The organism is Tianweitania populi, assembly GCF_014652875.1.
GTDB classification, from domain to species: Bacteria; Pseudomonadota; Alphaproteobacteria; order Rhizobiales; family Rhizobiaceae; genus Tianweitania; species Tianweitania populi.
Window position 1 is genome coordinate 1,089,356 of sequence record NZ_BMZQ01000002.1, and the last position, 111,315, is coordinate 1,200,670.

Annotated in this window: 108 protein-coding genes, 2 tRNA genes, 1 pseudogene and 1 riboswitch (2 of these 112 only partly in view); of the genes and pseudogenes, 60 read left to right on the forward strand and 51 right to left on the reverse strand. The window is 62.4% G+C overall.

Annotated features, from left to right (window positions below; genetic code table 11):
- From IE166_RS14550 to IE166_RS14570, 5 genes are all read right to left on the reverse strand, one after another.
- Positions 1-248: the start of an invasion associated locus B family protein gene (locus tag IE166_RS14550; protein ID WP_189505033.1), read on the reverse strand. 256 nt of this gene lie to the left of the window's left edge; only the first 248 of its 504 coding nucleotides appear in the window; it begins with the start codon at positions 246-248; the stop codon falls past the left edge of the window.
- Between the two features lie 249 nt (positions 249-497).
- Complete coding sequence (locus IE166_RS14555; RefSeq protein WP_244641476.1) at positions 498-869, reverse strand: YkvA family protein; 372 nt, start codon at positions 867-869, stop codon at positions 498-500.
- 66 nt (positions 870-935) lie between these two features.
- A complete protein-coding gene (locus tag IE166_RS14560) occupies positions 936-1,232 on the reverse strand; it encodes a 4a-hydroxytetrahydrobiopterin dehydratase (RefSeq protein WP_189505035.1) in 297 nt (98 codons plus the stop codon).
- Between the two features lie 13 nt (positions 1,233-1,245).
- The gene (gene thpR, locus IE166_RS14565) at positions 1,246-1,836 is read right to left on the reverse strand and encodes an RNA 2',3'-cyclic phosphodiesterase (RefSeq protein ID WP_189505037.1); all 591 of its coding nucleotides are present in this window, start codon (positions 1,834-1,836) and stop codon (positions 1,246-1,248) included.
- 103 nt (positions 1,837-1,939) lie between these two features.
- Positions 1,940-2,593, reverse strand: coding sequence for an arylesterase (locus IE166_RS14570; RefSeq protein WP_189505039.1), 654 nt, complete (start codon positions 2,591-2,593; stop codon positions 1,940-1,942).
- A 75-nt stretch (positions 2,594-2,668) separates the two neighbouring features.
- Here IE166_RS14570 and IE166_RS14575 point away from each other — a divergent pair, with 75 nt between their 5' ends.
- The 4 genes from IE166_RS14575 (at position 2,669) to IE166_RS14590 (ending at position 8,154) form a co-directional block, all read left to right on the forward strand.
- Complete coding sequence (locus IE166_RS14575) at positions 2,669-3,376, forward strand: ABC transporter ATP-binding protein (protein ID WP_189505041.1); 708 nt, start codon at positions 2,669-2,671, stop codon at positions 3,374-3,376.
- Between the two features lie 3 nt (positions 3,377-3,379).
- The gene (locus IE166_RS14580) at positions 3,380-5,929 is read left to right on the forward strand and encodes an ABC transporter permease (RefSeq protein ID WP_189505044.1); all 2,550 of its coding nucleotides are present in this window, start codon (positions 3,380-3,382) and stop codon (positions 5,927-5,929) included.
- Between the two features lie 70 nt (positions 5,930-5,999).
- Complete coding sequence (ispG, locus tag IE166_RS14585) at positions 6,000-7,253, forward strand: flavodoxin-dependent (E)-4-hydroxy-3-methylbut-2-enyl-diphosphate synthase (protein WP_189505046.1); 1,254 nt, start codon at positions 6,000-6,002, stop codon at positions 7,251-7,253.
- 64 nt (positions 7,254-7,317) lie between these two features.
- A complete protein-coding gene (locus tag IE166_RS14590; RefSeq protein ID WP_385966294.1) occupies positions 7,318-8,154 on the forward strand; it encodes a lytic transglycosylase domain-containing protein in 837 nt (278 codons plus the stop codon).
- Positions 8,155-8,165: 11 nt separating this feature from the next.
- Here IE166_RS14590 and IE166_RS14595 read toward each other — a convergent pair whose 3' ends face one another.
- Complete coding sequence (locus IE166_RS14595; RefSeq protein WP_189505048.1) at positions 8,166-8,873, reverse strand: helix-turn-helix transcriptional regulator; 708 nt, start codon at positions 8,871-8,873, stop codon at positions 8,166-8,168.
- Between the two features lie 50 nt (positions 8,874-8,923).
- On the opposite strand from IE166_RS14595, the gene IE166_RS14600 reads away from it, so the two are divergent.
- Complete coding sequence (locus IE166_RS14600; RefSeq protein ID WP_244641478.1) at positions 8,924-9,319, forward strand: VOC family protein; 396 nt, start codon at positions 8,924-8,926, stop codon at positions 9,317-9,319.
- A 1-nt stretch (position 9,320) separates the two neighbouring features.
- Here the strand turns inward: IE166_RS14600 and IE166_RS14605 are convergent, their stop codons facing one another.
- Complete coding sequence (locus IE166_RS14605) at positions 9,321-10,238, reverse strand: polyprenyl synthetase family protein (protein WP_189505050.1); 918 nt, start codon at positions 10,236-10,238, stop codon at positions 9,321-9,323.
- Positions 10,239-10,401: 163 nt separating this feature from the next.
- On the opposite strand from IE166_RS14605, the gene IE166_RS14610 reads away from it, so the two are divergent.
- Together IE166_RS14610 and rpmF are read left to right on the forward strand one after the other, a co-directional pair.
- Positions 10,402-11,121: a biosynthetic peptidoglycan transglycosylase gene (locus IE166_RS14610; protein WP_189505052.1), complete on the forward strand. Its 720-nt coding sequence runs from the start codon at positions 10,402-10,404 to the stop codon at positions 11,119-11,121.
- 147 nt (positions 11,122-11,268) lie between these two features.
- Positions 11,269-11,451: a 50S ribosomal protein L32 gene (gene rpmF, locus IE166_RS14615; protein WP_189505053.1), complete on the forward strand. Its 183-nt coding sequence runs from the start codon at positions 11,269-11,271 to the stop codon at positions 11,449-11,451.
- Positions 11,452-11,633: 182 nt separating this feature from the next.
- On the opposite strand, the gene phaR is transcribed toward rpmF, so the two are convergent.
- Positions 11,634-12,233 (reverse strand): polyhydroxyalkanoate synthesis repressor PhaR, encoded by a 600-nt coding sequence (gene phaR, locus IE166_RS14620; protein ID WP_189505055.1) that lies wholly within the window; start codon positions 12,231-12,233, stop codon positions 11,634-11,636.
- A gap of 254 nt (positions 12,234-12,487) precedes the next feature.
- Here phaR and phbB point away from each other — a divergent pair, with 254 nt between their 5' ends.
- The 5 genes from phbB (at position 12,488) to IE166_RS14645 (ending at position 19,153) form a co-directional block, all read left to right on the forward strand.
- Positions 12,488-13,210, forward strand: coding sequence for an acetoacetyl-CoA reductase (phbB, locus tag IE166_RS14625; RefSeq protein WP_189505057.1), 723 nt, complete (start codon positions 12,488-12,490; stop codon positions 13,208-13,210).
- Positions 13,211-13,829: 619 nt separating this feature from the next.
- The gene (locus tag IE166_RS14630; protein ID WP_189505060.1) at positions 13,830-17,333 is read left to right on the forward strand and encodes a helicase-related protein; all 3,504 of its coding nucleotides are present in this window, start codon (positions 13,830-13,832) and stop codon (positions 17,331-17,333) included.
- A complete protein-coding gene (locus IE166_RS14635; protein ID WP_189505062.1) occupies positions 17,334-17,681 on the forward strand; it encodes an RNA-binding S4 domain-containing protein in 348 nt (115 codons plus the stop codon).
- Between the two features lie 176 nt (positions 17,682-17,857).
- Complete coding sequence (gene fdxA, locus IE166_RS14640) at positions 17,858-18,196, forward strand: ferredoxin FdxA (RefSeq protein ID WP_189505064.1); 339 nt, start codon at positions 17,858-17,860, stop codon at positions 18,194-18,196.
- A 348-nt stretch (positions 18,197-18,544) separates the two neighbouring features.
- Positions 18,545-19,153 carry a CarD family transcriptional regulator gene (locus IE166_RS14645; protein WP_189505066.1) on the forward strand — a complete coding sequence of 203 codons (609 nt, stop codon included), beginning with the start codon at positions 18,545-18,547 and terminating at the stop codon, positions 19,151-19,153.
- 70 nt (positions 19,154-19,223) lie between these two features.
- Here the strand turns inward: IE166_RS14645 and IE166_RS14650 are convergent, their stop codons facing one another.
- Positions 19,224-20,345: an NADH:flavin oxidoreductase/NADH oxidase gene (locus IE166_RS14650; RefSeq protein WP_189505069.1), complete on the reverse strand. Its 1,122-nt coding sequence runs from the start codon at positions 20,343-20,345 to the stop codon at positions 19,224-19,226.
- 274 nt (positions 20,346-20,619) lie between these two features.
- Between IE166_RS14650 and IE166_RS14655 the strand changes: the two genes are divergently transcribed.
- Positions 20,620-21,486 carry an RNA polymerase factor sigma-32 gene (locus tag IE166_RS14655; protein WP_189505071.1) on the forward strand — a complete coding sequence of 289 codons (867 nt, stop codon included), beginning with the start codon at positions 20,620-20,622 and terminating at the stop codon, positions 21,484-21,486.
- 19 nt (positions 21,487-21,505) lie between these two features.
- On the opposite strand, the pseudogene IE166_RS14660 reads toward IE166_RS14655, so the two are convergent.
- Together IE166_RS14660 and IE166_RS14665 are read right to left on the reverse strand one after the other, a co-directional pair.
- A pseudogene (locus IE166_RS14660) lies at positions 21,506-22,383 on the reverse strand (cation diffusion facilitator family transporter).
- A 151-nt stretch (positions 22,384-22,534) separates the two neighbouring features.
- Positions 22,535-22,909, reverse strand: coding sequence for a winged helix-turn-helix transcriptional regulator (locus IE166_RS14665; protein ID WP_189505073.1), 375 nt, complete (start codon positions 22,907-22,909; stop codon positions 22,535-22,537).
- 49 nt (positions 22,910-22,958) lie between these two features.
- Here IE166_RS14665 and IE166_RS14670 point away from each other — a divergent pair, with 49 nt between their 5' ends.
- Positions 22,959-23,768, forward strand: a complete 810-nt coding sequence (locus IE166_RS14670; protein WP_189505075.1) for an SDR family NAD(P)-dependent oxidoreductase — start codon at positions 22,959-22,961, stop codon at positions 23,766-23,768.
- A gap of 47 nt (positions 23,769-23,815) precedes the next feature.
- Here the strand turns inward: IE166_RS14670 and IE166_RS14675 are convergent, their stop codons facing one another.
- The 4 genes from IE166_RS14675 to thiB all read right to left on the reverse strand — a co-directional run bounded on the left by IE166_RS14675 (position 23,816) and on the right by thiB (position 28,826).
- On the reverse strand, positions 23,816-25,243 hold the full coding sequence (locus IE166_RS14675) for a M48 family metalloprotease (RefSeq protein WP_244641530.1): 1,428 nt from the start codon (positions 25,241-25,243) through the stop codon (positions 23,816-23,818).
- Between the two features lie 233 nt (positions 25,244-25,476).
- Complete coding sequence (gene thiQ / locus IE166_RS14680) at positions 25,477-26,193, reverse strand: thiamine ABC transporter ATP-binding protein (RefSeq protein WP_189505077.1); 717 nt, start codon at positions 26,191-26,193, stop codon at positions 25,477-25,479.
- Entirely contained in the window at positions 26,190-27,812 is a 1,623-nt protein-coding gene (gene thiP, locus IE166_RS14685) for a thiamine/thiamine pyrophosphate ABC transporter permease (protein ID WP_189505079.1), read from the reverse strand. Before thiP ends, thiQ begins: the two co-directional genes overlap by 4 nt.
- Before the next feature lie 9 nt (positions 27,813-27,821).
- Positions 27,822-28,826 (reverse strand): thiamine ABC transporter substrate binding subunit, encoded by a 1,005-nt coding sequence (thiB, locus tag IE166_RS14690; RefSeq protein WP_189505082.1) that lies wholly within the window; start codon positions 28,824-28,826, stop codon positions 27,822-27,824.
- Positions 28,827-28,870: 44 nt separating this feature from the next.
- A riboswitch (TPP riboswitch) is annotated at positions 28,871-28,996 on the reverse strand.
- A 74-nt stretch (positions 28,997-29,070) separates the two neighbouring features.
- On the opposite strand from thiB, the gene IE166_RS14695 reads away from it, so the two are divergent.
- The 5 genes from IE166_RS14695 to IE166_RS14715 all read left to right on the forward strand — a co-directional run bounded on the left by IE166_RS14695 (position 29,071) and on the right by IE166_RS14715 (position 33,437).
- Positions 29,071-29,700, forward strand: a complete 630-nt coding sequence (locus IE166_RS14695) for a thiamine diphosphokinase (protein ID WP_189505084.1) — start codon at positions 29,071-29,073, stop codon at positions 29,698-29,700.
- 9 nt (positions 29,701-29,709) lie between these two features.
- Positions 29,710-31,524 (forward strand): ABC-F family ATP-binding cassette domain-containing protein, encoded by a 1,815-nt coding sequence (locus IE166_RS14700; RefSeq protein ID WP_189505086.1) that lies wholly within the window; start codon positions 29,710-29,712, stop codon positions 31,522-31,524.
- Between the two features lie 167 nt (positions 31,525-31,691).
- Positions 31,692-31,997, forward strand: a complete 306-nt coding sequence (gene rpmB, locus IE166_RS14705; protein ID WP_189505088.1) for a 50S ribosomal protein L28 — start codon at positions 31,692-31,694, stop codon at positions 31,995-31,997.
- Between the two features lie 69 nt (positions 31,998-32,066).
- A complete protein-coding gene (locus tag IE166_RS14710) occupies positions 32,067-32,747 on the forward strand; it encodes a queuosine precursor transporter (protein ID WP_244641479.1) in 681 nt (226 codons plus the stop codon).
- A gap of 18 nt (positions 32,748-32,765) precedes the next feature.
- Entirely contained in the window at positions 32,766-33,437 is a 672-nt protein-coding gene (locus tag IE166_RS14715; RefSeq protein ID WP_189505090.1) for a spermidine synthase, read from the forward strand.
- Between the two features lie 62 nt (positions 33,438-33,499).
- On the opposite strand, the gene IE166_RS14720 is transcribed toward IE166_RS14715, so the two are convergent.
- From IE166_RS14720 to IE166_RS14740, 5 genes are all read right to left on the reverse strand, one after another.
- A complete protein-coding gene (locus tag IE166_RS14720) occupies positions 33,500-34,498 on the reverse strand; it encodes an esterase-like activity of phytase family protein (RefSeq protein WP_244641480.1) in 999 nt (332 codons plus the stop codon).
- Entirely contained in the window at positions 34,495-36,396 is a 1,902-nt protein-coding gene (cobT, locus tag IE166_RS14725; RefSeq protein WP_189505093.1) for a cobaltochelatase subunit CobT, read from the reverse strand. Before cobT ends, IE166_RS14720 begins: the two co-directional genes overlap by 4 nt.
- A gap of 12 nt (positions 36,397-36,408) precedes the next feature.
- Positions 36,409-36,900: a hypothetical protein gene (locus IE166_RS14730; protein WP_189505109.1), complete on the reverse strand. Its 492-nt coding sequence runs from the start codon at positions 36,898-36,900 to the stop codon at positions 36,409-36,411.
- 41 nt (positions 36,901-36,941) lie between these two features.
- Positions 36,942-37,928, reverse strand: a complete 987-nt coding sequence (gene cobS / locus IE166_RS14735; RefSeq protein WP_189505117.1) for a cobaltochelatase subunit CobS — start codon at positions 37,926-37,928, stop codon at positions 36,942-36,944.
- Positions 37,929-38,093: 165 nt separating this feature from the next.
- On the reverse strand, positions 38,094-38,714 hold the full coding sequence (locus IE166_RS14740) for a J domain-containing protein (protein ID WP_189505119.1): 621 nt from the start codon (positions 38,712-38,714) through the stop codon (positions 38,094-38,096).
- Between the two features lie 164 nt (positions 38,715-38,878).
- Between IE166_RS14740 and IE166_RS14745 the strand changes: the two genes are divergently transcribed.
- Complete coding sequence (locus IE166_RS14745) at positions 38,879-39,163, forward strand: BolA family protein (protein WP_189505121.1); 285 nt, start codon at positions 38,879-38,881, stop codon at positions 39,161-39,163.
- On the opposite strand, the gene IE166_RS14750 is transcribed toward IE166_RS14745, so the two are convergent.
- The 4 genes from IE166_RS14750 to IE166_RS14765 are packed head-to-tail and all read right to left on the reverse strand — an operon-like array spanning position 39,164 to position 41,593.
- Positions 39,164-39,562 (reverse strand): type II toxin-antitoxin system VapC family toxin, encoded by a 399-nt coding sequence (locus IE166_RS14750; protein WP_189505123.1) that lies wholly within the window; start codon positions 39,560-39,562, stop codon positions 39,164-39,166.
- Positions 39,559-39,828: a type II toxin-antitoxin system Phd/YefM family antitoxin gene (locus IE166_RS14755; RefSeq protein ID WP_210312969.1), complete on the reverse strand. Its 270-nt coding sequence runs from the start codon at positions 39,826-39,828 to the stop codon at positions 39,559-39,561. The genes IE166_RS14750 and IE166_RS14755 overlap by 4 nt, the downstream gene beginning before the upstream one ends.
- 44 nt (positions 39,829-39,872) lie before the next feature.
- On the reverse strand, positions 39,873-41,000 hold the full coding sequence (aroB, locus tag IE166_RS14760; RefSeq protein WP_189505124.1) for a 3-dehydroquinate synthase: 1,128 nt from the start codon (positions 40,998-41,000) through the stop codon (positions 39,873-39,875).
- Positions 40,997-41,593, reverse strand: a complete 597-nt coding sequence (locus IE166_RS14765) for a shikimate kinase (protein WP_189505126.1) — start codon at positions 41,591-41,593, stop codon at positions 40,997-40,999. The genes aroB and IE166_RS14765 overlap by 4 nt, the downstream gene beginning before the upstream one ends.
- 173 nt (positions 41,594-41,766) lie before the next feature.
- Here IE166_RS14765 and IE166_RS14770 point away from each other — a divergent pair, with 173 nt between their 5' ends.
- The 5 genes from IE166_RS14770 (at position 41,767) to IE166_RS14790 (ending at position 45,567) form a co-directional block, all read left to right on the forward strand.
- Positions 41,767-41,934 (forward strand): hypothetical protein, encoded by a 168-nt coding sequence (locus tag IE166_RS14770; RefSeq protein ID WP_189505129.1) that lies wholly within the window; start codon positions 41,767-41,769, stop codon positions 41,932-41,934.
- 10 nt (positions 41,935-41,944) lie between these two features.
- Entirely contained in the window at positions 41,945-42,862 is a 918-nt protein-coding gene (locus tag IE166_RS14775) for a site-specific tyrosine recombinase XerD (protein WP_189505131.1), read from the forward strand.
- A 95-nt stretch (positions 42,863-42,957) separates the two neighbouring features.
- Positions 42,958-43,908 (forward strand): acetyl-CoA carboxylase carboxyltransferase subunit alpha, encoded by a 951-nt coding sequence (locus tag IE166_RS14780; RefSeq protein WP_189505133.1) that lies wholly within the window; start codon positions 42,958-42,960, stop codon positions 43,906-43,908.
- A gap of 197 nt (positions 43,909-44,105) precedes the next feature.
- On the forward strand, positions 44,106-45,332 hold the full coding sequence (locus IE166_RS14785) for a L,D-transpeptidase family protein (RefSeq protein ID WP_189505135.1): 1,227 nt from the start codon (positions 44,106-44,108) through the stop codon (positions 45,330-45,332).
- A gap of 10 nt (positions 45,333-45,342) precedes the next feature.
- Positions 45,343-45,567: a sulfurtransferase TusA family protein gene (locus tag IE166_RS14790; RefSeq protein ID WP_189505137.1), complete on the forward strand. Its 225-nt coding sequence runs from the start codon at positions 45,343-45,345 to the stop codon at positions 45,565-45,567.
- 15 nt (positions 45,568-45,582) lie between these two features.
- Here IE166_RS14790 and IE166_RS14795 read toward each other — a convergent pair whose 3' ends face one another.
- Together IE166_RS14795 and IE166_RS14800 are read right to left on the reverse strand one after the other, a co-directional pair.
- Positions 45,583-46,683: a CobW family GTP-binding protein gene (locus tag IE166_RS14795; protein WP_189506022.1), complete on the reverse strand. Its 1,101-nt coding sequence runs from the start codon at positions 46,681-46,683 to the stop codon at positions 45,583-45,585.
- Positions 46,683-47,795, reverse strand: a complete 1,113-nt coding sequence (locus IE166_RS14800) for a D-alanyl-D-alanine carboxypeptidase family protein (protein ID WP_189505139.1) — start codon at positions 47,793-47,795, stop codon at positions 46,683-46,685. Before IE166_RS14800 ends, IE166_RS14795 begins: the two co-directional genes overlap by 1 nt.
- Before the next feature lie 201 nt (positions 47,796-47,996).
- Between IE166_RS14800 and IE166_RS14805 the strand changes: the two genes are divergently transcribed.
- From IE166_RS14805 to IE166_RS14835, 7 genes are all read left to right on the forward strand, one after another.
- On the forward strand, positions 47,997-49,166 hold the full coding sequence (locus tag IE166_RS14805; RefSeq protein ID WP_189505141.1) for a M20 aminoacylase family protein: 1,170 nt from the start codon (positions 47,997-47,999) through the stop codon (positions 49,164-49,166).
- Positions 49,167-49,232: 66 nt separating this feature from the next.
- Positions 49,233-49,309: transfer RNA gene (locus IE166_RS14810), tRNA-Arg, on the forward strand.
- A gap of 112 nt (positions 49,310-49,421) precedes the next feature.
- Complete coding sequence (locus IE166_RS14815; RefSeq protein WP_189505143.1) at positions 49,422-49,682, forward strand: hypothetical protein; 261 nt, start codon at positions 49,422-49,424, stop codon at positions 49,680-49,682.
- A 168-nt stretch (positions 49,683-49,850) separates the two neighbouring features.
- Positions 49,851-50,879 carry a sulfate ABC transporter substrate-binding protein gene (locus IE166_RS14820; protein WP_189505145.1) on the forward strand — a complete coding sequence of 343 codons (1,029 nt, stop codon included), beginning with the start codon at positions 49,851-49,853 and terminating at the stop codon, positions 50,877-50,879.
- Complete coding sequence (gene cysT / locus IE166_RS14825; protein WP_189505147.1) at positions 50,880-51,743, forward strand: sulfate ABC transporter permease subunit CysT; 864 nt, start codon at positions 50,880-50,882, stop codon at positions 51,741-51,743.
- A complete protein-coding gene (cysW, locus tag IE166_RS14830; protein WP_244641481.1) occupies positions 51,733-52,614 on the forward strand; it encodes a sulfate ABC transporter permease subunit CysW in 882 nt (293 codons plus the stop codon). The genes cysT and cysW overlap by 11 nt, the downstream gene beginning before the upstream one ends.
- Before the next feature lie 10 nt (positions 52,615-52,624).
- The gene (locus IE166_RS14835) at positions 52,625-53,659 is read left to right on the forward strand and encodes a sulfate/molybdate ABC transporter ATP-binding protein (protein WP_189505151.1); all 1,035 of its coding nucleotides are present in this window, start codon (positions 52,625-52,627) and stop codon (positions 53,657-53,659) included.
- A gap of 63 nt (positions 53,660-53,722) precedes the next feature.
- Here IE166_RS14835 and nirK read toward each other — a convergent pair whose 3' ends face one another.
- A complete protein-coding gene (nirK, locus tag IE166_RS14840; RefSeq protein WP_210312970.1) occupies positions 53,723-54,853 on the reverse strand; it encodes a copper-containing nitrite reductase in 1,131 nt (376 codons plus the stop codon).
- A 40-nt stretch (positions 54,854-54,893) separates the two neighbouring features.
- Positions 54,894-55,328, reverse strand: coding sequence for a pseudoazurin (locus tag IE166_RS14845; RefSeq protein ID WP_189505153.1), 435 nt, complete (start codon positions 55,326-55,328; stop codon positions 54,894-54,896).
- Positions 55,329-55,552: 224 nt separating this feature from the next.
- Here IE166_RS14845 and IE166_RS14850 point away from each other — a divergent pair, with 224 nt between their 5' ends.
- Positions 55,553-55,825, forward strand: coding sequence for a hypothetical protein (locus IE166_RS14850; protein WP_189505155.1), 273 nt, complete (start codon positions 55,553-55,555; stop codon positions 55,823-55,825).
- Here IE166_RS14850 and IE166_RS14855 read toward each other — a convergent pair.
- Entirely contained in the window at positions 55,780-56,484 is a 705-nt protein-coding gene (locus tag IE166_RS14855; RefSeq protein WP_189505163.1) for a Crp/Fnr family transcriptional regulator, read from the reverse strand. The two genes, IE166_RS14850 and IE166_RS14855, sit on opposite strands and share 46 nt — an antisense overlap.
- A 175-nt stretch (positions 56,485-56,659) precedes the next feature.
- Between IE166_RS14855 and IE166_RS14860 the strand changes: the two genes are divergently transcribed.
- Both IE166_RS14860 and IE166_RS14865 read left to right on the forward strand, forming a co-directional pair.
- The gene (locus tag IE166_RS14860; protein WP_189505165.1) at positions 56,660-58,057 is read left to right on the forward strand and encodes an NnrS family protein; all 1,398 of its coding nucleotides are present in this window, start codon (positions 56,660-56,662) and stop codon (positions 58,055-58,057) included.
- A gap of 173 nt (positions 58,058-58,230) precedes the next feature.
- On the forward strand, positions 58,231-60,639 hold the full coding sequence (locus IE166_RS14865) for a DUF3772 domain-containing protein (RefSeq protein ID WP_210312971.1): 2,409 nt from the start codon (positions 58,231-58,233) through the stop codon (positions 60,637-60,639).
- Between the two features lie 6 nt (positions 60,640-60,645).
- Here the strand turns inward: IE166_RS14865 and mnhG are convergent, their stop codons facing one another.
- From mnhG to IE166_RS14895, 6 genes are read right to left on the reverse strand one after another with little or no spacing between them, the layout of a single operon-like run.
- On the reverse strand, positions 60,646-61,029 hold the full coding sequence (gene mnhG, locus IE166_RS14870) for a monovalent cation/H(+) antiporter subunit G (protein ID WP_189505167.1): 384 nt from the start codon (positions 61,027-61,029) through the stop codon (positions 60,646-60,648).
- On the reverse strand, positions 61,026-61,307 hold the full coding sequence (locus IE166_RS14875) for a K+/H+ antiporter subunit F (protein WP_189505169.1): 282 nt from the start codon (positions 61,305-61,307) through the stop codon (positions 61,026-61,028). Before IE166_RS14875 ends, mnhG begins: the two co-directional genes overlap by 4 nt.
- Positions 61,304-61,792 carry a Na+/H+ antiporter subunit E gene (locus tag IE166_RS14880; protein ID WP_210312972.1) on the reverse strand — a complete coding sequence of 163 codons (489 nt, stop codon included), beginning with the start codon at positions 61,790-61,792 and terminating at the stop codon, positions 61,304-61,306. Before IE166_RS14880 ends, IE166_RS14875 begins: the two co-directional genes overlap by 4 nt.
- Entirely contained in the window at positions 61,789-63,423 is a 1,635-nt protein-coding gene (locus IE166_RS14885) for a monovalent cation/H+ antiporter subunit D (RefSeq protein ID WP_189505177.1), read from the reverse strand. Before IE166_RS14885 ends, IE166_RS14880 begins: the two co-directional genes overlap by 4 nt.
- A complete protein-coding gene (locus IE166_RS14890) occupies positions 63,423-63,761 on the reverse strand; it encodes a Na+/H+ antiporter subunit C (RefSeq protein WP_189506030.1) in 339 nt (112 codons plus the stop codon). The genes IE166_RS14885 and IE166_RS14890 overlap by 1 nt, the downstream gene beginning before the upstream one ends.
- On the reverse strand, positions 63,761-66,679 hold the full coding sequence (locus IE166_RS14895; RefSeq protein WP_322788905.1) for a monovalent cation/H+ antiporter subunit A: 2,919 nt from the start codon (positions 66,677-66,679) through the stop codon (positions 63,761-63,763). The genes IE166_RS14890 and IE166_RS14895 overlap by 1 nt, the downstream gene beginning before the upstream one ends.
- Positions 66,680-66,785: 106 nt before the next feature.
- On the opposite strand from IE166_RS14895, the gene IE166_RS14900 reads away from it, so the two are divergent.
- Positions 66,786-67,037 carry a helix-turn-helix domain-containing protein gene (locus tag IE166_RS14900; RefSeq protein ID WP_189505179.1) on the forward strand — a complete coding sequence of 84 codons (252 nt, stop codon included), beginning with the start codon at positions 66,786-66,788 and terminating at the stop codon, positions 67,035-67,037.
- 48 nt (positions 67,038-67,085) lie between these two features.
- Here IE166_RS14900 and IE166_RS14905 read toward each other — a convergent pair whose 3' ends face one another.
- From IE166_RS14905 to IE166_RS14935, 7 genes are all read right to left on the reverse strand, one after another.
- Positions 67,086-68,111, reverse strand: coding sequence for an SDR family oxidoreductase (locus tag IE166_RS14905; RefSeq protein ID WP_189505181.1), 1,026 nt, complete (start codon positions 68,109-68,111; stop codon positions 67,086-67,088).
- A gap of 108 nt (positions 68,112-68,219) precedes the next feature.
- The gene (locus tag IE166_RS14910) at positions 68,220-69,374 is read right to left on the reverse strand and encodes a GGDEF domain-containing protein (protein WP_189505183.1); all 1,155 of its coding nucleotides are present in this window, start codon (positions 69,372-69,374) and stop codon (positions 68,220-68,222) included.
- Positions 69,375-69,525: 151 nt separating this feature from the next.
- A complete protein-coding gene (locus IE166_RS14915) occupies positions 69,526-70,281 on the reverse strand; it encodes an iron ABC transporter ATP-binding protein (RefSeq protein ID WP_189505185.1) in 756 nt (251 codons plus the stop codon).
- Positions 70,278-71,174, reverse strand: coding sequence for an iron chelate uptake ABC transporter family permease subunit (locus tag IE166_RS14920; protein WP_244641531.1), 897 nt, complete (start codon positions 71,172-71,174; stop codon positions 70,278-70,280). Before IE166_RS14920 ends, IE166_RS14915 begins: the two co-directional genes overlap by 4 nt.
- A gap of 73 nt (positions 71,175-71,247) precedes the next feature.
- Positions 71,248-72,231, reverse strand: coding sequence for an ABC transporter permease (locus IE166_RS14925; protein ID WP_189505189.1), 984 nt, complete (start codon positions 72,229-72,231; stop codon positions 71,248-71,250).
- A 120-nt stretch (positions 72,232-72,351) separates the two neighbouring features.
- Positions 72,352-73,275, reverse strand: a complete 924-nt coding sequence (locus IE166_RS14930; protein ID WP_189505191.1) for a siderophore ABC transporter substrate-binding protein — start codon at positions 73,273-73,275, stop codon at positions 72,352-72,354.
- A gap of 22 nt (positions 73,276-73,297) precedes the next feature.
- On the reverse strand, positions 73,298-75,496 hold the full coding sequence (locus IE166_RS14935; protein WP_244641482.1) for a TonB-dependent receptor domain-containing protein: 2,199 nt from the start codon (positions 75,494-75,496) through the stop codon (positions 73,298-73,300).
- A gap of 195 nt (positions 75,497-75,691) precedes the next feature.
- On the opposite strand from IE166_RS14935, the gene IE166_RS14940 reads away from it, so the two are divergent.
- Complete coding sequence (locus IE166_RS14940) at positions 75,692-77,125, forward strand: glycosyl transferase family protein (protein ID WP_189505194.1); 1,434 nt, start codon at positions 75,692-75,694, stop codon at positions 77,123-77,125.
- A gap of 83 nt (positions 77,126-77,208) precedes the next feature.
- Here IE166_RS14940 and IE166_RS14945 read toward each other — a convergent pair whose 3' ends face one another.
- Positions 77,209-78,327, reverse strand: coding sequence for a DUF4214 domain-containing protein (locus IE166_RS14945; protein ID WP_189505196.1), 1,119 nt, complete (start codon positions 78,325-78,327; stop codon positions 77,209-77,211).
- A 282-nt stretch (positions 78,328-78,609) separates the two neighbouring features.
- On the opposite strand from IE166_RS14945, the gene rpe reads away from it, so the two are divergent.
- The 6 genes from rpe (at position 78,610) to IE166_RS14975 (ending at position 83,739) form a co-directional block, all read left to right on the forward strand.
- Complete coding sequence (rpe, locus tag IE166_RS14950; protein WP_189505199.1) at positions 78,610-79,296, forward strand: ribulose-phosphate 3-epimerase; 687 nt, start codon at positions 78,610-78,612, stop codon at positions 79,294-79,296.
- On the forward strand, positions 79,293-79,973 hold the full coding sequence (gph, locus tag IE166_RS14955) for a phosphoglycolate phosphatase (protein ID WP_189505209.1): 681 nt from the start codon (positions 79,293-79,295) through the stop codon (positions 79,971-79,973). Before rpe ends, gph begins: the two co-directional genes overlap by 4 nt.
- Positions 79,974-80,049: 76 nt before the next feature.
- Positions 80,050-80,415 (forward strand): response regulator, encoded by a 366-nt coding sequence (locus IE166_RS14960; RefSeq protein WP_189505211.1) that lies wholly within the window; start codon positions 80,050-80,052, stop codon positions 80,413-80,415.
- A gap of 123 nt (positions 80,416-80,538) precedes the next feature.
- Positions 80,539-81,660: a DNA topoisomerase IB gene (locus IE166_RS14965; protein ID WP_308430525.1), complete on the forward strand. Its 1,122-nt coding sequence runs from the start codon at positions 80,539-80,541 to the stop codon at positions 81,658-81,660.
- A gap of 118 nt (positions 81,661-81,778) precedes the next feature.
- Positions 81,779-82,738, forward strand: coding sequence for a lysylphosphatidylglycerol synthase domain-containing protein (locus IE166_RS14970; RefSeq protein ID WP_189505213.1), 960 nt, complete (start codon positions 81,779-81,781; stop codon positions 82,736-82,738).
- A 107-nt stretch (positions 82,739-82,845) separates the two neighbouring features.
- The gene (locus IE166_RS14975) at positions 82,846-83,739 is read left to right on the forward strand and encodes a DMT family transporter (protein ID WP_189505215.1); all 894 of its coding nucleotides are present in this window, start codon (positions 82,846-82,848) and stop codon (positions 83,737-83,739) included.
- Here the strand turns inward: IE166_RS14975 and IE166_RS14980 are convergent.
- Positions 83,706-84,611, reverse strand: a complete 906-nt coding sequence (locus IE166_RS14980; protein ID WP_189505217.1) for a YihY/virulence factor BrkB family protein — start codon at positions 84,609-84,611, stop codon at positions 83,706-83,708. The two genes, IE166_RS14975 and IE166_RS14980, sit on opposite strands and share 34 nt — an antisense overlap.
- A 153-nt stretch (positions 84,612-84,764) precedes the next feature.
- Between IE166_RS14980 and IE166_RS14985 the strand changes: the two genes are divergently transcribed.
- From IE166_RS14985 to IE166_RS15010, 6 genes are all read left to right on the forward strand, one after another.
- The gene (locus IE166_RS14985; protein WP_189505219.1) at positions 84,765-84,965 is read left to right on the forward strand and encodes a twin transmembrane helix small protein; all 201 of its coding nucleotides are present in this window, start codon (positions 84,765-84,767) and stop codon (positions 84,963-84,965) included.
- Between the two features lie 33 nt (positions 84,966-84,998).
- Complete coding sequence (locus IE166_RS14990) at positions 84,999-85,577, forward strand: cob(I)yrinic acid a,c-diamide adenosyltransferase (protein ID WP_189505221.1); 579 nt, start codon at positions 84,999-85,001, stop codon at positions 85,575-85,577.
- Positions 85,578-85,770: 193 nt separating this feature from the next.
- Positions 85,771-86,517, forward strand: coding sequence for an electron transfer flavoprotein subunit beta/FixA family protein (locus tag IE166_RS14995; RefSeq protein WP_189505223.1), 747 nt, complete (start codon positions 85,771-85,773; stop codon positions 86,515-86,517).
- 23 nt (positions 86,518-86,540) lie between these two features.
- Positions 86,541-87,470 (forward strand): electron transfer flavoprotein subunit alpha/FixB family protein, encoded by a 930-nt coding sequence (locus IE166_RS15000; RefSeq protein ID WP_189505226.1) that lies wholly within the window; start codon positions 86,541-86,543, stop codon positions 87,468-87,470.
- A 106-nt stretch (positions 87,471-87,576) separates the two neighbouring features.
- Positions 87,577-88,452, forward strand: coding sequence for a 3-hydroxybutyryl-CoA dehydrogenase (locus IE166_RS15005; protein WP_189505228.1), 876 nt, complete (start codon positions 87,577-87,579; stop codon positions 88,450-88,452).
- A 177-nt stretch (positions 88,453-88,629) separates the two neighbouring features.
- The gene (locus tag IE166_RS15010) at positions 88,630-89,454 is read left to right on the forward strand and encodes an outer membrane protein (protein ID WP_189505230.1); all 825 of its coding nucleotides are present in this window, start codon (positions 88,630-88,632) and stop codon (positions 89,452-89,454) included.
- 184 nt (positions 89,455-89,638) lie between these two features.
- Here IE166_RS15010 and tlpA read toward each other — a convergent pair whose 3' ends face one another.
- Entirely contained in the window at positions 89,639-90,307 is a 669-nt protein-coding gene (gene tlpA / locus IE166_RS15015; RefSeq protein ID WP_189505232.1) for a thiol:disulfide interchange protein TlpA, read from the reverse strand.
- Between the two features lie 28 nt (positions 90,308-90,335).
- Between tlpA and argH the strand changes: the two genes are divergently transcribed.
- The 4 genes from argH (at position 90,336) to IE166_RS15035 (ending at position 96,066) form a co-directional block, all read left to right on the forward strand.
- Positions 90,336-91,736 (forward strand): argininosuccinate lyase, encoded by a 1,401-nt coding sequence (gene argH / locus IE166_RS15020; RefSeq protein WP_189506037.1) that lies wholly within the window; start codon positions 90,336-90,338, stop codon positions 91,734-91,736.
- 80 nt (positions 91,737-91,816) lie between these two features.
- Positions 91,817-92,026 (forward strand): hypothetical protein, encoded by a 210-nt coding sequence (locus IE166_RS15025; RefSeq protein WP_189505233.1) that lies wholly within the window; start codon positions 91,817-91,819, stop codon positions 92,024-92,026.
- 16 nt (positions 92,027-92,042) lie between these two features.
- Positions 92,043-93,314, forward strand: coding sequence for a diaminopimelate decarboxylase (gene lysA, locus IE166_RS15030; protein WP_189505236.1), 1,272 nt, complete (start codon positions 92,043-92,045; stop codon positions 93,312-93,314).
- Positions 93,315-93,474: 160 nt separating this feature from the next.
- On the forward strand, positions 93,475-96,066 hold the full coding sequence (locus tag IE166_RS15035) for a TIGR02302 family protein (RefSeq protein ID WP_244641483.1): 2,592 nt from the start codon (positions 93,475-93,477) through the stop codon (positions 96,064-96,066).
- 25 nt (positions 96,067-96,091) lie between these two features.
- Here the strand turns inward: IE166_RS15035 and gluQRS are convergent, their stop codons facing one another.
- Positions 96,092-96,976, reverse strand: coding sequence for a tRNA glutamyl-Q(34) synthetase GluQRS (gene gluQRS, locus IE166_RS15040; RefSeq protein WP_189505240.1), 885 nt, complete (start codon positions 96,974-96,976; stop codon positions 96,092-96,094).
- Positions 96,977-97,020: 44 nt separating this feature from the next.
- On the opposite strand from gluQRS, the gene IE166_RS15045 reads away from it, so the two are divergent.
- Positions 97,021-97,665 carry a DNA-3-methyladenine glycosylase family protein gene (locus IE166_RS15045; protein ID WP_189505242.1) on the forward strand — a complete coding sequence of 215 codons (645 nt, stop codon included), beginning with the start codon at positions 97,021-97,023 and terminating at the stop codon, positions 97,663-97,665.
- Between the two features lie 144 nt (positions 97,666-97,809).
- Positions 97,810-98,367, forward strand: coding sequence for an HNH endonuclease (locus IE166_RS15050; protein ID WP_189505244.1), 558 nt, complete (start codon positions 97,810-97,812; stop codon positions 98,365-98,367).
- A 7-nt stretch (positions 98,368-98,374) separates the two neighbouring features.
- Here the strand turns inward: IE166_RS15050 and IE166_RS15055 are convergent, their stop codons facing one another.
- Positions 98,375-98,899, reverse strand: coding sequence for a disulfide bond formation protein B (locus tag IE166_RS15055; protein ID WP_385966212.1), 525 nt, complete (start codon positions 98,897-98,899; stop codon positions 98,375-98,377).
- Between the two features lie 236 nt (positions 98,900-99,135).
- On the opposite strand from IE166_RS15055, the gene IE166_RS15060 reads away from it, so the two are divergent.
- The 3 genes from IE166_RS15060 to IE166_RS15070 all read left to right on the forward strand — a co-directional run bounded on the left by IE166_RS15060 (position 99,136) and on the right by IE166_RS15070 (position 101,612).
- Positions 99,136-99,220 (forward strand) — tRNA-Leu (locus IE166_RS15060).
- A 221-nt stretch (positions 99,221-99,441) separates the two neighbouring features.
- Complete coding sequence (locus tag IE166_RS15065) at positions 99,442-100,434, forward strand: bifunctional enoyl-CoA hydratase/phosphate acetyltransferase (RefSeq protein ID WP_189506039.1); 993 nt, start codon at positions 99,442-99,444, stop codon at positions 100,432-100,434.
- Positions 100,431-101,612: an acetate/propionate family kinase gene (locus IE166_RS15070; RefSeq protein WP_189505248.1), complete on the forward strand. Its 1,182-nt coding sequence runs from the start codon at positions 100,431-100,433 to the stop codon at positions 101,610-101,612. Before IE166_RS15065 ends, IE166_RS15070 begins: the two co-directional genes overlap by 4 nt.
- A 136-nt stretch (positions 101,613-101,748) precedes the next feature.
- Here the strand turns inward: IE166_RS15070 and IE166_RS15075 are convergent, their stop codons facing one another.
- Positions 101,749-103,527, reverse strand: coding sequence for a sensor domain-containing phosphodiesterase (locus IE166_RS15075; protein ID WP_189505249.1), 1,779 nt, complete (start codon positions 103,525-103,527; stop codon positions 101,749-101,751).
- Positions 103,528-103,913: 386 nt separating this feature from the next.
- On the opposite strand from IE166_RS15075, the gene IE166_RS15080 reads away from it, so the two are divergent.
- A complete protein-coding gene (locus tag IE166_RS15080; protein WP_189505251.1) occupies positions 103,914-104,135 on the forward strand; it encodes a hypothetical protein in 222 nt (73 codons plus the stop codon).
- A gap of 57 nt (positions 104,136-104,192) precedes the next feature.
- Here IE166_RS15080 and IE166_RS15085 read toward each other — a convergent pair whose 3' ends face one another.
- The 3 genes from IE166_RS15085 to secA form a co-directional block, all read right to left on the reverse strand.
- Positions 104,193-105,482 (reverse strand): GNAT family N-acetyltransferase, encoded by a 1,290-nt coding sequence (locus tag IE166_RS15085; protein WP_189505253.1) that lies wholly within the window; start codon positions 105,480-105,482, stop codon positions 104,193-104,195.
- The gene (locus IE166_RS15090) at positions 105,483-106,898 is read right to left on the reverse strand and encodes a lipopolysaccharide biosynthesis protein (RefSeq protein ID WP_189505255.1); all 1,416 of its coding nucleotides are present in this window, start codon (positions 106,896-106,898) and stop codon (positions 105,483-105,485) included.
- A 443-nt stretch (positions 106,899-107,341) separates the two neighbouring features.
- Positions 107,342-110,095, reverse strand: coding sequence for a preprotein translocase subunit SecA (secA, locus tag IE166_RS15095; protein ID WP_189505264.1), 2,754 nt, complete (start codon positions 110,093-110,095; stop codon positions 107,342-107,344).
- A gap of 288 nt (positions 110,096-110,383) precedes the next feature.
- Between secA and IE166_RS15100 the strand changes: the two genes are divergently transcribed.
- Positions 110,384-111,315: the 5' portion of a peptidylprolyl isomerase gene (locus IE166_RS15100; RefSeq protein WP_189505267.1), read on the forward strand. Its footprint extends 52 nt past the window's final position; 932 of the gene's 984 nt are visible here — the first part of the coding sequence; the start codon lies at positions 110,384-110,386; the stop codon falls past the right edge of the window.

Below are 111,315 nucleotides of genomic sequence, written 5' to 3' on the forward strand. Positions count from 1 at the left end.
TGCGGCTCGAAGCTGACATTCTGGCCGGGCTTCTGGCTGACGAAGAAGAAGATATCGCCATGGTTCAGCGAAGGCGGCTGCTTGTCCTTCGGCACCGTCAGCACATAGCAGACCTTACCGCTGCCGCCCTGATAGCTGTAGGTGCCCCAATCGCCATGAACGCCGATCTTGGTTGCTGCCTGCGAAAAGGCCGGTGCGGCCATCGTGAGGAAAGCAAGGCCGGTGAGTGTCGTGAGCAGTCCGCGCATCGTGTTGTTGATCTTCCTGTTCGTGCCTGACTGAAGAACGGCAGCGCCAGCCGCGCCGCCGAACCGCGATCGTTTCAGTTGTATTAATTCGGGATTACCAAAGGGTGAATCCCCAACCGAATTCTGTCTGCCTGTGTTTGGCGCAGCACGCCCGCTGGCGCAACCACGTCACCGCCAATTCCTGGCGCCTTGCGTGATTGTGAACGCGGAGAAGAAGGCGAGATTTTGACTGATGCGTCCGCCGATGGGTCAGGCGCGCTCGGCAAGCGCCTGCTTGGCGGCTGCGCGATGGCGCGGCTGGATCTGACCGCGGATGGCCGAGATCGCAGCGGTCAGCACGGCGAGATCGTCCGTAAAGCCGACGCCGAGAATGAAATCGGGCACGATGTCGAAGGGAAGAACGAAGTAAGCGAGCGCTGCCAGCAGAATGCCACGCGTGCGAAACGGCGTCTTGGGATCAAGCGCGCAATAATAGCCGGCGACCACTTCTTCGGCGAAGGGGATATAGGCCGCGGCCTTGCGCAATGTCGGCCAAAGGCCCTTGCGTACGCGTTCTTCGCGCCGTGCGTTTTCGGCGGCATCAACCGGCTTCAGGATCTCATCGGTATTCACACGCGCCACAATTAAACTCCCAGCAGGCATCATTTAAGCATGTGGGGAACGCGTGAAGGCGCAACAAGGTTCGCGTCAGTTGTCGGCGAACTTGTCCATGCGCGCGGCCATGTCGAAGTCGAGATCCGTCAGACCATCCACGTCGTGGGTGGATAGGGTGACATCCACCAGCTTGTAGACGTTGCGCCAGTCCGGATGATGATCCATCTTTTCGGCCAACAGCGCGACCCGCGTCATGAAACCGAAGGCCGCGTTGAAGTTGCGGAAGGTGAAGCGCTTGGTGATGGCGGCACTGTCTTCCGACAGCTGCCATTCCGGCAGGTCGGCCAGCCGCTCGGCGATTTCATCGATGGCAAGAGCTTCGCGCGCCATGGAGAGCGTTCCTTTAGGGGTGCGCTCCGGCCAGCCATTCATCGGCTGACAGGCTCGGCCGTGGCGGGCGCGCATCCAGCGGCCAGGTTTCTTCCACAACGTAAGGACCGCCGCCAACGGAATCCTTGGACGACATCAGCACGAAGCGGCCGAGCTTGAAGGGCGCTGTCGAGAAATTGCCGCGTGAGGACAGGTAGTGAGCTAGATCCGGCGTCGCGGTATTGCGCAGCCGCGCCAGCGTCACATGCGGCACGAATTTGCGGGGATCGGCGGGCAGGCCGAGGCGCTGACAGATGCGCTCCATTTCGCCCTGCAATTGCAGCAATTCGCTGGAGGGTTCGACGGTTGCATAAACGGAATGCGGCTTCTTTGACCCGAAGGCGCCCAGCCCAGACAGCCTTGCACTGAAGGCCGGGCGGCGAATGCGATCCAGCCCGTTGGCGATTTCGTCGGCAACATGACCTTCGACATCGCCGATGAAGCGCAAGGTGATGTGGTAATTTTCGACGTCGATCCAGCGCGCGCCGGGCAGCCCGCCGCGCAGGAGCGATAGCGACAGCGCAGCGTCGCGGGGAACCTCGAGGGCGGTGAACAAGCGCGGCATTTGGGCCTCCTTGATTCGGTTCCGTCGAGAACGAGCCGACCATCCTTTGCTAAGTTCGGCAAGCAGAACTTAGCGCCGTTTTACTGCAGCGCGAAGGTTTTCCTCAACTACTGCTCAGCGCACGGACCGCCCGCTCGATCACCGGCAGCGAGCGCTCGACCATCACATCAACGCCCTTCGGATTGGGGTGGATGCCGTCGTCGATCTGCAGGCCGGAAACGCCGACGACGCCATCAAGGAAGAACGGCACCAGCGGCACGTTGTACTTCTTGGCCAGGTCGGGGAAGATCGAATTGTAGGAGTTGCCGTAAGCGGGCCCGAGATTGGGCGCAGCCATCATGCCGGCCAGCACCACGGCAATGCCGCGATCGGTCAGCCGCTTCAGCATCGTGTCGAGGTTCTTGCGTGTTTGCTCCGGCGGCAGACCGCGCAGCATGTCATTGGCGCCGAGTTCCAGCACAACAAGCTGGGTGCCCTCCGGCACGGACCAATCGATGCGCGACAGGCCGGCAGCCGTGGTGTCGCCGGAGACGCCGGCATTGGCGACCGTGACGTCCAGTCCTTTGGCCTTCAGGGCAGCTTCGAGCTTCGCGGCAAAGGAATCCGTCGGCCCCAACTGATAGCCGGCCATCAGGCTGTCGCCGAAGCCGACGATCTTCAATGGTTCGGCCGAAGCGGCCATCCCGGTCATGCTCAGGCTCATAGCCCCCAAGCTCAATGACAATGCTGCGCTCGCGAAAAGGTGTTTTAAAGCCATACTTGGTAACCCATATGACTGCCTCAATCCGGGCGTCGTGTCTGGTTTCGCATCCGCATATAGGAAGTCCTTGCCGTGACAGAAGCCGTGATCGCGCTTTCCGACGTTTCCCTGACACTCGGCCAAGGCGCGTCCTCGGTTCATGTGCTGAAAGGCGTCAGCCTTGAAGTGCTGCGGGGTGAGACCGCCGGCATCGTCGGGCCGTCCGGATCGGGCAAGTCGACGCTTCTGATGGTGGTGGCGGGCCTGGAGAAAGTCGATGGCGGCACGGTTTCGATTGCCGGCAACGTCATCAATGGCTGGAGCGAGGACCAGATCGCGGCCTTTCGCGGCAAGACGGTCGGCATCGTGTTTCAGTCCTTCCACCTCATTCCCAACATGACCGCGCTGGAAAATGTCGCCGTGCCGCTCGAACTCGCTGGCCACCCCGATCCTTTCGCGGTTGCCGAACGCGAGCTGGCGGCTGTCGGACTGAGGGACCGCGTCACCCATTACCCCGGCGAGTTGTCTGGCGGCGAACAGCAGCGCGTGGCGATTGCGCGTGCGCTGGCCCCCGATCCGCAGATCCTAATTGCCGACGAGCCGACGGGCAATCTCGACCAGATCACCGGTAAGCAGATTGCCGACCTGCTGTTTGCCAAGGCGCGCGAGCGCAACATGACCCTGATGCTGGTGACGCATGATCCGTCGCTTGCCGCCCGTTGTTCACGCCAGATCGCCATGCGCTCAGGCCGGATCGAGGACGCGGCTGAGACGGCACCTGTTCGCGTGCCGGCGGAATAGCTGATGCTGAGTTCGCGTGACTTTCGCCTCGCCCTGCGCTTCGCCCTACGCGAAATGCGCGGCGGCCTGTCCGGCTTCCTGATCTTCATCGCCTGCATCGCGCTCGGCGTCGGCGCGATCGGTGGCGTCAATTCAGTGGCGCGGGCGATTACGCTCGGCGTGTCCAATCAAGGCCAGTCGCTGCTTGGCGGCGATCTGCGCTTCGAGCTCAACCAGCGCGAAGTGACGGAGGCTGAACGTGGCTTCCTCACGGGCCTCGGCGAGGTGGCCGACAGTGCCAACATGCGCTCGATGGCCCGCGTCATGGACGAGACTGACCAGACGCTGGTGGAGCTGAAGGCCGTTGACCAAGCCTATCCGCTTTATGGCACCCTTCGCACCGAACCGGCACTATCGCACGCGGATCTCTTCGGCGAGCGCAACGGCGTGTATGGGGCGGCCGCGCCCGACATCCTGTTCCAGCGCTTGGGCTTGAAGGTCGGCGACAGTTTAAAGCTCGGCGGCAGCACGTTTGAACTGCGTGCGCAAATCCTGGAAGAGCCGGATTTGATCTCCGACGGCTTCGGTTTCGCACCTCGCCTGATGGTGTCGCTCGACGGCATGCGGGCTTCCGGCCTGATCCAGCCGGGCAGCCTGATCGAACACGCCTATAAGGTGCGGCTCGCACAAGGCGCCAGCGAAGGCGCGATTACGACTGCGCGCGAACAAGCCACGCAGCAATTCCCGCAAGCCGGTTGGAGCATTCGCTCACGCCTCAACGCCGCGCCCTCGCTGTCGTCCAATATCGAGCGTTTCTCGCAGTTCTTGACCCTGGTCGGCCTGACTGCACTGGTGGTGGGCGGCGTCGGCGTGGCGAATGCCGTGCGCGCTTACCTAGACGCAAAGCGGCCGGTGATCGCGACCTTCAAGAGCCTCGGCGCGTCCGGCGGCTTCGTGTTTGCGCTTTATCTCATCCAGATCCTGATTATCGCTGCGGTCGGCGTTGCGATCGGCCTCTTGATTGCCGTTGCCATGCCGTTCGCCGCAAGTGCGGCCTTGCAAGGTGTTCTTCCTGTGCCGACGCAAGGCGGTGTTTATCCCGGTGCGTTGATGCTGGGCGCGGTGTTCGGCATCCTCGTGACGCTCGTCTTCGCGCTCCTGCCGCTCGGTCGCGCGCGCGACATTCCAGCCACCGCTCTGTTTCGCGAGATGGGCTTCGAACAGCGGGGATGGCCGCGTTTGATCTATGTCGCCTCGGCTGCCGGCATTGCCGTGGTGCTTGCCGGTCTGGCGATTGCGCTGTCCTTCGACCGCAAGGTCGCGACGATCTTTATCGCCGCGATGGTGTTTTCCTTCCTTGTGCTGCGGGCGGTCGGTGCGCTCGTGCAATGGCTCGCCCGGCGATCACCGCGGGTTCGTTCGACGGCTTTGCGGTTGGCGGTCGGCAACATCCATCGGCCGGGCGCGCTGACCCCATCGGTCGTTTTGTCGCTCGGTCTGGGGCTGACGCTGCTGGTCACACTGGCGCTGATCGACGGCAATCTCCGGCGGGAAATTTCGGGAAATTTGCCCGAAAGAGCCCCGAATTTCTTCTTCGTGGACATCCAAAGTTCCGAAATCGAGGACTTTTCTTCCCTGATTTCGCGTGAATCGCCCGATGGAAAACTGGTGCGCGTGCCCATGCTGCGCGGTCGCATCATGGCGCTGAACGGAGTCGAGGTTTCCAAGGTGCAAGTGCCGCCGGAAGGCGCCTGGGTGCTGCGCGGCGATCGTGGACTGACCTATGCGCAGAACATTCCGGAGAACGGTAGTCTGGCGGAAGGCGAGTGGTGGCCCGCCGATTATTCCGGCGAGCCGCTGGTGTCCTTTGCAGCACAGGAAGCGCGCGAACTCGGATTGAAGGTCGGTGACACGCTCACCGTCAACGTGCTCGGCCGCGATGTCACGGCGCGCATTGCCAATCTGCGCAACGTGCAGTGGGAATCGATGGGCATCAATTTCGTGATGGTGTTTTCGCCCAACACCTTCGCCGGCGCGCCGCATGCCTGGCTGGCCACGCTGCTGGAATCTAACGCCACCAATGCCGATGAGGCGCAGTTGTTGAACACGGTAACACGCACATTCCCGGGCGTGACCTCGGTGCGGGTGAAGGAAGCGCTGGATATCGTCAACAAGCTGGTCGGTCAGCTCGGCACAGCGATCCGCGCGGCAGCAGCCGTGGCGCTGATTGCCTCGGTGCTGGTTCTGGCCGGAGCGCTAGCTGCCGGCAACCGGGCGCGCACGCATGATGCGGTGGTGCTGAAAACGCTCGGCGCCACGCGCAAGACGCTGATCACCGCCTTCAGCCTGGAATATCTGCTGATCGGCCTGGCGACGGCGATCTTCGCGCTCTTCGCGGGCAATACGGCGGCCTGGTTCGTGATTGCAAACATCATGAAGCTGCCTTGGCGCTTCCTGCCCGATGTCGCGGCTTCCACCATCCTGATCGCACTGGTGCTGACGGTCGGCATTGGCCTGATCGGCACCTGGCGCGTGCTTGGACAAAAAGCGGCGCCGGTGCTGCGGACGTTGTGACATCACGGTAAAGATTGACAGTTAAGCTCTGCTCGGTCACCTGACTGCTAGGACATAAGAGGCTTCGGCCATGACAGACTATTTCTCCGCTCCTTTCCCGCGCCGCGTTTCGGTCGGCGTTCCTGTCGGCAATGTGATGGTCGGCGGGGGTGCGCCGGTTGTTGTGCAGTCGATGACCAACACGGATACGGCCGATATCGACGGCACGGTGGCGCAGGTTGCGGCCTTGCATAAAGCCGGGTCGGAGATCGTGCGCATCACGGTGGATCGCGATGAGAGCGCGGCGGCGGTGCCGCGTATTCGCGACCGGCTGGCACGGCTCGGCATCTTCGTGCCGCTGGTGGGCGACTTTCATTATATCGGCCACAAGCTGTTGGCCGATCATCCTGATTGCGCCGAGGCGCTGGGGAAGTACCGCATCAATCCCGGCAATGTCGGCTTCAAGGACAAGAAGGATAAGCAGTTCGGCGCGATCGTGGAAACCGCGATCCGCTACAATAAGCCGGTGCGCATTGGCGTGAACTGGGGGTCGCTCGACCAGGAGCTGCTGACGGCTTTGATGGATCAGAATGCCGCCAACGGGTCGCCGCTGACGGCCGTGCAGGTGATGCGCGAAGCCATTGTGCAGTCGGCGCTTCTTTCGGCAGAACTGGCGGAAGAAATCGGGCTTGGGCGCGACAAGATCATCCTGTCGGCCAAGGTCAGCAATGTGCAGGACCTCATCGCAGTTTACACGATGCTGGCGCAGCGCTCGAACCATGCGCTGCATCTCGGGCTTACCGAAGCCGGCATGGGTACTAAGGGCATCGTCGCCTCGTCGGCCTCGATGGGCATTCTGTTGCAGCAGGGTATCGGCGACACGATCCGCATTTCCTTGACGCCGGAACCGGGTGGCGACCGCACGCGCGAAGTGCAGGTTTCCCAGGAACTTCTGCAGACCATGGGCTTCCGGCAGTTCATCCCGATCGTCGCGGCCTGCCCGGGCTGCGGACGCACCACCTCGACTGTGTTCCAGGAACTGGCGCAGACCATCCAGTCCGATATCCGCACGAACATGCCGATCTGGCGCGAGAAGTATCCGGGCGTGGAAGAGTTGAAGGTCGCGGTGATGGGCTGCATCGTCAACGGACCGGGCGAATCAAAACATGCCGATATCGGCATTTCGCTGCCGGGGACGGGCGAAACGCCGAGCGCGCCGGTTTTTATCGACGGTCAGAAGGCTGCCACGCTGAAGGGGCCGAACATTGCGGCTGACTTCCAGGTCATGGTTGCCGACTATATCGAGCGCAAATACGGCCTTCCCGGTCGCGAAGCCGCGGAATAGGTCGATATCCGTGCGGCGAAGCCTGCTTGCCGCATGCTTTTCGGCGTCCTTATGCGTAGGTGCAGTGGCGGAGCCTTCGGGCTATGTGCCGATGCCCGCAACCGACATCAGCGAAGCCGAGCAGGCGGAGATCGCCAAGCGCGGCCGTGTCGCGGAGATCTGCGATCTGATCCAGACGAACGCGGCGGCCAACGCGTTGCCGGAAGCCTTTTTCGCGCGGCTGATCTGGAAGGAAAGCCGCTTCGATGCCGGGGCGGTTTCACCAGTCGGCGCTGAGGGAATTGCGCAATTCATGCCTGGCACCGCGAAGATGCGCGGGCTGGCCGATAGTTTCGACATCGCCCAAGCCCTGCCGGCTTCGGCTGCCTATCTCGCCGAGCTGCGCAATAAATTTGGCAATCTCGGTCTGGCTGCAGCGGCTTACAATGCCGGTGAGGGTCGGATTTCGCGCTGGCTGGTGTCCGGCGGCTTTTTGCCGATCGAAACCGAAGGCTATGTGCTCGATATCTTGGGCGCGTCCGCTGACAGCTTCATCGGCGCCAAGGACGCCGAGCAGGCGCCGCTCGATGCCAAGAAGAGCTTTGCCGATGCCTGTCGCGATCTGCCGATCGTGCGCTTTGCGACCATGCCAATGTCGAAAATCTCCAACAAGCCCTGGGCCGTGCAGGTCGCCGGCAATGCCCGGCGCGCGGTCGCCGTTCGGCAGTATGAACGGTTCAAGAGCCGTGCAAGCGCGCTGCTGGAGGGCCAGGAGGTTGCCGTCAGCCGCGTACGGTCGCCACGCGGACGGCGTGGCATCTATGTTGTGCGGGTTGGCCTGGACAAGCGCTCCGACGCCAACGAGCTTTGCCGGCGTTTGCAGGGCGCGGGCAGCAGCTGCATCGTCCGGCGCAACCGCTGATCCGTTGACCGCTAGGCCTTGACCTTGTCCGGGGTGAACAAGTCGGCACGCGCTTCACGCCAGCTTCGAAGCAAGGCTGTCCTCGATCTGGGGTAGCGTTGGTCGAGCTGCTCGGCGGTCAGGATCCGCTCGGTCCTGAAATGCCGGAAATCCTGACGGGTCTCGCACCAGCCTGCGAGGATGCGGGTTGTTTGAAAGTAGCCCAGCGCGAATGGCCAGATCACACGTTGCGACGCCACGTCATTGGCGTCGCGATAAGCGATCCGCAGCTTATGCTGGCTTCGCATCACGCTGCGCAAGAAGGTCAGGTCGACGCTTTCCTGCTCAGGCACGGTGCGTGGCCCCACCAGCAGCGTGTTCGTCTCCAACGCTTCCCGCAGTTCGGATGGCAGGACGGCTCCGATCTTGGCCAATGCGTCAGTCGCGGCCTCCGTCAACGCGGTATCGGCATATTTCCCGACCCAGCGGAAGCCCAGAACCAGCGCTTCCAGTTCCGTTTGCGAAAACATCAAAGGTGGCAGCATGAAGCCGGGGCGCATCACATAGCCGACGCCTGCTTCACCATCGATCGCCGCGCCCTGCGCTTGAAGCGTAGCGATGTCCCGGTAGAGCGTTCGGATGCTGATGCCCAGTTCCTGCGCCAGGGATGCTCCACTGACGGGGCGTTGGTAGCGCCGCAGGACTTGCAGCAGGGTCAGCAGTCTTTCGGAACGAGCCATGCTCCATACTGCCATTTTCTGACAGCGGTGTCGCCTACTAGGGGGACGCATTGACAAGAAAGGTCAACCCGATGCTCAGCCCCAACCTCGTTCTTCTTTATACCAAGGACATGCAACGCAGCCGAAGCTTCTACGAGGCGCTTTTAGAGATGTCACCGACCGCCGACTTCCCTGCCTATGTCGCTTTCAGCTTTTCTTCCGGCCTGACGCTTGGCTTGTGGTCGACGGAAGCGGCAGCCTTTGTCTCGGAAGGAACAGGCAATCGATCTGAGCTGGCTTTCATGGTCGCGGATAGGCAAGCCGTGGAAGCGTTGCACGAGAAATGGCGCGCGGCCGGTGTGACCATCGAGCAGGCACCGTTCGATGCCGCCTTTGGGCGAACATTCGTTGCGCTCGATCCGGATGGTCACCGTCTGCGCGTGTGCAGGCCAGACGCCAAGCCCTGAGTTAGCTTCGCCGGTCTGCAACGAAGTGGGCGGCGGCCATCAGGACCGCCGCGCGCTCGCCATAGGGCTCCAGCAACTCGTTGGCTTGCGCCACCAGGCCGCGCAGCTGTGCCTGCGCCCATTCGATGCCGTGCAGACCGGCCAGCGTGGCCTTGCCGGCGGCAGCATCCTTGCCGGTCGCCTTGCCCATGGTGGTGGCGTCGGCGGTGAGGTCGAGCACGTCGTCGGCCAGCTGGAAAGCCAGGCCGATGGCGGCGCCGAAGCCATGCAGGCGCTCGCGATCTTCATCGCTGCCACCACCGAGGATGGCGCCCGCTTCGCAGGCATAGCGGATCAAGGCGCCGGTCTTCATGGCCTGCAGCGTGATGATGCCGGCTTCGTTTGGCATCGACTTTTCGGCCGCGAGATCGAGTGCCTGACCGCCCACCATGCCGCCGAAGCCCGATGCACGCGACAGGCCGCTGATTAGGGCGAGGCGCGTGGCGGCGGGCAGGGCGGTGTCGTCGTCGGCCAGGATGTCGAAAGCCAGCGTCAGCAGTCCGTCGCCGGCGAGGATCGCAGTGGCCTCATCGAAGGCCTTATGAACCGTGGGCTGGCCACGGCGCAGGTCGTCATCGTCCATGGCCGGCAGGTCGTCGTGAACGAGCGAATAGCAATGAACGCATTCGAGTGCGGCCGCGACCCGCAGGGCGGCGGAAGGCGGTGCGTCGAACAGGGAGGCGCTTTCCAGCACTAGGAAGGGCCTCAGACGCTTGCCGCCGTTCAAGACGCCGTGGCGCGCGGCCTGCATGAGGTGCAGTGGGCGCGTGACTTCGCCGGCGCGCGGATGATCGCTGAGCAGGCGGCGCAGCTCGGTCTCGACGGTTTGCGCACTGGCACCCAGCAGCTGTTCGAAGGCGGAATTCGCGGATGTGTCCATGTGTCTGCGATGAACGGAACGGAGAGTTCGGTCAAGTGCGGGCATTGCGTGGTCGAATGGATGAAGCGGGCCTTCAATCCTCCAACAATCTGTTCTAGACGAGGGCTTGAGCGGGAGTCGTTGTGTGAGCATACCGGCCGTCGAGCTAGATCAAGAGCCAGTCATGCCACCACCACCGAGGGGACGCGGACCGCTGAGGAGCCCGCCATCGCTGCGGCGGTGGCTTCGGCGCGCGTTTCTCGTGCTGGTGGTTCTGGGGCTGATCCCAGTTGTGCTGACCCTGATCTATGCCGTGCCGGGCATACGGCCGATCTCCACCCTGATGCTGCGCGACGCCGTGACCTTCGAGGGGTATGACCGGCGCTGGGTGCCGATCGAGGAGATTGCGCCGGCGCTGCGCTTTTCCGTGATCATGTCGGAAGACGGGCAATTCTGCTCGCATCACGGCGTGGATCTACGCGAGCTGCATGGCGTGATCCAAGACGCCCTGGCGGGCGAGGAAACGCGCGGGGCGTCCACGATTCCCATGCAGACCGTGAAGAACCTTTATCTCTGGAACAGCCGGTCATTCCTGCGCAAAGCGCTGGAAGCGCCGCTGGCAATATATTTCGATGGCGTGCTGTCCAAGAAGCGGATCCTGGAAATCTACCTCAACATCGTGGAATGGGGTCCGGGCATCTACGGAGCCGAGTCCGCGTCGCTTTATCATTTTGGCAAGGCGGCCAAGGATCTGACGCCGCGCGAAGCGGCCTTGCTGGCAGTGGCGCTGCCCAATCCGCTTGGGCGCGATCCGGGCGGGCCGACGCGCAATCTGAGCCGGCTTGCAGACCGAGTGCAGCGAATGGCCGGCAATTCCGGCGGTTACACGGGCTGCGTGCGTTAAGCGCGTTCGGAATTTTTCGCAGGCATGATCTGGCCAAATGCCTATGCGTTGTGTATAGGCACGCCACCTCAACGGAAAACACCGGCCGGCCGCCGTCGCTCACTCGTGGGCTCGCGCGCAAGACTTAGCCGGACGATGGAGCTGAAAATGGCCGTACCTAAACGAAAGACCTCGCCGTCCAAGCGCGGCATGCGCCGCTCGGCGGACGCCCTCAAGGCTCCGACCTATGTGGAAGACAAGAATTCCGGCGAAATGCGCCGCCCGCACCATGTCGATCTGAAGACCGGCATGTATCGCGGTCGCCAGGTGCTGGACCCCAAGGAAAGCTGAGCTTTTTTTGGTTGGACTGCTTTAAGAGGCTGGCCCTGGTGCCGGCCTTTTTTGCGTTTGGAGGCGGGTTGGTTTGCGTGTTCCAGAGCGCAATCCGACTATTTGGCAGCGCAGAACGGGTGCGTTAGCGCGCACAAAGCGCGCCATTCGGCGATATGGCGCTGGAGCAAGAGCGGCGGCGCTCAGCGGTTGAGGGAGTCGAGCTTCTTCTGCATCGCGGCGATCTGATCCTTCAACTCGGAGAGATCGTCGGCGGCGGGTTTGGGCGATGGCTCGGCCGGTTCGGGCTGGGTGGTTGCGGCCGGAAAGGCCGAGAACATGCGCATCGCGTTCTGGAACATTTCCATGTTGCGGCGGGTCTGTTCCTCGATCGCCTTCATGGGCGGCATGGCCATGACGTTCATCGGATTGACGGGCGCCTTGCCGAGCGTGTTCATCTGATCCCGGAAGCGTTCCTGCTCCTTGGAGAAAGCGAGCATGGACTGTTCCAGGAAGCTTGGCACGATCATCTGCATCTGGTCGCCGTAAAAGGCGATCAGTTGGCGCAAGAAGGCGATCGGCAGCATGGCCTGGCCGTTCTTGTTTTCGAGCTCGAAGATGATCTGCGTCAGCACGGGATGAGTGATGTCATCGCCGGTCTTGGCGTCCTGCACGGTGAAGTCTTCGCCGCGCTTCACCATTTCGGCGAGGTCTTCCAGCGTGACGTAGGTACTCGTGCCCGTGTTGTACAAACGGCGATTGGCGTACTTCTTGATCGTCACCGTTTCGCCTTTTGCGGGCATATATTCGCCTCCCAATGGCCCACGACACTGCGGGGCTGGCAACTGTTTGCTGGCTCTGAGAGGAGACTATGCGCAAATCGAGGGCAATTGAAAGAGAATTGTGCAGCGCATGGTTCCAAGTTTGTGCAGTGCAACGTCCAAGTACGCGCGCAGAAACGACGCGGCTTTTCATCGCCATTTAAGTAACCCCACGAGACGACTGGACCTTTGTCTCTTCTTGGACCAATAATCGGAAGTCATCGGGAGGAGATAACATGGCCAGAACGGCTTTGGTGACGGGAGGAACGCGCGGCATCGGGGCCGCAATATCAGTCGCGCTGCGCGAGGCTGGCTATTCAGTTGCCGCAAATTATTGCGGAAACGATGAGGCCGCGTCGCGCTTCGAAGCGGAAACCGGCATTCCGGTCTTCAAATGGTCAGTCGCGAGTTACGAAGCCTGTGTTGCCGGGCTGGCGAAGGTCGAGGCGCAACTCGGCCCTGTCGAGATTCTCGTCAACAATGCGGGTATCACGCGCGACGGCATGTTCCATCGCATCACGCCCGAGCAATGGCGCGAAGTGATCGATACCAATCTCAGCGGCGTCTTCAACATGACGCATCCGGTATGGCCGGGCATGCGCGAACGCGGCTTCGGGCGGGTCATCATCATCTCCTCCATCAACGGCCAGAAGGGGCAGATGGGGCAGGTGAACTATGCCGCCGCCAAAGCCGGCGATCTCGGCTTTACACGCGCTTTGTCGCTTGAGGGCGCGCGGGCAGGCATTACGGTCAACGCCATTACCCCCGGCTATATCGCCACCGACATGGTGATGGCGGTGCCGGAAAAGGTGCGCGAGGGGATCATTGCGCAAATCCCGGTCGGTCGGTTGGGCGAAGCGTCGGAGATCGCGCGCTGCGTGCTGTTCCTGGCTTCCGACGATGCCGGCTTCATCACCGGCGCGACGCTGGCGGCCAATGGCGGGCAGTATATGAGCTAGGGCAATCATCGCGCATCTGTTCTGAAAAGGGACGAATGATTAACGATGCAGCTTGGCCTTCGGTGCGAAGCGTGTGGACTGGCTGTGCATAACGGTGTGGATGACGCTGTCAGCCACCAGATCTAGCCGTGAACAAAGCACGAAAGGTGCTGAAGCAGCGATTCGTGGCCGGTTCGTTCCCGATCCGCTCTGAAGTTTAACAAGAGCGATGATTGGTCGGAGCGGTGCGGCTAATCTTTGTTTCAGGGAGTTTAGCAAAGTCTTGCAGCGCGCAGCTTGCCTGGTGTGCCGGGCATAGTTGATCGGCGGTTTGGGTCACTCGGTTAACGATTACCGGCTGTTCTGACGCAATCGGTGCGGTCGCTCGATCAGCATGTTGATCATGGCAAGGCCAACGCCGCTATTTCTGGCGGTGAACAAAGATCGAACCAGGCTCTGTGAGCGATTCGTCTGCGATTCGTTCGGGCGGTGTTCCCCTAGTTAACGCGGGCCACGTCAGCTGAATCTGTTTCGGCCCTGTGATCCCCGCACAAGACCCTCTATATCAGGGCACTCGGCGTGTGTGACTTACTCTTGCCGCCCTGCACTTGCCGCCCTTGCCGGAGACGACTTTTTCCGCATGACAGCATCTTCCTTCCGGCCCCCGGCGCCGCTTGTTTTATCCGGGCGCGATGTGACCGCCGTTCTCGGACCCACCAATACCGGCAAGACCCATCTGGCGATCGAGCGCATGGTTGCCCATTCGAGCGGCGTGATCGGCCTGCCGCTGCGGCTTCTGGCGCGCGAGGTTTATGCTCGCGTCTGCGAGAAGGTGGGCGCCGATAAGGTTTCGCTGATTACCGGCGAGGAAAAGATCAAGCCGCCGAACGCGCGCTATTCCGTTTGCACCGTGGAAGCGATGCCGCGCCAAACGGACGCGGCCTTCGTGGCGATCGACGAAGTGCAACTGGCGGGCGATCTCGAGCGCGGCCACATCTTTACAGACCGCATCCTGCATCTTCGCGGTCGCGAAGAAACGCTGCTGCTCGGCGCCGGTACGATGCGCGGCATTCTGGAGCGATTGCTGCGCGGCATCTCCGTCGTGTCGCGGCCGCGCATGTCGCATCTCGCTTATGCCGGCTCCAAGAAGATCACGCGCCTGCCGCGCCGCTCGGCGATCGTGGCATTTTCCGCCGATGATGTTTACGCCATTGCCGAGTTGATCCGGCGCCAGCGCGGCGGCGCGGCCGTGGTCTTGGGGGCGCTGAGCCCGCGCACCCGCAATGCGCAAGTCGAGCTTTATCAGTCAGGTGACGTCGATTACTTGATCGCCACCGATGCGATCGGCATGGGGCTCAATCTCGATGTCGACCATGTCGCCTTTGCCCAGGACCAGAAGTTCGACGGCTTTCAGTATCGCAACCTGACGCCCGGCGAGATCGGCCAGATTGCCGGCCGTGCGGGGCGGCATCTGCGCGACGGCACGTTCGGCGTGACCGGCCAATGCGATAATTTCACCGACGAAATGGTGGAACGTGTCGAATCGCATGCTTTCGACCCCGTGAAGGTTTTGCAATGGCGCAATGCCGAACTCGACTTTGCATCGCTGGAAGGTTTGCAGCATTCGATCGACTGCATCGCGCCGGTTGAAGGTCTGACGCGGGCGCTGCCGGCGGTTGATGCGCAGGCGCTGGCGCTGCTGGCGCGCGACGGCGATATTCGCCGGCTTGCCGACCGGCCGGACCGCGTCGCCCTCCTTTGGGAAACCTGTGCCCTGCCGGATTACCGCCGCATTGCGCCGGCGCAGCATTCCGACCTGATCGCGTCCATGTATAGTGACATCGTTCAGCGCGGCCATGTCGACGAAGCCTATATGGCCGAACAGGTGCGGCGCGCCGACTCGACGGCCGGCGAAATCGACACGCTGTCGCATCGCATCGCGCAGATCCGAACCTGGACCTTTGTGTCAAATCGACCCGGTTGGCTGGCAGATCCGCTGCATTGGCAAGAAAAAACGCGCGAAATCGAAGATCGATTGTCCGACGCGCTGCACGAACGATTGACGAAACGCTTCGTAGACCGCAGGACATCCGTCCTCATGAAGCGTCTGAGAGAAAACACGATGCCTGAAGCGGAAGTCCAGTCCAACGGGAGCGTATTAGTCGAGGGTCACACCGTCGGCGACCTCCAGGGATTCAGGTTTACCGCCGATACGAGTGTGCAGGGCGAAGATGCGAAGGCCGTGAAGGCTGCCGCATCGAAGGCGCTGGCGCAGGAGTTCGAAAGCCGGGCCGAGAAGTTCGCTGCCGCCGGCAATGGCGATTTCGCGCTGGCCTCGGACGGCACGTTGCGCTGGATCGGCGCGCCGGTGGCGACCGTGGTTGCGACCGACGATGCGTTGAAGCCGCGCCTGATCCTGCTGGCCGACGAACAGCTGACCGGCCCATCGCGCGACAAGGTTGCGGCGCGGGCCGAGCGCTTCGTGGCGTTCCAGGTCGAATCGCTGTTGAAGCCGCTAGTGGACCTGCGTGACGCCGAGCAGCTGACCGGGCTGGCGCGCGGCATCGCGTTCCGGCTGGTGGAGAATTTCGGCGTCATCAATCGCCGCGACATCGCCGACGACGTGAAGGGGCTCGATCAGGAATCGCGTGCAGCACTCCGTCGCCTCGGCGTGCGCTTCGGCGCCTACCACATCTTCGTGCCGGCCCTTTTGAAGCCCGCGCCGGCCGGTCTGCTGACGCTGCTTTGGGCACTTAAGAATGACGGCAAGGATAAGCCTGGTTTCGGCGATCTCGTTGCCATGCTGGCGGCCGGCCGCACTTCCGTTGTTGTCGATCCGACCTTCGATCCGGCCTTTTATCCGCTGGCCGGTTATCGCCAACTCGGCCGCCGTGCTGTGCGCATCGACATTCTGGAGCGGCTTGCCGATCTGATCCGCCCGGCCCTCGCCTGGCGCGCAGGAACGGGCACGCGCCCGGCCGGTGCCTTCGATGGCCAGGCCTTCATGACCACGCCGCAAATGATGTCGATCCTCGGCGCCAATGCCGAAGACATTGAAGAGATCCTGAAGGGTCTCGGTTATCGCGGCGAAGCCCGTCCGGCAAAGGACGTGCGCGACCGTATTGCCGCGGCCGATGCGCGTGCGGCGGAAGCGGCCGAAAAGGCTGCGGCCGACAAGGCAGCTGCGGCGGAAAAGCTCGCCTCCGAACAGGCGGCGATCAGTGCAGCGGCTTCGTCCAGCCCGGTTGCCCAGGAAAACAATGTCGAGGTTCTCGACGAGATCCTGGCGGCCAACCGCGAAGCTGCTGAAGCTTCCGCCGATCCGGTTGCGGCCGGCGCCAGCGTGCTGGGTGCCGATGCCGAGCAGGGTCTGGCTGACGAGCCTGTTGTTTCCGAGGATGTCGGCGAGGCGGATATTGGCGCCGAGGCGGCTGAAGAGGCTTCGGCTGAAGAAACCGCGGCCGAGATCCCATCCGAAGTTTCGGATACCGAGCAGCCGGTTACGACCGAGATCCCTGCTGAGCCGCTGGCCGAAGTGGTGGATGCCGGCGGGTCCGTCCTGGGTGCGCCCGAAGACGAGGCTTCAGCCAAGGCTGAGCCGGTCGCTGAAACGGCTGCACCTGCTTCTGCGGAAGAGGCGGAAGAAGAAAAGCCGGTCATGCTGTGGCGCCCGGCGCGCCATGATCGCGGCCCGCGCCAGAACCAGCGCAACAACAATGGGCGCCGCGATCATCGCGGTGGCGGCAACCGTCGCGACGGCGCCCCCGCTGCGGCTGCGCAAGGTGCCCCGGTTGAGGGTCAGGCTGCTGCCGAAGGCCAGCCGCGTCCAGATCGCAGCCCGCGCCAAGATCGCAACAGGAATGCGGGTGCACCCGGCAATCGCAACGCACGTCCCGGTGAGAACCGGCGCGACAATCGTCCCGGTGGCGGTGACAACAAGGGCGGCGGCAAGCGCTTCGATCGTCGCGACAAGGATCATCGCGGGGATCAAGCGCGCGGCGAGAACGCCGGCGGACGTCCGCCGCGCGATGATCGCGGTGCCAAGTTCTCCTCGGCACCCAAGCGTGACGAGCGGCCGGCACGGATCGATCCGGATTCACCCTTCGCCAAGCTCGCGGCGCTCCGCGACCAGCTGAAGAAGTAAATGGACGGGGCCAGGCAGCGCCTCGACAAATGGCTGTTTTTCGCGCGTCTGCAAAAGTCGCGTACGCTCGCCGCGAAGCTTGTTGCGGCGGGCAAGATCCGCGTCAATCGCGACAAGGTCGACAATCCCGCGCGAAGCCTGAAGGTCGGCGATGTTTTGACCATCACCTTCCAGAACCAGGTGCTGGTTGTGCGCGTGGAACAGCCAGGCACACGGCGGGGGCCGCCTGCGGAAGCACGCACGCTTTACGCAAACCTTTCCGCGCCAACGGATCCGGCAACCGTTCTGGCTGCCGTTGATCTCGAGGACGAGGACGGCGAGGACGATCTGGATGAAGATGGGGATTGAGCGAGTTTTCACCTTGTCGGCGATCTGAGGAAAATCCTTCCGCCGGGGCAGGGAAGCGCGGCATTTGCTCCCCTTGTCAGTCCCGGCCAAAGGGACTACCTCCGCCCCTAGCCATACTAGCCAATTCTTGTTCGATCGCGCTTTTGCATCGAGCCTCCTTCGGGGAGCCGTTTATCATGACCTATGTCGTCACCGACAACTGCATCCGCTGCAAATACACGGATTGCGTTGAGGTGTGTCCGGTCGACTGCTTCTATGAAGGCGAGAACATGCTCGTCATCCACCCGGATGAGTGCATCGACTGCGGCGTTTGCGAGCCGGAATGTCCGGCCGACGCGATCAAGCCGGACACGGAATCGGGTCTCGACAAGTGGCTGTCGCTGAATGCGGAATATGCCGTAAAGTGGCCAAACTTGACCATGAAAAAGGACGAGCTGCCCGAGGCCAAAGAGCATGACGGCGAGCCGGGCAAGCTGGAAAAGTACTTTTCGGCTGAACCTGGCACCGGCGACTAAGCGTCAGCCGCACCCCCTCGCGACCTGCCTGATGAGCATCTCTCAGGCAGCAAAGTGCGCATGCATGCGCAAGCAGCAAAATCTTGATTCGTCCCGCTTTTTGTGATACTGATCCACAAATGCCGGTGACACACCATCCCTTTATGGCGCTTATGCCACAATCCCAGAGGTATTGATCGTTTCGACCAAGACGCGCTTGGCCGGATGCTTCGCGCATTTGGCCGGGTTGATTTGGTTTCGGATGCGATCGATCGGTGTGTTCGTGTGCAAGCGGTTACGAGTTTTGACCGAACCGGTCAAGCGGTTGGTCGACTGAAACGTCGACCCCGAACACAGGAGTGAGTGCGTATGGCTATCCAGCAGAAGAAGTCGGCTGCGCGGAACGGTTTCAAAACCGGGGAATACATCGTTTATCCCTCGCATGGTGTGGGCCTCATCGCCGCCATCGAGGAGCAGGAAGTCGCAGGACACAAGCTGGAACTGTTCGTGATCGACTTCCAGAAAGACAAGATGCGCTTGAAGGTGCCGGTTGCCAAGGCAACCTCGATCGGCATGCGCAAGCTGTCCGAAACCGATTATGTCGACCGCGCGCTCAAGGTCGTGCAGGGCCGGGCCCGCGTCAAACGCACCATGTGGTCGCGCCGCGCGCAGGAATATGATGCGAAGATCAACTCGGGCGACCTGATTTCCATCGCAGAAGTCGTGCGCGACCTCTACCGCGCCGAAAACCAGCCGGAACAGTCATATTCCGAGCGCCAGCTTTATGAAGCAGCGCTGGATCGCATGGCGCGCGAAATCGCCGCTGTGAACAAGATGTCGGATACCGAAGCCGTTCGCCTGATCGAGGTCAACCTGAACAAGGGACCGAAGCGCGGCGCCAAGACCGATGAAGTCGCCGAAGGCGATGATGCGGACGCGGTGGATGCTGACGAGGCAGAACAGGAAGAAGCCGCATAATCAGCGGGTTTCCTGAAAACGAAAAAAGCCGGCTTCGAGCCGGCTTTTTTGTTGTCGTGCGTTCAGCGCGTCAGGCGCGGCCGAGAACCTTGTCCATACCGCGCACCGCATAGCCTTCCTGGCGCGGCCATGCCGAATAATCGCCGCCCTTGGTTTCGCCAAGCGCACGGCGAGCATGAAGCGGGAAGTTCGGATCGTCGAGCGCGCCACGCGCCATGGCAACCAGATCCGCATCGCCGTTGTCGATGATCTGCGCTGCATCTTCCGGCGTGACGATCAGGCCCACGGCCGTGGTGGGAACGCCCGCCTTTTGCTTGATGGCGGCAGCCAACGGCACCTGGTAGTTGGGCGCAGCGGTGATGGAAGCACCGGCAAAGCCGCCCGACGAGCAATGCACCATATCGACGCCGGCGGCGTGCGCCTGTTTCGCGAACTCGGCGACGTGATCCGGCGTCAGGCCTTCCGGCAGGGCGTCGGTGGCAGAGACGCGCAGGAACAGCGGCTTGCTCTTCGGCCAGACGGCGCGCACGGCCTTTACGACTTCCAAGGGGAAGCGCATGCGGTTTTCGAATGAGCCGCCATAGGCGTCGGTGCGGTGGTTGGCGACCGGCGACAGGAACTGGTTGATGAGGTAGCCATGCGCGCCGTGGATCTCGACCACGTCGAAGCCGGCCTCATCGGAGCGCTTGGCGGCATCGGCGAAGTCCTGCACCAGCTGTGCGATTGCTTCCACACTCAGTTCGGACGGTTCAACAAAGTCCGGTCCGTGGGCTTGCGGGCTCGGTGCTTCCGGGGTCCAGTCTTCAAAGGCGTAGATCTGCTTTTCTTCCGCTGTCTCGTCGAAGCCCTTGCGCCAGGGCAGGGCGGTCGAGGCTTTGCGGCCGGCATGGGCGAGCTGGATGCCGGCTGCGGCGCCATTGGCATGCAGGAAAGTGGTGATGCGCTTCCACTCAGCGGCCTGCTCGTCGTTCCAGATGCCGGTGTCGGCATAGGTGATGCGGCCCTTCGGGGACACGGCGGAAGCTTCGGCAATCACCAGCGCATAACCGCCGAGGGCGAAGCGGCCGAGATGAACAAAGTGCCAATCATTGGGCATGCCATGCTGTGCGGAATATTGGCACATGGGGGCCACCACGAAGCGGTTTTTCAAAGTCAGATCGGCAAGGGAATAGGGTTCAAAAAGCTTGGTCATAGATGCGATATCCTTGGGAGTTCGCGGCGCATGGGAGAGAGCTTAACAGCCGTGATGCGCCGAACCCGGGATATCGGGTTTGTTGGGGACGTGCCTAGGGGCACTTTCGTGAACAGCTTGAAAATAAAACCGGCAGCGCTAGTTCGTTTTCCTGGAACATTCCCGTTCATCCCGCGTTCATTCAACGCCTGGGACTCGCGCCGGCTGCGAGTAGTGTTGGAATTCCCTCTCCCAGGCATGGCGTAACAGCCGGTTCAATGAGCGGGGTAGCACCATGGACGATACGGCAAAGCGAACCTTGATCCGCGCCGCCATGAAGGCTCCTTATCTCGAACGTGGCGAGGAACACGATCTCGCTTTGCGCTGGAAAGATCATCAGGATCAAGAAGCGCTTCATAAGATCACCACTGCCCATATGCGGCTCGTTATTTCGATGGCGGCCAAGTTCCGGTATTTCGGCCTGTCGATGAGCGATCTCATCCAGGAGGGCCATGTCGGCCTGTTGGAGGCCGCAGCTCGCTTCGAGCCGGACCGCGAAGTGCGGTTTTCCACCTATGCGACCTGGTGGATCCGCGCTTCCATCCAGGATTACATTTTGCGCAATTGGTCGATCGTTCGCGGCGGCACCAGTTCGGCGCAGAAGGCGCTGTTCTTCAACCTGCGCCGGCTGCGTGCGCGGCTGGCTCAGGGCTCTGAGCCGTTGTCGAACGCCGCGATATATGAAGAGATTTCGACGGCGCTGGGGGTGACGGTGGCCGATGTCGCCGTGATGGACTCGCGCCTGTCGGGCTATGACACGTCGCTGAACGCACCCGTAAGCGGCGACGATTCAAACGGCGCTTCCGATCGCATGGACTTTCTGGTGTCGGACGCTCCGCTGCCGGACGAAATCGTCACCGAGACGATCGATGTGGAGCGACGTTCGCGCTGGCTGGGCTCGGCTCTGGAAGTGTTGAACGAGCGTGAGCGCCGGATCATCGAAGAGCGCCGCTTGCAGGATGACGGCGCTACGCTGGAGTCGCTGGGTGCCAAGCTCGGGATTTCCAAGGAGCGCGTTCGACAGATCGAGAACCGCGCCATGGAAAAGCTCCGTGCAGCGCTGATCAAGGTCAATCCCGAATTACAGATGATCGCGGCCTGATCTTCGGCCGAGGCAGGCGTCAGTCGGCCCAATCCGGGTCTGTGGTAAAGGCGATGGTCAGCCAGCGGTCGGGACCTGCATCGCGCCGATCGCTTCACCGATCTCGTCGCGGATGGCATCCCATTCTTCCAGACGTCGTGGCGGCTGTCCAACCGGCACGATGAAGCACAGCTCGATCTGCCGACCGCGCCCGACCTTCGCGACATAGGCGCGATGGCCGATGAAGCCATATCGCTCCACGATGGCTTCCGCGACGCGATCCACCTCGCGCTTGTATTCCACCGGTGTGACCAAGAGCATGTCGGACAGGGCCTGCTTGATGGTGCCGATCGGGATCGGGATGACAATCAGGCAGATCAGCGTCAGGATGACCGGATCGACATAGGGGATCACCCATGTCCAGCGCGTTCCCTCGATCAGATAGCCGAACAGGAAGGCGACCAGCAGCGAGGCGGTAAGCGCGGCCGAGGTCCACCAGGCCTTGGCATCCAGCGCAAGAAGCTCGGAACCGAGGTTGCGGTTGGCTCGCTGCACCAGAGTAGCCATCACGATGGCGGTGAGAACTGTGACGGTGCCGTAGACAATGCCCTGGTCGAAGGTGAGCGCGCGACCGCCGGCGAGCAGGCTCTCAATCGCGGTCAAAAGCGCATAAACGGCCGCCCCCATCAGCAGGGTTCCGTTCAAGGCGAGAACCATCGGCTCCAGATGCCAGAAGCCCATGGTGAAGCGCTCCATGAAGCGCGGCTTGCCCTGCTTGGTGCCGGAGCGCACGATCAGGCTGGACACCAGAAGAGCAATGCCGGTCATCGAAGCATCGATCAGCGTGTAAACGCCATCAAACAGGATGGCCGATGAGCCCGACAAAAGGCCAAAGCCTAGACCCACCACCGCCGTCATCAGCGTGACCACGATCGACAGCCGGAGAACGGAGGCTTCGGTGTTCACGAGGTGAGTCCTGGTCGGTTGGAGTGAGTGGGACAAAGCTGTTGGACGGTTCTCGGCTGTCGAGACGTGCGAGCATGTGTTCGACCGGTTCCATGCGAAACGATCACGACGGATGATCTTGCGAAAAGAAGCGAGCTGCCATCAACACCGGCATGAGGCGCCGTCCTCTTTCGCTCAGACTATACTCAACGTGGGGAGGCTGTTCCCCATAATCCGTGCGTATGATCAGATGGTCGTCTTCCAATTCCCGCAGATGTTGCGTCAGCACTTTTTGCGAAATCCCCGGAATGTCGCGCCTGAGCTGTAACGTTCGAATCGAAGGTTCGGCAAAAAGGCGAAAGAGGATCGGCAGCTTCCATCGCCCGCTGATCATGGCAATCACTCGTTTGACATGAGTCACTGAACCATCGGGCCCGATGCACTCTTCCCGCGCTTCGTGATCAATGAGCACCTTTAGGTGCGTACTTGCTTCAATCACCGTCCTACCCGAGCTTTGAGACTGGCACACTTGAAATAGGTCACACCTCATGGATTTGGAACTTGAAGACAAAGTCGCACTCGTTACCGGCAGCAGCAAAGGCATCGGCGAAGGAATCGCAAAGGGGTTGGCTCGGGAAAATGCGCGTGTCATCGTTCACGGACGCGACAGGAGCCAAGCCGAACGGGTTGCTCACGGCATCATCGATGCCGGCGGACGCGCCTATGTCGTCGTGGGCGACTTAACGATTGACGAAGAGGTAAGGGCGCTGGTGGCGGAAGCCTTGACGCTCACCGGCCGCATCGATATCCTCGTCAACAATGCCGGCGGATCCGGACCAACCGAAGACTGGTCAAACACATCTCCACAGACATGGACATCCGTTTATGACCGGAATGTACTTGCTGCCGTGCGCGTAACGAGCTTGTTGCTCCCCGCAATGCGTCAGGCCAGGTGGGGCCGCATCATCAATATCTCAAGTCTGGCTGCCATGATGCCGCCAGCCAGCAGGCCAGACTACTCCGCCGCCAAAGCAGCTATGATCGCCATGACTGCTTCCATGGCCAAGGCCGCGGCCAAATATGGCGTGACAGTCAACACGGTGTCGCCCGGAACAATCCGGAGCGCTGCCCTCGAGACCGCCTTCAGGTCCGTCGCCCAAAAACAGGGAATTGCCGCGGAAGCTCCTTGGAAGCTCGTTGAAGATGCCGTCCTGTCTCAATTTGCTGAGGTTCCGATCGGACGCGTTGGAACCCTCGATGAAATCGCGGATGCTATCGCGTTTCTCGCCAGCCCTCGTGCCGCTTACATCACCGGTGCTAATCTCCGCCTGGATGGAGGGATGCTGCCGACAGCTTAGACTAAAGTTCGGACATTTGTTTCGGCCGTCCGGCTGACCTTTCCGCCTCAGCGATCGGTGATAATCTTGACCTTATCGCCGGGCGCCGGCGTAGCACCGGGTGGCAGCGCGTTCAGGAGGCGGAAGAGGTCGAGTTTGCGGTCTACGCCCTGCATCTGCGTGGCGAGCGAGGCCAGCGTGTCGCCGGGGCGGACGATCGCCACGCGGACGCGCAGGGGTTTCAGCGCGGCCTTTTCTTCCGGCAACAGAACGCGGAAGCTGGAGGTGACCGTGCCGGCAACCGGGTCGAGCGCAGGGCTTGCGAGCGGGGCGGCGGTCAGCAGCCGGTAAACCTGATCGCCGGCGCGGACCACCGTGACATCGAACTGCCAGCCATCGACCTTTGCCTTGGCATTGGCGGCTTCGCTGCCATTGACAGTGGTTTCGCGCACGCTGGCATCGTCCAGGCCGGCGACCCAGCCCGAGCGCAGGTAATTGGCGAGCGTGGTGTTGCGGTCGATGGTGACGCCATCGAACCGCACGGCGATGTCGCCGGGGCCAGTGGCGGTCACGGCTTCCGCGGAATTGTCGATGGAAAAACCTTCCGGCACGGTAAAGGACACGCCGAGACGCGGATGCAGGAAGGTGCGGCCGCGCACATAGCCTTCTTCCGGCGTGTCGCCGTAAAGCAGGCCGTCGATGCCGGCCAGGAAAGAGTCGCGGTCGCGCGAACCGGTGCCGGGCGTGCCAAACTGGCGGGCATGGCGCTGTGCAAGCTCGATGCGCTGCGGCGTGTTCGGGTGGCTCGCCAGGAAGTCGAGGCTGGGATCGGTCGCGCCGCTGACATTGCGGAAATCGGCATAAGCGCCCATCGACTGCAGGAAGCGCGGCGAGGCAAAGGTATCATAGCCGGCGCGGCCGAGCGCGCGGATGCCGATGGCATCGGCTTCGAGTTCCTGGTTGCGCGAAAACTGCGCCATCCGCAGCTTGCCGCGGATCAACGCCATCTTGGCGTTCTGGTCGCCGCCGAGTACGTCGCTGACGACCTTGGACGCCAGTTCCTCTTCGGCCTCGCGCTGTTGGCGCTGAAGACCGTGATTGGCGGTGACGTGGGCCATTTCGTGGCTGATCACGGCAGCAAGTTCGGCGGAATCGTTGGCAAGCGCCAGCAGACCGCGCGTGACATAGAGATAGCCGCCGGGCAGCGCGAAGGCGTTGACGTTGGGCGAATTCAGGATGGTGATGCGGAAGGTCTGGGCCGGGTTTTCCGGATCGAGCGTCAGCGCGCCAATGGCCTTGGCCACCATGCGCTCGAGCTTCGGATCGGAATATTCGCCGCCATAGGTCGCGAGGATGCGCGGATGCTGCGCCTTGGCGACGGCTGCCAGCCGGTCGTTGCGCTGGACGTTTTCAACCGTGACCGGATTGTCTGATGGACGCACCGATTTCAGCGAGGGATCGTCCTTGAACGAATCCATGCTGACGCAGCCCGACATCAGCGCGGCCAGCACCATCGCAACCACCGCGCGGCGCGTGCGTGCGCCCACAGATGCGGGCGCGGACGATCGGCTAAACGGCGGGTTAAACAGAATGCGCCCCTTCGCTACTGGATTCGGCCACAGGCCGGCGGACCTAGCCACATCCCATTGCATGTTACAATAAGAAGGAGGGTTTCGCGGGCGCGGACCTTGATGAACAATTATGTCGTCATCCGGGCAAAGCGAGAACGCTAAGCGACTTGGCCGAGATAGCGGCGGAAGGCGAGCGGCCCGCTTTCGCTGAAAAAGCTGGCGGCGGAGCCTTGCGCGACCGTTTTGCCGTCTTCCAGAAAGATCACCTCTTGAGCAAGCCGGCTGGCATCTTCGGGATGATGCGTCACGAACAGGATTGTGAGGTTGAGCCGGGCGTGAAGCGCGCGGATCTCGTCCAGCATGTCCGCGCGCAGAGCAGGGCCGAGGGAGGCGAAGGGTTCGTCCAGCAGGAGGACGGGGCGCTGGCGCACGAGCGCGCGGACGATCGCGACACGCTGGCGTTCGCCGCCGGAGAGTTCGCGCGGCAGGCGCTTTTGCTTGCCTGCCAAGCCGGTGGCTTCGAGCGCTTCGGTGATGGCGTGCTTGTCTTCCGGCGTCAGCTTGAGGGAGGGTGAGCGTCCCAGGCCGATATTCTGCTCGACGGTGAGATGGGCGAAGAGGTTGTTTTCCTGAAAGATCATCGAAACCGGGCGCTCGGCCGGTTCGACATCACGCATGTCCTGTTCGCCGATCAGCAGGCGGCCGCTTGTTGGGGTTTCAAAGCCGGCGACGAGATTGAGCAGGGTGGATTTGCCGGAGCCGCTTGGACCCATGACCGCGGTGATCGAGCCGGCCGAGACGGTGGCATCGAACAGGAACTGCGCTTCACCGTAAGAGAAGGTGACCTGGTCGAAGCGGATGGTGAGACCCTTCATTGCCGGCTTCTCCCCAGGCGGTCGGACAGGAGCATAAGCGCCAGTGTCAGCAAAGCCAGAAACAGGCCCAGACCTGCCGCATCGGCCGTACGATAGCTGCCCATGCGCTCGAGCAGGAGATAGGGCAGGGTTTTCACCGCATCCGAGCCGAACAAAGCGATGACGCCGAGATCGCCGAGCGACAGCGCCATGGCGAAGGCGAAGGCGGCGAGGAGAGGGCGGCGCAAGGATGGCCAGTCGATCAAGCGCAGCCGGTTCCAGCCGGTGATGCCCAACGAGGCGCAAAGGCGATCGTGGCGGGTGGCGGCGGCATCATGGGCAGGGCGGATCAGGCGCAAGGCAAAAGGCATGGCCATGACGCCGTTGACGGTGATGACCATGATCGGTGCCAGCGCGAACAGGTCGGCTACCGTCCGCAGTAGAATGAACCAGCCGGCGCCGATCACGATTGGCGGGACCACCAGCACATAGCCGGCGCCGCGATCGGTCAGGCGCTCGAACAAAGAAGGCGGCGCGTCGCGTCGTTGGGTTTGCAGGGCGTGACGGGTGCGAACGAGGGCGAAGGAGAGCAGGATCGAGAAGGCGGCGGCGCTGAAAGCAAGCCACAGGCTGGTGAGCGTGGCGGAGTGAACGCTTCCTTCCGAGGCGAGGCGTTGCAGGTCGGCGGACAGTCCGGCGATTCCCGTGGCGGCGAGAGGGCTGACGACGAACAGAACGGCGGCGAGGAGGATCGCGCCGTTGGCAATGCTCTCGCGTGGGCTTGGAAAATCGAAGCGGCGGGGTGCGACGGACAGGTTGGCTTCGCCGGCGGCGTCGGCGCCGAGGCGCGACAGGAGGGCGAGGATGATGACGGTGAGGGCGAGTTGCACCAGGGTGAGGGCGACCGCGCGGGATGGGTCAAAGTCGAAGCGCAGCGCCTGGTAGATCGCGACTTCCAGCGTGGTGGCGCGCGGTCCGCCGCCCAGCGTCAGCACGAGGGTGAAGGACGTCACGCAGAGCATGAAGACGAGGCCCGCGATCGAGGGCAGGGCTTTGCGCAAAGCGGGCCATTCTATGAAGCGGAAGCTGTTCCAGGCCTTGAAGCCGAGCTGGACGCCGAGGCGGTGCTGGTCGGTAGGGACGGTTTCGAGCGCTTCCAGAAACAGTCGCGTCGCCATCGGCAGGTTGAAGAAGACATGGGCAATGAGGATGCCGGACAGGCCGTAGATGCCGGGCCATGGTTCGCCTGTGAGCGCGCCGAGCGGCGGGGCGAGGAAGCCGGCGCGACCGAGTAGAGCGAGCAGGCCGAGGGCGGCGACGATCGCCGGCAAAGCGAGCGGCACGGCGAAGAGCTGCAGGATCAGGTGCCGGCCAGGGAAGGTGGGATGGCGCGACAAAGCGCGGGCGACGAGGAGCGCCGGCAGAATGCTAAGTGCCGTCGACAGCAGCGCCTGCATCAGCGTGAAACGGATGATGCGCAGGAGATAGCTGTCGAACGCCGCCCAAGCCGCGCCGGGATTGCGCGCGCCTTCCGCGATCAGCCCAACAAAGGCGCCGCCGATCAGCACCGTCAGCAGCCCGAGCGCCAGCGCGCCGCCGAGGAAGCGCGGATCAGCAGGGGTGCGGCGGGCGGCTTTCACCGGATGGGCTTACCGGCTCATCACTGCGAGCCACTCGTCGATCCAGGCCTTACGCTTTTCGGCGATTTCTTCCGACGGGATCGTCAGCGACTTCGTTGGCTTCACCATGCGGTCGAAGGCCTCGTTGAGGGGCTTCGAGGTTTCTGCCGCGGGCAGCATCCACTGTGTTTCCGGCACGGCATCCTGGAAGCCGGGCGCCTTTATGAAGGCCATGAACTGTTTGGCCAGCGGATTGCGCGCGCCCTTCGTGGTCATGCCGGCGACTTCCACCTGGAGGTAGTGGCCTTCGGAGAAGGCAGCGGCCTGGTAGCGCTCCGTCTTGTCCGAGATGATATGGTAGGCCGGCGAGGTCGTGTAGGACAGCACCATCGGCGCTTCGCCCTTGGTGAACAGCCCATAGGCCTCGCTCCAGCCGGGCGTGACGGTGAGCACACGGTCCTTCAGCTTGGCCCAGGCGTCACCCGCGTCATCGCCGTAAACGGATTTGATCCAGAGCAGCAGGCCGAGGCCGGGCGTCGAGGTGCGCGGATCCTGAATCACGATCTTCTGGTTCTTGTCGCCTTCCACCAATTCCTTCAGGCTCGCCGGCGGGGTCCTCAGCTTTTCGGTGTCGTAAACCACGGCGAAATAGCCGTAGTCATAGGGCAGGAAGGTATCGTCGCTCCAGCCGCCGGGGATCGTCAGACCCTCGGCCGAAATACCATGCGGGGCGAAGAGTTCGCTGGCGCGTGCCTCAGCCGTGAGATTGGTGTCGAGGCCGAGCACGACATCGGCCTTGGTATTTGCGCCTTCGAGCTTCACGCGGTTCAACAGCGCGACGCCATCGGCCACCGACACGAACTTGACGTCGCATTTGCATTCGGCCTCGAAGGCCTTTTCAACGATTGGGCCTGGACCCCATTCGGAGGTGAAGCTGTCATAGGTGTAAACGGTCAGTACCTCCTGCGCGGAAGCCGGCAGGACGCCGAGCGCGAGCGCTCCGGTGAGCAGGGTCGTCAGCAATGTGTTGCGCATGCAGCGCCTCCTTTTCATCCACGTTTCAGGGAGGTTGAGGCGCTTAAAAACGCGCGTCTAATCCCTCCGCCGGTGCAAACCGGATCAGGTTCAGCGGGTTGGCAGGGTTTTCACCCCTTGTTGCCTCTCAGCCGGTCGCGATCATCACGCCGGCACCCCGTTAGAGCGCTATGAGAGATAGAGCGAAGCGCTTGAGCCGGCAAGCGTTTGCGTGGGGCTTCGTCCATGCTATGGCGCCCACTCCATGAGCCGGTTTTCCCTTCTTCTTGGCGGCGATCTTACCGTTACGCCTCGCCTGCGCGCACAGCTTGCCGGCAGCCGCGTGCTTGCGGCCGATTCCGGCATCGCGCATGCGGCGGCCCTCGGGTTGGAGCCGGAGCTGTGGGTCGGCGACTTCGATTCCTCCGATGCAGCGTTGCAGGCGCTGATGGCGCGTGTGCCGCGCGAAACATTTCCGCCGGAAAAGGACAGCACAGACGGTGAGCTGGCGGTCGATCTTGCCTTGGCGAGAGGTGCGACGGAGCTCGTGCTGGTCGGCGCCTTTGGCGGACCGCGGCCCGATCATGCCTTTCTCCATATGACGATGGCACTGCGCTTGGCCGAAGCCGGCACCAAGGTGCTGCTGACCAGCGGCGATCAGGAAGGCGTGCCGCTGCTGGTGGGATCGCATCGCTTTGATTATGCGGAACAGACCCTGTTCAGCGTGCTTGGCTTTACCGATCTCGTTGTGTCGATCGCCGACGCGCGCTGGCCGCTGGATCATCGCGCCGTGCCGTTCGGCTCCTCGCTGACGCTCTCGAATTTCGTTTCCGGCTCCCTAAGTGTGGAGCTCCATTCCGGGCGGGCGCTGCTCGTCGCACACCCCAGGGATTGATTGCACCGCATGGCTCCGCCGCTTCTTCGTCTCGATGATATCCAGCTCACGTTCGGCGGCACACCACTGCTTGCCGGCGCTTCGCTCTCGGCTTCCGCCGGCGACAAGATCGCGCTTGTGGGGCGGAATGGTTCCGGCAAGTCGACGCTGTTGAAGATCGCGGCCGGCACCGTGGAGCCGCAGGACGGCCTCATCTTCCGCCAGCCCGGCGCCACGATCCGCTATCTAGCGCAAGCGCCCGATCTCGAAGGCTATGCCAATGTTCGCGCTTATGTGGAGGCGGGGTTGGGGCCTTCGGACGATCCCTATCGCGCGACCTATCTGATCGAACATCTCGACCTGACCGGCGATGAAACGCCGGACACGCTGTCGGGCGGCGAGGCGCGCCGTGCAGCGCTTGCGCGCGTGCTGGCACCGCAGCCCGACATCCTCCTGCTCGACGAGCCCACCAACCATCTCGACCTCACCACGATTGAATGGCTGGAAGACGAACTCAGCCGCCTGTCTTCGGCCATCATCCTGATCAGCCACGATCGTCGCTTCCTGGAGCGCGTGACGCGCGCGACCGTCTGGCTCGATCGCGGCGAAACCAAGCGGCTCGACCGAGGCTTCGCGCATTTCGAGGAATGGCGCGACCAGGTGCTCGCGGAAGAAGAACGCGACCAGCACAAGCTTGGCCGCGCGATCCAGCGCGAAGAGCACTGGATGCGCTATGGCGTGACCGCGCGGCGCAAGCGCAACATGCGGCGCGTTGGCGAGTTGCAGGCCATGCGCCAGCAGTTCCGCACCCATCGCGGTGCGGAAGGAACGGCGGCGCTTGTTGCCAGCGAGGCGCAGGAATCCGGCAAGCTGGTGCTCGAGGCCAAGACTATCGCCAAGAGCTATGATGGGCGCCCGGTGGTTGCGGGCTTCTCGACCCGCATCCAGCGCGGCAACCGCATCGGCCTGGTCGGGCCGAACGGTGCGGGCAAGACGACGCTTCTGCGCATGCTGATCGGCGATCTCGAACCCGATTCTGGCAGCGTGCGGCTCGGCACCAATCTGGAAATCGCCACGCTCGACCAGCGCCGCGCCAGTCTCGACCTCAACGACACGCTTTCGCAATATCTCACGTCCGGACGCGGCGACAGCCTCACCGTCAACGGCGAGGAAAAGCACGTCGTTTCCTATATGAAGGACTTCCTGTTCAAGCCGGAGCAGGCGCGCACGCCGATCAAGGAACTGTCGGGGGGCGAGCGAGCGCGCTTGATCCTGGCGCGGGTTCTGGCGCGGCCGGCCAACCTGCTGGTGCTCGACGAGCCGACCAACGACCTTGATATGGAAACGCTGGATCTTCTGCAGGAACTCGTTGCCGGCTTCCCCGGCACGGTGCTGCTGGTGAGCCACGACCGCGACTTTCTCGATCGCACGGTGACGTCGATCATCGCGCCGGAAGGCGAGGGAAAATGGATCGAATATGCCGGCGGCTACCAGGACATGCTGGCGCAGCGCAAGGCCGACATCGCCGCGCGTTCGACGATCAAGGCGGCCGGAAAGCCGAGTTCTTCGACCGAAGCGCCGTCGGCTGCGAAGCCCGCTTCAGCCAACAAGAAGCTGTCCTACAAGCAGAAATACGCGCTGGAAACGCTGCCCAAGCGCATGGAAGAGGCTCAAGGTGCCATCGCCAAGCTCGAGAAGGTGATGGCCGATCCGAATCTGTACGCCAAGGACTTCGCCAAGTTTGAAAAGACCGCTGCGCAGCTTGATAAGGTGCGCGCTGATATGGCGGGAATGGAAGACGAATGGCTGGAACTCGAAATGCTGCGCGAGGAGATCGAGGGATAGATGCGTGTCGGGAGCATGACTCTCGCTTGACGCTTCCCCCTTTTCTCGGTATGGCACCCCTCGATTTCCCATGTGGCCGCCTGGATCCTGCGCGCCGACCTGTTTGGTGCGGCACGGAACTATGGTCGAAAGACCGGCAGCTTTAAGAAGAATAAAAAGGTATCGTCATGTCCCGCGCCTGCGAACTGACCGGCAAAGCCGTTTTGACTGGCAACAATGTCAGCCACGCCAACAACAAGACCCGTCGCCGCTTCCTGCCGAACCTCGTCAATGTGACGCTGATCTCGGAAGCGATGAACCAGTCGGTTCGTTTGCGCGTGTCGGCCAATGCGCTGCGCACGGTCGAGCATCGAGGTGGCCTTGACGCCTTCCTCGCCAAGGCCGATGCAACGGAACTGTCGCCCAAGGCGCGCCTGCTCAAGAAGCAGATCGCCAAGAAGACGGCCGAGCAGACCGAAGGCGCGGCTGCTTAAAGCGCAGTCGCTTATGACTTGAGGACGGCGTAAAAACCGTCCGCTGGTTCCATCACCCAGGATAAAAAAATGCTTTCCGCAAGACCCGTATGGCCGTTTGTGGCTGCGATGGCTATTGTCGTCGTGGCCTCGAATATTTTTGTCCAGTTTCCCCTGAGTGGCCAGATCGGCCCGCTGGTGCTGGCCGATGTGCTGACTTGGGGCGCCTTCAGCTACCCCATTGCCTTTCTGATCACCGACCTTGCCAACCGACGCTATGGCCCGGCTCTTGCCCGCCGCGTGGTTTTCATCGGTTTTACACTGGCGATCGCCAGCTCGATCGTCTTTCCGCCGCTGCTGTTTCAGTGGGGGCTGATCCCCTTCGAACTCGAGCCCGGCCGCATCGTGCGCGTGGCGATTGCGTCCGGCGTGGCGTTCCTGATCGGGCAGCTGCTGGATGTGTCGGTGTTCAACCGGCTGCGGCAGACTTCGTGGTGGCGGGCGCCGGTTGTCGGCTCCATCATGGGCTCGATCTTCGACACAGCGATCTTCTTTTCCGTCGCCTTCGCCCCGGCCTTTCTCTTTGTCGGCCCAAACGAGCCGTTTGCGTTGGAGCATGCGCCCTTGTTCGGGCTGTTCGAACCGAGCGTCGCGCGCTGGATTTCGTGGGCGCTGGGCGACCTGACGGTCAAGCTCACCATCGCCGTTGTTGCGCTGATCCCCTACCGGCTGATTTCCGCCCGCTGGTGGCCGCAGCCAGTGCCCGCGTGAGCCAAGTTTGGCCGCCGCGTGATCCCCTGGGAGCATCTCGACACAGCGCCCATCCCCGGCAGTGATGAGACGCTGCGGCTGAAGCGCCGCGGCCGCGAATATTCGATCATGCTCGGCACCAACGAGCTGATGAATAGCCGCTTGTCCGGTTCGGAAGAAGCGCTGGCAAGGCTGCCGATCGAGAAGCTTGGCGCGAAGACACCGCATATCCTGATCGGCGGTTTGGGCATGGGGTTCACCCTACGTGCCGCGCTAGCCGTGCTGCCGCCCGACGCCAAGGTCACCGTTGCCGAACTCGTGCCGGCGGTCGTCGCCTGGGCGCGTGGGCCGATGGCGGAGGTGTTTGCCGGCTGCCTCGACGATCCCCGTGTGAGCGTTCATGAGGGCGATGTCGGCGCGCTGATCCGGGAGGATGCCGGCTGCTATAACGCGATCCTGCTTGATGTCGACAACGGACCGGAAGGCTTGTCGCGGCCCGGCAATGACGGGCTGTACGATCCGCGCGGGCTGCAGTTTGCCAAGGCGGCACTGAGAGCCGGTGGCGTGCTGGCGGTGTGGTCGGCTGCACCCGATGCCGGGTTCGCGCGACGCTTGCAGCGCGCGGGGTTCAGCGTCGAGGAAGCCAAGGTCAAGGCGCATCGCGGCAAGAGCGGCACGCGGCATGTGATCTGGCTGGCGGTGAAGGGGTAGGTTGGTCGGTTGAGCGCTTGGCCTTCTCCCACAAGGGGAGAAGGGAAGGGCGCCTCACCCAATCAGTCCGCCTTGTAGATAAACTCCAGATACACGTTGCGCTGGAGGATGGACTGGTTGTCGTCCGACATCAGCGACACGCGCGTGGTGCCATCCGGTGCCTGCCAGACGTCCATGCCTTCCATATTGTCGATCTGGTAGCCCATGTCGGCTTCCAGCAGCACTTCGCCATCCACCGTGGCGCCCGGCTTGATGCTGGCGGCGGACAGGCGGCGGAGGCGCATGGCGACGCCGGCGGTGTAGGAGGCGCGACGTTCAACGATGAGAATGTCGCCGTCCGGCAAAAACGCGCCGTCGGTGATGTCGTAGTCGTCGCTACGATGGACGAAGAAGATGCCCTTGCGCGGGCCGCTGAGCACTGCGGCGAAAATGTCGCCTTGTTTGTTGAGGCTCATCTCGGACACAGCGATGATCGCGCCGCCGAAGGGGCCGGTTTTCGGTGCAGCTAGAACCGTCTCGAAGCCGCGATTGGTGCGAAGCTCGCCCTTGGGGATCAGGAAGTCGAGGTTGTGGATCTGGCGGCCCATATGGCCGGGCTCGAGCTTGTATTGCGAGATGCGGTGTTCGCGCTCGAATCCGACGGTGGCGATGCCGTCGGCGATGGCGAGGCTTTCGGCATCCACCAGGCGCTTGTCCTGGCTGACCTCGCCGTCGGGGCCGGTCATCGATTCCATGGTGAAGTCGGACACGCCGGTCGGGCGGTTCTGCGCGTCGCGCTCAAGCCGGCCGAAATACCAGTAGCCGTTGTCGGAAACGCCGGCGAACCGAGTGCCGGGCTCGGTGAAGCGGAAGGCGGAGAAGCTGCCGAACAGGCGATGGCGCGACACGAGTTCGAGCCCGCCGACAAAGGTGAGCGTGCCGAATGTCGGCGCCTCACGGCCGATGCGAAATTCGGTGATGGGGCGGCTGCGCACCGCCATCTGTTCGGAATCGGCGGAAACGGAAACGACAAGCGGCAGGGTGAGTGCAAGGCCGAGCAGGCTTGAAAGGATGCGCTTCACCCGGTGCGCCGAAGCCCACGTGCGCCGCCGCGTCCGCGGGTTGCTTCTTCGCTGAAGAGCGATGCGAGCTGCTCGGTCATGGCGCCGGCCAGTTCTTCAGCGTCGACGATGGTCACGGCGCGGCGGTAATAGCGGGTGACGTCATGGCCGATGCCGATCGCCAGCAGTTCCACCGGCGAGCGAGTCTCGATGAGGTCGATGACACCGCGCAGATGGCGTTCGAGATAGTTGCCGGGGTTCACCGACAGCGTCGAATCGTCGACCGGCGCACCGTCCGAGATCATCATCAGGATCTTGCGCTGTTCCGGTCGCGCCATCAGACGCTGATGCGCCCAAAGCAGCGCTTCGCCGTCGATGTTTTCCTTAAGCAGGCCTTCGCGCATCATCAGGCCGAGATTGCGCCGCGCGCGCCGCCAGGGTGCGTCGGCTGACTTGTAGACGATGTGGCGGAGATCGTTGAGGCGGCCGGGATTGGCCGGCTTGTTCTGCTTCAACCATTGCTCACGCGCCTGACCGCCCTTCCAGGCGCGGGTGGTGAAGCCGAGGATTTCGACCGACACGCCGCAGCGCTCCAGCGTGCGGGCCAGAATATCGGCGCAGGTGGCGGCAACGGTGATCGGGCGGCCGCGCATCGAACCGGAATTGTCGAGCAGCAGCGTCACCACCGTATCGCGGAAGTTGGTGTCGCGCTCCTGTTTGAAGGACAGCGGCTGCATGGGATCGATCACCACACGCACGAGGCGGGCGGGATCGAGGTAGCCTTCTTCCAGGTCGAAGTCCCAGGAGCGGTTCTGCTGCGCCATAAGGCGGCGCTGCAGGCGGTTGGCGAGGCGGCCGACGACGCCCTGCAGGTTCACCAGCTGCTTGTCGAGGAAGGCGCGCAGGCGGTCGAGCTCTTCTTCGTCGCAGAGGTCTTCCGCGCCCACCATCTCGTCGAAGGCCTGGGTGAAGACCTTGTAGTCGATGGTGCGCTCGAACTGGTTGAAGGCATTGTCCGGCCGACGCGTTTCGCCCGGCGTTTCAGAATCGAGATCGTCGGATTCGGATTGGTCGTCGGCAGCGGTCGCGGCAGCTTCGCTTTCGCCAGCTTCCTGCTCGTCGCTGGACGCATCCGCTTCTTCGGACTGGGTTTCCTGCGAGCCGGACTCGTCCTCGCCGCCTTCTTCGCCGCCTTCGTCGCCCTGTGGCTCGTCGCTGTCGTCTTGCGTGTCGTCTTCGGTCTGCTCGTCGTCGCCGATGTCTTCGGCCATGTCCATGGACACGAGCATGTCGCGCACGAGACGGGCAAAACCGTTCTGGTCGTCCAGGCGGTTCAGCAGGCCGTCGATGTCGCCGCCGGCCTTGTCTTCCACCCAGCCGCGCCAAAGATCGACCACACGCTCGCCGCTTGGCGGCACGCTGCGGCCGGTGAGCTTTTCGCGCACCAGCATGGCGATGGCTTCCTCGATCGGCGCATCGTCGCAGCTGGATACGTCGGCGAAGTTCGCTTTGGCGTATTTGTCTTCCAGCATCACCGAAAGATTGTCGCCGACGCCTTTCATGGCGCGGGCGCCGATGGCTTCCACGCGCGCTTGTTCGACGGCGTCGAAGATCGCGCGGGCCTGCCGTCCTTCCGGGGCCAGACGGTTGTGGATCACGCTGTCGTGGCAGGCCTTGCGCAGCGCCATGGAGTCGCCCAGGCCGCGGGTCACCGCAATGTCGTTGGCGGATGCCTTCTTGGGCAGTTCCGGCAAGCGGGCGCGCTGCCCGGCCAGTGCCGGCTTGTCCTTTGCGAAAGAGACTTCAAGCTCGTTGTCGCCGGCAAGAGCGCGCATGGTCACCGTCACGGCACGGCGAAACGCGTCGCCCTCGCTGCCGCTCTTGGTCTTTGCGCGTGAATTATCGCCGGGACCTGCCATGTGCTTTATCCGTCAGTCCCTGATCTCGGCTTTGAGCCGGCCGATCTCGATATCCTTGATAACCGGATTGGCTGCCAGCACTGCGTCCGAGTCGCTCTTCTCCAGGAACAGTGCCGTGATGCCCTGGTTCATGCCGGCATCTTTCACGGTGAAGAAGCCATCGAGAACGTAGCCACCGTTCTGGAAGTTCACGCCAGCTTTCGCGCTGATCTGTGATTCCGGCTCGTCCTTGCGCAGATAAGCGATAAAAAGCTCACCGTCCTGGCTAGCAGAAACCGCGCCCGGTTCTGCATCCGGATTGGCTTCGAACCGGATCTTCAAGCCGATCAGTTTGTCGACCGAGTTGAACAGAAAGGATTCCAGCCCGCCATAGTTGGTGGCGGAAACCTCGCCATTCACGCGGAGGATTTCGGCGGGCTTGGCTTGCAGGGATGTTGAAGCAAGAACGAGCGGCAAGCCGAGAATAATCCCGCCTGCTACCTGTCGCCGCTTCAAATCCACCATGAGGTCATCCTGTCTCGATCCGGCTCCGCGCCGCTGCGTTCTTAGCCTAGCACCGCGTTGGCAGCGCTTTCCGGCAGTTCTTCGCCAAAGGCGCGCTGGTAGAACTCGGCAACGACCGCGCGTTCCAGCTCATCGCACTTGTTGAGGAAGGTGAGGCGGAAGGCGAAGCCGACATCGCCGAAGATTTCGGCGTTTTCCGACCAGGTGATGACGGTACGCGGGCTCATCACGGTGGACAGGTCGCCGTTCATAAAGGCTGCGCGCGTCTGGTCGGCAACGCGCACCATGCGGCTGACGGTCTCGCGGCCCTTTTCGTTCTGGTAGTGCTTAGCCTTGGCCAGAACGATCGCGACTTCTTCCGCATGCGGCAGGTAGTTCAGCGTCGTGACGATCGACCAGCGGTCCATCTGCGCCTGGTTGATCTGCTGCGTGCCGTGGTAGAGGCCGGTGGTGTCGCCGAGTCCGACCGTGTTGGCGGTGGCAAACAGGCGGAAGGCCGGATGCGGGCGGATGACGCGGCTCTGGTCGAGCAGGGTTAAACGGCCCGAGGCTTCTAGAACACGCTGGATCACGAACATCACGTCCGGACGGCCGGCATCATACTCGTCGAACACCAGCGCGACATTGTGCTGGTAAGCCCAGGGCAGAATGCCGTCGCGGAATTCCGTGACCTGCATGCCTTCCTTCACCACGATCGCGTCCTTGCCGACGAGATCGATGCGGCTGACGTGGCTGTCGAGATTGACGCGGATACAGGGCCAGTTGAGGCGGGCGGCGACCTGCTCGATATGGGTCGACTTGCCGGTGCCATGGTAGCCCGACACCATGACGCGGCGGTTGAAGGCAAAGCCCGACAGAATAGCCAGCGTGGTCTGCTGGTCGAACAGGTAGTCCGGATCGATATCCGGCACATGCTCGGAGGTCTTGGAATAGGCCGGCACCACCATCTTGGAATCGAAGCCGAACTTCTCCTTCACCGAAACGGTGGTGTCCGGAAGATTGGCGCTGTCGCGGTCGAGCTTGTCCATCATGCCTCCAGGCGGGACTTGAGGGTCACCCAAGCGCTCGCCGTCCTTCATTTCTACGAATGCTGGTTTTTCTTAAACCAGCTTGTTCGTCGGTGGGAATAAAAACGCTGTGCCAGAGGATGTAACGCGGCGAGGCAAACTGGCCAGCCGCTTGCCGCAAGCGGATCAATCGCAATAGCCGGCCTGCTTAAGGAGCTTATAGGCCTGCAGAACTTCGCGCAGCGTGTCTTCGGATGCGCGGTCACCCCCGTTGGCGTCGGGATGATGCTTCTTCACCAACTCCTTGTAGCGCGCCTTCACCTGGGCTGAGGTCGCCTTGACGGTCAGGCCGAGCGTGATCAGCGCCTTGGCTTCCAGCGGCTTGGCCTTGCGCTCTTGCGGCGCCGTCGCTCCCGTTCCGAACATGTTGTAGGGATCGCGCATCCGGTAATAGCCGGCGCGGCCCGACCGCATCTGGGCCACATCGGGCGAGGAATTCGCGGTTCCTGCCGCCGTTCCCATTTTCCAGGTCGGGCGATGGCCGGTCAGCGCTTCCTTCTGGAAGCGCGCGACTTCACCGTCGGGCACGCCCGAGAAGTAGTTGAAGCTCTTGTTGTATTCCCGCACATGGTCGAAGCAGAAGCGGAAATACTCGCCTTCGCGCATGCGCCCGACTGGTGCGCGATGCGTGCCTGGCTGATCGCATCCATCCCACTGGCAGCACGGCGCCTGGGATTGCGACGCAGCAGCAGCCTTCTTGTCCGGGCGGATGCGCAGTTTCTCGAAGGATTTCGAATAGCTCGTCATGGGTCGTTGTACTGTCTCCAAGCGCTGAAGTATGCGAGCTTCGCGCAACGATACAAGAATTGACATTTGCGAATTGTGGCCCAGAACCCTGCTTCGACATGCGCCGCAACGGAAGGCGCGCCAGGTTCTTAGCCAGATGTGAGATATGGGAGCGACGAGGTTCGATGTCCATCCAAGAAAAGATCGAAAGCAAGCTGACGCAGGCGCTGCAGCCGGAACGCCTCGATGTCATTAATGAAAGCCACCTTCATGCCGGCCATCAGCCGAGTTTCGACGGTGCCGGCGAAACGCATTTCCGCGTCCGCGTCATTTCGGCGAAGTTCGAGGGCTTGAGCCGGATCGAGCGGCACCGCATGGTCAACGAACTTCTGGAAAACGAGCTTGCGGTGGACAAGGTGCACGCAATGGCGATCGAGCCGGCAGCACCGGGTGAATCGACGCGCTGGTAGTTACCAGACATTTCTGACGAAGGGATAATCCAGGATCTTCGTGTCGGCTGTAAGCAGCGGTATGTCGAGCAGGCGTGCCGTTGCCACGATCAGCCTGTCGGCCGGATCACGATGGAACGGGTCCGGCAGGCGATTGGCTTCAACGGCGATGCGGTTGTCGATCGGGATGAATTTGACGAACGGGTTGCCTTCCAGCTCGCGTAGCCAATCGTCGAGGTTCTGCTTGAGCCCGAGCCGTCCGCGTTCACAGAGCATGGTGATCTCCCACATCGAAATGGTAGAGACCAAAAGCGAAGTCTTCGCCTTCTCTTCCTCTATGAGGCTGAAGGCACGTTCAGAAAGGCGTGAGCCAATCTGGCCTGACCACCAAAGCAGTGTGTGAGTGTCCAGAAGGATCACTTCAACACTTCCCAATCCTCCTCACCGACAGGGTCGAAAGGTCGGTCATAGAACAAGACGGAACCTCGAAGCCGAGCCAAGCTTTCTTCGCCCCGCCGACGTTCTTCGTCCGTCAAAGGCAGCGGCGGGGCATGTTCCAAGGTTTTCAACTCAAACACCGTCTTGCCGGCGTCCGTTACGATGATGGTCTCGCCTCTGCGCTGTGCGGAGTCGAGCAGCTCAGCCGTGCGGTCTTCGAAATCCTTGCGGGTGACGTGAATGGTCATGGCGTTCCATCCTTGGCTATAACCAAGAATAGTACAGGCCGCCTTTATCTTCCAGCCAGCCCGTCCTGCAAGAACGCCAGAACCTCCGATGCAGGCACATCCTTCGCGATGAAGCTTTGGCCGATGCCGCGGGTGAGGATGAAGGTGAGGGCGCCGCGGGAGACCTTCTTGTCCTGCGCGATGTAGCTGAGGAGCTTTTCGGCGTCGGGGAGGCAACCGGGAACATCGGCGAGCGTCGTTGGCAGGCCGACGGCTTTCAGATGCGCCTCGACGCGCGTGGCATCGTCGGTGCTGGCCTGGTTCAGACGGGCGGAGAAGCGGTGCGCCAGGGCCATGCCGATCGCCACGCCTTCGCCGTGGACGAGGCGGGCGCTGTCATAGTTGGTGGCAGTTTCCAGGGCGTGGCCGAAAGTGTGGCCAAGATTGAGCAAAGCGCGATCGCCGGTTTCGAATTCGTCGCGAGCAACCACATCGGCCTTGGCCTGACAGGAGGCGGCGATGGCTTGCGTGCGGGCGGGGCCGCCGGCGAAGATGTCGCGCCAGTTTGCTTCCAGCCAGCTGAAGAAGTCGGGTTTGTCGATCAGGCCGTATTTGGCGACCTCGGCATAGCCGGCGCGAAATTCTCGTTCCGACAGGGTGTCGAGCGCGGAGGTATCGGCCAGCACGAGGCGCGGCTGGTGGAAGACGCCGACAAGGTTCTTGCCTTGCGCCGTGTTGATGCCGGTCTTGCCGCCGACAGACGAATCGACCTGCGCCAGAAGCGAGGTCGGGATCTGGATGAAGTGCATGCCGCGGCGCACGATCCCGGCCGCGAAGCCTGCGAGATCGCCGATCACGCCGCCGCCAAGCGCCACGACGGCATCGCCGCGCTCGAGCCTTGCATCGAGAATGGCGCCGACGGTTTGTTGCAGGTGGTCGAAGCTTTTGGTTTTCTCACCGGCAGGCAAGGTCAAGGCGGCATGGCCGATGCCTGAAGCGTCCAGCGAGGCCTGCAGTCGCGCGAGGTGGCCGGCCGCAGCAACGTTTTCGTCGGTGATGATGGCGACGCGGATGCCGGGCAGGCGCGCCTGGATCTCGGTGCAGGCGCGATCGATCAGGCCGTTGCCGATCAGGATGTCATAGGCGCGGGTGCCGAGACCCACGGTCACGGTGCGGATTGGGTTGGTGGTCATGATGCGGATGCGGTCCTGCGGGTCGCGAGGTCGAGATAGCGGTCGAGCGCTTCGATGACTTCGGCGGTGATGACTTCGCGCTTCTCGTCGCGGCTTTCGATGGTGAGATCGGCTTGCGCGTAAGTGGGATAGCGGTCGTCCATCAGCTTAGCCATGGTTGCGCGGGGATCGGCGGTCTTGAGGAGCGGGCGGGTTTGCCTTTTGGACACACGGTCCATGAGGACGTCGAGATCGGCCTTGAGCCACACCGAAATCGCGTGTTCCGCGACGATCGTGCGCGTTTGCGCATTCATGAAGGCGCCGCCGCCCGTGGACACGACGCCTGCGCCTTCGCGCACCAGACGCTCGATGACGCGGTGTTCCAGCGCGCGAAACTCCGGTTCGCCGTAGCGCTCGAACAGTTCGGGGACGGTGAGGCGCGAAACGGTTTCGATCTCGTGGTCGCTATCCACGAAAGGCAGGTCGAGCGCCTGCGCCACGCGGCGGCCGATCGAGGTTTTTCCAGCACCCATGAGGCCGACAAACACGATTGCGCGCGAACCCAGCCGGCTGACGAGCTGGTTGCGCAAAGGTGATTCGGCGGAAAGGGTCATCACGGCTCCTTGTTGCGGCGACAAGCACCGCAAAACGGCAATGGCGTCAAGCGCCGAGCATCAACTCCCCTTCCTCATCCCGGCCTCATGCCGACCATCTGGCCTTGCCTTGGTGGGGCGGGCAGCGGATAAGATCAGACTGACTCGGACTGCATTATCGAGGCTGCCTGTTTATGCCGACTTTGTTCCGGTTCGTGACCGTCATCGTCATTCTCGTTGCGCTTGTTTATGCGGCGATGTTTGCTCTGGCGACCTTCGTTTCGCCACGTCAAACACAGATGGTCGTGCCGGTGCCGATCGAGCAGCTCGATCGCAACGCCGTGTCTTCGCCCAAGCCATGAAGGTCGGATCATGACGGGGAGTGGAGCCCGCATCGAGGCGTTCCTCGAAATGATGGTGGCCGAGCGCGGGGCCAGCGAAAACACGTTGCAATCCTATCGCCGCGATCTGGAAGATGCGGCCGACACTGTGGATGGGCCGCTGCATGAGGCGGCAACGCCGCAGTTGCGGGATTATCTGACCTCTCTCACCGCGCGCGGCTTTGCGGCAAGTTCGCAGGCGCGGCGGTTGTCGGCGCTACGTCAGTTTTTCAAGTTTCTGCATGCCGAAGGTGTCCGGACGGACGATCCCACCGGTACGCTCGACATGCCGCGCAAAGACCGCGCGCTGCCGGTGACGCTGAGCGAAGACAATGTCGGGCTGCTGTTGGACCGGGCCGAGCAGGAGGTCGGGGAAGCGGCGAGCGATGAAGCGCGCTTCGATGCCTTGCGCATGCACGCGCTGATCGAGGTTCTTTACGCCACGGGCCTGCGCGTGTCGGAGCTGGTCTCGCTGCCGGTCACGGTGGCGCGGCGCGACGAGCGCTTCTTTTTCGTGAAGGGCAAGGGCAACAAGGAGCGGCTGGTGCCGCTGACGGCTAAGGCGCAAACGGCCATGAAGGCGTGGCTTGGTGCGCGGGCTGCGAAGCCGGTCTATGCGGGATCTCGTTTCCTGTTTCCGGCGTCATCGGAAAGCGGGCATCTTGCGCGTCAGGTTTTTGCGCGTGACCTCAAGGGACTGGCGGCCCGAGCTGGCTTGAACGCGGCCGATCTGTCGCCGCATGTGCTGCGCCATGCCTTTGCCAGCCACCTGCTGCAGAACGGTGCGGATCTTCGCGCGGTGCAGCAATTGCTGGGCCATGCCGATATTTCCACCACCCAGATCTACACGCATGTCTTGGAAAAGCGGCTGATCGCATTGGTGAATGACCATCATCCGCTTGCCGACTAGGTGCTGGCGGGCTATTTGCCAGCCGAGCCCGAAACGGGTAATCCCGTTGGTTTCCGTTTGACGGGTTCTCAGTCCGAGGGTTTCTGGCCAGCCGCATGTACAACTATCTCGATTTCGAAAAGCCGGTCGCCGACCTCGAAGGCAAGATCGTTGAACTCAAGAAGCTGAGCGAGACCGGCGGCGCCGTCGACGTGGCCGATGAGATCTCGCGGCTGGAAAAGCGTTCGCGCGATGCGCTGCGCGACGCCTACAAGGCGCTGACGCCGTGGCAAAAGGCGCAGGTTGCGCGCCATCCCGACCGGCCGCATTGCGTCGATTACATCGCCCAGTTGATGACCGATTACACGCCGCTGGCCGGTGATCGTGCTTTTGGCGAGGATAACGCCCTTCTTTGCGGCTTCGCGCGCTTCCGCGGTGAGCCGGTGGCGGTGATCGGCCAGGAAAAGGGCACCGACACGCAAAGCCGCCTGAAGCACAATTTCGGCATGGCGCGGCCGGAAGGCTATCGCAAGGCCGTGCGCGTGATGGAACTGGCCGACAAGTTCGGCATCCCGCTGATCTCGCTGGTTGACACCGCCGGTGCTTATCCCGGCATTGGCGCGGAAGAACGTGGCCAGGCGGAAGCGATCGCGCGCTCGACCTCGGCCTGTCTCGGGCTGCGGGTGCCCAACATTTCCGTGATCATCGGCGAAGGTGGTTCGGGCGGGGCGATTGCGATCGCGACGGCGAACAAGGTTTATATGCTGGAGCACTCCATCTATTCGGTGATCTCGCCGGAAGGAGCTGCGTCCATTTTGTGGCACGATTCGACACGTGCCCGCGACGCTGCCACCAACATGAAGATCACCGCGCAGGACCTTCTGGAAATGAAGGTGATCGACGGCATCATCGCAGAACCGCTGGGCGGCGCCCATCGCGGCGCAGAAGCCGTCATGCGGGCTGCCGGCGACCAGATCGCAGCCGGCTTCCGCGAGCTTTCCGAGGCGACCCATGATTATCGCGAGCATCGCCGCGACAAGTTCCTCGCCATCGGCCGCACGCTTTAAGCGGCGGCCTCGATCGGGATCGGCGGCTGCCACAAATTTGCCGTTGCGGTACGTTTGAAGCTGCTTGAAGAGGGATGCCGAGGGGTCGGCCACTTCCGGGGCTTGTTGTAATCTTTTGTAAGGGTTAACGGCTCTAGAATGCGATCCATCGGGGTGCCAACCCTGCTGTTCGTGGTCACTGGAAACGTTCTGCCGCCATGCCGCTTCGTCTTCTTCGCGCCAGCCTGATCCTGTCCGCCGTCGTTCTCGCCGGCTGCAACGGGTCGATCGACGATATCGCTCCCAAGGCGACACAAGAGCTATCGCCCAAGCTGATCTCCGACATGAAGACCAAGGGCATGTCCCAGACGTCGCCGATCATGGTCCGGATCTTCAAGGAAGAGGGCAAGCTCGAAGTCTGGAAGCAGAAGACGACGGGCCGCTACGACCTGCTGGCCTCCTACGACATCTGCAAATGGTCGGGTAAGCTCGGCCCGAAATATATCGAGGGCGACCGCCAGGCGCCGGAAGGGTTCTATACCGTCCAGCCCGGCCAGATGAATCCGAATTCCAGCTACTACCTGTCGTTCAATATCGGCTTTCCCAACGCCTATGATCGCGTTCACGGCCGCTCAGGCCAGCATCTGATGGTGCATGGTGCCTGCTCGTCGTCGGGTTGCTATTCCATGACGGACGCACAGGTCGGTCAGATCTATGCGCTGGCGCGCGAGGCCTTCAAGGGCGGCCAGACCTCGTTCCAGATTCAGGCGTTTCCGTTCCGGATGACGGCGGCCAACATGGCTCGCTACAAGGATGATCCGAACTACGCGTTCTGGACCATGCTGAAGGAAGGCTACGACCACTTCGAGATCACCAAGGTGCCGCCGAAGGTCGATGTCTGTGAAAAACGCTATGTCTTCAACCAGATTTCGGACCAGCCGATGTCGGCGGCCGGCGCTTGCCCGGTAACGGCCCAGCCGGAATCGCTGCAGACCGCCTACCAGACCTACACCAAGACTTATGAAGCGGCCTTCAGCACGGCCGCGAATGGCGGCTCCAAGCTTGCTCCTATGTCGTCCATCGGCGGCTTGAAGGAAGCGGCGATCGTGGCCGAATGGAGCAAAAAGCGCTCGCGCGGCGAACGCGTGCCCATGGAGCCGCCATCGTTGAACCCTGATGGCTCCGTGACGCAAACCGATCGCATGGGCCGCATCGACTCGCCCGCTGGCCGCAAGATGGCCGCGCTGGAAGCCGAGAAGGAAGCCAAGGAAAAGGCAGCTGCTGCCAAGAAGGCCCAAGCTGTTGCCGCCGCCACGCCGCCGGCGCCGACCGTGCCTGCTGCCGCGCAAGTCACGCCGGTTGAAGTGACGCCGGAAACCGGTGTTGCCGAGCCAAAAGCCGGCTTCCTGTCCGGTCTGCGCCGGCGCATGGCCTCGACCAACTGATCCCGAGCCCTTGAGTGCCGAGATCTATGATCTGCGCGGGCTGAATTGCCCGCTGCCCGTGCTGCGCACCGCCAAGCGCCTCGCGGGCATGGCCTCCGGCGCGATTCTGGTGGTGGAAACCACCGACCCCTTGGCCGGTCTCGATATCCCCGCCTTCTGTCAGCAGGACGGGCACCAACTGATTTCAGCCGAGACGCTGGACGGCGGGCATCGCTTTACGATCGTGAAGGGGTGACACAGTCACCCGCTTTCAGATCTTCAGTCCCGCAATTGCCAGCGGGTTGTCCGTCATCGCGGCACGGTCTGGCGTATCCACGGCTGGGCGGCTGGTGAGGGCGGCGAAGAGTTTGCGGACGTAATCTTCCGGCACATCCTTGGTGATCAAGATCATGCGGGTTCCGCGTGTGCCTTCCGGCCATTTGGGCAAACGGGCAGGGGGATGCAGGATGGTTTGCACGCCATGCAGCACAAGCGGATGGGCTGGATCTTCGCTGAGCTCGATGATGCCCTTCATGCGAAGAAGGCGCTCGCCATAGCTGGCTTGCAGCAGGTCCACGAACATTTCCACCGCGGCACTTGGAATCGGACCCGGATGCGTCAGAGAGAAGGTGCGAATGCTGGTATCGTGGTGATGATGGTGGTCGCCATGGTCATGATGGTGATGGTCATCGTGCACGTCGTCATGAGCGGCGCGGCCGAGCCAGCGCTGCACATCCACGCTCTTGGTTTCGGGATCATAAAGCCCGCAGGCAAGGAGCGAAACGAGATCGTCGGCGCGCGACGCTTCGCGAATTTTGGCATTCGGATTGAGGCTGTGCAAGGCCGCGCGCAGATCAGCCACCCCTGCCGGATCGGCGAGATCGGTCTTGGTGAGAACCAGCCGATCGGCAACCGCGACCTGCTTTACTGCTTCCGGATGCACATCCAGCGTGCGCGCGCCATGCACGGCATCGACGGTCGTCACCACGCCGTCGAGCCGCAGCGTACGCACGAGCATGGGATGCGCCATCAAGGCGTGCAAAACCGGCGCGGGATCGGCTAAGCCGGTGGTTTCGATCACGATGCGCTTCATCGCGGCGATGCGGCCATCGCGCAGGCGCTCCACCAGATCGCTCAGCGTGTCCACCAGCTCGCCGCGTACGGTGCAGCACAGGCAGCCGCCGGCCAGCTCGATGATGCCGTCAGTCGCGCGTTCCACCAGCGCATGATCGATCGAAACTTCGCCGAACTCGTTGACGATCACCGCCGTATCCGCCAGCTGCGGCTCCTTGATCAGACGGTTGAGCAGCGTGGTTTTTCCCGAACCGAGAAAGCCGGTCAGGACGGAAACGGGAATGGGGAACACGGGTATCAGCCGCCTTGTTCGACCGCGCTGACGGCGGCTGCGGTGTTGGGCTCGTAATCGGGCCGCGGCGTCGGGATCGGCACATCGGCAAAGCGTGGCTGCGTCGACTTAGGACCCGTCGCGCCGCCAAGCGCCACGCTGACCACGACGCGCGGCCGCGTCATTTCAACGAGGAAAGGCGACGGCACCAGCGGCTTGCCTTCGGCGTCGCGCGTTTTGGCAATGCGCTTCTGCGCTTCTTCCGTGCAGATCTCGTTGCGCATGTTGCCGGCGGTGGTCAAATCCTCGCCGCTGCGGGGAAGATCGGCCAGGAGGGGTGCGGCATCCGATGACTTGCCGAAGCCTGCGGTCAGAAGCTCAGCGGTGCGATAATCGCGGGCATCCGTCGAAACGGCGCCGAGCACAATGGCCATGATCTGCCGGTTGTTTCGGGTTGCGGTCGCCACGACATTGAAGCCGGCCGGGCAGGTATAGCCGGTCTTCATGCCATCGGCGCCTTCGAAGCTGCCGATCAGCCCATTATGGTTGGGGATCACCTGATCGCCGGCCGCAATCGCCTCGATGTCGAAATAATTGGCATATTGTGGGAAATCCTGGTGCAGGGCGGTGGCGAGAACGGCAATGTCATGCGCGCTGGTGTAATGGTTTTCGTCATGAAGGCCGTGCGCATTCATGAAATGCGAGCCGTTCATGCCGAGCCGTGCCGCTTCCTTGTTCATGCGCTCGGCGAAGCCGGCAACCGAGCCGCCGACGTTTTCCGCAAGCGCTGTGGTGACGTCGTTGGCGGACTTCACCATCATGATCTTCAAGGCAGTGTCGACCGACAGCACGGAGCCCTCGGGATAGCCCATCTTGCTTGGCGGTTCCTTGGTCGCCCTCTTGGTGATCTCGATGGGCGACAGCAGCGTGATCTCGCCGGCTTGGATGGCGCGGAAGGTCACGTAAACCGACATCAGCTTGGTGATCGAGGCCGGATACCAGCGCTTGTAGGCATCTTCCTGCTCGAGAACCCTGCCGGTGCCGGTGTCCACCACGATCGACGGGCCGGCGAAAGCCTCGCCGTGAAGGGTGGTCAGCAGACCTGCGGAAAGAAGCGCGGCAAACAGCTTTCTGGTCAAAGATCCGGGTCCGTGCCTGGGAAGATTGGGCGAAGTATACAGCGAGGCGTCAATGGAATCCAAACGCTGAGTGCCGTTAAGACTTCACTTTGACCTCAACAAGGCAAGAGTGGGGGCTTCAAGAAGGCAAGAACGACCCTTGCTTGACCCCGCTTGTGGGCAAGCTATAGCCTTTCCCTGTCTTTACCGGAGTGCCTGCGAATGCCTATCCTCAACCGTGCCGCCGAATTGCAGGATGAGGTCACAGGCTGGCGCCGGGCGCTTCACACGCGCCCCGAACTGATGTTCGAGCTCCATGAAACGGCCGCCTTCGTAGAAGGCAAGCTGCGGGCGTTCGGCTGCGACACGGTTGAAACCGGCTTTGCCAAGACGGGCGTGGTGGCTCTGATCAAGGGCCGTCTCGGCGATGGTCCGACGATAGGTCTGCGCTCCGACATGGATGCGCTGCCGCTCACCGAGATCACCGGCGCGCCCTATGCCTCCACCACACCCGGCGCCATGCATGCCTGTGGCCATGACGGTCATACCGCCATGCTGCTGGGTGCCGCCAAGTATCTGGCTGAGACCCGCAACTTCGCAGGCACGGTCGCCGTGATCTTCCAGCCGGCCGAAGAAGGCGGCGGTGGCGGGCGTGTGATGGTGCAGGAAGGCATCATGGAACGGTTCAACATCGAAACCGTCTATGGCATGCACAACAAGCCAGGCCTTCCGGTCGGCCAGTTCGCGATCCGGTCGGGTCCGATCATGGCGGCGACGGCCGAGTTCACGCTGACGATCAAGGGCCGCGGCGGCCATGCGGCCATGCCCTATCGCACGATCGACCCGATCGTGATCGGCAGCCAGATCGTGCAGGCGCTGCAGACGGTCGTGTCGCGCAACACCGATCCGATCGATTCCGCCGTTTTGTCGGTCACCAAGTTTCACGGTGGCGAAACGCACAACATCATCCCCGAACAGGTGGAGCTCGCCGGCACCGTGCGCACGCTGCGGACCGAAGTGGCCACCTATGCGCGGGACCGGATCGTCGCGATCTGCGAGGGCATCGGTGCGGCCAATGGCGCCACGATCGATGTCGACTTCGACTTCAACTATCCCGTCACCTTCAACCATGCCGAACAAGCCAGGTTCGCTGGTGAAACGGCGATCGCTGTTGCCGGCGCCAACGGCGTCGATCTCGACGTCGCGCCGATGATGGCTGGCGAAGACTTCTCCTACATGCTGGAAAAGCGTCCGGGCGCCTTCATCTTCTTAGGCAATGGCGACAGTGCCGGCCTGCACAACCCCGCCTACGACTTCAACGACGAGGCGATCCCGCACGGTATCAGCTATTGGGTCAAGCTCGCCGAAACAGCGCTCGCCAAGCAAAACTGAACGGAAACGATCCTTGCGGAGATGCTTGCCTGTTCTCAGCCGAACAGGCTATGAAACGTCCCGCATGGTCCCGTAGCTCAGTAGGATAGAGCGACAGATTCCTAATCTGTAGGTCACAGGTTCGATTCCTGTCGGGATCGCCATTGGCATCCTGCCTTTGATGATGACATTCTTCATCTTGCGTCGCATCGATGCGGCGCAAAATGCTTTTGCTTGAGGGATGTAATGGGGGCCTCTCAGACGATCACGACGCGGATGCGGTTTGATCTGCGCGGGTGGATTGGCGCGGCATTGTTTGTGATCGGTCCGTTCGTATCATTCTATGGCTATTGGGGGATCATTACGTGGTCCGGTTACAGCAAGCCGACGATGATCTCCCTTGTCCTGCTGCTCCTCGGAGCCGCAGCCTTCTTGATCGGGTGCCTGCTGGTTCTGGTCGGGCGTGTCCAGCATCATGTGGTGAGCCCAGCTGAAGCGTTGAACAGCCCGCTTCAGGAGCTGGCGCGGCGCCGGTGACCTGGAATACGATCAGAGCCTCTATGCCTTTGTCTCAAGCGGGCAGGGGGGATCCGATAAGAATATTTAGCAATCCATTCTCACATCGTCCGCGATTTCGAAATCGCATGCCATTGCATTGTCTATAAAGCCGCTAGAGTTGATGCTGTTCAACGGGGCTGGAACGGCATGAGACTTAATCGCAGAACACTCTTCCTGACGGCCGTGCTGGCCGGTGCCGCGCAATTCGGCGGCCTGGGTTTTGCTTTCGCGCAAACCACCCTGCTCAACGTGTCCTATGATCCGACGCGCGAGCTTTACAAGGACTACAACGCCGTCTTCGCAAGCAAGTGGAAGGCCGATACGGGCGAAGACGTGTCGATCCAGGCTTCGCATGGCGGTTCGGGCAAGCAAGCGCGCTCGGTGATCGACGGGCTTGAGGCCGATGTGGTGACGCTGGCGCTGGAAAGCGACATCAACGCCATCGCCGAAGCCACCAAGAAGATTAATCCGGACTGGCGCACGCGCCTGCCGAACAATTCCTCGCCTTACACCTCGACGATCGTGTTCCTGGTGCGCAAGGGCAATCCGAAGGCGATCAACGACTGGGGCGATCTGGTCAAGGACGGCGTCGAGGTGATCACGCCGAACCCGAAGACCTCCGGCGGTGCGCGCTGGAACTATCTGGCAGCCTGGGCCTGGGCAAACGACAAGTTCGGCGGCGATGAAGCCAAGACGCGCGATTATATCGCCGAGCTCTTCAAGCATGTGCCGATCCTCGACACCGGCGCGCGCGGCTCCACCGTGACCTTCGCGCAGCGCCAGCTGGGCGACGTGCTGCTTGCCTGGGAAAACGAAGCCTATCTGGCCGCCGACGAGTTTGGCGCCGATCAGTTCGACATCGTGTTCCCGCCGCAGTCGATCCTGGCCGAACCGCCAGTCGCCGTCGTGGATGCCAATGTCGATGCCAAGGGCACGCGCAAGGTGGCGGAGGCCTATCTCGAATATCTCTATTCGGAGGAAGGCCAGCGCCTGGCTGCCAAGCATCATTATCGCCCGTCCAAGCCAGATCTCGTGCCGGCCGAGGAGCTGAAGCAGTTCACGCAGATCAAGCTGATCTCGATCGACGATCCGTTGTTTGGCGGATGGGCCAAGGCGCAGCCGACCCATTTTGGCGATGGCGGCACCTTCGACCAGTTGTACAAGCCGGGTAAATAAATGACCGCTGCCGCTTCGAGCGGCGCAGGTTGGCGATTGAAGAAACCGAGTGTTCTTCCCGGCTTCGGGTTGACGCTCGGTTTCACGCTTGTCTACCTGACGCTGATCATCCTGCTGCCTCTTGCCGGCCTGGTATGGCGCTCCGCCGCGATCGGTCCCGACGCGTTCTGGGCGATTGCTTCAGACGAGCGAACGCTGCGCGCGCTGCAGGTGAGCTTTGGCACCTCGCTGGTTGCGGCGCTGGTCAATGTCGTGTTCGGCACGATCCTCGCCTGGGTTCTTGTGCGCTATCGCTTTCCCGGCAGGCGCATCATCGATGCGATCGTCGATCTGCCTTTTGCGCTGCCGACTGCGGTCGCCGGCATTGCGCTGACCACGCTTTATGCGCCGAACGGGCCGATCGGCGGTCTGTTGAAGCCGCTCGGCATCCAGGTCGGCTATACGCCGCTCGGTATCATCGTGGCGCTGATCTTTATCGGTCTGCCGTTCGTGGTGCGCACGGTGCAGCCGGTGATGGAAGAAATCGACCGCGAGGTGGAGGAAGCGGCCGCGACGCTGGGTGCGGGTCGTCGTCAGACGATTGCGCGCGTTCTCCTGCCGGCCCTCACGCCCGCGATCCTGACTGGCTTTGCGCTCGCCTTTGCCCGCGCCGTCGGGGAATATGGCTCGGTGATCTTCATTGCCGGCAACATTCCTTATGTCAGCGAGATCGCGCCCTTGTTGATTGTGATCCGGCTGGAAGAGTTCAACTATGGCGGTGCGGCCGCGACGGGCACGATCATGCTGCTTCTGTCCTTCGTGATGCTGCTCGTCATCAACCTTATCCAGGCCTGGAGCCGCAGGAGGTATGGCTATGGCGCTTGAGCAGTCTTTCGCGCAAACGCCGCTGCGGCCGCTGAAAAGCGCGGTCACGGAAAGCCTGACGACGCGCATCGTGCTGATCGCGATTTCGCTGCTGTTCCTGGCGCTGTTTCTCGTCACCCCGCTGGTGATGGTGTTCATCCAGGCTTTCGCCGGCGGATGGAGCACCTATCTCGCGTCGCTGGTGGAGCCGGATGCGATGGCCGCCATCCGGCTGACGCTGACGGTGGCGGTCATTTCCGTTCCGCTCAACATCGTCTTCGGTTTGGCCGCGGCCTGGGCCATCGCCAAGTTCGAGTTCAAGGGCAAGGCGTTCCTGATCACGCTGATCGACCTGCCGTTTTCCGTGTCACCGGTGATCGCGGGCCTGGTTTATGTGCTTCTGTTCGGCGGCGGCAGCGTGCTTGGCCCTTGGTTGAAGAGCCATGGAATCGAGATCCTGTTTGCGGTTCCGGGTATCGTGCTGGCTACCATCTTTGTGACCTTTCCGTTCGTGGCGCGCGAACTGATCCCGTTGATGCAGGATCAGGGTTCGGGCGATGAGGAAGCCGCACTCTCACTGGGCGCCAGCGGCTGGCAGACCTTCTGGTATGTCACACTACCCAATGTGAAATGGGCGCTGCTTTACGGCGTGCTGCTGTGCAATGCGCGTGCGATGGGCGAGTTCGGCGCGGTGTCTGTGGTGTCCGGCCATATTCGCGGCCTCACCAACACGATGCCGCTGCATGTCGAGATCCTCTACAACGAGTATAATGCCGTCGGCGCCTTCGCGGTAGCTTCGCTGCTCGCCTTGCTGGCGCTGGTCACGCTTGTTCTGAAATCCTTCCTTGAATTCCGGTATGGCGACGAAATGGCCGCCACGGCAAAGCATTGAGTTTGCAACCATGAGCGTTTCCATCCGCAATGTTCGCAAGGAATTCGAGAATTTTCCGGCGCTCCACGATGTCTCGCTCGACATCAAGACAAGCGAGCTGATCGCGCTTCTGGGACCATCCGGCTCCGGCAAGACGACGCTGCTGCGGCTGATCGCCGGGCTGGAAAGTCCGACGGCAGGCTCGGTGTTTTTTGGCGACGAAGACGCCTCGCATCGATCCGTGCAGGAGCGCAATGTCGGCTTTGTGTTCCAGCATTACGCGCTGTTCCGACATATGACTGTGGCCGACAATATCGGCTTCGGTTTGAAGGTTCGGCCTTCCGCGACGCGGCCGTCCAAGGCGGACATCCGTGCGCGCGCCATTGAGTTGCTGCGGCTGGTGCAACTGTCGGGGCTGGAAAACCGCTATCCGGCGCAGCTATCCGGCGGCCAGCGGCAGCGCGTGGCGCTGGCACGCGCCATGGCGATCGAGCCCAAGGTGCTGCTGCTCGACGAACCCTTCGGCGCGCTCGATGCGCAGGTGCGGCGTGAACTCCGCCGATGGCTGCGTGAGATTCACGAGGCCACCGGTCACACCACCGTGTTCGTGACGCATGACCAGGAGGAAGCGCTCGAACTGGCCGACCGCGTCGTGGTGATGAGCCAGGGGCGGATCGAGCAGGTCGGCACCGCCGATGAGGTCTATGACAACCCGAACTCGCCCTTCGTTTACGGCTTTATCGGCGATTCCAGCTCGATCCCCGTTCAGGTCGAGGGTGACCGCGTGCTGCTCGGCGACAAACGCCTGGCCCTCAAGGGATGGAGTGCGAAGGATGGGAAAGCGCAGCTGTTTTTCCGACCTCACGATGTCGAGATCGTGGAAGGCGGGGAGGGCGCCATACTCGGCAAGGTGCTTGCCAGCCGCCGTGTTGCCGGTCTGCGCCGTGTTGAACTGAGCGTCGAGGATGACGGGCATGTCGAGATCGAGCTGCCCGCCGATCGTGATGCGCCGGTGGGTTCCACGCTCGGCTTCCGCCCGCAACGCTTCAAGCTGTTTCCCGCCTAATTACTCAATGAAACAGGGCCGGTGCGAGACCGGCCCTGTTTCATTTCGAGAGAGTGTTACGGCTTACTCCGCGCTGGCTGTAGCGTGGAAGATGTCGTGGTTCTCATCGCCTTCCACGATCAGGAAGCCGGCCAGACCGCGCTCGACGCGCGACAAAGCGTGGTCAACCAGGACGTAGCGGCCCGGCACTTCCACCTTGAACTCGACCGCTGCGGCGCCACCGGCAGGAACGGTGATCGTCTGGACATTGGTGAGCGGCTCGGAGGTGAGCGAGCCGACCTGATAGACCTTGTCGAAGATCTCGCCGATCACGTGGAACGAGGACGAGAAGTTCGGGCCGCCGACGCCGATATAGATGCGCACGGTTTCGCCGACCTTGGCCTTGAGCGGGTTGTGCTCGGTGAGCGAACCGACATGGCCGTTGAAGACGAAATATTCGGGACGCTCGTTGAGGAGCTTCTCGTAGCTTTCCGTCAGAAGACCGGAAGACCCGAAGGCTTCTTCCGTATAGATCTCGCCCTGCATGACGTAGAACTCGTGATCGACCTTCGGCAGACCGTTCTCGGGTTCGACCAGGATCATGCCATACATGCCGTTGGCGATGTGCATGGCGACCGGCGGCACCGCGCAGTGATAAACATAGATGCCGGGGTTGAGCGCCTTGAAGGTGAAGCCCTTCTTTTCGCCCGGGGCAGCACTGGTGGCACCCGCGCCGCCGCCCGGTCCGTTGACCGCGTGGAAGTCGACATTGTGCATCATCGAGCTGTCGTCGTGGTTCTTCAGCGTCACTTCCACCGTGTCGCCGACGCGAACGCGTACGAAGGGACCGGGAACGGTGCCGTTGAAGGTCCAGTAGCGATAGGTGGTACGGCCGTCGAGACGCGCCTCGAGTTCGATCGTTTCCAGCTCGACCTTGACCGTTTCCGGCGTGCGGCGCGTGATGGGCGGCGGAATGTCCTTTGGATCCTTGCCGATGTCGGTGATGCCATCGACAACCGTGTAGATGCGGTTCGACAGGCTTGCACCGGGCGACGGCGTTGCGGATGTGCCGCCATGGGCGTGCTGCGCGGCGGCCTGGCCGGTCGCGAGCAAGGTTCCGGCCATCGCTAAACCAGCCGAGCTCTTCAGGAGGTTGCGGCGCGATAGAGCGACTTCGTTGGTCTCGGTATCGGCGGTGTGATCTTGGTGTTTCATGATCGTCTCACTTCAAGCAGAGAATTCAAGCGCGCGAGGCTTATTGTCCGGCTTGCGTCAGCAGGGCTTCGAAGTGGGTCTTCGCCTTGCCCGGATGCTTGACGGCCTTGACCTCTTCCGCGTTGGCGGGGGTGCCGACCTTGATCAGGGCAACCATGCCCATGCCGTAATGCGGGGTGCACTTCACGCCATAGAGGCCTTCCTTGTCGAGCGTGACCTTCACTTCCTGATTGATCTTGCCCTTGAACGGCTCGGCGCCTTCCGGGATCATGCCCTTGATCGCCTCGGCGTCATGACCCTTGTCGGTCGGGATAAAGGTCACGGTGTCGCCCGGTGCTGCCTCGATATAATCGGGCTGGAAAACCATTGCGCCCTTTTCGCCCTTGTTCAGCATCTGAACCTGGTGGTCGGCGGCAAAGGCCGTTCCAGCGAAGCCAAAAGCTGCGGCGGCGGTCATGAGGATCAGCGTCTTCATCGAAGTTCCTTCCTGCTTTTTCTTGCTTGCCGAAGCGCGTTTTCTTGTCCTGCTCTCGGCTTCGGCAGCGTTTTATGACGCGCGACCCGGTGAGACTTTGCGCTGGAACAAGTCGCGGTCATTTCTCCGAACGCGCTTTTAGTTTGCGTTCGATCAATGTGCCGGGCACCGATCCGCCTTACAGCTGCAAGCTAGAATGCGAGACCTGTGACGTGGGCGAGATCATGAAACCGGAGACATGGCACTCGGTGGATCAGGTGATGCGCCAGTGGCCCTGCACGATCAGCGTCTTCATCGCGCACCATCTGCGGTGCGTCGGCTGCGTGGTGGGCCGCCATCATACAGTGGACGAAGCCTGTCAGGCGCATGCCGTCGACTTGCAGGTCTTCATGGACGATCTGTGCCACGCCGTTGACGGCGATTGGCGCCGGTCACGTCAGGCAATCCAGCCTCAGTCGCCCGAGGCTCTGCCTTCGGCTGCAACCAGCAGCTTGTGAGGATCGCAAAGGAGCAGGCGCTGGCGCCCGCCTTCGATCAAGCCGCTCGCTTCCCACACGCTCATGATGCGGCTGACCGTATGCAGCGTGGTGCCGGTCATCTCGGCCAGATCCTGGCGGGTGACGGGAAAGTCGATCAGAACGCCGTTCTCGACCTTTGTCCCGGCCTGGCCTGCAAGGCGCAGCAAAGCGTGCGCGACGCGGCGTTGAACCTCTTCGGTGGACAATTCGGCAATGCGCGAATGCGCTTCCTGAAGGCGCTGACCGAAGGCCTGCATGGCGTTGGCGGCAAGTGCTGGTGCTTTCTCGCACAGTTTGGGCCATTGCGCCGACGGCCAGGCTAAGGCCAGGCTTTCCGTTGCCGCTAGGGCTGTGGCGGGATAGGTGTTCTTGCCGATGGCAACCGCCATGCCGCAGACCTCGCCGGGGATCACGAAGCGGATCAGCACCTGTTCGCCGTCGGGCGTGATCTTCACGACCTTCAAGCGGCCGTCGAGAACGAGAAAGAACTCGTGCGCTTCCGCGCCATGCTCGAACATCGCCGTGCCCTTGGGCACTCGCCGTGGCGACGCCTCGGCTAAAATCGCGCGCAAAGCGTCGTCGTCCAGCGACTGGAAGATGGCGAGGTGGCGGATCAAGGACGGATCGAGGCGCGACATGCCTAGCCATTAGCCTGCCCAACGCCGGCAATCCAGCTTCATTCCGGTTTCGAACCTTGCTGCAGCACAAAGAGGCGTGCTTGGCTCTGCGTATAGAAGGCTTCCAACGTATCGTTCCGCACGGCGTCGGCTCTGTTTGCTGGCAGGTGGCGGGATGAAGGTCTGAGGTGCCCGCATGAAGCTGTCCGACGTGTCCGATCCGCAAAGCCTGCGCAACATCACGCGTGCCGATCAATCCGTGCCGCGGACAAAGCGCAAAGCCGGTGACACCTCGATCGACGGGCGCGGCCGCGACCTCAAAGCACCGGCGATCCTGAGCTATGGCTTCCGACCCTTCTTCTTTCTTGGCGCGGTTTACGCCATGCTCGTCGTACCGTTCTGGGTGTGGGCGCATCAAACCGGCACCCAACTTCCCGGACCGTTTTCGGGCCATGACTGGCACGCCCATGAAATGATCTTCGGCTTTTTGTCCGCAGTGATCGCCGGCTTCATCCTCACGGCCGTGCCGAACTGGACCGGACGTTTGCCGCTGAGCGGGACGCGACTGGCGGTGCTGGTAGCGCTTTGGGTGATTGGCCGGCTATCCTCGGCCTTTGTTGCCAATCCTTGGGCCGCGCTCGTGCTCGATATGGCCTTTCCGGTGGTGCTCGCAGTGGCGATCTGGCGTGAAGTGATTGCGGGCAAGAACATCCGCAACATGCCGATCGCCGCGCTTCTCACCTTCTTTGCGCTGGCCAACTGCCTGCATCATCACGAAGCCTGGGTGAATGCCGCACCGGTGGCGCAACACGAGATGGCTGCGACGGTCGGCCATCAACATGATGCAGCCCCTGCTGGGGGGCACCAGCATGATGCTATGGCGCAGACCAGCCAGACGGACGCGACGGGCTTTCTCAGTCAGGGCATTGCCGAGCGCCTGGCTCTCGGCGTGACTGCCATTCTGCTGGCGCTGATCGGCGGGCGGATCATCCCGAGCTTTACCCGCAACTGGCTGGTAAAACAGGGTTCGACCAGCCTTCCGGCACCGTTCGGCACGCTGGACAAGGTTGCCCTCGCTGCAACCGTGCTGTCGATGCTCGGCTGGATCGCCGCGCCGGAATCGGCCGTCACCGGCGGATTGCTGATCCTTGGCGGCCTGCTTCTGGCCATGCGCCTTTTGCGTTGGGGAGGATGGGCGACATGGAAAGAGCCGATCGTGCTCGTTCTGCATGTCGGTTATCTCTGGCTTGCCGCGGGTGTCGGCATGCTCGGGGCTGCCATTTTCTGGCCGGAGGTCATCGCGCCCGATGCCGCGCTGCATACGCTGACGGCCGGTGCGGTGGGAACGATGACGCTGGCGGTCATGACCCGCGCGAGCCTCGGCCACACCGGACGCGTCATCGCCAGCGAAGCCGTGATCACGCTGATCTATGCGGCGATCTGCGTGGGCGCCTTGCTGCGCGTGGGGGCTCCGCTGATCCCGGATTTTTATTCGGAACTGATCATGGCAGGCGGCCTGGTCTGGAGCCTCGGCTTCGCACTGTTCGTGCTGCGCTACGCGCCGATCCTCTGGCAGCCTCGTTTGGGCAAATAGCGCTCCGCGTTCTCCAAGCAGAGCCATTCTTTTGCAGGCCCGCATCCTCGGCTGAGCGAAAGATTGGCTTTGCAGTCTTTGTTCCTCGATTTTGCCTGATCTGGCTGGTAGCGGCCTGCGCAAGTGCGTTGCTATGACGTGGCGCGCATCAATGCTGGATCTGGAACAGTCGCTTGTTTTTCTCGAAGCTGCGCCCCGCGCTCCTTTCTTTCCTTCTCCTGTTCTCCGTTGCCGGCCATGCGCTCGCGCAGGGTGACTCTGCTGCCGCGCTGATCGAGCAGCTGACCCAGGCGGAAGGAGAGCTGCAGGCGGTTGACCGTGCGCTCGACCGCCGCGTCAACAATGACGAGCAGGGTGCCTTACGCGCACGCGCCGTGGCTGCGCAGCAGGTGGCAACCGGCCTTGCGCAACAGCTCGAAGAACAGCTTGCCCGGATCGATGCGCGTTTGACCGGCATTGGTGCGGTTCCGGAAGGAACCACGGAAGCGCCCGACATCAGCGCGGAGCGCGCCAATCTCGAACAACAGCGCGCCAGCATCGATGCCGCCATCAAGCGCGGCCGTTTGGCTGGCGTTGAAGCGCAGCAGCTGGTCGAGGAAATCGACCGCAGCAAGGTCGAACAGTTCAACGAACGGATTTCGGCGCGCGTCGCATCGCCCTTGACGCCGAGTTTCTGGAGCGATGTCGCGGAAGCGTTTCCACGCGACACCCGCCGCATCAGCTCGTTCTTCTCGCAGGGAATGGAGCAGATCCGATCGGGCTGGCAGGGCGTATTCCCCTGGCAGGCTCTGCTTGGCGCCGTTGTCGCCTTCGTGGTGTTATACCCACTCCGCAGATTTCTCCGGCATTTCGGTCAGCGCTTTCTGATTGAAGGCGCGCCGGGGCGGCGTGTCCGCCGTTCGGCCAATGCCTTGTGGCGCATCATCGTCGGCACGCTGGCACCTCTCCTTGCCGCTCTCATTCTCGTGCAGGGTCTACGCTGGGCGGGCCTCATGCCGGAGCGCTGGAGCAGTGTTGCGGACGCCTTTGTGAGGGCTTCGGGCTTCTGCGGATTCGTGGTGGCGCTGGGCAGCGCCATATTGATGCGCGATCAGCCCTCCTGGCGCGTCGCGCCTTTGCAGGATGATACGGCCTCGCGGCTGACACCCTTGTCCTGGCTGTTGGCCGGGACTTCGATGTTCAACGTTCTGGTGACGGCCTTCAACACGGCAGTGGGTGCCAGCCAGCCGGCAACCATCGTCTCGCAGGCGCTCGAAGCCGTGCTTCAACTGCTGCTGATCATCACGGCCCTGTTCATTCTGGGACGACTTAGGGCATCGAGAGCTGACAGCGAAACCGCGTCCAGCGTCGCGATGGGGGCGGGGCAGAGCGTCTTGTCTCTGCTTGTCTGGGTTCTCGCAGCTGTTTCCACGATCGCCCTTCTGCTGGGCTATATCAGCTTCAGCCTGTTTATCGGCCAGTTCATCGCCTGGACCGCCGTGTTGGGCGCAACGCTCTATCTGCTGATGGCCGTGGTGGACGATGTCGCGACCAGCGTCTTCACCCGCAAAAGCCCGCTGGGCACGGCCATGTCGCGCGGGCTGGGTCTACGCGGCAGCATGATCGACCAGTTCGGTCTGCTTCTGTCCGGCGCGTTGCGGCTGATCCTCGTGGCAGTTGCCTTCGCGCTGTTGATGACGCCGTTCGGCGGCGGCGGCGGCTTCGACACGCTGTTCAGCCAGGCGGGTGCCTTCGCGCAAGGCATTCAGATCGGCGGCATCTCAATTTCGCCCGGCGCCATCCTGCGCGGCGCGATCGTGCTGGTCATCGGCCTGACGCTTGTGCGCTTGTTCATGGGCTGGCTGGAAAACCGCTATTTGCCGGCAACCGATCTCGACGGCAGCGGCCGCAATTCCGTCAGCCTCGTTGCGCGCTATGTCGGTATCGCACTGGCGGTGATCTGGGCGCTGGCCTCCTTGAATATCGGCGTCGAGCGTATCGCTTTGCTCTTGTCCGCCTTGTCCGTCGGTATCGGTTTCGGCCTTCAGGCGATCACGCAGAACTTCGTGTCCGGCCTCATCCTGCTCGCTGAGCGTCCGATCAAGATCGGCGATCTGATCCGCGTCGGCACGGATGAAGGTGACGTGAAGCGCATCAGCGTACGCTCGACGGAAATCGTGCTGGCCGATCATTCCACGCTGATCGTGCCGAACTCCGAGCTGATTACCAAAACGGTGCTGAACAAGACGCTGGCCGGCCCGCTCGGACGCATCCAGATCCAGTTCTCGGTGTCGATCGAAACCGATCCGGTCGCCGTGCGCACCATCGTGCTGGAAGCGTTCAAGGCTGAAACGGCGGTGCTGGAAGATCCGGCGCCCTCGGTTTTCGTGGATGCGATCACCGATTCCCGTATCATGTTCAATTGCTTCGCGCATGTGGCGTCGCCCCGCGTCGCCTATGGGCCGCGCAGCAATATCCTCATGAACCTGCTCAGCCGCTTCCGCGAGACGGGCATCGACATCGGCACGGTGCCGCAAAGGCTGGAAGTGGTGCCGGCCGAACGCGATCTGCTGGGAGGCAACAAAGAGCCGGAAGGCGCTTAAACCCGTTTATTCGGTCTGTTGCGACAGACCGTCTTCCGGCTCGGGGCCGATCGGCGGCACGCTTTCATTGCCTTCCGTGCGGTCGCGGTAAAGGGCGGCGCGGGCCAAGAGCATCAGCGATACCGGCGTTGTCACCGTGATGAACAGCGCGATCAGAATTTCATGCACGACCGGGCGCGACTGCGTCACCGAAAAGAAGATCATGGACGCCACGAGAATGCCGCCGGCGCCCCAACTCGTGCCGAGCGTGGGCAGATGGATGCGTTCATAGAAGCTCTTGAAGCGCAGCAGTCCGAACGCTCCCAGGAATGTGAGGCCTGATCCGATCAGCAGAAACAGGGCGACAAGGATGGCGGCCCAAAGCGGGAAGTCGGCGGGTGCGGGGCTCATTCGATCACCTCGCCGCGCATCAGGAATTTGGCAAGCGCCACGGTGGATACGAAGCCGAGCAGCGCGATGATCAGGGCTGCCTCGAAATACATGGTGGTGCCGCTGCGGATGCCGAAGGTGAGCAGCAACAGCATGGAGGCGATATACATGGCATCGAAGGCCAGAACGCGGTCCTGCGCGCGTGGGCCGCGCATCACGCGGATCGCCGCGCAGGCCATAGCGGCCAGAAGCAGAACCTGGGCGATGGTGATGGACCAGGAAAGGATGAGCCCGCTCATTCGAAAGCCTCCGCAAGCAGCCGCTCATAGCGGTTCTTGATCAGATCCACCCAATCCTGTTCCTCGCGCAGATCGAGCACATGGATCATCAGCTCGCCACTGGCGGAATGATATTCGACCCAGGCCGTGCCCGGCGTGCTGGTGACGATCACGGCCAGAACGGTCAGCGCGGTACGGTCCTGCAGGTCGATCGGGATGGTCACGAAACCGGATGTGCGTTCCCGATGCCCCCGATTGAGCACGAGCTGCGCCACCGCGATATTGGAGCGCACGATGTCGCCGGCCACGATGCGGAACAGGCGCAGCAAGGGCGCCCATGAGCGGATGCGCGGCTTGGCCGGCTGCAACGCGGTCATCGCCTTGGCTGCCAACAATGCGAGAAACATGCCGAGCAGAAGGTGCCCGGCGGACAAACCGTTCAACAACAGCCACATCACCAGAAGGCCGAGGCTGAGCAGCGGGTAGGGCAGAACCGCACGCATCATGGCTGGCTTCCTTCGGCAGCCGGCGGCGGGATGGGTGCGGCCGAAAGAACTTCCTCGATGTAAACACGCGGCGCATGCATGGCGCGCGCCGTCGCATCCATGTAGCGAAGCACCGGTCCACCGCCGACCGTCATCGCCGCGCAAAGCAGCAGAAGTCCGGCAACGGGGGTAATTTCAACCAGCCTGATACGCGGCACCGTGCCTTCGATCGGCGCCCAGAAGGTGCGGATACCGGCGCGCACCATGGCGATCATCGCGGCGAGGCCCGAGCCGATCAGGGCGGCGGTAAAGATCCAGCCGAACAGCGACACGTCGAGCACCGGCTTGTCCGAGCCGATAATCGCGTCGAGCATCGCGAATTTGCCGATGAAGCCCGATAGCGGCGGCAGTCCGGCAAGCAGGATGGCGCAGGCCACGAAGCACAGGCCGAGGATCGAGATCGTGCCGGGGATGACGAGGCCGGCATCTTCCACGACATCCTCGACTTCCGGATCGTCGCCATAGGCCTCCATCGTCACGGCAAGAACGTCGGCGGCGGGGTCCTGTGCGCGGTCGAGGAGTTCGACGAGAAGGAAGAAGGCACTCAGCGCCATGGTGGAGCTCACCATGTAATAGAGCGCGCCGGACGTGACTTCGACGCTCGCCAGGCCGATCGCCGACAGGAGCGTTCCCGACGACACCAGCACGTAAAAGCCGGCCAGCCGCGCCATGCCCTGCGAGGCGAGAACGCCGGCGGAAGCAAAGGCCACCGTCGCTATGCCGGCCACGAACAGCCAGAGCTCACCGAAGCCGGCCGAGGCACCCGCATCGACGCCGAACAGAAGCAGCGACAGGCGGAACAGGATGTAAATGCCGACCTTGGACAGGATCGCGAAGATGCCGGCCACGGGGGCGGCGGCCGCCGTGTAGGCCGTCGGCAGCCAGAAGCCGAGCGGATAAATCCCGGCCTTGACGAGGAAGGCGACGCCGAGCACGGCAGCACCGGCCAGCAGCAGAGGCTGATCACCGGCTGCAACGGCTGGAATACGCACAGCGAGGTCAGCCATGTTCAGCGTGCCGGTGACGCCATAGATCAGGCTGACGCCGATCAGAAAAAGCAGCGATGCCGCCAGGTTGATGGCGATGTAATGCAGGCCTGCGCGCACGCGCTGGATGCCAGATCCGTGCAGAACGAGGCCGTAGGACGCTGCCAGCAGCACTTCGAAGAACACGAAGAGATTGAACAGGTCGCCGGTCAGAAAGGCGCCGTTCAGACCCATCAGCAGCAGCTGGAACAGCGTGTGGTAGTGCGGGCCGATGCGGTCCCAGCGAGCCAGCGAAAAGGTGAGCGAGGCCAGCGCCAGCGTTCCCGTCAGCACCAGCATCAGCGCAGACAGACGATCCAGCACCAGCACGATGCCGAAGGGTGCCGACCAGTTGCCGAGCAGGTACACGCCGGTGCGCGCCGCATCCGGTTCACCGCTGTCAGCGAAGCTCAGGAGAACAAACGCGACGACGAGCAGGCTGACGGTGGCGATGACGCTCAGCGTCGCCTTCAGCGCATGCCGCCTCTCATCGAACAGAAGCAGCAGCGCGCCGGTCATCATCGGCAGCAGGATCGGAACGATCAGGAGGTGGCTTTTCCACTCCATCAGTTCGGCTCCCTGCCATCGACATGGTCGCTGCCGGTCAAGCCGCGCGACACCAGAAGCACAACCAGGAACAGCGCCGTGGTGGCGAAGCCGATCACGATGGCGGTCAGGACCAGGGCCTGCGGCAGCGGATCGGCGTAATCGGCCGGGTTGATCGCACCGCTGGATACCACTGGCGGGACATTGCTGCGCAGGCGGCTCATGGAAAAGATGAACAGGTTGACGCCGTAGGAGATCAGCGAAAGCCCGACGATGACCTGATAGGTACGCGGGCGCTGCAGGAGCCAGATGCCGGATCCCACGAGAAAGCCGATGCCGAGCGCGAGCGTCAGTTCGATCATACGATTTCCTCCATCGTCGTCGTGCTGATCTTGGCGGCACGCAAACGGCGGATCGACTGGTGAGCGAAGACGATGAGCATCAAAACGGTGGCGCCGACCACGAGCGAGAAGACGCCGAGATCAAACAGGATGGCGGTTGCCGCGGGAACCTTGCCGATGACAGGCAGGTCCACATACTGCGAATAAGATGTCAGGAACGGATAGCCGAATACCCAGGAGCCGATGCCGACGCAGGCTGCGATCAGCAAGCCGAGGCCGATCCAGTTCACCGGCAGGATACGCAGCCGATCTTCGACCCAGACCGTACCGGCCGCGAGATATTGCAGGATAAAGGCTGCCGACATCGCCACGCCCGCCGCGAAACCGCCGCCCGGCAGATCATGCCCGCGCAGGAACAGATAGGCGGCAAGAACGATGATGACGGGGAACAGCCACTGCATGATGACCGAAGGCACCAGCAAATAATCGCTGACGGTCTGGCCGGAAATGCGGTCCGAGCGCGCCTCGTCGGTCGCGGCCTGAATGCGCTGTTGTTCCGGCGAATCGATCGTATCGGGCGCGGGGCGGAAGCGGCGGAACAAAGCGAACACCGTCAGCGCCACGATGCCGAGAACGGTGATCTCGCCGAATGTATCGAAGCCGCGGAAATCCACGAGGATGACGTTGACGACATTGCGCCCGCCACCTTCCTCATAGGCCTTGAGCAGGAAGAACTCGCTGATGCTGTCAGGTGATGGGCGCATCATCACGGCATAGCTTAGCAGAGTCATGCCGAGCCCGCCGATCGCTGCAAGCAGAAGGTCGCGTCCGCGGCGGACCTTGGTGCCCAAAGGCGCGCGGCCAAGTTCCGTGTCTTCCCAGCGCTTGGGCAGCCAGCGAAGCCCGAGCAGGATCAGCACGGCCGTGACAATTTCCACAAGCAGCTGCGTGACGGCGAGGTCTGGCGCGGACAGCCAAACAAAGGTGATGCAGGTCACGACGCCTGCGCCGCCGAGCAGGATCAGCGCCACGAGGCGGTGGAACTTGGCCTGATAGGCAGCGCCCACCGCACAAGCGATGCCGACCATCCACAACAGACCGAACGCGATGTCGGTCTGGCCCCATCGCAGGACGCCGAGATCGAAGCCGCGATTGTAAAGTGGGATAAAGGCGGCCACCAGGGCGACGACAATCAGCAGGCGCAGCTGCTGTTGCAGGCGGCGTGTGCCGAACGTGGTTTCCACCAATTTGGCGCCGCGCCAGGACACGAACACCAGCACGCGCTCGAAGATGCGCTGGCCCTTCAGACGCCGGAAATAAGGTGGGCCTTCTTCGCAATGGGCGAGGTAGTGTCGCAGAAGGAAGTAAAGCAGCGCGCCGCCGGCCAGTGCGATGATGCTCATCACCAGGGGCACGGTCAGGCCGTGCCAGACAGCCAGGCTGTAGGCCGGGGTTTCTTCACCGAGCACCGACACGACCGCGACATGAAGGAACGGCCCGACGGTCACCGCGGGGATGATGCCGATCACCAGACAGGCCAGCACCAGAAGCTGGATCGGCAAGCGCATCAGGAAAGGCGGCTCATGCGGCTCGCGCGGCAGATCGTCGGGGCGATCACCGAAGAACACGGCGTGGATGAAACGGATCGAATAGGTGACCGCAAAGGCGCTGGCCAGCACGGCGACATAAGGCGCGACCGTGTCGAGGATCGAATCCGCATGGGTTTCGATCGCTTCGGCAAAGAACATTTCCTTGGACAGGAAGCCGTTCAACAGGGGCACGCCGGCCATCGCTGCACTCGCCACCATGGCCAGTGTGGCCGTATAGGGCATCAGCTTGAACAGCCCGCCCAGCTTCTGCATGTCGCGTGTGCCGCTTTCATGGTCGATGATGCCCGCCGCCATGAAAAGCGACGCCTTGAAGGTCGCATGGTTCATCATGTGGAAGATGGCAGCAACGGCACCGAGCGGGCTGCCGAGGCTGAGCAGCAGCGTGATCAGACCGAGATGGCTGATCGTGGAATAGGCGAGCAGGCCTTTGATGTCGCGCTGGAAGATCGCGAAATAGGCGCCGAGCAGCAGCGACATGGCGCCCGCAAAACCCGTGAGCCAGAACCATTCATAGGTTCCGCCCAGCACCGGCCAGAGCCGTGCCATCAGAAAAACGCCGGCCTTCACCATGGTTGCGGAATGCAGGAAGGCGGATACCGGCGTCGGTGCCGCCATCGCGTTGGGCAGCCAGAAATGGAACGGGAACTGCGCGCTCTTCGTGAAAGCGCCGAGCAGGATCAGGCAGGTTGCCGTAAGATAAAGCGGATGCGAGCGGATCAGATCGCCCGAATCCAGCACCACATCCAGATCATAGCTGCCGACGATGTGGCCGATCAGCAGAACGCCGGCGAGCAGGCCCAGGCCGCCAATGCCGGTGATGGTGAGCGACATGCGGGCGCCGTCGCGCGCATCGGCCTTCTGGTACCAATAGCCGATGAGCATGAAGGAGATGATGCTGGTGAGCTCCCAGAACACCACCAGCAGGATCAGATTGCCCGACAGGATGATGCCCAGCATCGCGCCCATGAAGGCAAGGAAGAAGGCGTAAAAGCGCGGGATCGCATCGTCCGGCGACATGTAATAGCGGGAATAGATCACGACCAGAAAGCCGATGGTCGAAACCAGCATGGCGAACAGCCAGGCAAAGCCATCCATCCGCAGGCTGAAGGACAGGCCAAGCGTGGGCAGCCATTCAATGTCGAGCCGCACCGGCGTGCCGGTGGCCACCGAGGGGAACAAACAGGCCGACAATACAACCGTGCCGAGTGTAACGAGCGCTGCAGCCCAGGTTTCGGCATTACGAGCATTGGCTGGAAACAAGGCTGCGAAGCATGCGCCTGCAAAAGGCAGGACGATCAGCATCATCAGCATGGTTTCACTGGCCATCCGGTGCGGGCCCTTCCAACAAATCACGGCTCTTGCGATATCTCACCCATTATGGTTGACTTAGGTACGAAACGGCAAGGGTGTTTCGCGAGGGTTTCCGATAAAAATGCCTTTATTTCCGGAGCAATGTCGTGCCGCTCGTGGCCTGCTCAACTGGACGCAGGAGCAGCTTGCCGTGACGGCGGGCGTTTCGCGCAGCACGATCAAGGATTTCGAGTGCCATCGCCACGCGCTGCACCGCTCCTCGGAAGACTTGCTTGTCCGGGCCTTCGAGATGCGCGGCGTGCAGCTGCTGTTTGAAGGCGACGAGACCTTTGGCGTCCGCCTGCTGCCGCCGCTCAACGGCACGCATTCCTAAGAAAGAAAGGCCTGCGATGATGCAGGCCTTTCGGTGGATCCTTAAAACCTAGCGCAGGTGCCTTCTACGCAAACGACGCTTCGGTGCCGGTTTGAAGCGAGAGCGCAGAGCCAGTGCGCCGAGGCCCAGGACCGCCAAACCACCGACGGCACCGACGGCGATCAGTCCGGCGAGCGCGCGCTGTTCAGGCGAGCGCAGGCCGCCGTCGATGCCCTGCACCCCTTTCGGCGGCGTGAACAGGTTGCCGCTGCCTTTTGCGATCGGGTCGGCCTGTTCGAGATAGGATCGCATGAAGATGCCCATGAAGCGCGAGATGTAGTTGGGAAAGAGGGTGCTTCCCAAGCGGATCAAGCCGGCGCCTTCGCCAATAAGCGTGGTCGGCCGTGGTTGTTCGGCGGCGCTCACCACCGCGCGGGCAACGCGGCGCGCATCGATCACCGGCGGCGGGGCGGTCAGCACCTTGCCGGTGAAGTTGCCGGCATTTGAGATGCCGGGCGTGTCCACGAAGGTCGGATAGATATCGCAGACATGGATGTTGGGATGGCCGGCCAACTCGCCGCGCAGGGCTTCGCTAAAACCCTTCAAGCCGAACTTGCTCGCGCTGTAGGAGGCCGCAAAGGGAACCGAAGCGAAGCCGCCGACCGAAATCATGTTGATGAAGGTGCCGCGATCCTGGCGCAGGAAGATCGGCAAAACGGCATGCGCATCGTTGAAGTGGCCGATGAGGTTGCTGCGCAGCACCTGTTCATGCGCTTCGATTGGCGTTTCATGAAAGGCACCGACAGCGCCGACACCGACATTCGACACCCAAACATCGATCCGTCCGCCAAATTCCAGCGCGCGCTCGGCAAGCACCTTCACGGCTGCGGCATCCGTCACGTCGGTGGGCACGACCAGCACTTCCGAGCCGAACGCCCGGCAGGTCTCGGCAACGGCTTCCAGCGCCGGCTTGCCGCGGGCGGCCAGCACCAGACGCACGCCGCGCCTGGCGAAGGCTTCCGCTGTTGCCTGGCCGATGCCGCTGCCTGCACCGGTGATGACGACGACGGACCCTGAGAGATTGTGCCTGGCCATGCGGAGCTCCCTTGTTGCCGTCGATAACCGGCAGGGCATCAGGCTGTTCCCACGTCAAGCGAACTCAGGCTTGAACTCTGAGTGAAGCCGGCGCCGGAAACGCGCCGATCAGGCTGCTACAACAAGCAGGCTGGATGTCTGCACGCGGTTACGGCCTTCATTCTTGGCGCCGTAACAAGCGCGGTCGGCCCGTTCCAGCAGCGCTTCGAATCGTTCGGGTGTTCCCGCACAAAGCGCGACGCCGATGGATACGGTCGCGGCGATATCGCAGTCCGGCGTGCGGATCGGTTGGGCGTTCAAACCGCGGCGAATGCTTTCCGCCAGGCGTGAAGCCAGCCTGGCCGAGGTATGCGGCATCACGATGCAGAATTCCTCGCCACCGATGCGGGCGGCCAGGTCACTGGCGGCGATGTGATCGCGCAGAAGCGTGGCGAAATGCTCGAGAACCAGATCGCCGCAAGCATGGCCGTGACGGTCGTTGACCGCTTTGAAATGGTCGAGATCGAGCACGATGATCGCGGTGCCGGGCTGCACATCGCGGTTGCCCAGCCGATCAAACAAAGCGCGACGGTTGAGAAGCCCGGTCAGCGGGTCGGTCATGGAGGCATATTGATGGCGCCGCGCGATGCGCGTCTGGTTCAAGGCCAGCGAAATGGCGCCGATGCCGGTAATGCCGATGATCGCCATAATGGAGTTGAGGTCTTCGGCCCAGTTGGAAGGGCGTGTCGTGAGAACCAGCTGCCCCTCGGCGATCAACGGGACGCAGCAGAGGAGGAAGGAAGCTGCCGTGGCAAGATAAAGCACGGCATTGATCGCCATCGGCAAAGGCGCCTCAGCGCGCCCGGCCCAGGATTGCGCCCCCGACATCACCAGCAGAATTGCGATCGCGACATCGGCCACAATGGTCGCCAGCCCGGAAAGTCCTGGCGCGAAAGCGACCAGCGTCGGCAGCACCATGATTATGCCGAGCATCGCGATGCGACCCCAGAAGACCCGGCTTACGCGAAACTGCCTCCCGCCGGCGTACACCAGAACAAAGCCCAGGATCAGGAAGACAAAGGACGCGCATTGAACCGCTGGATCATAGTCATGGTCGAGCAGGCCGAACAGGATGACGCCCACAACAAGCAGCGCCATGGCGGCCGACCAGGTCAGCAGGAACCTATCCGACCGCGCGGTGATCCAGCTCAACAGCAAGGTCACGCTTAAAGCTGCGCCTGAAAAGCCGATTGCCACCAGAAGGGAATACTGATCGAGAAGCATATCCGCCGAGTTACCAGTCTGGGGCAGCAGTAAATTCTGTAGCACGAAATCAGTATGAAAGCTGAAGCGTTCGCTCTGTCCGGAAAGCTATCGCATGACATGGTGACCAGAAGTTGAACAAGCAGGGCGATACTACAATCGGCGCGCTGTTCTAGTAAAAGACGGCAATGCGGCGGTCTTCGATGTCGTGGATGTCGATTTCCGTTTCGAAGATGCCGGTCAGCACCTCCTTGCGCATCACGGCTTCCGGCGTTCCCTGAAACGCGACTTCGCCGGCGCGCATGGCGACGATGTGGTCGGAATAACAGGAAGCAAAGTTGATGTCGTGCAGCACCAGCACGACCGTCTTGCCGAATTCGTCGGCGGCACGGCGCAAAAGGCGCATCATGGCGCTGGCGTGGCGCATGTCGAGGTTGTTGAGGGGCTCGTCGAACAGGGCGTAATCCGTATCCTGGCACAGCACCATGGCCACGAAAGCGCGTTGCCGTTGGCCGCCGGACAGTTCGTCGAGGAAGCGGTCGGCGAGCGGCTCGAGGTCAAGGAAGCCGAGGGCTTTTTCGACATGAGCGCGGTCTTCCACGGTGGGCCGGTCGTGTGAATAAGGATAGCGGCCGAAGGCGACGAGGTCGCGCACGGTGAGGCGGGCGGTCATGTGATTGTCCTGGCGCAGGATTGACAGGCGCTTGGCAAGAACGTCGCTTTTGGTGGTGGTGACATCAAGGCCGTCCACCAGGACCCGGCCGCGATCCATCGGCAGGAGGCGGCTGATCATGGACAGAAGCGTGGATTTGCCGGCGCCGTTCGGGCCGATGATCGAGGTGATTCCGCCTTTCGGCAGCGCCAAAGACACGCCTTTCACCACAATGGCGTCGCCATAGGCCTTCTGAACGTCGTTGATTTCGATCATCGCGTTGCGCCCCGAAGAAGAAGGGTGAGGAAAACCAGCCCACCGACGAATTCGATGATGATCGACAATGCCGAGTTGAAGCCGAAGACGCGCTCCAGAACGAGCTGCCCGCCCACCACGCAAAGGATGGCAAGGCAAACGGCGGCCGGCAGGATCAGGCGGTGTTGGTGGCTGGGGATGAGCTGATAGGCGAGGCTGGCGACCAGCAGGCCGAAGAAGGTGACAGGGCCGACAAGTGCGGTGGACACGGATACGAGAACGGCGACGATCACCAGGATGATCGACACGGTGCGGCGATGGTCGACGCCGAGATTGATCGCGGTGTCGCGGCCCAGCGCCAGCACATCGAGCGTATGGAGGATGCGCCAGCCGGCAAGGCTGGCGAGCCCGATCAGCACGGCGGAGACGGCGAGCAGGTTGGCATCGGCGCTGTTGAAGCTCGCAAACATGCGGTCCTGCAGAACGAGGAACTCGTTGGGATCGATGATGCGTTGCAGGAAGCTGGTAATCGAGCGGAACAGGATGCCGAACACCACGCCGACCAGCAGCAGCAGATGCAAGCTGCGCCGCTCGCCGGCAAAGATCCAGCGGTAGAGGATGCCGGAGAACACGACCATGACAACGACTTCGCCGAGGAAGAGCCAGCGCGGATCGATCACCAAAACGCGGTTGGCGCCGAGCACGAAGACCATCACAGTCTGGATCAGAATATAAAGCGCATCGAAGCCCATGATGGAGGGCGTGAGGATGCGGTTATTGGTGACGGTCTGGAACAGGATCGTGGAAACGGCGACCGCATAAGCCACCAACACGATCGCCGCGAGCTTGGCGCCGCGAAAGGGCAGAACAAAATCCCAGCGGCCGTTCGCGCCGATCGTCATGAAGCCGATCATGACGAGCAAGGTCAGAGCGCCGAGGATCAACAGGATCGTGCGCGCAGAAGGCGGCTTGCGGGGAGCGGACACGTCAAGCGACACGGGCGTTCTTCCTGAGCAGCAGATAAAGGAAGAAGACGCTGCCGACGACGCCGACAACGGTGCCGATCGGCACTTCATAGGGGTAAAGGATCAAGCGGCCGACGATGTCGCAGGCGAGAACGAAGCCCGCGCCGAGCGTCGCCACCCAGGGTAGCGAGCGCTTGAGATTGTCGCCGAGCATCATCGAGACGACGTTGGGGATGATCAGGCCGAGAAACGGGATCATGCCGACCGTGACCACCACGACCGCCGTCACCATGGACACGATGGCGAGGCCAAGCGCGACGATGCGTCGATAGTTCAGGCCGATATTGGTGGTGAAGTCATCGCCCATGCCGGCCACCGTGAAGCGCCGGGCGGCCATATAGGCGACCACAGTGAGCGCAAACGAGATCCACAGCAGCTCATAGCGGCCGCGCAAGACCCCGGAAAAGTCGCCGCTGGTCCAGGCGCCGAGCGATTGCAGCATGTCGAAGCGGTAAGCGAAGAAGGTCGACACGGCATTGATCACGCCGCCCAGCATGATGCCGACCAGTGGCACGAGCAAGATCGAGCGCAACGGAATGCGTCTGATGATTGCGAGAAAAAGCGACGTGCCGGCCATGGCGAAGGTGGCGGCAACCGCTGCCTTGGCGATCACCGGCAGACCGGGCGCAAACAGCATCACGGTGAGAATGCCGAGTGTAGCCGATTCCACGGTGCCGGCGGTGGACGGCTCCACGAAGCGGTTGCGCGCCAGCATCTGCATGATCGTTCCGGCCACCGCCATGCCGGCGCCCGCCAGCACGAGCGCGATCGTGCGCGGAATGCGGCTGATCAGGAGAACCTGAAGCGCGCGGCCATCGGATCCAAACAGCGTAGAGAAGGACACATCGCTGACGCCGACGAACAGGCTGGCCACGCTGAGAAGCGGAATCGAAAGGGCACAAAGCACCAGGGGTGCTTGGCTCCAATCCTTGCTAGCTCGCGGCATGGCTATCCAGTGGGGCAGTGAAGAAGGGAATGCGGAAACGGCCTTGCCGCGCTGAAGTGCGAAAAGGCCGATCTTCAAGGGAACTCCGAACTGCGTTCGGAGCGATAATTTGCTTGCGCGTTACTGCTTGCGCAAAGCCTTCGCAACCTGTTCGGCATCCGCCTTCAAGGCGCTGACGCCGCCGCCGACGAGATACCAGTTGCTGGGGTTGAGATAGACAACCTGTTTGTTTTTCCAGGCGTTGGTCTGGTTTACGAGATCGTTGTCCAGGAATTGCGCCGCAGCCTGGCCTTCACGGCCGATTGCGGCATCGCGATCGATCACGAACAGCCAGTCCGGGTTGGTTTCGAGGATGAACTCGAAGGAGATCGGCTGACCATGGCCGGCTTCCGTCGACAGGTCCGTGCGGGCCGGCTCGACGCCGAAATCCCCGTGCAGAACGCCGAAGCGGGAACCTGGTCCATAGGCGCTCATCTTGCCGCCGGTGGTCAGAAGCAACAGACCCTTGCCGGCCTTGGATGAGGCTTCCTTCACATCGGCCAATGCGGCATCCAGCTCGGCGATCTGTGCTTTAGCTTGCGCGTCCTTACCGAACAGGCGGCCGAGCGTTTCCACGTTCTTGCGGACGCTGTTGACGAAATCCTTCTGATCGGTCGACAGGTCGATTGTCGGCGCAAGCTTGGCAAGGTCGGCATATTTCGCGCGCGAGCGGCCGCCGACGATGATCAGGTCGGGCGCAGCTGTGTTGACCGCTTCGAAGTCCGGCTCGAACAGGGAGCCGATCTTCGGGTAATCGGCACCTTCATATTTCTTGAGATGGGCCGGCAGGGTCGCGGTCGGAACGCCCTGAACTTCGACGCCGAGCGCGTCGAGATTGTCGATCGAGGCGACGTCGAAAACAAGAACCTTCTTCGGCGTGGCGGCGAGCTTGGTCGTGCCCTGAGCGTGTTCGATCGTGATCTCCTGCGCCAGAACAGGAGACGCGAAGGCGAAGGCGAGGGCGCCGGTCAGGGTTGCTGCAAAAAATGTGCGGCGTGTGGTCATGTCGTGCGGTCTCCTCGATCGCTCAGAAGTTCGTGGTCAGGCCGACCCAGAAGCGGCGGCCTTCCATGGCGGTGTTGTAATCGGTGGCGTCGATCTTCTTGTCGAACAGGTTGTAAACAGCTCCGCGGAAGGTGGCGCGGTCATCGACCGAATAGGAAAAGCCGACGTCGACGGTGGTGTAGTCGTCATATTTGCGGCCGGCCGCGCCGTTGATCAGTACAGGCGTGCCATTGGTGCCCAGACGCGCGCCGCCGTTGATTTCCTCGCCATGGTAGTTGAGCGAAGCCCAGGTCTCCCAGCCTTCCCACGGCAGAACGTAATCGGCGCGCAGGTTCGCCATATGCTCGGGCGTGCGGGCCAGCGGGTAGCCGGCATAGTCGCCGGTTTTCTGCTCGGAGTCCGTGTAGGTGTAGCTGCCGCGAAGCGAGAGCGAGTCGGTGGCGTCCCAGGTTGCCGTCAGCTCGACGCCCTGGATCGTCGCGTCGTCGATGTTGTAGTTGTACCAAAGGCGGTAGTTGGGATCTTCTTCCCAGCGGATCGGTCGGCCAGCTGCATCGAGAACCAGCGCGTTGGTGATCTTGTCCTTGAAGTCGGTGTAGAAGTAGGTCGCGCCCAGCGTGACGCCGGCATAAGAATCCCAGATCGCCCCGAGTTCATAGCTGGTGCTGGATTCGGCCTTCAGATCCGGATCGGCGATGATGACGCCGCAGGTGCCGTTCGGACCGTAGGAGCAGCCGGCACCGCCCGTCGTATAGGCATAGCCCGGCGAGATGTTGCGGATGTCTGGTGCGCGGAAGCCGGTGGACACACCGCCCTTGATCGTGACCTGATCGGTCGGGTTCCAGACGCCGTAAAGGCGCGGGCTGAGCTGTGCGTCATAGAGTTCGTGCTTGTCGTAGCGCAAACCGCCCTGCAGCGTGAACGTGTCGGTCAGTGCCCAGGAGTCTTCGGCAAACAATGCATATTGCGTGACCTGGAATTCTTCATCGATACCGGTGCGCCGGCCCGGGTTCTGGTCGGTCAGCTTGGCATCGTTGATTTGGCCGCCGGTCACCAGCGTATGGTCGCCCCACAGGCTAAAGGGCGTGGTGAACTTGCCGTCGAGCACGGAGTTGCGGATTTCGGGCGAGCGGGCGTTTTCCACGAACTGGCCGACACGCGGTGTCCAGGCATAGCTGGTGCGCTCCGCCCATTCCTGGCTGAAGGAGAACTCCGAGGTCGTCCAGCCCCAGCGGCCGATATGGGTCAGCGACCAGTGATCGCGGTCATTGTAGTTGTAGGTGCCGGCGGCGTTGAGCGCCAGCGTTTCGCCCGCGGTCGCTTCACGCTGCACGCGGGTGGTGCCGCCTTCCAGCAGGAAGTCGTGGTTCTCGTTGGGCGTGAACGTCAGACGACCGGTGATGTCGCGCTCTTCCGCCGATGTGACGCCGCTCAGGAAACTGTCTTCGCCGCGCCTGTAGCCGCGGCCCCAGAACTGCAGGCCGAGCTTGTCCTGGAACACCGGGCCGCTGCCATAGAACGACACCTGGCCTGAATTGCCGTAGTCGGAATGCTGTTGCGCCGTCCCTTCCAGCGTCACCGAGCCCGACCAGTGATCGGCGACCTTGCGGGTAATGATGTTGATGACGCCGCCCATCGCATCCGAGCCGTAAAGCGACGACATCGGACCGCGCACGACTTCGATGCGCTCGATTGCCTGGATTGGCGGAATGAAGCTTTGTTCGAAACCGGAGTTGCCGTTGGTGCGGGCATCGCGCGTTGACTGCCGCTTACCGTCCACCAGGATCAGCGTGTACTGACCAGGCAAACCGCGGATGAAGATGTCCTTTTCATTGGCCGCACCGGTGACCGCCACGCCCTGAACTTCGCGCAGCGCGTCGGTGAGATCGCGGAAGCTGCCTTTTTCCAGTTCCTCGCGTGAGATGACGGAAATCGACGCCGGCGCGTCCTTCACATTTTGTTCAAAACCGGTGGCGGTGACGACGACCTGTTCGAGATTGACCGTCTTCGAGCCGCCCTGGCTGTCATCAACGGTCTGCGCGCTTTCTTCCTCGTCGACGTTCTGAACCGTGCTTTGCGCCCAGGCAACGCTTGGAAGAATGGCAACTGCGGCAAGGCATGAGGTGCCGAGCAGCGCTGCGCCCCATCGTTTCCGGTTCTTCTCGCGCAGGATCAATCCTGCCTGCCCAACACCCGTTCCTGCGTTACGCTCTACGCTCACAGCCCCGGCCCCCTAAAACTTGAGTAGTGCGGTCTTCTTAGATAGGAAGGTGGAGGGGTCAAGCCGTCGTGTTTTTGAGTGGTTCCATCTTCAGGAATACGCAAAACACTCGCAAAGGAGGCAAGGGTCGTGAAGGGCGCGAGCCAAGTTAGACAAGAGGATGATCTTGAACCTGTCGCCATTCAGGCGTTGAAGGTGCAAGCAAGCGCCGCCGAGTGCGAGGGCTCCAGATCACCGCTTGGCCGGCTTCGTCTCCTTGTTGCGCTGGATGCGTTGCTTGTGCACGGCTCGGTCGGCAAGGCTGCCGAGCAGATGGGGATCGGTGCACCAGCCATGAGCCGCCTTCTGCAACAAATCCGTGCCACCTATGGCGATCGCATTCTGGTGAAAACGGCGCGCGGCATGGTGCCGACGCCGTTCGCCGAAACTTTGCGCATGCGGCTGCGCGCGCTGGCAACTGAAACCAGCGATCTTCTCGATGTGTCGCAGCCGGTGGAGCCGCGCACACCGCGCGCGCAGTCCAACAAGGCGCCGATCGTCGCCGCACCGCCTTTGGCCATGCAGGCGGATCTTTCGGTCAACGGACCGACGCCGGCGGACTTCGCGGCCAAGCTCGCTCGGATCGGCCCGCGTGCGGAGCCGCGGCAGCGCCTGGCGAAGTTCGTGGCGACGATCGGGGCGGGTGCCGGCCGCAGTCGACCGCTGACGGTGGAAGAAGCCGACGAGGCCTTTGCGCTGATCCTCGCCGGCAAGGCCGATCCGATCCAGATCGGCGCCTTTCTGGTTGTGCTGCATTATCGTGGCGTGACCGCAGCCGAACTTGCCGGGCTGGTTCAAGCAAGCCGCCGTCATATCGGTGCACCGGATATCGGCGCTGGCGCGGTTGATTTGGATTGGCCAGCCTATCTCTCGCCGAAAGCCTCTTACGAGCCGTGGTTCCTGCTGGCAGCCAAGCTGGTTGCGCAAGCGGGCTACCGGGTGCTGATCCATGGCTCGGCCGCAAATCCTACGGAGGGCGAGCGAATGGCGGACAGCGCGCGCATTCTGCGCATGCCGATCGCCGCAAGCCTCGGCGACGCATCCGATGGGATCGCCGAACAGGGGATCGCCTATCTGCCGCTTTCTGCCATGTCTCAGCAGATCCAAGCGCTGACGGCGCTCTACAGCCTGTTCGAAATGCGATCGCCGCTGAACATTGCGACGCATTTGCTCAATCCGCTGGGTGCGGCGGCAAGCCTGCTGGGCGCTTCGCGCGCGATGTACCAGACTGGGCCCCGGGATGCCGCAGCACTGCTCGGCTGGCGCGATTTGGCGGTTTTGTCCAACAAGCGCGATGTCGCGGAAGCAACACCCTATCGCGCCACCAAGCTGCATCGGCTGGTGGATGGCGTGGCTGAAACGACGTTGCTGCCGTCGCAAGCCGAACCTGCGGCCTTGCAGCCGATCGGTCTTACCAGCCTGGAATATTGGCAGTCTGTCTGGGAAGGACGCGTGCGCGACGCTCGTCCGCGGCAGATCGTGATCGATACGGCGGCAGCCGCCCTTCTGATGCTGGAGCGGGGTGCAGCAGACGCCTTTGCCGCCAAACAAGAAAAGGCGGCCGCCTTGTGGGACGGCCGCCTGGGCTAGAAGGCTTTGGAGGGGAACGGGGAGCCTTCCGCTTTATCCCGGCGTCACGCGGGGGGAGGAAAACGCCGGGAATGGGTGTTTGATCAGGCGGCCAGGAAGAAGCCGTTGTCGATCGTGGCACCAACAAGCGCGACGTTTTCCGCGCTGTCGGAGAAGCCTGCTAGAACCTGTGCACGGCTTTGCGCGCCTGCATCGAGCTGGTCGGTCCAGTAATCGATGCCGGCATCTTCGCCCGCACGCTGCAGGATGTTTTCGTAGAGCTCTTCGATGAAGTCCTGCGTGGTCAGCGCACCATAGGTCTGCTGGAACTCGCGTGAGGCCAGGAAGTCCGCCGCAACCTCGGTCATGCCCTTGGCGCCACTGTCGAGAACGTCGATCCAGTAGTCGAGACCGGCCGCATCGGGTGCGCGGTCGAAGGCCGCCTGGTAGATGCGGTAGGCATAGCCTGCGGTTTCGCCGATGCCAGTGTCCAGATGCAGTGTACCGTCGGAGAAGTCGATGCGCTCCACGTTCTGGAAATAATCGACCTTGTCGCCGTTGGAAATGAACACGCCATTGGCCTGAACCGCATAGTTGAAGCCGGACGCCGAGGCTGCATAGGAGGCGCGGTCCGTGCTGCCCATGCCCTCTACATAATGGGACTGGCTGAGATTGATGACGAAGCGGTCAGCCCCTTCCGTGCCCATCAGCACGACATCGAAGTCGCCGTCATCCGTGCTGTTGTCCGGCACGCCGTTGTTGTCGAGATCGCGGCTGATATCGAGGCCGAGATTGATCGTGTCGAGAAGATTGACGTCGATTAGGCCGTCACCGTCGCGATCGAGAAGCGTGGCATTGATGCCATCATTGAGCAGTCCGACATCCACCAGGCCGTCGCCATCGCTGTCCAGCACGGACAGGCTGATGAGGTGGCTGCCATTGCTGTCTGGAAGGATGCCGAGCCGCAGCAGTGCCTGCTGATCGAGAAGATTGACGTTGACCAGACCGTCGAGCAGGCCGGTCGTGTTCACACTGGCTCCAGCGGAAGCTCCGCCGCTGCCACTGCCCGAACCACCGGTGATCGGGGTCAGAAGACCGCCAAGGCCGCCAGAGCCCAGGCCACCGGAGCTGCCGCCGCCCGATCCGTTTCCACCCTGTCCGCCGCCGAGCAAACCGTCCAGCGCGCTTCCCAAACCACCAAGCGTATTACCAAGAACACCCATGACAACCTCCTTTTTGGGTTTATTCAGGGGAGGCTGGCCGACGGAATTGAAGTACGTGTTAATTCAATCGGCAGTTTTGTAAGAATGCATAGATTGCTATCTGAAGTAGAGTAACGTGGTTATCGTATGCTTTTATTGATGCGAGTCGGGGATGCTTTGCCGTTGTTCTTCCATGTCTTAAACGGAAGGGTGCGGTCATCCTCGCCTGCGCCAATGCCCTGCGCTTGACGCGGCGCGCTTAGGCGACTAGCCCCGGCCCTGCATCTGCCCGGAGCTTATCTCATGCCGCATCCGACGATCATCGCCCCCTCGGTTCTGTCCGCGGACTTCGCGCGGCTGGGTGAAGAAGTCGAAGCTGTGGTGGAAGCGGGCGCCGACTGGATCCATCTCGACGTGATGGACGGGCATTTCGTGCCGAACATCACCTTCGGCCCGCCGGTTATCAAGGCGATACGCAAGCACACCAAGGCGTTCTTCGACTGTCATCTGATGATCGCGCCGACCGACACCTATCTTGAAGCCTTCGCCGATGCCGGCTGCGACGCGGTCACCGTTCATGCCGAAGCCGGTCCGCATCTCGACCGCTCGCTTCAGGCGATCAAGGCGCTGGGCAAAAAGGCCGGCGTGGCGCTCAACCCTTCGACGCCTGAAAGCGTCATCGAATATGTGCTCGACCGGCTCGACCTCGTTCTCTTGATGACCGTCAATCCCGGTTTCGGCGGCCAGGCCTTCATCCCATCGGTGGTGGAGAAGGTGCGGCGGGTCAAGACGATGATCGCCGATCGACCGATTCAGATTTCCATCGACGGCGGAGTCACGCCCAAGACCGCACCGCTGGTTGCAGGGGCCGGCGCGCAAGTTCTGGTTGCGGGATCGGCCGTGTTCCAGCCCGGCGGCATCGAAACCTACCGCCGCAATATTCTAGCCATCCGCCAGGCAGCGGACGGCGCACATTCGGAGATCGCATGACGTCCTGGCCCAAAGCGGTGCTGTTCGATTTCGACGGCACGCTGATCGATTCCGCTCTCGATATCCACGCCGCCACCAACATGCTGCTTGCGCGCGACGGCCTTGGCCCGGTCTCGCTAGACGACGTCAAGGCGATGATCGGGGAGGGCACCCGCAAGCTGGTGGACCGCGCCTTTGCGGCCGCCGGTCGTCCGCTGAACGAGGCAGAACTTGATGACAAGTACGGTCAGATGGTGCCGCTTTATGCCGCGAACCTCACCAAGCTCACGCAGCTGATGCCCGGTACGGCGGATGCGCTGGCAGCCCTTCATCAGCAGGGCATCGCCATGGCGCTTGTCACCAACAAGCCGGATTTTGCCATTGCCGAAATCCTCGGTCATTTCGATCTCACGCGTTATTTCCCGGTGATCGTCGGCGGCGATTCCGGCGTGCCGCATAAGCCCGCGCCCGACATGCTGTTCCTGGCCTTGTCCAAGCTCGGCGTTGAAGCGGCGGATGCCGTGTTTGTCGGCGACAGCCCGGCCGATGCGCGTTCGGCTCATGCTGCCGGCATGAAGCTGGTGCTGATCGAAGGCGGCTATTCGCGCGAACCTCTGGAAAGCCTTGGCGCCGATGTCGTTCTCCACGACATGAGCGAGCTGAACGCAGCCTTGACCCGTCTGGCGCCGCAAGGCTGAGGCGCCAGCAACAGCTCCATCGCCCTCAATGGGCGCGTTCAGCGAACGTCAAGCATTGGCGGCTAGGTTCCCCGTCATGGGGAAGCTTCTGATTGTTGAAGACGACGAATCGGTGCGCATGTTTACCGCGCGCGCTCTGACTGCGTCCGGGCACACGGTGGAAACGGCGGCCGACGGCGAAGACGGGCTGGCGGCGATCATGGCTGCGCATGGCCAGTTCGACCTCGTTCTGTCGGATATTCGCATGCCTGTCATGGACGGCATCGAAATGGCGAAGCAGGCCGCGAACGCCTTTCCCGGTTTGCGCATTCTCCTGATGACCGGCTATGCCGAGCAGCGCGAGCGGGCAGCCGAGCTGGACAGCATCGTCATCGATGTCGTGTCAAAGCCCTTCACGCTCGCCGATATCCGCAACAAGGTCCGCGACGCACTATCGCGGTAGTGAATCTGGTACGCGAGTTAGCGCAGTGTCAGGAGCCAGCGATCACTTTCCGCGCTCCCAGGAACAAGCACTGTTTTGTTTGAGTTACCTCTGGCCGCCACAGGGCTGTGCCGGAGTAAGCGCGTGCTGGACCCAACCGAAAAACTAGACCCGATCGACGAGACGAACAGCGTTCCCGGGACAAGTGAAACCACGGGCGATAAGCTAGAAGCCATCGTTGAAGTGCCGAAGATCCCTGGCCTGGTTTACCAGACCGACGAAGGTCCCGGCATCACACGCATCCGTGCCGGCACCGGCTTTGGTTATCGTGACCACGACGGCAAGAAGATCACGGATATGGAGACGCGCGACCGCATCCGCATGCTGGCAATCCCGCCTGCCTGGGAAAATGTCTGGATCTCGCCCAATCCTGCCGGCCACATCCAGGCCACCGGGCGCGATGCGAAGGGCCGCAAGCAATATCGCTACCATGCCAAATGGTCTGAGCATCGCGGCGAAGAGAAATATTCCAACCTCAGCAATTTTGCCGATGCTCTGCCGGCCTTGCGCATGCAGGTGGAAAGCGATCTGCGCCGCAACGGCCTGCCCTTCGAGCGCGTCGTGGCCTCCATTGTCTGGCTGCTCGACAACACGATGATCCGCGTCGGCAACCCGGCCTATGCCCGCGACAACAAGAGCTTTGGCTTGACCACCTTGCGCGATCGCCATGTGAAGATCGAAGGCTCCAAGCTTCGTTTCGCCTTTCGCGGCAAGTCTGGCAAGGAATGGAATCTCGGCCTGGTCGATCGCCGCATGGCAAAGCTCATTCGCGCCACGCAGGATCTGCCGGGACAATCGCTGTTCCAGTATCTCGATGACGAAGGCGGGCGGCATGCCATCCGTTCCGACGAGGTCAACGCCTATATTCGCGAACATACCGGCGGCGAATTTTCGGCGCGCAATTTTCGGACCTGGGGCGGCACCATCAGCGCGGCTTCCATCTTCAAGGAAACGCCTTTGCCGGAAACGCAGCGCGCCACCAAGGTTGCGCTTAACGGCGCCATCGACAAGGTGGCAGTCCGTCTCGGCAATACGCGCGCGGTTTGCCGCCGGTCCTATATCCATCCCCGCGTGATCGAAGGCTGGTCTGACGGCACGCTGGAAGCCGAACTTCGGGAGGCTCGCCGCTCCTGGCGCAAGCCGGTGGAGGGGCTCGACGAGGAAGAAACCACAGTCAAGAAATGGTTATCCGCTCGGCAGGCCTGAAGCGATCAATCGCTTCCTTCAAACCATCGTTTCTTGACCCATTCTGTGTCAGGGTCCATCACGCAGGCGCAGCATGGGTGGCTGTATTCGCGGAGGATGGAAGGCTGATCGAACTGGTATGAAGCTTTCGAAATTTATCTGGCCGGTTGTCGGCATCGTCGCTGTCTTGTTTTCGATCTGGCTGCTGGTCCAGGAACTGCGTGGTCTTTCCCTCGACGAGCTGATGGAAAGCTTCGCGGCCATTCCGCTGCATCGCTGGATCCTGGCAGGCCTGTCGACCCTTGTCGCTTATATCGGTCTTGCAGGTTACGACCGCGTCGCGCTGCTGCATCTCGGGCGCAAGGGCATCTCCTTCACCTTTATCGCGCTTTGCTCCTTCACGACCTATGCCCTGTCGCACAATATCGGCGCCTCGGTGTTTTCAGGCGCCGTCGTGCGCTACCGTGCCTATGGCTCGAAGGGGTTGAGCGCGCGCGAGATCGGCATTCTGGTCGCCTTCTCGTCCTTCACCTTCGTGCTCGGCGTCATGCTTTTGTTCGGGCTGGTGCTGGTCACCCATCCGGCGATCACCGAACGCTTCGTCGGCCTTCTGCCGGTGGAGGCTTCCGCCGCGATGGGCTGGGTCCTGCTCGGGCTCGTGGCGCTTTACGTGATCTTTTCTTGGCTTGGTTTGCGGCCGCTGCGCATCGGCACGTTCGAGCTGCATTATCCCCGTTTGCCGGTTGTGTCGCAGCAGCTTCTGATGGCGCCGATCGAGATCCTGGCTGCGGCCGCGATCATCTATTTCGCGCTGCCGGCCGAAGGTAATCCAGGCTACTGGATCGTGCTCGGCGTGTTTCTCGTGTCCTTCTCCGCCGCGCTGATTTCCCATGCACCGGGCGGCATCGGCGTATTGGAACTCGTCTTCATCACCGCTTTACCGGAGATGCGGCAGGAGGATGTGCTGGCAGCGCTGCTGGTGTTCCGTCTGTTCTACCTCCTCATTCCCTTTGTGCTTGCCCTGTTCGTGATCCTCGGCTTCGAGCGCTCGCAGTTCGGCCGCAAGGAGATCGCTACGCCGCCCGTGCCGCCGAGCTGAGGCCAACAGTCCGAGGCGCACCAAGCGCGGGCGAGCTTTGGGCCAGCGCCTATCCGAAAGGAGCAGGATTGGGTAAACAGCCAATCCCTCCTACCGGCTGTTCATCCATGCCCGCTTCGCTTTTCCGTTTCATGCCGGCGCTGTTCGTGGTGCTGTGGTCGACCGGCTTTATCGGCGCTCGTTACGCGATGCCCTATGCCGAGCCGCTCGGCTTTCTGGCGATCCGCTTCGGGCTGTCTTTCGTTATTCTGCTTTGCGCCCTGCTGATCCTGCGCAAGCCCCGTCTGCCGGCGCGCATCGCCATGCATGCGGCAATCGCCGGCGCCCTGCTGCACGGCGTTTATCTCGGCTTCGTGTTCTGGGTGATCCATGAAGGATTTCCGGCGGGATTGACGGCGGCGATTGTCAGCCTTCAGCCGGTGCTGGTGGCGATCTTTGCAGCGCTGATCCTGCGCGAAACCGTCACCTGGAGGCAATGGATGGGCATCGCGTTGGGCCTGGTCGGAACCGTGCTGGTGCTCCTGCCCAAGCTCGGCTTCACCGATCCGGGCGTGACGCCGATGACGATCGCGGGCTGTGTTCTGGCTCTGCTCGGCATCAGCGCCGGCACGCTGTGGCAGAAGCGCTTCGTCGGTCAGGCCGATCTCCTTGCCGGCACGCTGTGGCAATATCTGGGGGCAACGGTGGTGATGCTCATACCGGCTATGCTTCTGGAAGAGGGTCGATTAACCTGGAACCCGAGCCTTGTTCTGTCCCTGCTCTGGCTGGTCTTCGGCCTGTCGCTCGGCGCGATCTTTCTGCTGATGGCGATGATCAAGAACGGCGCGGTGTCGAAGGTCTCGTCCCTGTTCTACCTCGTGCCATCCGTGACCGCGCTGATGGCCTTCGTTCTGTTTGGCGAGCAGCTTGAACTCGTGCAACTCGCCGGCATGGTTCTGGTGGGAGCAGGCGTGGCGCTCGCAACGCGTCAGGGTTCCACTCTGCGGCGCGCTTCGCGGTAGCGGCGGATGGAGGTGTTGAGTTCACCGCCCAGAATGAAGATCGCCGACAGGATATAAAGAAAAACGATCGCCACCATGATCGAAGCCAGCCCGGCATAGGTGGTGGCATAGGTCGAGAAGCGGCTGAGATACGCGCCGAATACGGTTGAACCCACAAACCAGGCCGCCAGCGTAAAGGCGATGCCGGGAATGATATGGAGGAAGCGGCGCTTTCCGGCCGGCAGCCAGAAATGGATCGCCATCAGGCTGAGGATGATGACGCAGCCGGCAATGATGTAGCGCCATAGGTTCAGCGTGCCGACATAGTTCGGCTCGATCCAGTCCACATTGCGCTCCGCGAAGGCCGCCACCAGCGGCGCGACCACCAGCAGCACCGAAATGACGACGATACCGATCGTGGCGATCAGCACGAACAGAAAGCTTTGCAGGCGGCGAAAGATGAAGGACCGGTTTTCGCTAACCCGGTAAGCGCGGTTGAGCGAAACCCGCAGGGCCTCCACGCCGTTGGATGCAAAATACATGGCCGCGATGACGGACACCGTCAGAAAGTCGCCGCGCTGCACGGTCAGCACATTCGTGACTTCCTGCGAAATGGGTGCCGCGATGGCTTCCGGCCAGGCATCGAAGATCAGATGGATGGCCGTATCGGAAAAAGCGCTGGCGCCGAGAAAGCTTGCAAGGGTTGCGGCAAAGATCAGGAAGGGAAACAAAGCGAGGATCGCGGACAGCGCCAAGTGGCTCGCCATTGACCAGCCATCGTCGGAATCGAAATGATTATAGGCGTCCAGCACGATCCGGCGCGTCGCATTCGCGATCCGCTTGGGTCGTCCGGGCTTCCTTGGCCGGGCCGCGACGGGCGAGAATTCAAACATCGATCACCGCTTGATCATCGCGCGAATAACGGCTCCAGTTGGCCGCGGCCTAGCCACGATACGTGATTCCCATAAAGCACGTGCCTATATAGAGCAAAGTTGCAGATAACCGCAGCACGCACGTTCCAACACCATCAGTCAAAAGAGATCATCATGGCCATTGTTTTCAACATGCTCGCCGTTCTGGTGATGGTTGCCGTTGTTGCCGTGCTTCTGCGCGGGCTGGTGGTGATGATGCGCGGCGGTTCGGGCAATACGTCGAACAAGCTGATGCAGGCGCGCGTCGGCCTCCAGTTTGTCGCGCTGGTCCTCATCATGACCGCTTACTGGTTCTCGCAACGCGGTGGTTCCTGACCTCTCGTGTCAGCAGACTGAACAGGCAGACAGATGGTCAAGATCAACAAGATCTACACCCGCACCGGCGATGACGGCACGACAGGGCTGGCCGCCGGTCCGCGCCGCCTGAAATACGATCTGCGCGTCGAAGCCTATGGCACGGTGGATGAAGCCAATTGCTGCATCGGCATGGCGCGGCTTCATACGAGCGAGCTGCCTTTGATCGATGCGATGCTCATGCGCATGCAGAACGACTTCTTCGATCTCGGCGCCGATCTCGCCACGCCGGAAACCGGAAAAGACCTTGGCTATGAGCCGCTGCGGATCACGCCAGCGCAGGTGGCGCGGGTGGAAGCCGACATCGACCAGTTGAATGCCGTGATCAAGCCCTTGAAGAGCTTCGTCCTGCCGGGCGGTTCGCCGGCATCTGCCGCGCTCCACCTTGCCCGCACGGTAACGCGGCGGGCTGAACGCATCATTGTCCAGCTGGCGGCTGACGCCGAAGAGCAGGTAAGCCCGGAGGCGATCCGCTATGCCAACCGCGCGTCCGACTTCCTGTTTGTCGCCGCGCGCGCCTTGAACGACAATGGCGAAAGCGATGTCTTGTGGGTGCCCGGGCAAAATCGCTGACCCAGGCCTTGTCCGCTGACGGCGTCCTCATCGTTGCCCGGGAGTTGTTCAAACAGCGGTTAGGGATTGACGGGCGGAGCCCTGCTGATTACGCCTTGCCGCGTCTTTTGGCGCGCATGTCGGCATTCAGCTAGCGATAAAAGCCAGCGCCTGTTACCGAACGCGCAATTCTCAACGATAGAGGTAGTTGACGATGAAAGTTCTGGTCCCGGTTAAGCGGGTAGTCGATTACAACGTCAAGATCCGCGTCAAGTCCGACGGATCGGGCGTCGAACTCGCCAATGTCAAAATGTCGATGAACCCGTTCGACGAGATCGCGGTTGAAGAAGCGATCCGCCTGAAGGAAGCCGGCAAGGCCGAAGAGATCATCGTCGTTTCGGTCGGACCGCAGCAGGCGCAGGAAACGCTCCGCACGGCGCTCGCCATGGGCGCCGATCGTGCCATCCTGATCAAGGTGGAAGAAGCCGCCGAGCCGCTCACCGTCGCCAAGCTCTTGAAGGGCGTTGTCGATGCCGAACAGCCCGGCCTCGTGATCCTCGGCAAGCAGGCGATCGACGACGACGCCAACCAGACCGGCCAGATGCTGTCGGCACTGCTCGGCTGGAGCCAGGGAACCTTCGCATCCAAGCTCGAGATCGAAGGCGAAAACGCCAAAGTCACGCGCGAAGTGGATGGCGGTTTGCAGGTCATCACCGTCAAGCTGCCGGCGATCATCACAACCGACCTGCGCTTGAACCAGCCGCGTTACGCCTCGCTGCCCAACATCATGAAGGCCAAGAAGAAGCCGCTCGACGAAAAGTCGGCCGCCGATCTCGGCGTCGAAGTGAAGCAGCGCCTCACCGTGTTGAAGACCGAAGAGCCCGGCGGCCGCAAGGCTGGCGTCAAGGTCAAGGACGTGGCGGAATTGGTTTCGTCGCTTAAATCCGCCGGCGTGCTCTGAGTTCGGAAGAAAGGAAAGTTATCATGGCTATTCTCCTCATCGCCGAACATGACAATGCTTCGCTGTCGGACCAGACTGCCAAGGCACTGACCGCCGCCACTCAGATCGGCTCCGATGTCGACGTGCTGGTGGCCGGCAAGGGCGCGCAGGGCGTGGCCGATGCCGCTGCCAAGCTGCAGGGCGTGCGCAAGGTCCTTCTTGCCGAAGGTGACGACCTGGAACAGCGCTTGGCTGAGCCGCTCGCCGCCCTGGTGGTTTCGCTCGCCGACACCTACGACACGATCGTCGCGCCTGCGACCTCGACCGGCAAGAACGTGCTGCCGCGCGTCGCCGCCCTGCTCGACGTTATGCAGATCTCCGAGATCATCGAAGTCGTCTCCGCCGACACGTTCAAGCGTCCGATCTATGCCGGCAACGCGATCCAGACCGTGCAGTCGACCGATCAAAAGAAGGTCATCACGGTTCGTACCGCGTCCTTCACGGCGGCCGAAGAGGGTGGTTCGGCTTCCGTTGAAAACGCATCGGCTGCCGCCAATCCCGGTCTGTCCACCTTCGTGGAAAACCGCCTGTCGGAAAGCGATCGTCCGGAGCTGACTTCGGCCAAGATCATCATCTCGGGTGGTCGTGCGCTCGGTTCTTCCGAGAAGTTCGAGGAAGTCATCCTGCCGGTTGCCGATAAGCTTGGTGCCGCCATCGGCGCATCGCGTGCGGCCGTCGATGCCGGCTACGCCCCGAACGACTGGCAGGTCGGTCAGACCGGCAAGGTCGTGGCTCCCGAACTTTACATCGCCTGCGGCATTTCCGGTGCGATCCAGCATCTCGCCGGCATGAAGGACTCGAAGGTCATCGTCGCCATCAACAAGGACGAGGAAGCGCCGATTTTCCAGGTCGCCGATTACGGCCTGGTCGGCGATCTCTTCACGATCCTGCCGGAACTTGAAAAGGCGCTTTGACTTTCGTCCAAGAGATTGGGCAAAGTGATGAAGGCGGGATCCCCTCGATCCCGCCTTTTTTATCTTTCAAGCGGCGCAAAAGCCGCGTGCGGCGGGGTGTTACGCAATGGCAATCGAAACCGTAGGCGTGATTGGCGCCGGGCAGATGGGAAGCGGCATCGCACAGGTTGCCGCCATCGCCGGCTACAAGGTGCGGCTCTACGACGTCTCGGCCGACCGGATCCAGGCCGGTCTGGCGACGATCAGCGGCAATCTGGCTCGCTCCGTGTCGTCCGGCAAGCTGAACGAGGCGGAACGCCATGCAGCCATCAGCCAGATCGCGCCGGCCCATGCCATGGATGATCTCGCCGCCGCCGATCTGGTGATAGAGGCGGCAACGGAAGACGAGACGGTCAAGCGCAAGATCTTCGCGCAGCTTTGCCCGGTCTTGAATCCGACCGCGATCGTCGCCTCCAACACCTCGTCGATCTCGATCACCCGGCTGGCGGCACAAACAGACCGCCCGGAACGCTTTATCGGCATTCACTTTATGAACCCGGTTCCGGCCATGAAGCTGGTGGAGCTGGTGCGCGGTATCGCGACCGAAGACGCGACCTTCGAGGCCGCGCGCGATTTCGTGTCGAAGCTCGACAAGACGGTGACGACGGCCGAAGATTTTCCGGCCTTCATCGTCAACCGCATCCTTTTGCCGATGATCAACGAGGCGATCTACACGCTTTATGAAGGCGTCGGCTCGGTGGAAGCGATCGACACCGCCATGAAGCTCGGCGCCAACCACCCGATGGGCCCACTGCAACTGGCGGACTTCATCGGTTTGGACACCTGCCTGTCGATCATGCAGGTGCTGCATGACGGTTTGTCGGATTCCAAATACCGGCCATGCCCGCTGCTGGTGAAATATGTCGAAGCCGGCTGGCTCGGCCGGAAGGTCGGCCGCGGCTTCTATGATTATCGCGGCGAAACGCCGGTTCCAACGCGTTAGAAAAATCTAAATTAGGGAAGCGATCACTAAGTGCTCAAATTGTGTCTTTACGGCATCACTCATCTGCAACTGTTCTGTGATGCCAAGGAAACGCGTTTGTGATGAGAAACTAAAAGCGCTCTCCTCTAGTTGTTCAATTGCTCAGCAACACGCGATTGGATTGGGGGATTACCCGTGATGAAAAAGTTTCTACTGCTCACTTCGGTGACAATGATTGCAGCACCGGCTTTCGCGGCCGACGTTGTCATGGAAGAGCCGCCGGCACCGACGGTTGTGGAAGTTCCTGCCGCCAAGGGCTGGAGCGGCCTGTATGTGGGTGTGCAGGGTGGCTACGGTTTCGGCGACACCGACCAGATCGCCATTGATCCTTTCGCATTCCCAGGCCTCGTCACCGCCTTCACGCCGGCCGGTGCAGCACCGGGTTCGAGCTTTGCCGCCAGCGGCGACTTCGATGACGGTTTCGTCGGCGGCGCGCATATCGGTTACGACTGGCAGGTCAACAACCTCGTCTTCGGCGTGATCGGCGACATCACCTACACCGACCTCGGCGACGAGCAGAACGCATTCTCGCGCACGCCTGCCACCTACACGATCGAGCGTGATCTCGACTGGATGGCAACGCTGCGCGGCCGCCTCGGCTACGCCGTCAACGACAACCTGCTGATCTACGGCACGGGCGGCGTGGCTTATGGCGAAGTCGACTTCCGCTATTCGCAGCCAGGTTCGGCCGCAGCCTTCACCACGTCGGGCGGTCAGGACAGCGATTTCGGCTATGTGGTCGGCGCCGGTGTTGAAACCAAGCTGACGCAGAACATCTCGTTCGGCCTCGAATATCTGTACACCAATCTCGGCGACAACGACTTCGAAGCCAATCTCGTCAACGGTCCGTTCGGCGGCGCTACCGGTGCAGCCGGCAGCAATCCCGGCGGCACGACGCTGCGTGGTGCGGATGACGACTTCGACTTCCACACCATCCAGGCCAAGGTGTCCTACCGCTTCTAATCGCCTACGCGATTTGCTGAGCACAACAAGGAAACCCGTCGGAGCGATTCGGCGGGTTTTTTGCTGTCTGGATGTAAGGGTTAGAGCATTTCCGGCGAAAGAAGAATCGCCGAGAATGCTCTAACTCTCTGTTTAGACGCAATTTCCGGACGCAAAACCGCTCCGCACTTTTGCTGGAATTGCTCTAGTCCTTGCGGGCTTCCGCAATCAGCGCGCGCGCATCGGCGCTGTTCCATTCCGCCGGCCCGTTCATGTGGGTCAGCAGGCAGCCGTCCTTGTCGATCAACAAGGTGACGGGCAGGCCCAGCGCCAGCGCGCGTGATTTCAGCTCGTTGAAGATGCCGAGCGACGCATCGCGATAATGGGCGAGGGCTGTGACGCCGGTATCGGCCAAGAACGCCTTCGGCTTGGTGTCGTCGCCTGTGTCGATGTTGACAGCCACGACCTCGAACCCGTCGTCGCCGACTTCCTTCTGCAAAGCGTCGAGCGCCGGCATTTCCTGGCGGCAAGGCGCGCACCAGGTTGCCCACAGGTTGAGGAGCACGGTCTTGTTCTTCAGGTCAGCCAGCGTCATCGGCTTTCCGGCAGGATCGTTGAAGGCGAGCGAGGCCAGGGATTGCGGCGGATCGGCCGGCAGCATGGCCGCGACTTCGCCCTTCGCGGCATCGCCGACGCGCTTGGCCTTGTCCGCCTTGGCGGCACAAACGCGATCGTCGCTTGAACCGCTGGCCGTTGCGAACTTGCCAGTTTCCCCGCCGCTCACGTATACGGCAACGGCACCCGCAATGGCGCCAGCCAGCGCGGCAATCGCGATCCAGCGCTTTGCCGGAAAGAGTTTGGTGCGCTCAGTCATGACCTGTCTCCGAGGCCGCGTTACCACGATGAGCGACGAAAAGACCAGTAACGAGATGTGGGGCGGACGTTTTGCCTCGGGCCCTGCCGCGATCATGGAGGCCATCAACGCCTCGATCGGCTTCGACCAGAAGCTTTATGCTCAGGACATCCGCGGCTCGATCGCCCATAGCGAGATGCTGGCCGCGCAAGGCATCATCACGGCCGAGGACCAGGTTGCCATCGCCGAGGGTCTGCGCACCATCCAGCGCGAGATCGAGACCGGCTCCTTCCAGTTCTCGCGTCAGCTTGAAGACATCCACATGAATGTGGAATCGCGGCTGGCAACGCTGGTCGGCCCCGCTGCGGGCCGTCTCCACACCGCCCGCTCGCGCAACGATCAGGTCGCCGTCGATTTCCGCCTGTGGGTCAAGGATGAGCTTGCCCGCGTCGACCATGCGCTGACCAAGCTGATCGCCGCCTTCCTCAATCGCGCCGAGGAACATGCCGCAACCGTCATGCCCGGCTTCACCCATCTGCAAACCGCCCAGCCCGTCACGTTCGGCCATCATTGCATGGCCTATGTCGAAATGTTCGGCCGCGATCTCAGCCGTGTCCGCGATGCGTCCGCGCGCCTCGACGAATCGCCGCTGGGGGCCGCAGCGCTTGCCGGCACCGGCTTTCCGATCGACCGTCACAGTACCGCGCAGGCGCTCGGCTTCCGCGAACCGACCCGCAATTCCATCGACTCCGTGTCCGATCGCGATTACGCACTGGAATTCCTGTCGCTTTCCGCGATCTGCGCCACGCATCTGTCGCGTCTGGCGGAAGAGATCGTGATCTGGTCGACGCCGCAATTCGGTTTCATCCGCCTGTCCGACGCTTTTTCCACCGGCTCCTCGATCATGCCGCAGAAGAAGAACCCGGATGCGGCCGAGCTGACCCGCGCCAAGACCGGCCGCATCAATGGCCATCTGATCGCGCTGCTCACCGTCATGAAAGGCCTGCCGCTCGCTTATTCCAAGGACATGCAAGAAGACAAGGAAGCCGTGTTCGACGCGGCCGAAACGCTCGATCTGATGGTTGCCGCCATGACCGGCATGGTCTCGGACATGACGGTGCAAACTGAAGCCATGGCTCGTGCGGCCGGCTCCGGCTATTCCACCGCTACCGATCTGGCGGACTGGCTCGTGCGCACGCTGAACCTGCCGTTCCGCGAAGCCCACCATGTGACGGGCCGTGCCGTTGCCTTGGCTGAAGCCAAGAAGATCGGGCTGGAAGAACTGGCGCTGGCCGACCTCCAGTCTATCCATGCCGGCATCACCGATGCGATCTTCGACGTCCTGTCGGTCGAGAACTCGGTTGGAAGCCGCACCTCCTACGGCGGCACCGCGCCCGACCAGGTGCGCAAGCAGATCGCTTACTGGAAAGAGCGGCTGGCGCAGGGTTGAATGATGGCGGCTTGCCAAAGCCGCCATTCCCGGTGCATTGCCAAAGGCCCAAGCCTTGGCCACCTTGCAAGGATCGCACGATGACTGGTTCCCGCATTCTCGTTTTCGCCGCCTTGGCTGCCGTTTTGGCGACCAGCGCCTGCGGCCGCAGGCCGGCCGAGCTGCAAACGCCGAGCCAGGCTGCCAACGACACGAAACGCGAGGGCGCCGGCATCGGCATCAACCAGCCGGCCGCACCGGCTGCGGCTCCGGCGCCGGAGCGCCGCTTCATCCTCGATGGCCTGATCTGACCCGGCAGCGTTCCCCGTGAATCACTTCGATTATCGCGACGGCGCGCTGTTCGCCGAAGACGTCGCCGTCGCCGAGATCGCGCAAGCGGTCGGCACGCCGTTCTATTGCTATTCCACCGCCACGCTGGAGCGGCATTACCGCGTTTTCGCCGAGGCCTTCCGCGATCTCGACGCGCTCGTTTGTTACGCCATGAAGGCAAACTCCAACCAGGCGGTGATCGCGACCTTGGCACGGCTGGGTGCGGGTGCCGATGTCGTGTCGGAAGGTGAGCTGCGCCGAGCGCTTGCGGCCGGTATTCCGGCTGAGAAGATCGTGTTTTCCGGCGTCGGCAAGACGGCTGCTGAAATGGATTTTGCGCTGCAGGCCGGCATCCACTGCTTCAACGTGGAGTCCGAGCCGGAACTGGAGCTGCTGTCGCAGCGCGCCGTTGCGGCGGCTAAAACCGCCCGCGTGTCCTTGCGTATCAATCCAGATGTCGATGCGCGCACGCATAAGAAGATTTCGACCGGCAAGGCCGAGAATAAGTTCGGCATTCCGCGCCAGCGTGCGCGCGAGGTCTATGCCCGCGCGGCCGAGCTGCCGGGTCTCCTGATCGCCGGCATCGACATGCATATCGGCAGCCAGATCATCGATCTGGAACCGTTCGACGACGCCTTCCGCGTGCTGGCCGAACTGGTGGAACAGCTGCGCGCCGACGGTCATCAGATAAACCATGTCGATCTCGGCGGCGGCCTCGGCATCCCTTATCGCCGCGACAACGAACCGCCGCCGCTGCCGGATGCCTATGCTGCCATCGTGCACAAGCATGTGAAGCCGCTCGGCCTCAAGGTCATCTTCGAGCCGGGCCGCCTGATCGTCGGCAATGCCGGCATCCTCGTGTCTTCCGTCATCTACCGCAAGGAAGGCGAGGCGAAGAACTTCCTGATCGTCGATGCGGCGATGAATGACCTGATCCGCCCGACGCTCTACGACGCCTTCCACGACATTCGCCCGGTGCGTGAAGCCGAACCCGATGCGCGGCGCATCAAGGCCGACATTGTCGGACCCGTTTGCGAAACCGGCGATTATCTGGGGCAGGACCGCGATCTTCCGGTGATGGAGCCCGGCGATCTGATCGCCGTCGGCACCGCCGGCGCTTACGGCGCGGTGCAGGCCGGCACCTACAACACGCGGCTCCTCGTGCCGGAAGTGCTGGTGTCCGGCGACCAGTTCGCGGTAATCCGCGAACGCCCGACTTATGAGGATCTCATCGGCCTCGATCGCGTGCCGGAGTGGCTGGGGTCCTGAGCCAGCCATCAGTCACATATTGGTGCGTGGCGCCGGCTTCGCCTCGCCTTCGCCGCATATGCTGCTATCGTGATCGGGACACGCGGCCGATCCTCTTCTCAGGTGGCCGCCGGAAGGACTGATGGCGTCGACACCCCTTAAGCAAGGTTCGGACAGGGCCATGCCGCAGCTTAGGCGTCGGCGTGGGCTGACGGCTGCCACGATGGTGGTGGAGCGCCTCTGGCCGCTTGTTCTGCCGATCCTGCTCGTTGTCGGCCTGTTTTTGGCGCTGTCCTGGTTCGGCCTGTTCCGCATGGTGCCGGATCTCGTGCGGATCGGCGCGCTGGTGGCTTTTGTCGTGGCTGCATTGGTCGCGCTTTATCCGCTGCGCTTCTTCCGCCAGCCGACCCGCGCTGAGATCGACCGTCGCATCGAGGCGTCGAACCAGCTTCTGCATGCGCCCGTGCGCACCCAGACCGACCAGCTGACCGGCTCTGACGATCCCTTCGCCAATGCGCTGTGGCGCGAGCATCAGCGGCGCATGGCGGCACAGCTCGGCACCTTGTCAGGCGATCTGCCGAACACGCGTGTGCCCGAGCGCGACCCCTGGGGCCTTCGCGCTGTGGTCGCGCTTCTGCTGGTCATCGCTTTCGCCTTTTCGGCCGGCCCTTATGGCGGGCAGCTGTTTGATGCGTTCCAAAGCCGACCCGGCGCCGAGCCCGTACCGCCGCGCATCGATGCCTGGGTCACGCCGCCCGCTTATACCGGCAAGGCGCCGATCTTCCTGACCGCCGATGCCAACCGCACGCAAACCGCCTTCACGGTGCCGGCCGGCAGCCAGGTTTCCGTGCGCGTCACAGGCGGCAGCGGCGAAGAAGCGCTGATCTACACCGATGTCGACGGCAAGACCCGCACGATCGAGCCCGGCGGCGAAGCCAAGGCTGCACCTGACGCTGCCTCTGCGCCAGCCCCTGCTACTCCGCCCGAAACGGTGGGCACACTCCAGTTCATCGCCAAGCTGGTGACGGAAGGCGAACTTGTTTTAAGCCAAAGCGGCGACGATCTCGGCCGCTGGCAATTCGCGGTCACGCCAGACAATCCGCCGGTGATCCGCTTCTCGGAAGAACCGAAGCAGGCTGCCAATGGCAGTCTGGAGCTTTCCTACGAGCTTGAGGATGATTACGGCATCGCGTCCGCGCAGGCCGTCATCGCGCCTGCCGAACCGCCGGCAAAGACTGCGCATTCGCTTTATGGCGCGCCGGAAATGCCGCTGTCCCTGCCGCGCCGTGGCGACAAGGCGCGCAAGACCGTTAGGGATCTGACCCAGCATCCCTGGGCCGGCACGGAGGTCGATGTCACGCTCAAAGCCGTCGACGGCGCCAACCAGGAAGGCTTCTCGGAGCCGAAGCCGATGCGCCTGCCCGAGCGCCGCTTCACCAATCCGATCGCGCGCGCTTTGATCGAGCAGCGCCGCATCCTCGCCATGGACGCCGCCAATCGCCCGGCCGTTCTGGAATTGATGGACGCGATCACGCTGCGGCCGGAAGACACGTTCGAAGTTCTGTCGAACTATCTCGGCATCATGTCGGCCCGCACGCGCTTGCAGATGGCTAGGGATGACGACCAGCTGCGTGATGTCGTCGATTATCTCTGGGACATGGCGCTCACCATCGAGGACGGCGCGCTGTCTTCAGCTGAGAAGCGCTTGAAGCAGGCGCAGCAGGCCTTGAAGGATGCGCTGGAAAAGGGCGCCAGCGACGAGGAAATCGAGCAGCGCATGGCAGAGCTGCGCGAAGCCATGAACGAGTTCCTCAAGGAATTCGCCCAGCGCGCGCAGCCCAATCCGAACGCGACCATGCCGTCCGACATGCAGGCGCTCAGCCAGCGCGATCTCGACCGCATGATGGACCAGATCGAGGATCTCGCGAAATCCGGCCAGAAAGATGCCGCACAGCAGATGCTGTCGCAGCTCGAGCAGATGATGAACAATCTGCAGGCCGGCCGTCCCGGTCAGCAACAGCAGGGCGGGCAGCAGCAGAACGCGATGCGCCAGCAGATGGACAAGCTCGGCGAGATCATGCGCCGCCAGCAGGAAATGATGAACGAGACCTTCCGTCTCGACCAGATGCAGCGCGGGCAACAAGGTCAGCAGGGTCAGGAAGGCCAGGAGGGCCAACGCGGTCAGCAAGGCCAGCGCGGTCAACAGGGTCAAGGTGGTCAGCGCGGGCAGGGTGGCCAAGGTGGCCAGGGCCAGCCGATGTCGCCGCAGGATTATGCGGACGCCTTGCAACAGCTACAGGAAGGTCAGGCGCAGTTGCAACAGGAGTTGCAGCAGCTGCAGGAAAGCCTTCGCGGCATGGGCATGCAGCCCGGCGAAGGGTTTGGCCAGGCCGGCGAAGCCATGGGCCGTGCGGAAGGCGCGTTGGGTCAATCCGACGGCGAGCGCGCCACTGGCGAACAAGGCAGTGCGCTGGAAGCGCTGCGTCGCGGTGCGCAGGACATGATGCAGCAGATGCAGCAAGCGCAGCAGGGTGAGGGCGGGCAAGACGGCCAGGGACAGCCGGGCGGGCGTCAGCGCAGTGCCGATCGCGATCCGTTGGGCCGTCCGCGTGCCACCACCGGGCCGGACTTCGGCAATTCGGTCGAGGTACCGGATGTCATCGACGCCCAGCGCGCGCGCCAGATCCTCGACGAAATCCGCCGCCGGCTCGGCAATGCGCTCAGCCCGCAGCTCGAACGCGACTACCTCGAGCGCCTGCTCGATCTTCGCTAAAAGACGAGCGCCTGCTCGACCTGCGTTAAAGGCCGAGCATCGTCCTGATATCGTGTGGCGTGACACCAGCCGCGCGCAGATCGGCAAGCGATGGACTGCCGGCGCTTTTTGACAGCTTGCGGCCCTCGTCATCCAGCACCAGTCGGTGATGATGGTAGGTCGGTTCGGGCAGTTCGAGCAGCACCTGCAACAAGCGGTGCACGGCGGTGGCATGGAACAGGTCGCGCCCGCGCACGACATGGGTGATGCCCTGCAGAGCATCGTCCACCACCACGGCCAGCGTGTAGCTCGCCGGAAACTCCTTTCGCGCTAGCACCACATCGCCCCACGCGGCGGGATCAGCCGCAACTTGCCCGGTTTCGCCGTCGGGACCGTTGCCCGTGTCCGTCCACGACAAAGCGCGGCCAATCCGCTCCCTCGCTGCCTGCATGTCGAGGCGCCAGGCGAACGGCTCACCAGTGTTCATGCGCGCCTGCCGTTCTGCCTCCGGCATTCGCCGCTCATCGCCCGGATAAAGCGGAACCCCATCGGGATCGCGTGGCCACGGCTCACCTGCTGCCTCGGCCTCCGCAATCATCCGCCGAACCTCACCGCGGCTGAGAAAGGCCGGATAGATCAGCCCCATTGCCTTCAGCTGCTCCAACGCGCGTCCGTAATCGGCAAAATGCTCGGACTGCCGCCGCACCGGCTCTTCCCACCGCAAGCCGAGCCAAAGGAGATCCTCATAAATGCCGGCCTCATTCTCCGGCGTGCAGCGGGTGAGGTCCGTGTTTTCAATGCGCAGCAGAAAGCGTCCGGCAACCTCCCGCGCCTCTTCTGCATTCAGGATCGCGGATAAGGCGTGGCCGAGATGCAGCCGTCCGGTCGGGCTTGGTGCAAAGCGGAAGGTGGGGCGGCTGGCAGGCGGCATGGCCGATTGCTAAGCTGCCTTGCCCGAGAAGAAAAGGCTGGCTGATGCGCCACATCGAAACGCTGGAGCATGTCACCGAGGATCTGGACGCCCTGGTTGCTGCCGATCCGCGTCTCGCGCCTGTTCGCTCGGCGGCCGGCGACATTCCGCTGCGGCTCGTACCACCCGGTTTTGCCAGCCTTGCCGGCATCATCACCTCGCAGCAGGTATCACGCGCCAGTGCCGATGCGATCTTTGCCCGCTTCCTGTCTTTGGTCGATCCGCTGACGCCTGAAATCCTGCTGGCAGCACCCGAAAGCGTGTTTCGCGAGGCCGGCCAGTCGCGCGCCAAGCAGCGAACCTTGCTCGCGCTGGCGCGGGCCTGTGTGGACGGCCGCCTCCAGCTCGAAACGATGCGGGAGCGCCCGGCGGAAGCGGCGATTGCGGACCTGACCGCCGTGCCGGGCATCGGTCCATGGACGGCGGAAGTTTATCTGATGTTCTGCGCCGGCCATCCCGACATCTTTCCCGCGCATGATGTCGCGCTGCAAACGGCGGTCGGCCAGGCGCTGCACATCGAGCCGCGTCCATCCGCCAAGGCGCTCGCAAGAATAGCCGACTCGTGGTCGCCCCATCGCTCCGTCGCGGCGCGATTGTTCTGGGCCTATTACGCGGTGATTCGTCGGCGGGATGCGCTTCCTTTGGGGTGAAAACCGGAAGTTCCCGCCGGAAAACCGGCGAAAGCATCAGAATTTTTCCGGCTTTTCCCGGTTTTTTCCCGCTTCACAGCCCTGTCACATCGGGCTTACACTATCGTGGTCAATCGACAGCTTTTCCCAAAGGGAGGTGCGTTAGTGACGATCGCGGTTTCCCCAGACGGGTTGCCAGCGCTGGTGCTCAATGCCGATTATCGGCCTCTGAGCTATTACCCTCTCTCGCTCTGGTCTTGGCAGGATGCGATCAAGGCGGTGTTCCTCGATCGCGTGAACATCGTTGCCGAATATGACCACGAAGTCTCCTCGCCATCCTTCTCGATGCGGCTGCCCAGCGTGGTGTGCCTGAAGAGCTATGTGAAGCCGTCGCGCCATCCGGCCTTTACGCGCTTCAACGTGTTCCTGCGCGATCGCTTCCAGTGCCAATATTGCGGCACGCATGACGATCTGACCTTCGATCACGTCATTCCGCGCAGGTGTGGCGGCACGACGACCTGGGAAAACATCGTCGCGGCCTGTTCGCCGTGCAACTTGAGGAAGGGCGGCATGATGGCGGCGGAGGCCAAGATGTTTCCGCAGCAAAAGCCGTTCGCACCAACCGTGCACGACCTTCACAACAACGGCCGGTTGTTTCCACCCAACTATCTGCACGAAAGCTGGATGGATTACCTCTACTGGGATGTCGAACTGGAGCCTTGAGCCGGCTTCAAGCGCGGCTGCGGGCAAACGCGCCGCGCAGCATGATGATGGCCAGGATCGCAGCGCAGATAGCCTGCCAGCCGGCGAAGGACAGGCCGAGTACCCGCAGGGCGGCCTTGTCGCAGGATGGCGGGATCACGGAATTCAGCGAATCGAGCACGCCGCCCGAAGTACCGGATGTCGCATCCACGGCCACGCCGCAATCGGTCGGGCCGGCCCACCATCCCCATTCCACGCCGGAATGGTAGACGCCGAGATACAGCGCCCAGATCATCAACAGCGCGCCGGCAAGGATCAGCAGCCGTGTCACCAGGGCCGGACCGCGCCGGAACGAGAGGATCACGGCCAGCGCCAGGATCGGCAGGCCGATATAATAAGGGATGCGCTGTTCGTAGCAGAGCTTGCAGGGGATGTAGCCCCCGATCACCTGGAAGCCGACGGCACTGCCGACCGTCACCGCCATGCCCACAAGACCCACAACGGACAGCGTCTTCTGGGTATGTCCAACCGGATCGTTCAGCGCCATGATCATCCTGCCTGTTGGGCGGACTGACACAGCCGCCTGCTCGTTCGCACCCGATTAGGCGCAAAGTTCAAGCCCGGCAATGATCTGCCGCATGGACAGCGCGTCAACAATCATCACCGCTTGCAGGAGTCGGTGATTTTCTCGTGCTTGCAGGCTCCGGATGATCTGGCTTTTCTCAAAAAGCCGTCGTATAGGAACGCGGCCTTTCCCAAGCCGCTTGTCGCCTCGGGAATCTGCACCGTGCGGGTGTGGTGGAACTGGTAGACGCGCCGGACTCAAAATCCGGTTCCGCAAGGAGTGTCGGTTCGATTCCGACCACCCGCACCACTTTTCCTTCCGATCTTAGCAAGTACCCGTTCGTCCCTCATGCGTAGGGTGCCTCGTTGTGCGAAAAACGGGCGCTTGAGCCATGATGCGGACGATTTGTCATCATCGTTGCACCGCCCTTCGCCTTTATAGGGTTGCCTGGAAGGTGAAGCTGCTGCTGCATAAGCGCGGTGGCGGGAGCCTTTGTGATGACGGACTTCTTGAAGAGAATTGGCGGACGGATGCGGAATTTTGACAATGAGGCGCTTTATGGCCAGCCTGGCGAGCATGATCGTTTCCGCCGTTTGATCGAAGCAACGCGTGGCGGCGAGCCGGTGTTGACGGCGATCGCCCATCCTTGCAGCGCCGCCGCCATCAATGCCGCGGTGGAAGCCGTTGATGAAGGCCTGATCCTGCCGATCCTGGTTGGTCCGCGCGATCGCATCGAGGCCGCAGCGCAGGAAGCCGGGCGAGACGTGTCCGACTTTCCTCTGGTGGACGCGCTTCACAGCCACGATTCCGCAACCAAGGCGGTGGAACTGGTGCGCGCGGGCAAGGCCGGGCTGTTGATGAAGGGCTCGCTGCATACGGACGAACTGCTCGGCGCCGTGGTGCCCTCGGCCACCGGTTTGCGTACCGAGCGGCGCATCAGCCACGCCTATATCATGGATGTCGTGGGCTATCCGACGCCGCTGATCATCACCGATGCGGCCATCAATATCGAGCCGGATCTGGCGGTCAAAGCCGACATCATCCGCAACGCGATCGACCTTGCCCGCGTGCTCGGCATGGAGTTGCCTAAGGTCGCGATCCTGTCGGCCGTGGAGGTCGTGAACCCTGCCATGCGCTCGACGCTGGATGCGGCAGCCCTGTGCAAGATGGCCGATCGCGGCCAGATCGAAGGCGGATTGCTCGACGGACCGCTCGCCTTCGACAACGCGGTCAGCGAAGCGGCGGCGGCGGAAAAGGGCATCATCTCGCCGGTGGCGGGCCGTGCCGAAATCCTGGTCGTGCCCAACATCGAGGCAGGCAACATGCTGGCCAAGCAGTTGACCTTCCTTGGCAGCGCCGATGCGGCGGGCGTCGTGCTTGGCGCGCGTGTGCCGATCATCCTCACCAGCCGCGCCGATTCGCTGCGTACCCGGCTGGCATCCTGCGCGGTCGCCGTCCTGATGGCGCGCGCGGCCACCAAGGCTGCACCCGGTCCCTTCTTCCGGCCCACGGACAAGGCATGACGCGCGCCGTCGTCAGCCTGAATGCCGGCTCGTCCAGCATCAAGTTCGCTTTGTTCACGCTGGATGAGACCAACCGGCCGACCTTGTCCGCCGGCGGGCAGATCGAGCAGATCGGCTTGTCGCCCAAGCTGGTGGCTCGCGATGCCGACGGCACGGTGCTGCTCCGGCGCGACTGGGAGAACAACACGTCGCTCGACCATGCTGCGCTCCTCAAGGAACTGTTCGACTGGGGCGTCGATCATCTCGGCGACCGCGAGGTCATCGCGATCGGCCATCGCGTGGTGCATGGCGGCACGCGCTTTGCCGCGCCCTGCTTGATCGATGCCGAGGTGCTGCACGCGCTGGACGATCTGTGTTCGCTGGCGCCGCTGCACCAGCCGCATAACCTCGCCGGCATCCGCGCCGTCAACGCGATCGCGCCGGATCTGCCGCAGATCGCCTGCTTCGACACGGCCTTTCATCACGACCGCGCGGCGGTCGCCACGCGCTTTGCCATTCCGCGCGCGCTGCATGAGCAGGGCATCCGCCGCTACGGCTTTCACGGGCTGTCTTACGAATATATCGCCCGCCGTTTGCGCGAGATCGATCCCGCCATGGCGGAGGGCCGGGTGATCGTCGCGCATCTCGGCAATGGCGCCAGCCTGTGCGGCATCCGTGAAGGGCGCAGTGTGGACACCACGATGGGATTTACGGCGCTGGACGGCTTGATGATGGGCACGCGCTCCGGTGCGATCGATCCCGGCGTCATCCTGCACTTCCAGACGGCGCTCGGCATGAGCGCGGCTGAGGTCGAGGATCTGCTTTACAAGCGCTCCGGTCTGCTGGGCGTGTCCGGCATTTCCAGCGACATGCGGGCGCTGGCGGCCAGCAATGCTGTTGAAGCCGAGGAAGCGATCGAGCTTTTTGCCTGGCGTGCGGCGCGCGAAGCAGGCGGGTTGATGTCGAGCCTGGAAGGGCTGGACGGGCTCGTTTTTACCGCCGGCATCGGCGAAAACAATGCCGGCATCCGCACCCGGATCTGCCAGCGCCTGGCTTGGACCGGTCTTGTTCTGGATGAGGCCGCCAACATTCGCGGCGAGGCGATCATCAGCGCGCCGGAAAGCGCGGTGACGGTGCGCATCATCCGTACCGATGAAGAGCGCATGATCGCGCTGCATACGATCCGCGTGCTCGGCTAGAGCAATTCCAGCAAAAGCGCGAAGCGGTTTTGCGTCCGGAAATTGCGTCTAAACAAAGAGATAGAGCATTGCTGGCGATTCTTCTTTCGCCGGAAATGCTCTAGTCCGCTTCCGCCGCTTGAGGGTAGGCGGTGGATCAGGCCGAAGCGAGGCTGGGCTGATGGGACGTTGTCAGCCAGCTTTCGAAGGCTACCGGCTCCATCGGGCGCCCGAACAGATAGCCCTGCACTTCGTCGCAGCCCCATGCCTTGAGCTGCTCGAAGGTTTCCGGCCGCTCCACGCCTTCGGCCACCATGTGGTAGCCGAGATCGTGGCCGAGCTTGATGACGGTCGGCACCGTCACGGCTGCGTTGGGATCGGTTAGCGCCTGCGCCACCAGCGAGCGGTCGATCTTGAGCGAGCTCGCGGGCAGCGACAGGAGGTAAGCGAGGTTGCTGTAACCGCTGCCGAAATCATCGATCGCCACGCTCACGCCAAGCTCTCGAATTTCTTTCAGCCGCTCGGACGCGATGTGGCTGTTGTCGAGGTTCATGTCCTCGACCACCTCGATTTCGAGCCGGGACGGATCGACTCCGGTGGCGTTCAGCACTTCGGCCAGCCGTGACACGAGATCGTCCTCGAACAGGTTCTTCGATGAAATGTTGAAGGAAACGGACAGGTCGATGCCGGCAGCCTGCCAGGCCGCGATCTGGCGCATCACATTGCGCATCACCCAGTCTGTGACTTCGTGGATCAGGCCGGTCTTGTCCACGAGGGGAAAGAGTTCGGCGGGCGACACAGCACCCCAGCGAGGATGGTTCCAGCGCAGCAGAGCTTCGGCTGCAATACACCGGCCTGAGGCCACATCGATCCTAGGTTGGTAAACGAGGTAAAGCTGCTTGTGCGATCGAAGCGCTTCCGGCAGGTCGGACAAGAGGCTGTACATGCGCTTTTGCGCTGTGTCCTGATCGACATTGTAGGTGGCGAATAGGCTCTCGCTCAAACGCGCTTCGCGGGCAGCCGACAGAACCGTACGTAGCACATCGGGCGATGCCATTTCCATCAAGCCGGCTCGGCGCAAGCCAAAGCAAGGGTTGAGCGCAGACGGCGTTCCACGGCTGGTGACAAGCGGCTCACGCAGATCGTCGTCAAGCTGGTTGATCAACGCCTGCGGTTCGTCGTCGAGGTCTTCCAGCATGAAGACAAGGTAAGCACCGCCCACATGATAAATGGTGCGGTTGGTCAGACGACGCTTCAGAATGGCCGCTGCGTGACGGACCTGTTCGTTGTAAAAGTCGATGCCGAGCGCGCCGATCACGTCTTCCGCGTGGCGATTGTCGATCACGTCGACCAGCACGATCCAACATTTGCTGCTTGGGTCAGCCCTCACCATGTCCTGCAGGCTAAGCAGGAACTGAATGCGATTGGGCAAGCGGGTGAGGGGATCGACACGGCCAATTGCGCGGTCGCTCTTCACCTGGATCATGACAACTGCAGCAAGATCTTCCAGCATGCGGATCTGATCGGGGGTGAAGCTGCGCTGCTTGATGTCGAACAAGCACAGGGTGCCAATCGCAAAGCCGTCATGCGTCATGAGCGGCGCGCCGGCATAGAAGCGAAGCGCTGGTCCGCCAATCACATCCTGCAAACCGCAGAACCGGTCGTCGCCCAGCGCATTCTCCACCACGGTGGTCTTCTTCGTGGCGATCGGCACGCGGCAAAAGGACTGGTCAGGCGTGTTTTCCTGCCGGTCGGTGCCAAGATGCGATTTGAACCATTGGCGCTGACCATCCATGAAGGTGATCAGAACAACTGGTACGTCGAATACTTCCTGCGCTATGCGGGCGATCCGGTCGTAGGCTTCCTGGTTGCTCGTGTCGTCCATGACCGCGAGATCTCGAACAACCTCCAGACGTTGCGGATCCTGCGGCGACATGACCTTCCTCTGTTGAGCTGCGCCTGAAGCCAGCCATCATAACTGACCCCTATCAGAGCAGCCATGAACAGGTAGTTGATTGCGATCACCTGATTCAGGCTGTTTCTCCGGTTATGTCCCATAAAGATCCCTTACCCCCAAACTCGCGCCTAGTCCTTTCGAGCGGGGTGACTCTTTTTCGGCCAGGAGTCACAAAATCATAATCGTCCGGTCCGGAAAAAGCCGGAATGCCGGGCTACATACCGGATGTTCCCGCGGCGAGCCGTGAAAGGCAGAAGCGAGAACGATTTGCAAACAGTTTAGAAATGTTCCTGCCGAGTTAATCTTTGGGCATGAACATCATACGAGACTGTATCAGGAATAAGCGATGTGAAGAGGAGGACGTCATGGCGCCGCCCAGTAGAAGCATCCAAGACGTAGTTGATCAGTACCTTTTGTCCAGGCGTTCCAAACTGTCGGCAATTTCAACCGCCGACGCGACCCGAGCGATCAAATCCGTTCTGCCGGCCTCGTCGGTCAGCGATCGGGAAATCGAGGATCTGATTGTTGCCTCGGCCGCTCATCGCGGCATGGCGCTGCATTTCGATCTGCCCCGTACTGCAGCCTAAGCGGCACGGCGGAGGTGGGAGGGTGTTCCTCCCCATCAAATTCGTATCGGGCGGCGCTTAACGGCGCCGCCCGATCAGTTTGCGGATGCGGTTGCGCACCAGGCGCGCCATGTTGCGGCTTTCGCGATACAAATGGATCTGCTGCGCGGCCTGCCGCACATGGCGGTCCGTATCCGGCGTCAGGCCGATGATCATCGTTCCGAACTGCGCGCGCTCGCTCCAGATGCGGCTCATCACGGGATGATCGGGCACGGCGCAGGAATCGGTTGCCTGGATGTTGGGATCGTCGAGATGGGTGCGCGTCACTTCCATCGCCAGCAGCGTGCCGGGCGAGAAGGCCGAGTAAGTTTCGTCATAGGCCGTCTTCCAGGTGTAAGCGACGCCGTTTTCGATGAACACCAGCAGCACTGCGATCGGCTTGTCGTCGAGCGACAAAACATGGGCGCGGCAATTGTCGGCTTCCGACAGGCGATAAACAGCTTCGCGCGCAAAGGCGGCACGGTAGCGGTCGGCGGCCATGGCAGAGCGCTCGCGGCCCTTCCAGCCGTCCATTTCCAGCGTCAGGAAGGCTTCGGTGGCAATGCGAACATCGTCAGGCTGGCGGTGAATGGCGTAATCGAGCTTGCCCTTTTCGCCCAGCCGCCGCTTCAAGCGCTTGAACTCGCGGAAATGATGGGCGCTCAGCGCGCGCTTGAGATAGGCGTCGCCTTCCAACTCGCTTTGCAGATAAGGCCGCTCCACCCGGTCCACGATGTCGAGCGGCAGGTTGCGGGTTTCGCTGACATGGCGGAAAAGGCCGGCCACCGGGCCATCGAGCCGGATATCCGGCAAAACGAAAGCCTTGGGGAAGTTCAGATGAGGCCGCGCCAGCATGGCCAGGAAGTCCTCGATTACGCCGATCGGATCGTCGCGGTCGATCAGCGGCGTGCCGAGCGGTCCGAACGGATTGGCCCAGCTGCGCAAAACGGGCACCGCAAGCGGCACGCCGGGACGCTCGATGGAGAAGGGCAAAAGGAAGCGCAAACGGCTGTCGTCGCCTTCGCCGTCGCGCATCACGGCCAGCCTGATTTCGCGGTCTTCCAGGCGCGGCATGGCTGGCGCGAGAAAGCGCGGATTGAAGAAAACGTTGGGTTCAACCGTGCGGGCGCACAGGTGGTCGAGCTCATCCACCAGGTCGAAGCCGGCTGCGGCGGGATAGATCGCGAGACGGCGCAGCGGGCGAACGGGCCCCATGTTTTCGATCTGCTCGCCGTGGTTGGTCAGGCGCGGCGTGAAGCCTGCCAGCTGGGCGATCATCGAGCCGGAGCTGGATGTGCTGAGTTCTTCCAGGATCGGGGTCGCGGCCATCTATGAACTCCTGCCGCGTGCCGGCGTGGCCTGGAAGCCGATCACCATCACCAACCCCAGCTTGATCCAGACGACAATCGCCAGCGCGATCGCCTCGAAGATCATTGCAGCGGAGGTGGCGACGGCTGCGCCCCAAAGCCCGATCTGTGGAATGAGAAGCGCGTTGCAGGTCAGGTTGACCGCAAGCGTCGCCGCATAAACGCCGGCGCAGATATTTTGTTGCCCGCTCATCGTCAGCAGGCTTTCCGCCGGCCCGACGCTGGCGCGCGCCATGACGCCTGCTACCAGAACGAACAGAAGCGGATAGCCGGCGGTGAATTCTTCGCCGAACAGCAAAAGCAGCGGCCAGCCGGCCGCGAGCACGAACAGGCCCATGCCGACCGACGGCCAAAAGGTCCAGGCCACGGTCTCGCGCGCGAAATCGGCCAGCCGGCGGTTCTCGCCGGCATGGATGAGCTGCGCATAACGCTGTGCCGCGCCCGTTTTCACGGCGAAATACACGAAGTGCACCAGCGCCAGTGTTTTCACCGTCGCATAATAGATCGCGACATCATGCGGCTCGAGATAGAAGCCGACCACCAGCACGTCCGCATTGGTGAGAAGGAACGTGAAGCCTTCGATCAGGAAGATCGGCAGGGACACGGCCAGCCATGTCCGCATGTCGATATGACGCGAACCGCGGCCTGCAACGCGATCGGCCGGGCCGGTTACGCTCAGCACCTGGTAAAGCGCCGTCGCGTAGGTCGCGGCGATGGCGGCGATCAGCGAGGTTCGCGCATCGGGCTCCCAGCCGGCAAGCAGCAGGCCGGCCATGAACACGAGCAGCAAAGTCGGGCGCACGACATAAGCGGGTGCGAGTGCGGCGACTGCCCAGGCATTGGCGCGGGCGATGCCTTGCAGCGTGTCGGACAATGCGATCATCGGCAGCATCACGATGCCGAGCGCGAAGGGTACGATGTAATACGGTTCGACCGAGCCGGAAAAAAGGTACAAGCCCAGCGCGCCGAGAGCGGCGATCGAGCTGGATGCGACCAGCGTAAAGATGCGGCTGCCGAACAGGATGCCGCGCAGATGATCCGGCCGATCCGTTTCGCGATATTCCGGAATGAAGCGGATCACCGCCGTGTGGAAGCCGAAGCAGGAAAGGTTGCCGAGAATTACCACGGCGACCCAGACCAGCACGAAGATGCCGTATTCGAAAGACCCCATCCAGCGGGCCATGAAGACCTGGCTGATGAAGGCGATGGCCGCGCTCAAGATGCGGATGGCGAAGGCGATCAGCGAAATGCGGCCAGCCTGATCGCGCGCATCGCGCGGGATCAACAAGGCGTCGACCTGGTCGAGCAAGGGACGAGCCCGGCTCGCCAATCGCTCCGGCAGGAAGCGCTCGGCCGTCGTTGCCGCCGAAAAACGCACACACATACTCCGACTTCGATGGTCTTTTCTCTAGCGCGGAGTCTTTAAAAAACGGTTCGGGCTAGATCGATGGAGCATCCATCCGTGGATGGGACGGTGCGACGTTCAGCGTTGACACCCCCACCCCTTACCCCTCCCCTCAAGGGGGAGGGGGGACTGAGGCCTCGCGCTGGGTGGGACCGCGGTCAGAAGCGCCACGATGAGGCTTGGTGGTGATACTGCAGGTGAAGCGCAAAGATGCCAGCCAGGTGGCAAGGGCCGAAGTAATGCACCACGATGACGCCTCCCTCCCCCTTGAGGGGAGGGATAAAGGGTGGGGGTAACAACCTTTCCACCGCCACGACGACTCCCGCCAAGGATCTTGCCGTCCGCCAACCCGCCCCAACCGCGCAACAAAAAACCGGCCCTTTCGAGCCGGTTTCTTATTCGTCCATCACTACGTCTCAGGCGAACGTGCCGTGGCAGTGCTTGTATTTCTTGCCCGAACCGCAGGGGCAGAGCTCGTTGCGGCCGACCTTGCCCCAGGTGGATTGGTCGTTGGGGTCGCGATCTTCCGGGGCAACCACGCGGGTGTCTTCGCGCTCGATCAGCGCCAGATCGCCGCCGCCCTGATAGACTTCGCTCTCGTTGAAGTCGTCCTCGCCGGTGGTCGCGTCGATATGCTCGCCGAACATGCGTGGGGCATCCGGCAGCGGCTCTTCGGCGGCCTGGCGCACCAGTTCCACGCGCATCATCTGGCTGGTCACGACCTCGCGCAGATTGGCGAGCAGGGCCTGGAACAGCTCGAAGGACTCGCTCTTATATTCGTTGAGCGGATCGCGCTGAGCATAACCGCGCAGGCCCACGGCCGAACGCAGATGATCGAGATTGACGAGATGCTCGCGCCACAGATGGTCGAGCGTCTGCAGCAGGATCGACTTCTCGACATAAGCCAGCACGTCCGGGCCGAAACGCTCTTCGCGCGCCTTGGCGGCAGCTTCGGCTGCTTCGGTGATGCGGGCGTGGATGTCGTCTTCAGCAATGCCTTCTTCGGCCGCCCAGTCCACAATCGGCAGATCGAGGTTCAGCCCTTCGCGCACGGCCTCCTGCAGGCCCGCCACGTCCCACTGCTCGGCATAGGCCGTTTCGGGGATGTGCTTGGCGACCAGTGCGTCGATCACCTCTTCGCGCATTTCCTTGACGACTTCGCCGAGTTCCTCGCCGCCTTCCATCATCTCGATGCGCTGTTCGAACACCACCTTGCGCTGGTCGTTCATGACATCATCGTATTTCAGGACGTTCTTGCGCATGTCGAAGTTGCGGGCTTCGACCTTCTTCTGCGCCTTTTCCAGAGCCTTGTTGATCCAGGGATGGATGATGGCCTCGTCTTCCTTGAGGCCGAGGCGTTGCAGCATGGAATCCATGCGGTCGGAGCCGAAGATGCGCATCAGGTCGTCCTGAAGCGAAAGGTAGAACTTCGAGCGGCCCGGATCGCCCTGGCGACCGGAGCGGCCGCGCAGCTGGTTGTCGATGCGGCGCGACTCATGGCGCTCGGTGGCCAGCACATAAAGGCCGCCTGCAGCGATCGCGATTTCCTTCAAACGCTTGATGTCGTCCTTGATCGCCTGCTCGGCCGCATCACGCTCCGGACCGGCTTCCATGTCGCCGAGTTCCTGCGCAATGCGCATATCGGCATTGCCGCCGAGCTGGATGTCGGTGCCGCGTCCGGCCATGTTGGTGGCGATGGTGATGGCGCCCGGCGCACCGGCCTGGGCAACAATGGTCGCTTCCTGCTCGTGGTGGCGGGCGTTGAGGACCTGGAAGCCCTTCACGCCGTCCTTGCGCAGCCGCTCGGCCAGCAGTTCCGACTTCTCGATGGAGGTCGTGCCCACGAGGATCGGCTGCTTCTTCTCGGCCGCCGCCTTGATCTCGCGCACGATCGCCCGGTACTTTTCCTCGACCGTACGATAAACCTCGTCGTCCTCGTCCAGACGCTGCACGGGCAGGTTGGTCGGCACTTCGACCACTTCGAGATTGTAGATGTTGCCGAATTCTTCCGCTTCCGTTGCCGCCGTGCCGGTCATGCCGGCCAGCTTCTTGTACATGCGGAAGTAGTTCTGGAAGGTGATCGAAGCCAGCGTCTGGTTCTCGGGCTGAACCTGGACGTGTTCCTTGGCTTCCAGCGCCTGGTGCAGGCCTTCCGAATAGCGGCGGCCCGGCATCATGCGGCCGGTGAATTCGTCGATGATGACGATTTCGTCGTTGCGGACGATGTAGTCCTTGTCGCGCTGGAACAGGCGATGGGCCTTCAGCGCGTTGTTGACGTGGTGGACGATCGAGACATTCTCGATGTCGTAGAGCGAGTCACCCTTCAACAGGCCGGCCGCGCTCAGCATGGTCTCGATCTTTTCCGTGCCTTCTTCGGTGAAGATCGCGGTGCGCTGCTTTTCATCGACCTCGTAATCGGCCGCTTCGAGCTGCGGCATGAAGCCGTCGACGGCGAGATAAAGGTCGGACTTGTCTTCGAGCGGGCCGGAAATGATCAGCGGCGTGCGCGCTTCGTCGACCAGGATCGAGTCCACTTCGTCGACGATGGAATAGTTATGACCGCGCTGCACCATCTGCGCGCGCTCATATTTCATGTTGTCGCGCAGATAATCGAAGCCGAGCTCGTTGTTCGTGCCGTAGGTCACGTCGCAGGCATAGGCCGCCTTGCGCTGCTCGTCGGAAAGCCCGTGCACGATGATGCCGGTGGACAGGCCGAGGAAGGAATAAAGGCGGCCCATCTGTTCGGCGTCGCGGCTGGCCAGATAGTCGTTGACCGTCACGACATGCACGCCCTTGCTTTCAAGGGCGTTGAGATAGACCGGCAGGGTGGCGACCAGCGTCTTGCCTTCACCGGTGCGCATTTCGGCGATGTCGCCTTCATGCAGAACCATGCCGCCGATCAGCTGCACGTCGAAATGACGCATGCCGAACACGCGCTTGGACGCCTCGCGAACCGTGGCGAAAGCCGGAACCAGGATGTCGTCGAGCGAACGGCCAGCAGCGATCTGCGCCCTGAACTCGTCCGTGCGCGCCCGCAGGGCTTCATCGGACAAGCCGGACAGTTCCGGCTCCAGCGCGTTGATCGCGGCTACTTTGGAACTGAATCCTTTGACGCGACGATCATTGGACGATCCGAAAATCTTGCGGGCAAAGCCGCCGAAGCTGACCATCCTGTGGTCCTTTCAATCGTAAACCGCGAAGGCGAGGCCGGGTTGCCCCGTTTCCACCCGATCCGTCTCGGCAATCATATGGAAGTGAAGCGGAATGAACGAAATGGGCGCCTGAATCCGTTCTGGACGCAAAGTTGTGCGAGAGATAAGAGGGGGCCCGAGCGATGTCAACGCTGCGCGAAGTGCACTGGTCGACCTTGAATTCCGACACATTTGATGTGGCTGAGTTCACGAAGGGCGGTTAGCGAAGCGACCGTCACACGAGTTTTCCTTCCTGGAGATGACTTCATGTCTTTTTCTTTCCACCGTCCGCTGGCGGCCGCGCTCCTGACCGGAGCTCTTCTTGCCAGCACCAGCTTCGGCGCGCTGGCCCAGAGTGATGCCGTTGTTGCAACGGTGAATGGTCAGCAGATCACCGAAGCACAGCTGACCCTGGCCGAAAGCGATCTGGATCCGCAGTTCGCGCAGCTGCCGCCGGAACAGAAGCGGGCCGCCGCTTTGTCGGCGCTGATCGAAATCAAGCTGCTGTCGGCAAAGGCCGAGGCCGATGGCCTGGCCGAGAAGCCTGAGTTCAAGCAGCGCATGGAATTCCTGCGCCAGCGCGCGCTTCATAGCGCCGTTGTGGAGCAGGACATCGCGGCCGGCGTGACCGATGACGCGATCCGCGCCCGCTACGACCAGGAAATCGCCAAGCAGCCGGCGGTCAACGAGGTTCATGCCCGCCACATCCTGGTGAAGACCAAGGAAGAAGCCGACGCTGTCATCAAGCAGCTCGATGAGGGCGGCAACTTCGAAGCTATCGCCAAGGAGAAGTCGACCGATGGCGCGGCAGCGCAGGGCGGCGATCTCGGCTATTTCGGCCCGAACCAGATGGTGCCTGAGTTCGAAAAGGCGGCCTTCGCGCTCGAGCCCGGCCAGTACACCAAGACGCCGGTGCAGACGCAGTTCGGCTTCCACGTCATCAAGGTGGAAGACAAGCGCGAACAGCAGCCGCCGGCTTTCGAGCAGGTGAAGGATCAGGTTCGCTCGCTGCTTTTGCGCGACAACTACCTGAAGCTGGTTCGTGATCTGCGCGGGTCCGCCGATGTGCAGATCCCCGATGCGGCCTTGAAGGCGACGGTGGATTCCATCGACAAGGCCCAGGCTGGCCAGCCCGGCGGTGACGCTGCTGGCGAGGCGCCGGCAGACGCGGCTCCGGCTGGTGACACGCCCGCAGGCGA

Excerpts from the sequence above, each read along its gene's own strand:
- IE166_RS14560 (WP_189505035.1), bottom strand. The coding sequence starts at position 1,232 with ATGGCGCGCGAAGCTCTTGCCATCGATGAAATCGCCGAGCGGCTGGCC.
- thpR (WP_189505037.1), bottom strand. The coding sequence starts at position 1,836 with ATGCCGCGCTTGTTCACCGCCCTCGAGGTTCCCCGCGACGCTGCGCTG.
- IE166_RS14570 (WP_189505039.1), bottom strand. The coding sequence starts at position 2,593 with ATGGCTTTAAAACACCTTTTCGCGAGCGCAGCATTGTCATTGAGCTTG.
- IE166_RS14580 (WP_189505044.1), top strand. The coding sequence starts at position 3,380 with ATGCTGAGTTCGCGTGACTTTCGCCTCGCCCTGCGCTTCGCCCTACGC.
- ispG (WP_189505046.1), top strand. The coding sequence starts at position 6,000 with ATGACAGACTATTTCTCCGCTCCTTTCCCGCGCCGCGTTTCGGTCGGC.
- IE166_RS14595 (WP_189505048.1), bottom strand. The coding sequence starts at position 8,873 with ATGGCTCGTTCCGAAAGACTGCTGACCCTGCTGCAAGTCCTGCGGCGC.
- IE166_RS14605 (WP_189505050.1), bottom strand. The coding sequence starts at position 10,238 with ATGGACACATCCGCGAATTCCGCCTTCGAACAGCTGCTGGGTGCCAGT.
- IE166_RS14610 (WP_189505052.1), top strand. The coding sequence starts at position 10,402 with ATGCCACCACCACCGAGGGGACGCGGACCGCTGAGGAGCCCGCCATCG.
- rpmF (WP_189505053.1), top strand. The coding sequence starts at position 11,269 with ATGGCCGTACCTAAACGAAAGACCTCGCCGTCCAAGCGCGGCATGCGC.
- phaR (WP_189505055.1), bottom strand. The coding sequence starts at position 12,233 with ATGCCCGCAAAAGGCGAAACGGTGACGATCAAGAAGTACGCCAATCGC.
- phbB (WP_189505057.1), top strand. The coding sequence starts at position 12,488 with ATGGCCAGAACGGCTTTGGTGACGGGAGGAACGCGCGGCATCGGGGCC.
- IE166_RS14630 (WP_189505060.1), top strand. The coding sequence starts at position 13,830 with ATGACAGCATCTTCCTTCCGGCCCCCGGCGCCGCTTGTTTTATCCGGG.
- IE166_RS14635 (WP_189505062.1), top strand. The coding sequence starts at position 17,334 with ATGGACGGGGCCAGGCAGCGCCTCGACAAATGGCTGTTTTTCGCGCGT.
- fdxA (WP_189505064.1), top strand. The coding sequence starts at position 17,858 with ATGACCTATGTCGTCACCGACAACTGCATCCGCTGCAAATACACGGAT.
- IE166_RS14645 (WP_189505066.1), top strand. The coding sequence starts at position 18,545 with ATGGCTATCCAGCAGAAGAAGTCGGCTGCGCGGAACGGTTTCAAAACC.
- IE166_RS14650 (WP_189505069.1), bottom strand. The coding sequence starts at position 20,345 with ATGACCAAGCTTTTTGAACCCTATTCCCTTGCCGATCTGACTTTGAAA.
- IE166_RS14655 (WP_189505071.1), top strand. The coding sequence starts at position 20,620 with ATGGACGATACGGCAAAGCGAACCTTGATCCGCGCCGCCATGAAGGCT.
- IE166_RS14670 (WP_189505075.1), top strand. The coding sequence starts at position 22,959 with ATGGATTTGGAACTTGAAGACAAAGTCGCACTCGTTACCGGCAGCAGC.
- IE166_RS14675 (WP_244641530.1), bottom strand. The coding sequence starts at position 25,243 with ATGTCGGGCTGCGTCAGCATGGATTCGTTCAAGGACGATCCCTCGCTG.
- thiQ (WP_189505077.1), bottom strand. The coding sequence starts at position 26,193 with ATGAAGGGTCTCACCATCCGCTTCGACCAGGTCACCTTCTCTTACGGT.
- thiB (WP_189505082.1), bottom strand. The coding sequence starts at position 28,826 with ATGCGCAACACATTGCTGACGACCCTGCTCACCGGAGCGCTCGCGCTC.
- IE166_RS14695 (WP_189505084.1), top strand. The coding sequence starts at position 29,071 with ATGAGCCGGTTTTCCCTTCTTCTTGGCGGCGATCTTACCGTTACGCCT.
- IE166_RS14700 (WP_189505086.1), top strand. The coding sequence starts at position 29,710 with ATGGCTCCGCCGCTTCTTCGTCTCGATGATATCCAGCTCACGTTCGGC.
- rpmB (WP_189505088.1), top strand. The coding sequence starts at position 31,692 with ATGTCCCGCGCCTGCGAACTGACCGGCAAAGCCGTTTTGACTGGCAAC.
- IE166_RS14710 (WP_244641479.1), top strand. The coding sequence starts at position 32,067 with ATGCTTTCCGCAAGACCCGTATGGCCGTTTGTGGCTGCGATGGCTATT.
- cobT (WP_189505093.1), bottom strand. The coding sequence starts at position 36,396 with ATGGCAGGTCCCGGCGATAATTCACGCGCAAAGACCAAGAGCGGCAGC.
- IE166_RS14730 (WP_189505109.1), bottom strand. The coding sequence starts at position 36,900 with ATGGTGGATTTGAAGCGGCGACAGGTAGCAGGCGGGATTATTCTCGGC.
- cobS (WP_189505117.1), bottom strand. The coding sequence starts at position 37,928 with ATGGACAAGCTCGACCGCGACAGCGCCAATCTTCCGGACACCACCGTT.
- IE166_RS14740 (WP_189505119.1), bottom strand. The coding sequence starts at position 38,714 with ATGACGAGCTATTCGAAATCCTTCGAGAAACTGCGCATCCGCCCGGAC.
- IE166_RS14745 (WP_189505121.1), top strand. The coding sequence starts at position 38,879 with ATGTCCATCCAAGAAAAGATCGAAAGCAAGCTGACGCAGGCGCTGCAG.
- IE166_RS14755 (WP_210312969.1), bottom strand. The coding sequence starts at position 39,828 with ATGACCATTCACGTCACCCGCAAGGATTTCGAAGACCGCACGGCTGAG.
- aroB (WP_189505124.1), bottom strand. The coding sequence starts at position 41,000 with ATGACCACCAACCCAATCCGCACCGTGACCGTGGGTCTCGGCACCCGC.
- IE166_RS14765 (WP_189505126.1), bottom strand. The coding sequence starts at position 41,593 with ATGACCCTTTCCGCCGAATCACCTTTGCGCAACCAGCTCGTCAGCCGG.
- IE166_RS14770 (WP_189505129.1), top strand. The coding sequence starts at position 41,767 with ATGCCGACTTTGTTCCGGTTCGTGACCGTCATCGTCATTCTCGTTGCG.
- IE166_RS14775 (WP_189505131.1), top strand. The coding sequence starts at position 41,945 with ATGACGGGGAGTGGAGCCCGCATCGAGGCGTTCCTCGAAATGATGGTG.
- IE166_RS14780 (WP_189505133.1), top strand. The coding sequence starts at position 42,958 with ATGTACAACTATCTCGATTTCGAAAAGCCGGTCGCCGACCTCGAAGGC.
- IE166_RS14785 (WP_189505135.1), top strand. The coding sequence starts at position 44,106 with ATGCCGCTTCGTCTTCTTCGCGCCAGCCTGATCCTGTCCGCCGTCGTT.
- IE166_RS14805 (WP_189505141.1), top strand. The coding sequence starts at position 47,997 with ATGCCTATCCTCAACCGTGCCGCCGAATTGCAGGATGAGGTCACAGGC.
- IE166_RS14815 (WP_189505143.1), top strand. The coding sequence starts at position 49,422 with ATGCGGTTTGATCTGCGCGGGTGGATTGGCGCGGCATTGTTTGTGATC.
- IE166_RS14820 (WP_189505145.1), top strand. The coding sequence starts at position 49,851 with ATGAGACTTAATCGCAGAACACTCTTCCTGACGGCCGTGCTGGCCGGT.
- cysT (WP_189505147.1), top strand. The coding sequence starts at position 50,880 with ATGACCGCTGCCGCTTCGAGCGGCGCAGGTTGGCGATTGAAGAAACCG.
- cysW (WP_244641481.1), top strand. The coding sequence starts at position 51,733 with ATGGCGCTTGAGCAGTCTTTCGCGCAAACGCCGCTGCGGCCGCTGAAA.
- IE166_RS14835 (WP_189505151.1), top strand. The coding sequence starts at position 52,625 with ATGAGCGTTTCCATCCGCAATGTTCGCAAGGAATTCGAGAATTTTCCG.
- nirK (WP_210312970.1), bottom strand. The coding sequence starts at position 54,853 with ATGAAACACCAAGATCACACCGCCGATACCGAGACCAACGAAGTCGCT.
- IE166_RS14845 (WP_189505153.1), bottom strand. The coding sequence starts at position 55,328 with ATGAAGACGCTGATCCTCATGACCGCCGCCGCAGCTTTTGGCTTCGCT.
- IE166_RS14850 (WP_189505155.1), top strand. The coding sequence starts at position 55,553 with ATGAAACCGGAGACATGGCACTCGGTGGATCAGGTGATGCGCCAGTGG.
- IE166_RS14855 (WP_189505163.1), bottom strand. The coding sequence starts at position 56,484 with ATGTCGCGCCTCGATCCGTCCTTGATCCGCCACCTCGCCATCTTCCAG.
- IE166_RS14860 (WP_189505165.1), top strand. The coding sequence starts at position 56,660 with ATGAAGCTGTCCGACGTGTCCGATCCGCAAAGCCTGCGCAACATCACG.
- mnhG (WP_189505167.1), bottom strand. The coding sequence starts at position 61,029 with ATGAGCCCCGCACCCGCCGACTTCCCGCTTTGGGCCGCCATCCTTGTC.
- IE166_RS14875 (WP_189505169.1), bottom strand. The coding sequence starts at position 61,307 with ATGAGCGGGCTCATCCTTTCCTGGTCCATCACCATCGCCCAGGTTCTG.
- IE166_RS14880 (WP_210312972.1), bottom strand. The coding sequence starts at position 61,792 with ATGATGCGTGCGGTTCTGCCCTACCCGCTGCTCAGCCTCGGCCTTCTG.
- IE166_RS14885 (WP_189505177.1), bottom strand. The coding sequence starts at position 63,423 with ATGGAGTGGAAAAGCCACCTCCTGATCGTTCCGATCCTGCTGCCGATG.
- IE166_RS14895 (WP_322788905.1), bottom strand. The coding sequence starts at position 66,679 with ATGGCCAGTGAAACCATGCTGATGATGCTGATCGTCCTGCCTTTTGCA.
- IE166_RS14900 (WP_189505179.1), top strand. The coding sequence starts at position 66,786 with ATGCCTTTATTTCCGGAGCAATGTCGTGCCGCTCGTGGCCTGCTCAAC.
- IE166_RS14905 (WP_189505181.1), bottom strand. The coding sequence starts at position 68,111 with ATGGCCAGGCACAATCTCTCAGGGTCCGTCGTCGTCATCACCGGTGCA.
- IE166_RS14910 (WP_189505183.1), bottom strand. The coding sequence starts at position 69,374 with ATGCTTCTCGATCAGTATTCCCTTCTGGTGGCAATCGGCTTTTCAGGC.
- IE166_RS14915 (WP_189505185.1), bottom strand. The coding sequence starts at position 70,281 with ATGATCGAAATCAACGACGTTCAGAAGGCCTATGGCGACGCCATTGTG.
- IE166_RS14920 (WP_244641531.1), bottom strand. The coding sequence starts at position 71,174 with ATGATCGGCTTCATGACGATCGGCGCGAACGGCCGCTGGGATTTTGTT.
- IE166_RS14925 (WP_189505189.1), bottom strand. The coding sequence starts at position 72,231 with ATGCCGCGAGCTAGCAAGGATTGGAGCCAAGCACCCCTGGTGCTTTGT.
- IE166_RS14930 (WP_189505191.1), bottom strand. The coding sequence starts at position 73,275 with ATGACCACACGCCGCACATTTTTTGCAGCAACCCTGACCGGCGCCCTC.
- IE166_RS14945 (WP_189505196.1), bottom strand. The coding sequence starts at position 78,327 with ATGGGTGTTCTTGGTAATACGCTTGGTGGTTTGGGAAGCGCGCTGGAC.
- rpe (WP_189505199.1), top strand. The coding sequence starts at position 78,610 with ATGCCGCATCCGACGATCATCGCCCCCTCGGTTCTGTCCGCGGACTTC.
- gph (WP_189505209.1), top strand. The coding sequence starts at position 79,293 with ATGACGTCCTGGCCCAAAGCGGTGCTGTTCGATTTCGACGGCACGCTG.
- IE166_RS14960 (WP_189505211.1), top strand. The coding sequence starts at position 80,050 with ATGGGGAAGCTTCTGATTGTTGAAGACGACGAATCGGTGCGCATGTTT.
- IE166_RS14970 (WP_189505213.1), top strand. The coding sequence starts at position 81,779 with ATGAAGCTTTCGAAATTTATCTGGCCGGTTGTCGGCATCGTCGCTGTC.
- IE166_RS14975 (WP_189505215.1), top strand. The coding sequence starts at position 82,846 with ATGCCCGCTTCGCTTTTCCGTTTCATGCCGGCGCTGTTCGTGGTGCTG.
- IE166_RS14980 (WP_189505217.1), bottom strand. The coding sequence starts at position 84,611 with ATGTTTGAATTCTCGCCCGTCGCGGCCCGGCCAAGGAAGCCCGGACGA.
- IE166_RS14985 (WP_189505219.1), top strand. The coding sequence starts at position 84,765 with ATGGCCATTGTTTTCAACATGCTCGCCGTTCTGGTGATGGTTGCCGTT.
- IE166_RS14990 (WP_189505221.1), top strand. The coding sequence starts at position 84,999 with ATGGTCAAGATCAACAAGATCTACACCCGCACCGGCGATGACGGCACG.
- IE166_RS14995 (WP_189505223.1), top strand. The coding sequence starts at position 85,771 with ATGAAAGTTCTGGTCCCGGTTAAGCGGGTAGTCGATTACAACGTCAAG.
- IE166_RS15000 (WP_189505226.1), top strand. The coding sequence starts at position 86,541 with ATGGCTATTCTCCTCATCGCCGAACATGACAATGCTTCGCTGTCGGAC.
- IE166_RS15005 (WP_189505228.1), top strand. The coding sequence starts at position 87,577 with ATGGCAATCGAAACCGTAGGCGTGATTGGCGCCGGGCAGATGGGAAGC.
- IE166_RS15010 (WP_189505230.1), top strand. The coding sequence starts at position 88,630 with ATGAAAAAGTTTCTACTGCTCACTTCGGTGACAATGATTGCAGCACCG.
- tlpA (WP_189505232.1), bottom strand. The coding sequence starts at position 90,307 with ATGACTGAGCGCACCAAACTCTTTCCGGCAAAGCGCTGGATCGCGATT.
- argH (WP_189506037.1), top strand. The coding sequence starts at position 90,336 with ATGAGCGACGAAAAGACCAGTAACGAGATGTGGGGCGGACGTTTTGCC.
- IE166_RS15025 (WP_189505233.1), top strand. The coding sequence starts at position 91,817 with ATGACTGGTTCCCGCATTCTCGTTTTCGCCGCCTTGGCTGCCGTTTTG.
- IE166_RS15035 (WP_244641483.1), top strand. The coding sequence starts at position 93,475 with ATGCCGCAGCTTAGGCGTCGGCGTGGGCTGACGGCTGCCACGATGGTG.
- gluQRS (WP_189505240.1), bottom strand. The coding sequence starts at position 96,976 with ATGCCGCCTGCCAGCCGCCCCACCTTCCGCTTTGCACCAAGCCCGACC.
- IE166_RS15045 (WP_189505242.1), top strand. The coding sequence starts at position 97,021 with ATGCGCCACATCGAAACGCTGGAGCATGTCACCGAGGATCTGGACGCC.
- IE166_RS15055 (WP_385966212.1), bottom strand. The coding sequence starts at position 98,899 with ATGATCATGGCGCTGAACGATCCGGTTGGACATACCCAGAAGACGCTG.
- IE166_RS15065 (WP_189506039.1), top strand. The coding sequence starts at position 99,442 with ATGCGGAATTTTGACAATGAGGCGCTTTATGGCCAGCCTGGCGAGCAT.
- IE166_RS15070 (WP_189505248.1), top strand. The coding sequence starts at position 100,431 with ATGACGCGCGCCGTCGTCAGCCTGAATGCCGGCTCGTCCAGCATCAAG.
- IE166_RS15075 (WP_189505249.1), bottom strand. The coding sequence starts at position 103,527 with ATGTCGCCGCAGGATCCGCAACGTCTGGAGGTTGTTCGAGATCTCGCG.
- IE166_RS15080 (WP_189505251.1), top strand. The coding sequence starts at position 103,914 with ATGGCGCCGCCCAGTAGAAGCATCCAAGACGTAGTTGATCAGTACCTT.
- IE166_RS15085 (WP_189505253.1), bottom strand. The coding sequence starts at position 105,482 with ATGGCCGCGACCCCGATCCTGGAAGAACTCAGCACATCCAGCTCCGGC.
- secA (WP_189505264.1), bottom strand. The coding sequence starts at position 110,095 with ATGGTCAGCTTCGGCGGCTTTGCCCGCAAGATTTTCGGATCGTCCAAT.